This is a genomic window from Rhizobium sp. YAF28, from assembly GCF_052113285.1.
Classification (GTDB): Bacteria; Pseudomonadota; Alphaproteobacteria; order Rhizobiales; family Rhizobiaceae; genus Rhizobium.
Genome location: NZ_JBFRCX010000009.1, coordinates 57,672 through 170,916 on the forward strand (window position 1 = coordinate 57,672; position 113,245 = coordinate 170,916).

Consider the following 113,245-nt stretch of genomic DNA (forward strand, 5'->3'; position numbering starts at 1 on the left):
ATGCGCCAAACGCCATCACCGCCGTCAAGGCGGTCGCCGCCGCCCAGCCTGCACGCGTGGAAATACTGCGGATTACGCTCTTATCCAGTCCCATTTCACGTTCCCTTGCTTGTTATTTTTTAGATTCAATCAAATTGATTTAATCAAGCTAACGCAAGATTTCCGATCCGGTCAATCGGGTGGAAACTAAAATTTCGGCTCCAACATTTGAACGTGATCGCGTCGATGCACATGTCGACAGATTGCTCGCTAACCGCGGCTTCGCCGGGAAAACTGAATTGTCATACTTATTGTGCGTCGCGAAAAGCCTGGCGCAAGCGCCATTCGCCAGACTGAATTCGTTAAGGCGTGACTATTTGATCCAGCCTATGTTGAAGCCATGACGGCCTACTTTTCAGCACGTTCAGCCGTCCAGCATCTGCTGGGCGGCTATTTCACCGATTATCGGTTCAGATCAGCGTCTTAAAGACCTACCGGAAAACCTTCGAACGGCTTGATTTCCTTGAGGACGAAGGTGGTCTGCATTTCCTTGATACGCGGCAGACGGCGCACGACAGACATCGCGAAATCGGCATAGGAATCGAGATCGGGAGAGACGACCTGCAGCAGAAAATCCGAGTCTCCGGCAATGCTGTAGCAGGCGACAACCTCCCGCAGCCGTGCAACTTCGGCGGCAAAGGCGTCCGCCTCCGCCTCGTTATGGCCATCGATCTTCACTCGGATGAAGGCAAGGACCCCAAGCCCGAGTTTGCGCCGATTGAGATCGGCCCGGTAACCCCGGATCACACCCGTCTCTTCGAGCTGACGTACCTTTCGCCAACAAGGAGACGTCGACATGCCGACGCGCTCGGACAGTTCCTGATTTGTCAGCCGCCCGTCGGCCTGTAGGCTTGAAAGAATTTTCAGCTCAACTGACTCAAACGTCGCCATCGGTAATATCTACCCAAAAATCGCATCGACTGGGTGAAGCCTACCAAATATCCACGCTGAACGGCAATATCAGATAAGATCCTTCTGCGGTGATCGCTTAGGCTGTGGCCATCGCAATCTCAGGTCTTTCCCATGCTGTCAGATATCCGCATTGCCATTGTCGTCGATCCCAAACTCCCGCCAGCCCTCATTGCAAATACCGTCAGCGCCATTGGCATAGGCATGGGCGCCAAGATGCCACTTCTCGGCGCCGAAAGGCTCAGCGACCATGCCGGAAGGACCACCGATATCGTCTCCAACCGACCTGTGCCGATTCTGCAGGCCGACGGACAGACGATCCGCCAGATCATGTTGAAGGCGCTGAACCAACCGGAGGAACATGCCATCGTACCGTTTCCCGCTTTTGCGCGGTCACTGCACGATTATACTGATTATCAGCGCAGTTTCCCGGACAGGGACTTGAGCGAAGAAGAGATCGATGGGCTGGGCCTTGCAGGGCCAGCGAAATGGGTGAGGTCGCTGACCGGTTCCCTGAAATTACTGCGCTAGATCGCCGAGCCAGCACAACAAAAGGCTTTGTTGTCGCCGGGACATGTTTGGTGGTGCAAAGCGACGTCTTAATCGATACCCAAGGCCGACTGGTTTGGAGTAGATCATGAGCGTCCTTCGAGTTCTTGGCAGGCAATCATCCATCAACGTTCGCAAGGTGCTCTGGACCTGCGAAGAGATCGGCATCGATTACGTGCAGGAGGATTGGGGAACGGGATTTGCCTCGACCAGGACACCGGAATTCCTCGCACTCAATCCGAATGGTCTCGTGCCGGTCATCGAAAGCGATGACGGCATCTTGTGGGAATCCAACACGATCTGCCGTTATCTCGCGTCCAGACACGGCCGCGACGATCTGCTGCCGTCGTCCCCCTGGAGGCGGGCACTGATCGAGCGATGGATGGATTGGCAGGCAACAGAGCTGAACAGTGCCTGGCGCGGCGCGTTCCAGGGTCTTGTGCGCAAAGACACCGCTTATGCGGACCCCTTGATCATTGCCGCTAGCGCCAGGGATTGGAACGGGAAGATGGAGATCCTGGAAAATACCCTCTCGACGGGCGGACCTTTCGTGACGGGAGATCACTTCACGCTGGCGGATATTTTGATTGGCCTGTCGATCAATCGCTGGTTTCACACACCGATCGAACGACCCGCGCTGTCCGCGGTCACAGCCTACTTCGATCGCCTCAAGGAACGACCGTCCTTCCGGCGAGGCGGTTACGATGCGGTGCCGTGAGCTCAGGTGTTTAAATACCGCATGCTCGCGGTGTCGGCGCTAGTGGCGATACGGACCAACAGCAAGGAAGAGCAGATATCCGGCATCGACTTTGAAGGTTTCGCACAGAGATATCCAATCGGGGCTCGGAATCTTCGCTGGCAATCGCTACTTCGTTCCTGATGTGATCGTGGGAGAAGGGGAGCCCGTGCAGGCGGACCTACAGAAAGACATGACGGCCTGGTTCCAGTCGCTGGAGCCCAGCAAGCCGGTTGAGATGGTCGGGTTATGGCGAGGCGCTGGCGTTCCATCGGGGCATCCGCTCGATGGCGTCCTCGAAAACCTGCGATGGTTCGGCAAACGCTTTCATCCTGACATGCGGGCCGACGCCCTACTCTTTCAGTGGCATCCGGGACGGCTCGTGGCCATCGATCCGCGCTTCGTCCCTATCGGGCTCGCGATCAAGCTGGCACCATTCGGACGGACCGCCTTCGCCCAGACGACGTTTTCGTATCTCCAGAAGGCGTTCCGCGCGCGAGGCACGACAGCCGCACTGGAAGTTCGGACATTCGACCACATTGCAAGCGCTGCAATGGTCTACAACGAGCAGCCGATCGTCGACCACTTCAGGCGGGTGGATGAAAATACGCTGGCTGGGATGATGTGCGTGCGCGACGACGAAAGGCGGTTCTTCTTCAAACTCACGAAGATCGACGCTCAGGCCTAGAACGATGTTGAGAACAATCGCATGGGCGATCACTGCAGCTTCGGTTGCGGGCAACGGTTTCGCCGCTGATGCGGACCGTGGCGCGAGAACTTTCCGGGCCTGTTCTTCATGTCACATTATCGATGACACCAGAAGTACATTCGCCCCCTCTCTGAAGGGGGTCGTGGGGCGGCGGGCAGCTGTCATAGATGATTACGCCTACTCACCCGCCTTGAAGAAAGCCGGCGAAGACGGGCTTGTCTGGAACGAGCATGAACTTGCGGAATTTCTGGCAAGCCCGAGCAGAAAAATCCCCGGCACAAAGATGCGCTTCTGGGGGCTCTGGAGCTTCGAGATCGACGACCTTATCGCCTTCCTGAAGGCAAATCCGTAGCAGCGCAGGCGGCGGACGATGGCAGGCCTATAAGAGCTTTGTCACCTCCTCCACGTGAATTCGCAGGATGAGCGCCCTCCACAATTCAACCGCTCGTAACGCATGACACCCTTGCTGCGGGTGAACTTCCCTCTAGTTCAGTATACCGCGTCGTGCCCTCGGTCGGCGCGGACCAAACTTGGGAGAAAGCGATGCAAGAGGCCCTCGTCGTTCGCCGCGAAACGCATCTTTCAGCGCCGCCTGCGGCCGTGTTCGCCCTGCTGACGGATCCGGAAAAGATCCTCCGCTGGATGGGGACGGAAGCAGAGATCGAGCCGCAGCCCGGAGGGCTCTATCTCGTCAACGTTACCGGCGCACGTTTCGCTCGCGGCTCTTTCCGCGAAGTGGTGCCGGTCCACCGCCTGGCCTATAGTTTCGGCTGGGATGGGAGCGAAGTGGTGCCGCCGGGCTCCAGCCTGGTCGAGATTGATCTGATCGAACAACATGATGGAACGCTCCTGCGTCTGACGCATACCGGCTTGCCCAATGCCGAGCAATGCGCCGGCCATGCCGAGGGCTGGGCTCACTACCTTGGTCGGCTGAGCACCGTAGCGGCCGGACGCGACCCGGGACCCGATCCCTTCTATGGCAGGAAATGACCAAGATTCTCATTTGAAAGAGAAGCCGAATTCACGAGGAAGGCTACGTCTGGCTGACATCCGGTGACCGCTATGGCATGATCGAGGCATGGATTTGCCCGCCCACCTCGCCTGGCTGATCGATGAGGCCGGCGCCTCGTCCGGCCCCGAACACTTCATAGCCGAGCTTGGCCGCCAGTTGCTTGCCGATGGCCTGCCGCTCGCCGGCGGAGCCCTCACCCTTGCCGTTCCACATCCGATCATTGCGCGTCGCACCTGGTTGTGGCGGGCCGAGACCGGCACCGTCATCGAGGCGCTCGACTTTGCCGGCAGCTCGCTCAACAAGGCTGCGGGCGACTGGCTTGCCGGGCTTGGGCCAGTATACGAAGGAAAGATCGGTCGAGGCTCCGACAGTCCGACATTGGGCTGGGCTGGATCCCGCTCGTTCGATCCGGACGAGGCGGACCGGCTGCACCAGGCCGCCCGCTTTGCAGTGGCACCCTTGGCGGCTCTGACCGCACGAACGGCGCTGACAACCCTTTTAGAGGCCTATCTCGGCAAACGCAGTGCCGCGCAGGTGCAGGCCGGAGCGCTCGGCCGCAGCAGCGGTGAAACAATTCGCGCCGCTTTGCTCTGTGCTGACCTGCGCGATTTCACGGCCCTATCCGAAGAAACCGAGCCCTCTCTCATGATCACCACCCTCGATGCCTGGTTCGATCGTGTTGCAGGCGCGGTACACGCTTTCGGGGGTGAGGTGCTGAAGTTCATTGGTGACGGTGTTCTGGCGATCTTTCCCGTTAGCGGAACGCCTGGTGAGGCTTGCGAAGCGTCGCTACGCGCCGTCGCGGCCGCCCGTGCCGGCATGGCCCATCTCGACACCGCGCGGCAGGCACAAGGTCTGCCGCCGCTGCCCTTCGGCGTCGCGCTGCATTTTGGCGAAATGCTCTGGGGCAATATCGGTGCGGCCGACCGGCTGGACTTCACCGCCATCGGCCCCGCGGTCAATCTGGTCAGCCGGCTGGAAGGACTCTGCAAGTCCCTTGGTCATCGTGTGCTGATATCAGGTGCGCTCGCTGCGGAGGTTTCGACGCAACTGGTCCCCCTCGGTGAACACCGGTTGCGCGGCATCGCCGATCCCTGCGCGGTCTTCACTCTGCCAACGGATTGAACGACGCGCAGATCGCGGCAATCGCCGGGGCAGTGACACCAGTCAATCTGCCCCGGCAGTGAGTTCTCATTTGGCCGCCAACAAATATCCCTCGCTCAAATCATCGAGCGCCGTGCCGTTGATCGTCACAGAGCAGCGATCCGCGCCCACCTTCGAAACGGAAACCTGATATTTCCCGCTCGGCAGATCGAGTTCGGCGGAGAAGCCGCTCCATCCGGCCGGCAGGACCGGCTTGACATGCAGGCGGCCATTTTCCGAGCGGATGCCGAGGATGCCCTCGACTGCCACACGGTAGAGCCAGCCAGCCGAACCGGTGTACCAGCTCCAGCCGCCGCGGCCCTTGAGCGCACCCTCACCATAGACGTCGCCGGCGATCACATAGGGCTCGATGCGATAGACGTCCGCAGACGATTTATCGAGCGAATGATTGATCGGATTCAGCATCTCGAAGGCCCGCCAGGCGTCTTCGGCACGACCCATGCGGGCGAGAGCCAGGACTGCCCAGGTGGCAGCATGGGTATACTGACCGCCGTTTTCGCGAACGCCAGGCGGATAGGCCTTGATCACACCAGGATCGTTGACCGGCCTGACGAAGGGCGGCGTCAAGAGACGGATGAACTTGCCCTCTTCATCGACGAGCTTGCCAAGGACCGCCTTCATCGCCATGTCGCTGCGTTCCGGATTGCCCTCGCCCGACAGTACGCTCCAGGATTGGGCGATCGAGTCGATCTTGTCCTCTTCGGACTGGCTGGAGCCGAGTGGCGCACCGTTATCATAGTAGCCACGGCGATAATATTCTCCGTCCCAGCCGGCCGTTTCGATCGCTTCCTTGAGCTTGCCAAGATGCGTCGTCCAGTGGCTGACACGTTTAGTATCGCCGCGCGCCTCGGCATAGGCGATGAAGCGGCGTAGCGCGCCGGCCAGGAACCAGCCGAGCCAGACGCTCTCGCCGCGGCCGGCCATACCGACCCGATCCATCTTGTCGCACCAGTCACCGCTCATCATCAGCGGCAGGCCGTTGACCCCGGTGCGCTTAATCGCAAGATCGAGGCCTAGGGCGGCATGCTCGTAGAGCGATGCGGTCGTGTCCGAGATTCGCGGCTGCAGGAAGGCGTCGTACTGACCAGGGCTGAGCTGCGCGCCTTCGACGAAGGGGAGCATCTCGTCCATGATCGCGGCATCACCGGTCGCCGTGCAATATTGATCTACCGCATAGGCGAGCCAGACCGGATCGTCGGAGATGTTCGTGCGAACGCCAGCGCCGCTGTCTGCCAGCCACCAGTGCTGGAAGTCGCCTTCCGGGAACTGGCGCCGGCCGGTATCGAGGATCTGCTTGCGGGCGATTTCCGGTGAGTGGAGCAAGAAGGCCAGCGAATCCTGCAGCTGATCGCGCAGGTTCCACGCGCCGCTGGACTGGTAGAAGGCGGTGCGGGCCATGATACGGCAGCCATAGGTCTGATAGGGCAGCCAGCTGTTGACCATGAAGTCGAGGCGCTGATCCGGCGTAGAAACACGCGTCTTGCCGGTAAAGTTCTTCCAGAAGTCGCGGGTCTGACCAAGAACAGCTTCGAAGCTGACCGAGCGGATCTCAGCAATCAGAGCAGCGGCGTCTTCCTGCGAGGCAGCATCGCCCATATAGAAGCAGATGTCGCGTACCTCGCCAGGCGCGATCGTCAGATCGAAGGCCATGGCGGCTGCCGGATCGCCATCGAGGTCCAAAGCGTTGGAGAGACGCGAGCCCGCTGAGACGGTGCGCGGCTGCTGGATCGTTCCGTGTCGGCCAATGAATTCGCGACGGCTTGTGGAAACGCTCGACGGTGTTTCGCTTGCCGCAAATGCCGCGACACGCGTCCCGAAGCTCACGCTGAACGGATTGCTCGCGAAGACGGCCCCACTCGTGCTGTCATAGCTGGAGATGATGAAGGGTTTGCTCTTCGTCGGGTTGTTGCCGAGGATCCATTCGGCATAGCCATAAAGACGCAGCTTGCGTGTCTCGCCCGCATCGTTGCGGATGCGCAGCTGTGTCAGCTTGACCGACTTTTCCATATGCAGGGTCTGTGTGACCTCCAGGGCGATATCGTCCTGAACCGTTGAGAAGACCGAGTAGCCGAGGCCATGACGGGCTTCGAAGCGCGTGTCGGAGCGCTGCGCCAGAGACGCATAGGGAACGATGACCGAGCCGCGATCGAGGTCCTTCAGGTAGAAGGCTTCACCCGGCCGGTTGGTGACCATGTCATTGGTCCAGGGCGTCAGCTGATGGTCGCGAGAGTTCTGGCTCCAGGTAAAGGCAGCACCTTCGGCCGAAACATGGAAGCCGAAACTATCATTGGCCATGATGTTGACCCACGGCTGCGGCGTCTGCTCGCCGCCCGACAGGCGCACGACATATTCGCTGCCATCGGCCGCAAAGCCGCCATAGCCGTTCCAGAAGGCGAGATCGCCGCCATCGGCCTGTACCGGCTCAGCAGTACCGCGGACCATCCTCGGCACCAGGGTGGAATCGCCCCACTGACCGAGCAGCGCGGGTGATCCGGCAACGGAACGAGCCTTCTGCAGCTGGTCAATGAGACTGCCGTCGCGGCCACGCAGAACAACGCGCGAGGCAGCGATGATGGCGCCATATGCTTCCGGTGTCGTCAGGTCCTTGCGCAGCACATAGATGTTGCGCTGGATGCCGGCAATTTCGCTTGCATGGCGCGCCGCGTCGCAGAGCTGGTCGATCGTGCGCTGCATTTCCGCAGCCGCCTCGCCGGCACGCTCGTTGAGAATCACGAGATCGACCTCGACGCCGCGCGATTGCAGGAGACCCTGAGCCCGCAGCAGTTCCTTGACGAGATCGGTGCCGAGTTCGTCGGTGATGCGCAGCGTCATCAGCGGCGCATCGCCTGATAGCGTTGCACCCCAGAGAACGGACTGCGACTTAAGACCCTCGCGAACCGCCTTGCTGTCGGCGCGCAGCGCCATGTCGGGATAGATGATGTAGCGCGCGAACCGTTGATAGGCGGCGGCCTCCTTCGAGTTGACGCCGATCTGGCGCAGCTGGCTCTGCGTCCTCGTCCAGGCCTGAACGAGGCCCTGGGCAAAGCTTTCCGGCTGGCGATAGTGCTCCAGCGCCGTTTCGAGTTCGGCGCGTTCGGCGGCCGCAATGGTCCAGAAAGTCACGCTGACCTTTTCGCCGGCCGGCACGCGAAGCGTACGGCGCAGCGACACACAGGCATCCATGGTGAAGCCGTCCGTGCCCGACAGCTTGGCATCCGGATCGAACGCAGCGGCTTCGGTCAGGGTACGGCCCCGGCCGAGGAAGCGCATACGGTCAGTCTCATATTGCGTCGGGGCATTTTCGCCTGACGTATCGACGATAAGCTGCGCGATGGTGACATCGGGATCGGTCAGGCCGCGTTTCTGGCGTTCGACGACGATCGCGTCGCCGGCAGCGGCAATCTCGGTCTTCAGGAACATGCGGGCAAAGACCGGATGGCCGGTATCGACGACATCGAGTGTCGCGACCGGTTCCATATAGGAGGTCACTTCGATGACGCGATCTTCAGTGCCGGTATTGGTGATCGTCAGACGGCGGCCTTCCGCATCGTGATCGCTCGCGACGAAGACTTCCATCTCGCTCGTCAGCTCACCGACGGTCTTGACGAATTCGGCCTTGTCGTCGCTGAAGCTGACGCGCACGTGTTCGTTGGCGATCGAGCGCGGCTCGGCCGTCGCAGACCACCATTCGTTGGATTCTGTATCCCGCAGGAAGATGAAGGAACCCCAACGGTCCTCGGTCGGATCGGCCCGCCACCGGTTGACGGAAAGGTTCTTCCAGCGGCTGTAGCCGGAACCCGTCGCTGTCAGCATGGTCGAATAGCGACCGTTGGACAGCAGCAGCAATTCGCGTTCGCGCGATGCCGGGTCTTCCAGGCGACGCACTTCCGGACGCATGAGGTCGCCCTGGATGGTAGCAGGCGCATCGGTTTCATGCTTGGCCGCCATGACAGGGATGTCGCGCGGTGCCTTTTCCTGCAGCAGCAGCTCGGCTGCCTCGATGACAGGATCAGCATGGAAAAGCTCACGCAGCATTCCATCGAAGGCGACGTTGGCGACGGCTGCAATCGACATACCGTGATGGTGCGCATAGTAGTTATAGACCACGGCGCACTGCTTGCCCTCAGGCACGCGGTTCGGCGTGAAGTCGACGGCATCATGGAAGCCATACATGCCAAGCGCGCCGACAGCCCTCAGCCTATTGAGGTTTTCGAGTGCGGCGATCGGGTGATACTGGCTCGCCAGCAGCGAAGCGTAAGGCGCGATGACGGCGTTCTGGCCGAGACCACGCTTCAGGCCGAGCGTCGGCACCCCAAAATTGCTGTACTGGTAGTTCATCTGGTGGTCGCGGGCATTGAAGGCCGCTTCCGAAATGCCCCACGGTGTGCCGAGCTTGCGGGCATAGTTCATCTGTTCGAGAACGATCAGGTTGTTGGTCTGGTTGAGAATACCTCCGCTGCGCTCCTGCATGACGAGCGGCGGCATCAGATATTCGAACATCGAACCGGACCAGGAGACCAGCGCTCCCCGCGGGCCGACCGGGACGACGTGACGACCAAGCTTGTACCAATGCTCTGTCGGAAGGTCGCCCTTGGCGATGGAAAACAGGCTGGTCAGGCGTGCTTCCGAGGCAAGCAGGTCGTAGCAGGCCGCATCGACTTCCTCCGTCTCCACCCGGAAGCCGATCGACAGCAACCGGCGCTCGGGCCGATAGAGGAAACTGAAATCCATGTCGAAAGCGATTTCGCGGGCGCGATTGCCGACGTGGATCAGCCGTTCGCTGATGGCATCCACCTGCGAAGGATCGAAAGCCTTGTCGGTGAGATGAAGCTCGCAGGTTGCCACGAGCTTTTCCGCCCATTGGACGATCTCGTCGCTTTGCGCCGTCTTGACCTCTCGGTCGAGGCTGCCGGCAAGTTCGCGGATTTCGCGGGCCTGTCCGGCAAATCGCTCGATCAGGCCTGAGGAGAATTCCTTCTCCCGCTTGCCGGTGGCAACCGCCGTTTCGAGATCGGCGATCCGGCCATCGAGCCGATCGTGAAGGGATAGGACAGACTTGTCTTCTTCCCGAAGCTCGTTCAGCACCTCGCGAAGAATGGCCGCGACATCGCCAATGCCATCGAGATCGGTGTGAATGTGGGCAAGCGGAGCCTGCGCCCAGATCCGGCAGGCTGACGATACCGCAATCAGATGGCCGGCAAAATTACCGCTGTCGACCGATGACACATATCGGCGACCGAGCGGCTTCAGCGTATCGGTATGATACCAGTTGAAGAGATGGCCGCGATATTTCTCGAGCCTGTCGACGGTTTCGATCGTCTGTTCGATGCGCTTGACCGCATCCTCGAAGGAAATCCAACCGAAGCGGCGCGCCGAAATCACCGACAGAAGGTAGACGCCGATATTGGTCGGCGAGGTACGCATGGCGACGACGGCATGCGGCGTCTGCTGGACATTGTCCGGCGGCAGGTAATGCTGGCCGGGGACCACGAAGTGGTCGAAATAGCGCCACGTACGCCTTGCGATCTTGCGCAATTCGTTGCGGACATTGTCGGGCACATCGAGCCGGTCTTCGGTTTCCGCCGTCTGGCTCACCGTCCAGGCGATAGCAGGCGAGAGGACCCACAAAATAACGAAGGGAAGGCCGACCATCCAGGCGCTGTCGCCGGAGGAAATGACGAAAAGCAATGCCAGGACGGCGAGCACCGGAGCCCGCCACATGACTTTGTAATGGCCGAGGATGGTCGTCTGAGCCATGGCCTGGGCGCTTGCGGCGGTGCGCCACTGCAGCATCAGCTTGCGGCTGACGAACAGGCGGTAGAGCGAGCGGATAATGGCGTCGGCCATGACGCAGGCGGTGTCGGCGATGAAGACGATGCGCATCGCCACCTGGGCGTTGGCATTCTCAATATCTTTCCAGACAGTATGCAGATGGGCCTGCAGGATGATGTCGCTGGTGCGCGGGATGATGCCGTTGATCAGCGACAGGGTCGGTGCGACGAACAGGCTGAAGATCAAGAGGATCTGCCAGATGAGCGCGCCGAGCGGGTCCATCCAGTACCAGCCGAGCACGGATGCCAGGAACCAGGCGATCGGCGTCAGCGAGCGACGCAGGTTGTCGAACATCTTCCAGCAGCCGAGCGCAGTGACACCACGGCGATCGTCGAAGATGTAAGGCAGAAGCTGCCAGTCGCCTCGCGCCCAGCGATGCTGGCGCGAGACTTCCACTTCGTAGCGGATCGGAAAGTCCTCGACCAGTTCACAGTCCGTCACCAGTGCGCAACGCGCCATCGAGCCTTCAAGCAGGTCGTGGCTGAGAACCGAGTTTTCCTTGATCCGTCCCTTCAGCGACGCTTCGAAGGCATCGACGTGATAGAGACCTTTGCCGGTGAAGGTGCCTTCGCCGGTGATGTCCTGATAGACGTCGGAGACGGCAAAGACATAAGGATCGAGGCCGCGGTTGACCGAGAAGACGCGCTGGAAGGTCGATGCATCCTTGCCTGTCGTCAGCGACGGCGTCACACGGGGCTGAAGCACGCCGTAGCCATCGACCACCCGCTGTTTCCTGGCGTCGAAGACCGGGCGATTGATCGGATGATGCAGCTTGCCGACAAGCTTGGTCACGGTGTCTCGGACGACGCGTGTGTCGCTGTCGAGCGTCATGACATATTTCACGTCCTGCGGCACGACATCGGCGCCTGGCAGGAAACTCGTGTTCGGCTCGCCGCGCAGCAGCATGTTGAGCTCATGCAGCTTGCCGCGCTTGCGCTCCCAGCCCATCCAGGCGCCTTCGGCCGGATTATACTGGCGGCGGCGATGCAGCAGATAGAAGCGCTGCTTGCCGTCCTCGGCGTAACGTGCCTCCAGATTGGCGATCTTGCTCAATGCATAGTCGAGCACTTCGATATCGCGGGCACTCTGTTCTTCCTGCGCGTCCGGCCAGTCGCTCAACAGCGCGTAGTAGATTTCACCGCGCGCATTGGCGAGATAATGGACCTCAAGATTGCGAACGAGTTCATCGACATGTTCGCGCTTGCCGATCAGGCAAGGGATGGTGACGAGCGTGCGGGCTTCCGCAGGCAGGCCCTTTTTGAATTCATAGCCGACAAGACGGTCGGGCGTGATGAAGAAGGTGGCGAAGAAGTTGAAGAGACCAGTCGCTCCCTCGGATGCGGGAAGCGCGAACATCAGCAACAACACGATCGTCGCAAAAAGCGGCATGCCGGCATCGACAAAAATCGCGTCGGTGATGACCAGCGCCAGCAGCGTCAGCAAGAGAACCGGCACGGCGATCGCCAGCCAGTTCAGCTCGCGGATTACGCGCATGAACCGCAGGCCAAGCGTCGGCCGGAAGCCGATCTCAGACTCCAGCGCCGGACGCCCGTTGCCGACGAAATAATAGCCGACATTGCCAGCGGAGGAAGATGGATCCTGGCTTCCTGCCTTTGCGCGGTCAGCCAGGCGCACGGCCGCCTCGGCGATATCCATTTCCGTCTTGTCGGAGCGCTTGGCAAGCTTTTCGATCTGGCGGCGGTAGCTGTTGCGGGAGCCGGAATCGAGCTCGGCATAATCCGTCTGCTGCCAGAGCAGCTTGTCGATCGTGCTGACCTCTTCGACCCATTCGGACCAGTCGGTGTCGTTTATCTCGCGCAGGCTCTTGATGATGCTGCCCATCAGCGTATTGGCCGCGCCAAGACGCACCTGCTCGGCCGACATCACCGTTTCGGCATCGGTCCCCTTTGCCGCGAGCTTGGCCTCCAGCCAGCTCAGCGCAGCTTCGGTCGGTTCCAGCGCGTTACGCAGGCGATAATGCAGCTGGGTGACGAAGGTCGTGTCATCGAGATTGGCAACCAGCGTCTCCAGGAAACCGGCGGACCCGGCATCACCGAGCGCAATCGCCTGGGTGGCCGCTGCATTGGCGCTGGTGCGCATTTCGCGGCTCTTGTCGACATGCGTCGCAACATGGCGAAGATTGTCGATCAGCACGTAGCGCACGAGCGAGGGCAGCGCCCATAATTCGCCGATGCGCAGCGTCTCCCTGTCCTGGAAGCCTTCCGTGACCGCGGCCATACCAGCATTGCTGATATTGCTATGGGCATGCGCCATGTAGAGCCAGGCAAGCGCCAGCGTGCGCGGCACTTCCGTTCCATCAAGCTTGATCTTGCGCAGTTCGCGATAGAATTTCTTCGGAAAGTCACGACGGACTTCCTGGATGGCTTCCTCGACGATGTAGTGGTTGTCGAGCAGCCATTCGGTCGCCGGCGTGATGCTCTCGCCCGCATCGACATCGGCTGCAGCAGCGCGATAGACCCTAAGGATCTCGGCTTCGTTCTCGCGGTGCCGCTGGAAGAAATCGAAATTCTTGAAATTCGCCACGTCAAGCGCGCGGTTTTCCGCAAACTGCGCGGCCTTTTCCCTCAGCTGATCATTCGACAGGAGAGCTGCGCGGATGCCGAAATCGGGATCAGCGGCGGTTGCATGAACATTCGCGCCCGAAGCGCCCGTAATATTTTGAGAGGACATAGTGTTTTCTCTTCTACTGGGTTCGTGTCCGGCCGATGCATTCTTGCAGAACTGGATGCGAGAAGGGGCACGAGCGTTTCGAATTGGGCATCTTCATTGCTTTTGAGCGGGAGTTTACATTCAAACGTGGATTGTTCGAAATGGCGGATAGTGGTCAATAGCGGCCGCAAAATGAACGGACGATTAATCGAACGGTTGGCCGGGTAAAATGAACCCCTATCGCCATGCCGCCGCATCCATCGTCGCCTCTGAAAATGCAATCGACCAGGCGGAGCCGCGGTGGCTTCGCCTGGTCGAATATCTGTTCGTGCTGTGGATTTAGGCTGTCAGCCGGACGCTTTTAGGCCGCCAGCAATTCATCGGCCGGGCCGAAGAATTCATAATGGATGCGATCACTCGAAACGCCAAGCGTCCGCAGATCACTGACCATCGACCGCAAGAAGGGCTTTGGACCGCAAATATAGAAGTTTGCCGTATCGATCGGCGTATTTGCTTCCAGCCATCCTCTGGTGATGAAACCATCCTCGTCGTGAGTAAAACCCGCAACATCCCTGGCGGGGGGCTCGCTGTAGAAGGTGCTGACCGATACCCGACCGTGCCGCTGGGCAAGCGAGCGGACATGCTTGTCCATCGCGTGCGTCGAGCTGTTCATCGCTCCGTGAACGAAATGGGCTTCGACATCAGGATAGTCGCCGGCGATCGCCTCCAGCATACTGACCATCGGCGTGAGGCCCACGCCGCCTGACAAACAGAACCATTTCGCTGGTTGGCTCCTTTTTGGGCGTTTTGACGCAGGTGCCATGAAGCTCACACGGTACACCGACCATGCGATCCGCGTGATGATTTACCTCGGATCACACGAGGGAGAGATCTCGTCCATCAAGGAGGTCGCTGACGCCTGTGAAATCTCCCAGAACCATCTGATGAAGGTGGTTCAGGATCTGGCGAAAGCCGGTTTCGTGGAATTGATCAGGGGTAGAAACGGCGGAATCCGGCTCGGCCGTCCGGCCGCCTCCATCAATCTTGGTCGCCTGCTCAGACATACTGAGGGCCTTGACGATATTCTCGGATGCTCTTCCTGTTCCATCAGAGCCGGCTGCGGCATGCCGCCCATCCTGCGAGAGGCGACGGCCGCTTTTGTCGGCGTCTTCGATCGGTATAGCGTCGCCGACATCATAGAACGGAAAGACGTGCTGAGAACTCTCTTTGCCGCAGCATAGGCTGTAGACTGCCGAAAGGCTGTCAGCTTTCAGGTGCTTCCGCGCATCTCGACATGCGGCTCGATCAACAGATGACGAGCCTCTTCGCGGCCATCAATCCTACCGAGCAGCGTCTCCGCCGCTGTTCTGCCGAGTGCCGCGGCGTTCTGGTCCACGCTGGTCAGGCCGACGAGGGGAATGGCCGCCATCGGCGAATTGTCGTAGCCGATGATGGCGAGGTCCTCCGGAACCCGGATGCCGTTCATGCGCGCGGCATTGATGAGGGGCACGGCATCGAGATCGGACCAGACGAAGACCGCACGGGGGCGATCCTCTAAGGCCAGGAAATCATTGATTGCCGCCCGACGGTCAGCGCCTACCGACGGCAGGCGGATGATGCGGCCTTCGAGCCCCGCCGCCTTCGCGCCATCCAGGTACCCTTTCTCGCGCTGCAGGGCGACGATGGTCGGCGGCGAGTCGCCAAGATCGTAGCCGAGCATTGCGATGTCCCGATAGCCGCACTGCAAGGCGGCTTCGACTGCCAGATAAGCGCCCCTGTGGTCATCGGAATTGACGGTGTCGTAGGTCTGGGCATGCGGCTCGTGATGGGCGATGACCGCGATCGGAATTTGCCGCGCATAGAGCTCAAGGATTTTGCCCGAGATTCGCGGAGCGATGATCAACACGCCATCCATACGGTTATCGATCATCGATTCGATCATCGAAGCCTCGATCGGACTTGTCGAGCGGCCGATCCCGATCAACGCCTTGAAGCCGCTTTCCGCCAGCGTGGCGTTGGCCTCCTCGATGACGCCCGCCAGGAACGGGTTCGACAGTTCGATCACCAAGACGCCGACCGTCTGCGTGCGGCCACGCATGGCGCGGGCTGCGACAGAAGGTCGGTAATTCAGCTTTTCAATCGAGATCTCGACCTTCGTACGCAGGACTTCGCTGACGCCGTAAGCGTTGCGAAGGACCTTGGATACCGCAGCGACGGAGACGCCGGCATCCAGCGCCACATCGCGGATCGTAACCCTGTCCCTCGTCGCGTTAACGGTTTGATTTTTCATTCCAAATTGCCTCACTCTCAAGTGTTGGGAAATTATAGGCACAAAACCTCTTGCGCGGCAATTGATAATGTAGAATGATATACATAGAACGATACACACTGAGCGACCGCTTGAGGAGATTGGCGGTTGAGGGAGGCTCCAAATGAAGACTGTTTCGGCCCACGGCAGCGCCGGAGAAGACGGCCTTGCCGGTTCTGCTTTCCAGTTTACAGCGTCGATGATCGGCCCGTCCTGCGATAGTGGCCAGGCAACATCAGGCACCTTCGTCTCACGCGAATTCGCGCTCGACACCGTTCCAGCGGAAGCAACCCTGCGCATCTCGGCCCTCGGTCTCTACCGCGCTTTCGTCAATGGCGAGCGCATCGGCGCTGATCTTCTGACGCCCGGTTGGACCTGCTACGATGACCGGATCGCCTATCAGACCTATGATGTCGCGAAGTTCCTGCAACCCGGCGCCAATCGCATCGAGATCTGGCTCGGCGACGGCTGGTATCGCAGCCAGCTGATGTGGGCTTCCAATCCAATTATCAATTGCTGGGGCGACCGGACGGCGGCGATCGCAGAATTGCGTACCGGCGGTGAAACGCTTCTGAAGACGGATGACAGCTGGAAGAGCGGCTTTACCCCCGTTGTCCGCAACGGGATCTATTATGGCGAGGATTATGACGCCCGTATCCGACCGCAGGACAGTCACGGCGTCGACGTTCTCTCCTTCGACAAGGCTTTGCTCGTTCCTCACGAGGCCGGCGCAGTCAAGGAACTGGCCGAGCTCTCTCCCATCGACCGCTGGACGGAGGCCGATGGTCGGATTGTCTATGATTTCGGACAGAATGCTGGCGCCTATATTCGCCTGCGCCTCAAGGGTGCAGCCGGTGGGCAGGTACGCGTCGAGCACTCCGAGGTGCTCGGCCCTGACCGCTTCTTCGACAATCGCAATTACCGCAGCGCGCGTGCCGAACTGATCTATACGCTCTCAGGTGAAGCCGAAGAGGAATACGCGCCTCTCTTCACCTTCATGGGCTTCCGCTATGCGCGCATCACCCTGACAGGCCAGGTTGAACTGATCGCGATCACTATGGTGCCGATTACCTCGGTGCCAACAAGTGCCGGCGGCTTCACGTCAGGTGTTGCGGCCGTCAACCGGCTCGTCGACAATACCATTTGGTCGCAGCGTTCCAATTTCATTGAAGTGCCGACGGATTGCCCGCAGCGCGATGAACGCCTCGGCTGGACCGGCGACGCCCAGGTCTTTGCCGGAACGGCCTGCTGGCTTGCCGACAGCCAGTCCTTCCTCAGGAAGTATCTTCGCGATGTGGTCCACGACCAGCGTGCCGACGGCGCAGTCCCACATTTTTCACCTGATCCGACGCGGCTTCACCCGATCGACGGGCGCGGCGATTGGGCGGGTTCAACCGGCTGGGGCGATGCGATCACCATCATTCCGTGGCAGCTTTACCTGCATTACGGTGACAGCGCCGTATTGGAAGAATGCTTCCCTGCAATGCTTCGCTGGCTCGATTACCTCTGGGGCATCTCGGGCGGACCGATTATCCGTCCGCCGGCAGTCTGGGGGGCGCATGGCTTCACTTTTGGCGACTGGTTGCAGCCGGTCGGAGACAACCGGAAGCCGCGCCCGACCGTGGCAGACGATTGCGCAGCGACCCTTTATCATTTCATTTCCACCCAGCTGACGGCAAAGATCGCGCGCATTCTGGGTGAGACTGTCGAAGCAGCAAGGCTCGACAGGCGCGCTGATGAAATCAAGGTCGCGTTCAAGCACGAATTCTTTTCGCCCTCCGGCCGCATTGCCCATAACGACCAGACGTCCTGGTCTTTGGCGTTTCTCTATGGCCTCGTGCCGCCGGAATATGAACCTGCTGCTCGTGACTATTTCCGCCGGGTGGCGGAAGAAACAGACGGCGTTATCGGCACAGGCTTCATCGGCACCCCTGCCCTGCTGCCGGCGCTGACCCGGCTCGGCATGCTGGACCTTGCCGAGAAGATGTTCCTGAACCGGAAGGTTCCGGGATGGCTGTATCAGGTCGAGCGCGGCGCGACATCGATCTGGGAGCGATGGGATGCGCTCGCCGAGGACGGCACGATCTATGATCCCGATATGAACAGCTACAACCACTATGCCTATGGCGCGGTATGCCAGTGGCTCTTCGAAGATGTCGCCGGCATCAAGCCGCTGGAAGACAAGCCCGGCTTCGAGGAAGTTGCCTTCGATCCTGCCATCCTGCCTGCTCTCTCGCCGGTTTCGGCCTGGCATGACACGCGCTTTGGCCGTATCGAAGCTGGATGGGCCCTGGAGGGGGAGACCGTCACGTGCCGCCTGGCGCTGCCGCAGGGCGTGACTGCGCGTCTGCAAGGCAGGGGCGACCGCAAGTCGCTGCGGGCAGATGGCACCCTGATCGAGCAAGGTGAGGAGACCAGGCTCAGCGCAGGAGAACATACGATTACGTTTTCTATCTGATGCGGTTGCTCGCGGGTTTTCGATCCGCGGGCAAGCAGCCCAACGCATTCCGGTCTTCAAGAGGAGGAAATGACTATGCGAATGACGAAGTGCAGCATCCTTGCAGCCAGTATCATGGTTCTTGCCGCTGGAGTGGCCCATGCGGATGTGACCCTCAGCGTCCTGATCGACACCAATCCGGAGACGATTGCCTCGTTCGATGCCGTTTCCAAAGCCTATATGGAAAAGCATCCCGACGTCACATTTGATGTCGAGCAGCGTGCCGGAGGCTCGGAGGGCGATAACATCATCAAGACTCGGCTCGCCGCCGGCGAAATGGCCGATATCTTCCTGTATAACGGCGGCTCCCTCTTCCAGGCTTTGAAGCCGCAGGAAACGATCGCAGATCTTTCCGATCTTCCGTCGGAAGCCGGAATTCTCGACAGCTTCAAGAAGGTCGTCACCAGCCCGGACGGCCATGTCCGCGGCCTTCCTTTTGGTCCCGCCATGGGCGGCGGCATCTTCTACAACAGAAAGATCTACGCCGATCTCGGGCTGACCCCGCCGAAGACATGGGCGGAGTTCATGAGCAACAACGAGAAGATCAAGGCGGCCGGCAAGGTTGCCGTGGCGCAGACCTATGGCACGACCTGGACTTCGCAGCTCTTCGTGCTTGCCGACTTCTATAACGTCCAGGCCGAGGTTCCGAATTTCGCGGCCGACTATACCGCCAACAAGATCAAATATGCCAATACGCCTGCTGCGCTTCGCGGCTTCGAACATCTTGAGGAGGTCGCGAAAGGCGGTTTCCTCAACGCGGACTTCGGCGCGGCGACCTTTGACGACGGCATGCGCATGGTCGCCACAGGCGAAGCCGCGCACTATCCGAACCTCACCTTCGGTATCGGCAACATCCAGCAGAATTTCCCTGACAACCTGAAGGATCTGGGCTTCTTCGCCCAGCCCGGGACGGACGCTGCCAAGAACGGCCTCACCGTCTGGATGCCTTCCGCGCTCTATGCTTCCGCAAAGTCCGAAAACCTCGAAGAGGCCAAGAAATTTCTTGATTTCGTCGGCTCCAAGGAAGCGTGCGACCTGATGGCCAAGGCCGTTCCGTCGGGTCCCTACCTCGTCAAGGGATGTGAACTTCCCAAGGACATTCCGCCGGTCGTTTCCGACATGCTGCCCTATTTCGATACTGAGGGACGCAACGGTCCGGCGCTCGAATTCCTCTCGCCTGTCAAGGGACCGGCGCTTGAGCAGATCACGGTCGAGGTCGGAACCGGCATACGCTCCGCCAAGGATGCGGCCGCTCTCTACGACCAGGATGTCGAGAAGCAGGCCAAGCAGCTCGGCCTGCCGAACTGGTAACCTTCCAGCCGATCCCTCACTCACCTCTTTGAGCCTGGGTGGGGGACGCTTCACGGTGTCCGTATGATAAAACGCAAGTCACCCTATCCCTACTGGTTCGTCCTGCCGGCGGCGGTGATATTCACCGTCCTCTTTCTGGCTCCGACGGTCGCCTCCTTCTGGTTCAGCCTCACGCGCTGGGACCTGTTCACCACGCAGTTCATCGGCCTGGAAAACTACCGGCAATTCTTCCGCGAACCCTTTCTGATCCAGGGCCTGGTCAACACCGTCATCTATGCGGTGCTGACCTCAGGCACGAAAACCGTTCTCGGTCTCCTGCTCGCGGTGCTGTTGACCTCCGGCCTCTGGGGACAAGGCCTGCTGCGTACCGTGATCTTCTTTCCGGTTCTGGTATCGACGATCGGCGTCGGCATCACTTTCTCGGTGCTCATGCATCCGACACGCGGGCTGATCAATGTGGCGCTCGCCGCCATTGGCATCCACGGTCCCGGCTGGCTGACCGATCCGGCTCTTGCGCTCTACTCCATCGTCTTCGTCGACCTCTGGAAGGGCATCGGGCTTGCGACCGTGATCTATATTGCCGGGCTCGCATCGATCAGCGCCGATTACTATGAGGCCGCCCGCATCGATGGCGCGACCCGCACCCAGATGTTCTTCCGCGTGACCGTCCCGCTGGTCAGGCCCGCGACGGTGACGGTCGTGACGCTCTCGCTGATCGGTGGCCTCAGAAGCTTCGACTTGATCTGGGCAATGACACGCGGCGGCCCCGGTTTTTCCTCGGATGTGCTCGCAAGCGTCATCTACAAGCAGTACCAGGCGGGCTTCTACGGCCTTTCGACGGCGGGGAATGTCATCCTTTTCCTGCTCATCGGCCTCATTGTCCTGCCGCTGACGGCCTGGTTCAACCGCAAGGAGGTGGATCTATGAGCCGCCGCCAGCTCTATACCGGGATTGCGGCATTGGCCGCTTGCGGCGTGATCTTCGTGCTGCCTTTCATCTTCATCTTCATTACGGCCGCCAAGACGAAACAGGATGCGGCAACGCTGAGATTCAGTTGGCCGGTCGAGTGGCAGCTCTGGCAAAATTTCATGGAGGTCGTGCAGACCCGCAACTATATGCTGCTGCTTGCCTACTTCAACTCGACCGTCATCACGATGGCCGCCGTCACCCTGCTGGTGCTGTTCGGCGCCATGGTCGGCTATGTGCTGCAGCGCCGCCCCTCACGCTGGAACACGGTCATTTATGGCTGCGTGCTCGCTGGCTTGATGATCCCGCCGGCCATTGTTCCGACCATCTGGGTGCTGCAACTACTCGGCCTCTTCAAGACCTTGTCCGGCATGGTGCTGATCCAGGTTGCCTATGGTCTCGGCTTCACGGTTCTCCTGTTTCGCAGCTTCATCGCAACGATCCCGCGGGATCTCGACGAAGCTGCTATCATCGACGGGGCCAAGCCATTCCAGATCTTCTTTCGCGTCATCCTGCCGCTCTTAAAGCCGGTCACGGTTACTGTTATCGTCGTCCAGTCGATCGCCATCTTCAACGATTTCACCAACCCGCTCTACTACCTGCCGGGCCGGGAAAACGTCACGGTGCAGCTGACGCTCTATAATTTTCAGGGCCAGTTCCAGACCCAGTTCAACCTGCTGTTCATGAACATCCTTCTGGTGACTATTCCGCCCCTGATCGTCTTCATCTTCTTCAACCGGCAGATCGTTGCAGGCATGACCGCCGGTGCAGTCAAGGGATAAGCCATGACATCAGTTGTTCTCGAAAGTGTCCGCAAGAGCTTCGGCAGCCTGGAGGTCATGAAGGGCGTCGATCTCACCGTAGAGCCCGGCGAATTCTGCGTCTTCGTAGGCCCGTCTGGCTGCGGGAAATCGACCCTGCTGCGCATCATCTCCGGACTGGAGACGCAGACTTCGGGCAAGGTGTTCATCGACAGCAAGGACATGACCTATGCCGAACCATCCGAGCGCGGGATCGCCATGGTGTTTCAGTCCTATGCGCTCTATCCGCATCTGACCGTTGCAGAAAACATCGGCTTCGGCCTGTCGCTCGCCAGGCGACCCAAGGCGGAAATCGCCGAAAGGGTGAAGCAGACCGCCGATATCCTGCAGCTGTCGCACCTGCTCGATCGCAAGCCGAAGGCACTGTCGGGCGGGCAGCGGCAGCGCGTCGCGATCGGTCGAGCGATTATCCGCAATCCAAAAGTCTTCCTGTTCGATGAGCCGCTGTCTAATCTCGATGCGTCGCTGCGCTCGCAGATGCGCATCGAACTGACCGAGCTTCATGCCAAGCTCGGTGCCACCATGATCTACGTCACCCATGATCAGGTCGAGGCGATGACGATGGCCGACAAGATCGTTGTTCTGAATGGCGGACAAATCGAGCAGGTCGGCACGCCGATGACGCTCTACAACAATCCGGCCAGCCCCTTCGTTGCCGGCTTCATCGGCTCGCCGAAGATGAACTTGTTCGAGGGAGAGATCGCCGCACGGGAGGGATGCCGGACCTACGGTATCCGGCCCGAACATATCACGCTCTCGCCGACGGAAGGCAAATGGCAAGGCGAGGTGCGCCATATCGAGCGGCTCGGCGCCGATACGGTCGTCTACCTCGATGTGCCGGAATTGCAGACACTTGTCGTGCGTACGGACGGCGACCGGCCGGTGACAACCGGTGAAACGCAGTTTGCCTCACCGCTCGCCGGGAAAGAGCACAGGTTCTCCTGATCTCTATCGTACGATACGGAAATCGCTCGGTATCTCATCGAGATTTGCCGGCTCCGCTTTCACCTCTGCCACGGAGGAGCCGGCGGGACCGCTCCAGAAACGCTCGAGCATGGAGCCGATAGCGCCTTGAGAACCGACGATCAAAGCGCTGACCGAGCCGTCGGCCTCGTTCCTCACCCAGCCCGTCAAGCCGAGCTGAAGGGCCTGGCCGCGGGTCCAGGCGCGATAGCCGACGCCCTGTACCCCGCCGGTGATGCGCACGCGAAAGGCATCCTGGGTCGCAGTCATCTGAAGTCCTCTCTGGCAACGAGATGATGATGTAGCGGCTGGCGCTCATTGCAAGGGTCAGGTTTCCACCGGCGGAAGACGCACCCGTTCAATACGTCTTCTTGGGGGGCAGTTCCTGACTATCGGCAGTCAAGCTAGCTTCCGTGCCGCGCCCGAGCGCCTCTGGGCCGACCCTATCCACACTCACGATCGGGAACAGTTTTCGAAGGCAAACTCAGGGCGTCTCAACCAGCGGCGGAGATAGCACCGATCATCGAACGCATGTCCCGCCGAAAATCAGATGGAGACATGCCGGCAATGTTTCGGAAGGACTTGTTGAAGGCGCTGATCGAACCGAAACCGCTATCCATCGCGATCTGCAGAACGTTCGCCCCCTCGCCCATCAGTTGCGCCTGGGCATGCGAAAGACGCAGCAGATTGATGTATTTGCTGATCGTCATGCCTGTCGTCTTCTTGAACAGGTTCATCGCATATTTCGGATGAAGATCGACCGTGCGAGCAATTTCGACCGTATCGATGTCCTGCAGGAAATTGCTCGCTATGAAATCGCACATACGCGCGACGCTGCGGGAAAGATGCGAATTGGGCTGCTCAAGCTCGTCTGTGCTGGTGCCCGGAACCATCAGATATGATTCCAGGGCAATCCGCTCGATGCGCAGAAGCAATTCATCGACGGCGTGCTGCGTCTTTCTGACATCATTGGATCTCGCATAGTCATACCAGCGCGGGAAATTTGCCTCATCCGCCGCATCGGTCGCCGATGTCAGCAGGATTTCCCCCTTCATCAGACGGGTGCCTATGGTCGGAGGCAGGCGCATCCTGAAGAAATAGACGAGCGGCAGATGCGCGCCCGCATAAAGGGAATCATCTGAGGACTCATCCATCTGATGCGGCTGCCCGCCCCAGAAAAGGCACATCTGGCCGGCTTTGAGCGTGATGTCATGGTCGCTCATGCGATAATGAACGCTGCCACGCATGATGTAATTGACCTCGACCTGGGCATGCCAATGCGGCATCGCCATAACAGGCGGATGGGCATAGAACATCTGCAGCGCCATCGGCATGCCTTCAATCGTGCTGGCACCAGGCTGGTAAACAGGTTTGCCAACGACCTTACTTTCCGCCAATTCCATATTCCCTTTTTATGAGACAGCCGTTCCCAGCGCGCTAGATTAGCCACGTTCGCTCAGCGACGGCAAGGCAATTGAAAAGGGAGGATTTTCATGCGCTCTAAACTCATCACTGCAACGACAGCGCTTGTGCTGCTTGCATCCGGATCTGCTTATGCGCAGTCCGCTACACTTACCATCTGGAGCTGGAATGTCGCAGCTTCCGCTCTCAAATCGACGGTCGAAGGCTTCAACAAGCAGTTTCCCGACATCAAGGTCGATGTCCAGGATCTCGGCAACCAGCAGGTCTTCGACAAGACGCTTGCCGCCTGCGCGGCCGGCGGCGACGGCCTTCCCGATATCGTCACGATAGAGAATTTCGAGGCGGAAATCTTCTGGAGCCGCTTCCCGGATTGCTTCGCCAATCTGAAGGACCTCGGCTACAACGCCGACATGCAGGCGAAATTCCCCGAGTTCAAGCGCACTGAGCTTGAAATCGGTGATGTCGCCTACGCGATGCCCTGGGATTCCGGTCCGGTCACCGTCTTCTATCGTCGCGACTATTACGAAAAGGCCGGTGTCGATCCGAAGTCGATCGCAACCTGGGACGATTTCATTGCCGCCGGCAAGAAGGTCTCGGCAGCCAATCCCGGCGTCGTCATGGGCCAAGGCGATTTCAACGGCGACAGCGAATGGTTCCGCATGCTCGCCAATGAACAGGGTTGCGGCTATTTCTCGACCGATGGCCAGTCGATCACTATCAACCAGCCCGCTTGCGTGCAGACGCTGGAAAAAGTCAAGGCGATGAAGGATGCCGGCACGCTCACGGCAGCGAACTGGGATGAGAAGATCTCCTCCAACACCGCCGGCAAAGTGGCAAGCCAGGTCTTCGGCGGCTGGTACGAAGGCACGATCCGTTCGGGCTCTCCCGATCTGTCAGGCAAGTGGGGCGTTTACGCCATGCCGGGCATGACCGCAGACAGCCCGCATGCGGCCAATCTCGGCGGCTCCTCGCTTGCCATCAATGCCAACTCGCAGAACAAGGAAGCAGCCTTCAAATATCTGACCTATGCGCTCACCACCAATGAGGGCCAGGTCACGATGCTGAAGGCGTTCGGTCTCGTGCCGTCGCTGCTGTCGGCTGTTCAGGATCCCTTCGTCAACGAGCCGCAGCCCTATTGGGGCGGCCAGACGATTTGGGCTGACATCCTGGCTACCCTGCCGAAGATCGTGCCGAGCCGCGGTACGGCCTTCCAGACGGATGCAGATGCCATCTACAAGACGACGCAGACGAAATATTTCGCCGGTGGTTATCCCGATGCGAAGGCGGCTCTCGACGATGCCGCCAAACAGATCGCATCGGCGACCGGTCTTCCGATCGCACAATGAATGGCAAGCCGGGCGCCGAAGCGCCCGGCTTCGCCTGCCGCGGGAGGCGGCTGGCACATTCGTTTCGGTAAGGAGGATTCATGCCGATCAGAAATCGCAGCGCCTATGCGTTCCTTGCGCCCTATCTTCTGGTCTTTGCCGCCTTCTGGGTCTGGCCGATCATCAATTCGTTTCTGATCTCGTTCCAGAACACGCGCATCAATCCGTGGAAATTCAGCCTTCAGGCCAATTGGGGGCGCCTCTTCGCCGACCCGGCCTTCTACAACGCCGTCTATAACACGCTCATCATCCTGGTCATCCAGGTGCCTGTCATGATCGCCCTTGCGACCATCATGGCCGTGCTGCTCAATTCGCCGCTTCTGAAAGCGCGCGTCCTGTTCCGTTTCGCCTTTTTCGCGCCAGTCGTAGTTGGCGAGGTCGCCTATGCGGCTGTCTTCCGGCTGATGTTCAATCTCGATTTCGGCATCATCAACAAGCTGATCGGCGCAGCAGGCCTCGCCCCCGTTTCCTGGTTCGACAATGCCAATGCCGCCATGGTCGTCATTATCATTGCCGTCACCTGGCGATGGGCGGGCTACAATGCCATCATCATCCTGGCCGGCCTGCAATCGATCCCGGAAGATGTCTACGAGGCGGCTACGCTCGACCGCGTCAGCAAGCTGCAACAGTTCTTCCACATCACCCTGCCGCTCCTGAAACCGATCATTCTTTTCTGCGTGGTTCTGTCCGTCATCGGTACGATGCAGCTCTTCGCCGAACCTTTCCTCATTACCAACAGAGGCGGACCTGGCGGTGGCACCGAGACACTTGGCCTGCTGCTCTATCGCCAAGGCTTTACATCGCTGAACTTCGGTTATGCCTCGGCGATCGCCTATACGATGGCAGCGCTCGCAGTCGCGATCTCGTTGCTCAACCTTTGGGTCGGGAGGGAGCCGAAATGAGATCCAAGTCGCAATCGCTTCTCATCCGCCAGATCGCCCTGCACGCCTTCCTGCTGCCGCTCGCGATTATCTGGCTCTTTCCGCTCTGGATGATGTTCGTTTTCTCGACCATGCCCGATTACGGCATCTTCAGCCCGCAGATCGTGCTCTGGCCCTCGACCAATTTCGTTGCGAATTTCCAAAACCTGCAGGCAGACACGAACTTCGTCGGCGCCATGGTGATCTCCATCGTCGTCGCCACCGTCTATACTGCCCTGTCGGTGATGCTGACCTCCATGGCCGGCTGGGCGCTCGCGCGTTACCGTTTCGTTGGCCGTTCGCTGGTCATCGCCATCATCCTCGGCACGATCACTCTGCCCTATTTCGTGGTCGTCATTCCGCAATTCATCATGGTGGCGCGCGACTTCAAGCTCGCCAATACTTGGATCGCCCTCATCGTGCCGCCTCTCTTCAATTCGCTAGGCGTGCTCTTCATGCGGCAGTCTTTCTCGATGATGCCGAATGACCTCTTCGATGCAGCCCGCGTCGAAGGCGTCAAGGAATGGCAGATCTTCCTGCGCATCGCGCTGCCGCTTGCCCGGCCGACCATGGCGGCACTGGCAATCATTCTCTTCCTCGCCTCCTGGAACAATTATCTCTGGCCGCTGCTGATCAATTCGAAGCCCGGCATGATGACGGCTCCGGTGGCGCTCGGCGTGCTGATCGGCCTCACCAAGGTTTCCTGGGGTGGCATCATGGCGGGTGCGGTGCTTTTGACGGCACCGATCCTCGTCGTCTTCGTGGCTCTGCAGCGTCACTTCATCGCCGGCATTGCGGCCGGCGCAATCAAATAATCGAGGGGCCTATGGCAGAGCTTTCACTCAATAATATCGTCAAGCGCTACGGCGCGCTTGAAATCATTCATGGCGCCGATCTGGATGTGAAGGACGGCGAGTTCGTCGTCTTCGTCGGCCCCTCCGGCTGCGGCAAGTCCACGCTGCTGCGCATGATCGCCGGCCTTGAGGATATCACCGGCGGCGAGCTGAAGATCGGCGGCCGCATCGTCAACGATGTCGAGCCGGCCGACCGCGGCATCGCCATGGTCTTCCAATCCTATGCGCTCTATCCGCATCTGACCGTCGAGGAGAACCTGAGCTTCGGCCTGCGCATGAATGGCAACCCGAAGGCAGACACCGAACGGCGCGTGCGCCATGTCGCCGAGATCCTGCAGATCACGGAATTGATGAAGCGCCGGCCGAAGCAACTTTCCGGCGGCCAGCGCCAGCGCGTCGCAATCGGCCGCGCCATCGTGCGCGAACCGCAGGTCTTCCTGTTCGACGAACCGCTGTCGAACCTCGATGCGGAACTGCGCGTGCAGATGCGCGTCGAGATCTCCAGGCTGCACAAGCAGCTTGGCACGACGATGATCTATGTGACACATGACCAGACAGAGGCGATGACGCTCGCCGACAAGATTGTCGTTCTGCGCGCCGGGAATATCGAACAGATCGGCGCGCCGCTCGACCTCTATGACGATCCGGCTAACCAGTTCGTCGCCGGCTTCGTCGGTTCGCCGAAGATGAACTTCCTCAAGGCCGAGGTGACCGAGATACAGGCCGGCAAAGCGACAGTCGTGCTCGCGGACGACAGAACGGTGCGCCTCGCGGTACCATTGCATGACCTCATCACATCGGGCACGCCCGTCACGCTCGGCATTCGGCCAGAGCATTTCGGCGAGATGGGTCAGGGCGAAGCGGATCTGACGGTTGCCGTCGATGTCGCCGAGCACCTCGGCAACACCAGCTACATCTACGCAAACTTTGGCGGTGAGCAGCTCATCATCGAACAGCCAGAATCCCGCAGCCTCGGCAAGACTGAGCGGCTGACCGTGTCGCTGTCCGCCGCCCGCACCTTCCTGTTCGATGCAGCCGGCAAGCGGCTCCGATAACGCAATCCCAAGACAGAAAGACGAAAGAGGATAGTCATGACTTCAGATAATCCGATCCGCTGGGGCATTATCGGCCCCGGCACCATCGCCCGCACTTTTGCCGATGGCGTCGCGCATTCGCGCACCGGCAAACTCGTGGCGATCGCCACCCGCAACCCCGACAAGCCAGGCCTTGCCGATGGTTTTCCGGGTGCGCGCATCGTCAATGGCTATGAGGCGCTGTTGGCCGACAAGGAGGTCGACGCGATCTATATCGCCACGCCCCATACCGGGCATGCCGAATGGGCCATCAAGGCAATCCGCGCCGGCAAACATGTGCTCGTCGAAAAGCCGATCGCTCTCTCGGCCTATGATGCCGAGGCGATCTATTACGAGGCGAAGAAGGCTCGCGTTTTTGCCGGCGAAGCCTTCATGTATCGTGTGCATCCGCAGACCGAGAAGCTGGTCGAGCTCGTCAAGAGTGGCACGATTGGCGAAATCCGCATCATCCGCTCCAGCTTCGGCTTCAGCATGGGCACCTACAAGCCGGAACACCGCCTTTTTGCCAATGAAACGGCGGGCGGCGGCATTCTCGATGTTGGCGGCTATCCCGTTTCCATGGCTCGGTTGATTGCCGGTGCAGCAGCCGGCAAGCCGTTCCTGGATCCGGAGAAGGTTTCAGGTGTCGCCCATCTCGGCCAATCCGGCGTCGACGAATGGGCGTCGGCCGTGCTCAAATTCCCGAACGACATAATCGCTGAAGTTTCGTGCTCGATCATGGCGCAGCAGGATAACGTACTGCGCATCATCGGGTCTGCAGGCCGCATCGAAGTCAAGGATTTCTGGTTTGCCTCCGGCCACAAGGGCGGCGTCGGCAAAATCGAGATCTTCAGGAACGGCGAGCAGGAGACGATCGAAGTCAAGGAAGACCGCTGGCTCTACTCGTTCGAAGCGGACGCTGCCGGTGACGCGATCCGCGCTGGCGAACAGGAATTCCGCTCGCCGGGCATGAGCTGGGCAGATTCCATCAACAACCTCAAGGTGCTCGACCAGTGGCGCGCCTCGGTTGGTCTCGAATATGGCGTCGAGAAAGCAGCCAAGCGCACCCTGAACATTGCCGGCGGCGTTGTCCGGCGCGGCAACTCGATTCCGCAGCGCCAAATCCCCGGCATTTCCAAGCCGGCCTCGGTCGTCACCCTCGGCTTCGAATTCTTCCCAAATTTCGCTGCCGCCTCGCTGACGCTCGACACCTTCTATGAAGCTGGCGGCAATGTCTTCGATACAGCCTTCGTCTATGGCGGTGGCAAGACGGAGAGCATTTTCGGCGATTGGCACACAAGCCGGCAGGTTCCGCGCGAGGAGATCGTGGTGATCGGCAAGGGCGCCCACTCGCCGCTCTGCTATCCTGATGTCATCAGCAGGCAACTCGATCAGTCTCTCAACCGCCTGAAGACCGACTATGTCGATATCTACTTCATGCATCGCGACAATACCGACGTGCCGGTCGGCGAATTCGTCGATGCCATGGATGCCGAGGTCAAGCGCGGCCGCATCCGTGGCATCTTCGGCGGCTCGAACTGGACGCGTGCGCGTTTCGACGAGGCGATCGCCTATGCTAAGAAGAACGGGAAGCAAGCACCTGCCGCCCTTTCCAACAACTTCTCGCTCGCCGAAATGCTCGATCCGATCTGGGCCGGCTGCGTTGCTGCCTCGGACGATGAGTGGAAAAAGTGGCTGAACGAAAAGCAGATCCCGAACTTCGCCTGGTCGAGCCAGGGCCGCGGCTTCTTCACCGACCGGGCCGGCCGCGACAAGCGCGATGACGACGAGATTGTTCGCTGCTGGTATTCGGATCGCAACTTCGTGCGCCGTGACCGGGCAATCGCGCTTGCCAAAGAGCTTGGCCGGCATCCGATCCATATCGCGCTTGCCTATGTTATCGCGCAGCCGTTCCCCGTTATCCCGCTGATCGGACCGCGCACGATCGCCGAGCTGGAAGACAGCCTTTCGGCACTGAACATCACGCTGACGCCCGAACAGGTGAAGTGGCTGGAGGGCTGATTGCCTCGCCCAGAGAGTACGTGACGACATGCGGCGGGCCTCAACGCCTGCCGCTTTTCTGTTGCGCGACGGCGCAGCGGCCAATGACAACTAATCCATCGGTGTTGCATTCTCGCCATTGCCCTCAACCATAGGTCATCTAGTGTAGGGCCGCAGCAGGGAGCAAGGCGATGACGCGAACGGTTTGGCCGAAGGAAGCGCTGACGTCAGAGACGATGAATTTTCTCGACGGCATTCACCAGGAATGGTGCTCGGCCGCGCGTTGCAGCCGTAGCAGCAATCTTGGAATGGCAAAGGCGAAAGCGTTGGTCGACTGGTTCGAATTCGGTGTGCGGGATCGCGAAGAGTTGCTCGGGCTGCTCTCGGAAGATTTTTCCGGCGCCGCCTGAGGCGCCCCACTTGTTTTTGCCGTATTGGCGCTACCTCACTCTGAACGATACAATGAGGAGACGCCTTTGCGTAAATATCTAGTATTATTTGGCATTATCCTGTTTCCGACGACAGCTTTCGCGCAATCTCCGGATCTGGAGGCGACATGTCAATCAGTCGCCAAGGGCTTCTTCATGAGCGATCAGCTTTCGATCGGCACGGTTCAATCCTTCCCCGAACTCAAGCCACCCGGCGTTCGCATGACCTATTCGACGCGATCGGGAACCGCACCGGGTGAGATGACCGATACGTTCGAATGCGAATTCGACAAGGTTGACAAGCCGCATCATCTTGCGCGGTTCTGCGTGTCGAATAGCTGTTATTCACCAAGTGAAGATGATGCCGATCGAAAACGCCGCTTCGAGGAAGCTCGAATTCTCCTGGAGCGAACCGAGAAATAATCTACCTATGCGCGACTAGTGTCGCGTGTGAATGTCTCCGCTCTCACCCGCGCCCTGCAGCAGAGCCGCATCGTCGCGATCGTCTTCATCGATCAATTCCTGCATCGTCTCGTGTTCGTCATCCTCGCTGAACTCGTCGGATGCCTGCAGCCAGTGGCGAAGTGCGGCCCCTTCCGGGCGGCCCTCTTGCTCCCAAATCTCGTAGGCGCGCTGCCGAATTGCTTCTTCCTTGTCCCTAGCCATTCTGTTGCCTCCAATCGCCCCAATCTGCCGGCGTTCTCTCGTTAGTGGGCGACGCCGGTGATCGGATCGACGATCGCCCGCTCGCTTTCATCCCTGGCACCCGGCGGCTGGACCGTCGGTGGAGCACTGGCTTCCTTGTCCGCACGATCTGGCGCTTCCACAATCGGTCCGACATCCCTGGGACGGCGCTGTTCGGCTTTGGCGTTGGTATCCTTCGTGCCCATGACGCATCTCCTTTCCTAGGAAACACCGGCATTCGTTCGAGGTTCCGCCGCAGAGTTCAAATGAGGGCCTTGCCACGCCGCTCCGGCCGACTGGCAGGAGCGAGATGGCGGAGCCGAGGAATTTTTCCCGGCTATCAGAACTTCTCTGTCGTATCGGCCTTGCCCTTGACCCAGTAGCCCGAGGCCTTGATCCAGCTCAGCGGATAGCCGCGTTCTTCGACGAGATAGGTACGGATTGCCCGCACCACCGACGCTTCGGCTGCAATCCAGACGAAGGTCTGGGGAACGATATCGATCCCCGCCAGGGCAGCAATCAGCGGTTCGGCGTTCGTCGCATCGGACAGAGGACGGTAAACCCAACGCGTTCTGAGCGCTGCAGCTGTCTCGAAGGTTTGCTCTTCTTCCGGGCCTGCGACTGCGGCGATTGTCGCAATGGTCGTATCGGCCCCGCTCTCCTCGATGCGCCGGCCGATGGCAGGCAAAGCCGTCTCATCGCCGATCAAAAGCCATGTCTTCACACTCCCGGCAACCACCGCTGAGCCGCGCGGGCCGCCGATTTCAAGAGACATGCCTGGCTGGGCGTCGATTGCCCATTGCGTGACCGGACCGGCCTCGTGCAGGGCAAAGTCGATCGTCAGGCTGCGGGCAGCGTTATCATAGCGGCGCGGCGTGTAGTCCCGACGTTCCTCGGCGCCATCGGCGCCTGGCACGATGATCTTGATGTGATCGTCAGGTGCAAGGCTGGTGAAATCGGCGAGGTCTTCACCCATCAGCACGATGCGCCGCATGCCGGGCGTGATATCGGCCACGCTTTCGACCGTCGGCGAACGGCGGCGCAATTCATGGCGGACCCGTTCGATAGCAGGTGCAGGGAACTGGGGATGTGTGGAATGGCTGTTATCCATCATGTCCTTCCGGGGCTTCGGGAAACGATCCGCAGGACACAGTCGCGCAGATCGAAGCCGCAAAGCGGTTCGATCATACGCGTTGAGTGACGTTAACGCTTACGTGGCTGGATCGTCTCCGGCCAATAATCCTTCTCTAGCGAAGGCCGGAACACGACGCAATAGAAACTTGAGTGATTGTCTCCATTTTTTGAGTGCTACCCAGACCTCAAATTCGGCCCGTAACCCTAAAGTTGTTGGATGCACGATTTTCACAAGCGATCGGTATGGTTCTTGCAACGTTACCAATATCCTTACGTTGGGGAGACCAAGTGTAATGGAATGGAACACATACGAGCGCTTTCCCCCTCTGGTGCTGATGCTGGGTGGCCGGGAAAAATACAGGGTCCTCAGAACGTTGAGAGACGCCGCTGAGGTTTTGATAACGGACTGGCCGTCAGAAGACGGCGAGGAATATGTCGTGGCCGTCAAGGCCTGCGTCGATGCGATCAGCGGACAGATCGATGTTGGCGAACTGCAGAACGCTATTCGTCGTGCGGCAGCTGAAGCCGGCATTGCGATCTTGACCGTTGTTCACTGAAGCCAGTCACCCGCGGCCAGGGCCGCGGGACTGACAACTGAAGCTTGCCGTCTTGCCTGAAAACCGCGACGATGTCGCCAGGCAAGGTTTGGCGATGATGAGATGCGGCATAGGCTTAGTGGCTGCGGCGCTGGTTTCCGCAGCGTGGGGTATCTTGGCGACCACGGCCAGCGCTGCCGAGCCATCCGCTCCAGAAGCGGCTTGCCTTTACCAGGGGGACGCCGGTGACGGGCAAACGCTCTGCATTCGAAAAGATCACTTCAATGCCGATCTCTGCGCCGTCATGGACCGTTTCGCAGCGATCCATAACATCCCACCTGCCTTCTTCGCCCGGCTGATCTGGCGCGAAAGCCTGTTCCGCCCTGAAGCGGTAAGCCCGAAAGGCGCGGAGGGCATTGCCCAATTCATGCCGGGCACTGCCCGGCTGAGGGCACTGGAAAACAGCTTCGATGTCGTCCAGGCGCTCAAGGCGTCGTCCAGTTATCTCGACGAACTCAGGCTTCGTTTCGGCAATCTCGGACTTGCCGCCGCTGCCTATAATGCCGGTGAATCCGGCCTCAGCCGGTTTCTCTCCTCCGACCGCCTGCCGATCGAGACCCGCGACTATGTGTTCGCGATTACCGGGCAGACCGTCGAGACCTGGCGGGACAGCCCTCCGGAGACCGCTGCGCCGGAGCTGCGGGACGGCATGCCGTTCCGTGACGCATGTGTGGCGCTTGCCGAAACCCGACAAATGAACGAACCGGTCCTGACCGGATCGGCCGACTGGGCGCCGTGGGGCGTACAGCTTGCCGCCCATTACAATCCGTCCGTGGCCGACCGGCTCTTCACTATATCGCTCACAAAGCTTCCCGAACCGCTGAACACCGAGCGCGCCCTGATCGTGCGCCAGAGGGGCGGAAACTTCGGCTATCGCCCGCGCTATGCCGCCAGGATCGGCCGGGAGACCCGCGCCGAAGCGACCAAGCTCTGCAGTACGATCCGCGCCGCTGGCGTTGCCTGCACTGTCTTCCGAAACCGCTAATCCGAAGTACATCGCGGCTCAGCCTATCCGACAGTTTAGTGCCGAAGTGCCGCCAGGCTTGCTACGTTCGCGGGCCAAGCGTCAAGGGGATTGAAATGATCAGAGCTGCCGAAGCTACCAACAGGCCCAGCGAGACGGACACCTCCGAACAGGAGCAGGACGACTTTCTCGAGGAGTCGCTTGAGGAAACATTTCCGGCAAGCGATCCGATCGCACCCGGTCGCCCATGGCGAGAGCCGTCAAAGGATAGCCCTTCCACCTGATGGATCGCAATCGGCGACCGCCAGTACCGGTCCAGGATCTGCACTGGTGAACGATACCCGCAGGACCCCGATAGAGCTTATCGAGACTATTGATGACTGGGGCCGTTGCCCGAAAAGAATAAGGCGTCTGCCGGGGGAGGAGATCCAGCAGACGCCTTTTATGACGCGTGGCAGCGGGAGGAGGATGCCGCCACGTAGACGCTGGCTCGGGAGGAGGTAAGCCGCGTCTTGGACAAAGCGACGAGGGAGGAGTTTCATCGCTTCGTTGAACTGGAATATAGGCCGGTCGCTCCCAGTCTTCTAGGCACATATTTGCAAAGCTGCCATGCGTTATGCGTCAGACGAAGGGCTCATATGATGCAAAAAACGCGCCCGCCTTCATCAGGCGAGCGCGTTTGGTATTCATTAAGAACTGGTCTTAGCGGCCGACGGCGGCGCGTGCGACGTCGCGGATATCACCGCGAGCAATGCCCAGGTCGTTCAGTTCGCGGCTCGACATACGACCAAGCTCAGTAACGGTTTGACGATACTTGCGCCAGTTGTTGAAGGTGCGTGCGATGCTCATTGTAATCCCCTTTCCGTGGGTCCAGCGACAGCTGCCAGGTAGCGGCGCTTCGTTCGCTTTGATGAGAAATATATAATATGGGGTAGCAGGAATGAGTAGCGTTCAGACTACAGTTCACCTATGCACAAAACGCATGACGAGGCAGGCGTATGGCCTTTTCTGAGGCAATTTCCTATCCGTGAGTATAGTTTGAAGGAGGCCTGCCGAACCCCCATTTGATCCCCACGAACCTCCGAAGCCGATCAGGGGCCATTCGATGTCTAGCTCAGTCTGCGAAACCTATCCTGGAATATGCAGTAAATACCGTCTCGCTCACCCTCGTCCTGTCCGCCTGTTCCATCCCGCAAACGACAATAGGCGAAATGCGATCCGGCCAGCCGTCGCCGCTCTACCCACTAGTGTTCCAGTGTCCGGGGCCAAACCCATGTCTGCCCTGGAAGTGGGATCGATGATTTCACTGCTGGGGCTGCTCGTCTTCGCCGCCCATGAGGAGATCGTGGCCGTCGCCCCCGCGGTCACTTCTGCTCTCGAGCAGTTTCTCGCAAGTGCGCCGGTCGCCCTCTGGTAGCCGCAGCATCTCATCCTATTGCAAAGCTTTCCCGGATCACCCAAGTGCAGGTGGGCGGTGCTGGACATGACTGATGCTCTTCGAAGATTCACGGCTGACGATCGGTGTCGTTCTCCCCATGCAGGAGCGAGAGCGGCACGACATCGACTTCGGTCTTCAGTTGGAGCTTGCGCGCCGCGCCGATGAATTCGGCTTCTCGGCAATTTGGGTCCGCGACGTCCCCTTGAACAGCCCCGCCTATCCTGATCCCATCGGGCATTCCGACCCCTGGGTGCTGCTTGGTGCGCTGGCGGGATCTACCCGTTCGATCGCCTTGGCGACCGGCGCAATCGTTCTGCCCTTGCGCCATCCGCTTCATGTTGCCAAAGCGGCCCTGTCGATGGACGCCTTATCATCGGGCAGGTTTGTTCTCGGCCTTGGTTCCGGCGACCGCCCGTCAGAGTTTGCGGCTTTCGACCGCAATGTCGACGACCGGCGCGAATTGTTTCGGTCCAACTGGGCTGCACTCAGCAATGCGCTTGACGGCGATGTCGGCTCGCAGACAAGTGAGGACCAATTCGAGATCCGTCCGCGCAGCGGGCGGCGCCTTCCACTGGTCGCCGTCGGCTCCTCCTCGCAATCACTCGAATGGATCGCCAGAAACGCCGGCGCCTGGATGACCTACCACCGGCCCCTCGGCGCACAGAAGGACCGGATAGCCCTATGGCATGGGGCGGTACAGCGTACGACCACTGAATTCCGGGGCATGGGTCAGGCCATGGCCCTTGATCTCCTGGATACGCCGTCAGACCATATCGCCGAGATCAATCTCGGATATCGAACCGGACCAGAGGGATTGCTCGCCGCTCTATCTGTCCTCCGTAATCTCGGCACTCACCACGTTGCTTTCAACCTGCTCGTCAATGGGCGCAAGGCTCTCACCGATCTTGAGATCATCGCACGGGAAATTCTGCCACGACTGAACCAGACCGCAGAACTGCAGGCGTCTCGATAATCTCTGAGGTACGCGGTTAGCGATCGAAGAAATTCTGCCAAGTCTTCTCGCCAATAAGGCAGTCCGTTGTGGGCTGGTTCATCTCAATTTTGCGGATCTGTGCGGGCAGTTCGAGCCCGCTGATTTCCCAGACCAGCTTCCTGCGAACGGCAATGGCAAAATCCTCGATCTTATGGACAGGCAAGACGAAGGAGCCGGAGCCGCCGATCACGCAGTCGCCGTAATATTTGTCGAGTCCCTCGGGCACATCGGATGGTCGCAGCATAATGGCCAGTCCGTTGATGACGATGCCCGCCTCCAGAGCCGCATCTCGTGCAGGTGTGACGGGATCGCCGGAATTGTTTGGACCATCACCGGAAACGTCGATCACCTCGCGATGACCCTTGTAGGGGCTCGCGGCAAGCATCGATGCTCCTTGAACGATCGCTGCGGATATGGATGTACGGCGCTGGGTAGCAATCGGCCGCGCTTCCAGTTTGTCGGCAAAATCCAGTGCATCTTTTTCAGTCTCGATCACCTGCCAGTCGATGACGGAGCCTGGCACGACATAGCCGGCCCATTCGAAATAGCTGACAGCGATCCGCCCGGTCAGGCCACCTTTCACGGCGTCGAAGAACTCCTTGTGCCGCAACGCCTCGACATAGCCCTCGCGCTGGATGCGGACCTCTTCGTAATCCATCGAACGGGACGTATCGACGGCTAGCACCAGTTCGACATCGACTTCGTTTTGGCTTGATTGCGCGATCGTGGCGGCAGCGCCCGACAGGCTCGCGAGCATCGCAAGTGTTGTCAGCATCATCACTTCCCATCACTGCGTTATGCCGAGAACTCTAACATAATAGCTTGGCGCGACGGCGAGTGCTGCCAGAGTGCATCCTGTCAATTTTCAGTGATGTCGGGTGCCATCGAACGAACGGGCAGCATTTGAAGAGTCGTGTCTTCGCGATCGGCTTCACTACTTGTGAAGAACTCACAGCCATTCTGCGGGACACTTGGCGATTCGCCCAGCAATGACGGAGATAGCATGCCGCTTCTGCAGTTTCCCGCCGACCGACGCACAGCCGATATCAGGCGCTGCGCCGAGGCCCTTCAGAACCTTCACGGCGAGGCCGCCAACCGCTTCTGGCGGTCGGAGATGGCCGGGTTTGCGGCCAATTTAAGAGAACAGGGTTGCAGCGATCACGAACTATCGCGGCAGGCCGCCCTGTTCATGGATGCGGTACAGATGGAGCTTCAGGTCGTCTACGCCGCAGCGGCAGAGCGATAGAAAGCATTACTTGGGGAAGCGGTTGTAGAAGGATTGCGGGTCGTAAACGCACTCGTAGTCGAGCACGCATATTTCCCCATTGGCGGCGCGCACCCTTGCGACATCATATTTGTCGCCCAGCCGGCATCGCGCAGGCGGGTAACGGAAGCTCCGGCCTCCGATGCCCATGCGAACAAAGACGGCCTTTTTCTGCTGGATAATCTGCGCGAGCTCGCGGCAGGAATGGTCGCGGGCATTGACCTCCACGGCCTCGAGAGCAAAGGCAGCCGTGGGGACGAAGAGGGCAGCCGCTAAAATCAAACTTCTCATAAGACCTCCTGATGCGGGCGGGTTAGCAGCGCCTGCGGGGTTCGATCGCAACAGCAGGCGTTGATGCCGCGCGATAGAGGTAGGATCTGGGAAGATGGCAAACCAGATCGATCCATCCATATTGAAGACGCGTCCTGGCTTCAGATCCTGCCGCGCGTGGCAAAGACCAGCGTCTTCAATCGCTCCTCGTCATGCACGCCCTGGCGGTAGAGTTCGATGATGATCGCGGCCGAGCGGGCCACATCTTCGTCGTCATCAGCAAGCCCGAACTCGGCCTTTAGCATATCCAGCACATTCTGGCATGTGGCGAGGTCATCCGATGTCAGCGCTTCGTCCCGAGGTTTGATGTAACGGTTGATCATGATGCGCTCGCTTGTTGGGTCCAACATCTTCCCATCACAGACATTACTATCGCGCTTCGATCGACAGCGACAGATATCCAGCGTCAAAGCCGGCGATCTTCTGCAGCTTGTCCCAGTCGACAATGGTAATCACCCTCCCCTCCCAAGTGAAAGCCTTTTCCTTCCTCAGCGATTGCAGCGTCTTGTTGAGATGAACCAGCGAAACGCCGAGAACATCAGCCATGGCATTCTGCGTCAGCGGTAGCTGGAAGCTTGATCCGTTCGTCCTGCGCACCGTGCGCAACCGGACATAGAGCTCGCAGATAAGATGGGCGATATGCGCCTTCTTTGAACGGCGGCCCATGGTAACAATCCATTCGCGGTGCACCGCCCCGTCGACCAGAGTATCGAGCCATAGCAGGCGTGTCAGATGCGGATTAGTCTCGGTTATCGCCTTCAGCTCCTGGTGATCCACCGAAGCAATACGGCAATTTGAAATCGCGATAATTCCGTGGTCCATCACCTTCAGCGGAAAGGCATGAAGATCGACGAAATCGCCGGCGACCTGCAATGCAGTGATCTGCCGGGTGCCGTCTTCCAGAACCTTATATCTGGCTGCAAACCCATCGAGGAGCAGCGTGGAATGATTGGGCCGGCTTCCTTCGGAGACGAGGTCTTCGCCTGCTGCCACGGACCTTTCGCGGCCGACGATGGAGCGTAGGAGCTCGATCTCCGCGGTGGAGAGCACATCATGACTTTCGAGATTGAGGAGGAGAGGCTCGATCACGAACGGCTCTCCCCTTTTCGGGCGAAAGCGGAAAAATGATGACTTCCCAACAAAATAGGCGAATGGAACAATTTGGACGGCCGGCACTTCATGATGAAATATTCGAATAGTGTGAGCAGATGGCCCGATACTTCTTTGATCTTCACAATGGTGACGGCCCGATCCGGGACAATGAGGGAACGGAACTTGCGTCGCGAGCCGAGGTGCTTAAGGAGATGGCACGAATCCTAGTCGATATCGCGCGTGATGAATTGCCAGCCGGAGAGAGAACGATCATATCGTTGACAGTCCGGTCGCAAGAGCGACCGATTTCCGTCGCAAGTCTTGCTTTTTCGAACGAATGGCTGGATTGATTCCACCCCAAGCGAAGCCGGGTGGCCGGTAAATAATTGATCGAACGTGACAAACTCGCGCCCCCTGACATGACATGCAAGACCGTGCATGCGGCGGGACCATAGCTGGCAGTCTATTTGCCAGCATTTAAATTTGACACAACCGGGCTGTCGCTTCGAGATGTCTGCGGAACGGCTTGGCATTTCCTTCGACCGAACGCGGTGGACTGGATTATCTCCCGCGTCGCACCAAGATTTGAGAGTTTATTCTCGGATGCCGCCGACCTTGTGTACCGCAAGGCCGAGCTCAAGAGGGAAGGTTGATGTCTGCGACTTGCTTCACCGCGGAGCGATGGATTCGACCGCCGGCACAGCACCGTTCGGCAGCACATAGACCGAGCGCGGATGCTTCAATCCCGTCGCCAGCACACCTTGATCTGCAGGCCGTGGGCGACCTTCGGCGTGTCGCCTCCCTCCATCCATGCGGCGTTTTGACCGGAACCGAAGCCGATGATCCGGCGTTGGTTTCAGGTTTTCAAAATGAAAGACATTGCCGTGCCCCAGAACCAGCGCGCCGCCGCCGGGCAAGATCAGCCCTCCGATCCCGCAAGAGACGAAGCCCCGACCAAGGAGGTCGAAAAGAACACGGAAGCCGAGAAACGCCCTTCCGTGATCCGCCGCCATCCAATGGCGAGCCTGCTCATCGTTCTCGCGCTGATTGTTCTTGCTGTCGCGGGCTATTTCATCTGGCTCATCTATTTCCATCCCTATGAGACGACGGACGACGCCTTCGTCGATGCTCGCAGCTTCTCCGTCGCCGCCAAAGTGTCAGGCTACGTCGCGGACGTTCCTGTCTCCGATAACAAGCATGTCGACGCCGGCGCAGTCATCGCCAAGATCGATCCTCGCGACTACCAGATCGCACTGGATCAGGCGCACGGCCAGGACGACGTCGCAAAGGCAGCGATTTCCAGCGCCGAAGCGCAGATTGCCGCCGCAGCCGCAGCGATCGACGAGGCCAAGGCGCAGCAGACCTCGGCAGAAGCCGCCCTTCAGTATGCGCAGGATGAAAACGACCGGCAGCAGCAACTGGTGAAAAGCGGCGCCGGCTCGGAGCAGGCCGCACAGCAGGCAGCGTCCACGTTGAGGCAGGACAGGGCGAGTACCGCTCAGGCGCAGGCAAGCGTCACCTCGGCCATCAAGAACAAGGCAGCCGCCGAAGCACAACGAGCAAGCGCCGTCGCCAACTTGCATCAGGCGGAAGCTGAGGTCGAAGCGGCCGAACAGAACCTCAGCTACACGACGATCACGGCGGCGCAGCCCGGCCGTGTCGTAAAGCTCAGCGGCTCGAAAGGGCAATATGTCCAGGCTGGACAGGCAGTCTCCATGTTCGTGCCCGACGAGATCTGGGTGACGGCCAATTTCAAGGAAACCCAGCTGACGGACATGCGGCCGGGCCAACCTGTCGATGTGACGATCGACGCCTATCCGGATCATGTCCTTCGTGGCCGGGTCGATTCCGTCCAGCCCGGATCGGGCACCGCCTTTTCACTGCTTCCAGCTGAAAACGCCACCGGCAACTATGTGAAGGTCATACAGCGTGTGCCGGTCAAGATCGTCGTCGACAACTGGCCAAAGGATGTGGCGATCGGTCCCGGCATGTCCGTAGTGCCGACGGTAACCGTGCGTCCGAGGAACTGACATGAGTGATGCCATAACAGCGGATGGCACGCCGGCATCCGGTGCCAGGGTTGCCAATCCGTGGCTGATCGCGCTGGTCGTTTCGCTCGCGACCTTCATGGAGGTCCTGGATACGACGATTGCCAATGTGGCACTGCGCTACATCTCCGGCGGCCTTGCCGTCAGCGCCGATGAAGCGTCATGGGTCGTCACGACCTATCTCGTTTCCAATGCCATCATCCTCGTCGCCAGCAGCTTCATTGCCAAACGTTACGGGAGACGACGCTTCTACCTTCTGTGCCTCGCCACCTTCACGATTGCCTCTCTCTGCTGCGGGCTTGCCTGGAACCTGGAATCCCTGCTGATTTTCCGCATGATCCAGGGTTTTGCGGGCGGCGGCATGGTGCCGATCTCCCAATCGATCCTCGCCGATTCCTTCCCACCATCGAAGCGCAGCCAGGCTTTTGCCCTGTTCGGCGTCGCCGTGGTCGTCGCTCCCGTGGTCGGCCCGACGCTCGGCGGCTACCTCTCTGACAATTTCTCCTGGCACTGGTGCTTCCTGATCAACGGACCGGTCGGCCTTTTCGCCTTCATCCTCGTCTACTTTCTCGTGGACGAACCGGATTCACTGCGCCAGGAACGCGCACGGATGCGCCGGCAAGGCGTGCGTTTCGATATTGTCGGCTTCCTGCTGGTCGCGACCTTTCTGGGCGCACTCGAACTGGTTCTCGACCGTGGCCAGACGGAAGACTGGTTCGGCTCGAACTTCATCATTGCCGCCACGGCAATCTGCATCGCAGCTTTTCTTCTTGCGATCCCATGGCTGATGAAAACGGCCAATCCTGTCGTCGACTTGCGCTTGCTGGCAAGCCGACAATTCGGTTCCTGTTTCATCGTCATGCTGGCGACGGGCGCGATCCTGATCGCCACGACCCAGTTCATCCCGCAGGTCCTACAACAAAATTTCGGTTATACGGCGACCTGGGCTGGCCTTGCGCTTTCGCCCGGTGGCCTGGTAACGATGTTCATGATGTTCGTGGCGGGACGGATCTCCAACAAGTTCCAGCCGAAATATCTGATCGCCGTCGGCACGGCTATCATTGCAGCCGGCATGTATGACATGACGCGCCTCAACGCCGATCTGAACTTCGGCTTTTTCGTCTGGTCGCGCATCTATCTCGGCCTCGGCCTGCCGCTGATCTTCATCCCGATGACTGCAGCCTCCTATGATGGCCTGAGGTCCGACCAGACGGACCAGGCATCGGCCCTCATCAATGCAGCGCGAAATACTGGTGGTTCAATCGGCGTTGCGATCGCCTCAAACGTGCTCGCCCACCGGGAACAGTGGCATCAGAGCCGGTTGGTCGAGCACATCATCCCCTCCGATCCCGCCTACAACCAGGCCCTTCAGGGCGCGACCCAGTATTTTGCCGATAAAGGAACTGGAGCGATCGATGCCCAATCGCAGGCTATGGCCTGGATCGGCCAGCAGGTGCAGACCCAGGCTAGTTATCTTGCCTATATCGACGTTTTCCACACGCTGATGTGGCTATCGCTCGCAGTTTTGCCGCTCGCCTTCATCCTGCGCAAAATCGACCTTGGTGAGGGTTCGGGCCATCAGGGCGGACACTGATCTGCCTGATGTCAGCAACTTCTTGTATATCCCCTAATCTGGGGGTTCATTCGAATCGTTGCATGTACTATGTTTGCGACGTGATATTCACACGAGACAGGTACTGATGACCCCAGAAGTGTCCGGCTTTGAATGCACCCGCGGCAATGTCGTTTCCGGCAAGCTCAGGCTTTCAAGCAAACTGCCCTACTTTATCGTCGCAGGACTTGCTGTGGCCGTATGGGCAAACTCCGACGAGCGACCGCACGATACGGAGGTGGCAGTTAAGCAAGCTGCGCCGGCTTCGCTCGCTCGATAAGCGCGGCAATGGCTCGGCCGACGATCATGGCGGCCGAGAATATGGCAATCAGATCTACCCCTGATAAGTCATGATCGCGCGGTGTCCCGCATTAGGCTGCTGCGGGAACCAATCAGACCGAAACCAGATCTCAAATTCTGACGCCGCTCGTTTCATCGAAGAGATGTACCTGCGCCGGATCGACGGTGACGCCGATCGCCTGGTTCGGCTGAACCGATCCCCTGCCCGTTTCGACGATCGTCATTTCGGGTGTCGTCGCAGCAGTGATGAAGGTCGAGGAACCCGTGGATTCGACGACCGCGACGGGCACGTCAAAGCTCCCCTGCCCCTGATTGGTGATGCCGATATGCTCCGGACGAATTCCGGCGGTGACCATGCGACCTGGCTGGATCTGATGGTCGATGGCAATCTGCGGCCTGAGCGCGCCGAGATCGAGCGTCAGGCTTTTTCCATCCTCGCCGGCAATCGCCGGAATGAAGTTCATCGCGGGCGAGCCGATGAAACCGGCAACGAATTTGTTGGCAGGCTTGTCGTAAAGGTCGAGCGGCCTGCCCTGCTGCTCGATGATGCCATCGCGCATGACGACGACATGATCGGCCATGGTCATCGCCTCGATCTGGTCATGCGTCACGTAAACCGAGGTCGCATGCAGACGATCGTGCAGCGCGCGGATTTCTTTGCGCATGTGAACACGCAGCGCGGCGTCGAGATTGGAGAGCGGCTCGTCGAACAGGAAGGCCTTGGGATGGCGGATGATGGCGCGGCTCATGGCGACGCGTTGGCGCTGGCCGCCGGAAAGCTCACGCGGATAGCGCTTCAGCAGATGCGAAAGGCCTGTCGTGGCCGCGACCTCCTCGGCTGCCTTCGTCGCCTCCGCCTTTGCAACGCCACGCATGCGCAGGCTGTAGGTGAGGTTTTCCTCAACGGTCATATGCGGATAGAGCGCATAGGACTGGAATACCATAGCGACATCGCGTTTACGCGGCGGCACTCCGTTCATCAGCTCGCCGGCAATCTTCAGGCTGCCATCGGAAATAGTTTCCAGCCCGGCCAGCGAGCGCAGCAGGGTCGACTTGCCGCAGCCGGAAGGGCCAACGAGCGCGACGAAAGTGCCCTTGGCGATGGAAAGGTCGATATTCTTCAGGGCATGGAAGGCGCCGTAGTGTTTGTTGACGCCGGCAAGCTCGATCTGAGGGGTCATTTGAGGGCTCCCGAGGTGAGGCCGGATACGATGCGGCGCTGCAAAAGAACGAAGATGGCAAGGATCGGCGTCACATACATCGTGGCATAGGCCATGATGTTGTTCCATTCATTGGTGTTCGGCCCCATGAAGGAGTTGAGCCCGACGCTCGCCGGCTGAAGCTCGGCCGCCTGGATCATCGACTTGGAATAGACGAACTCACCAAAGGCCTGCATGAAGATGAGAATGGCGCTAACCAGAATGCCGTTGCGGGCAAGCGGCAGCACGATGTTGAAGAAGGCGCCGACACGTGAATTGCCGTCGACGAGGGCAGCCTCTTCGAGCTCCATCGGAACCGCCATGAAGGTGGCCCTCACCAGCACCACGAAGAACGGCATGCTCTTTGCGGCAATGGCGATGATGACGGCAAGCCTTGGATAGTTCAGCATGCCGATCTGAGAGAAGCCGACGAAGATCGGCGTGATCATCAGTGAAGCCGGCAGAACCTGCAGCATGAGGATCAGGAAGAGGCCGATATCCACCCAGACATTGCGATAGCGCGCCAGCACATAGGAACAGCCGACTCCGAGCGCCGTAATGATGACGACCGCGCCGATCGCAATCACCAGCGAGTTCCAGAGATAGAGCCCCATGCTCCGGCTTTCCCAGACATAGGCATAGGTGCTCCATTGCGGCGAGGCCGGCCAGAAGCTCGGGGGTGTTGCGAACATCTCCGAGCCGCTTTTCAGCGCGGTGATGTACATCCAATAGAGCGGGAAAAGATAGATCGCCGCCATGATGATGGCGATCACGAGCATCAGGCGATTGCGTGCAGTCTCGCTCATCCGCGCACCTCATGGCGGGTTGAGCGGACGTAGACGACAGAGGCGAACATCACGAAGACGATCATGATGACGGAAATGGTCGCGCCCTTGGCGAAATCATATTGGCGGAAAGACAAATCCCAGGCCCAGTATTGCGTGACGTTGGAGGAGTTGTTCGGCCCGCCTGAAGTGATGGCGGCAAAGAGATCGAACTGCTGCAGCGTGAAGATCAGGCCGAGCGCGATGATGGCGCCGATTGTCGAGCGCATCATCGGCAGCGTGATTGTCCAGAAGCGCTGCCAGGCCGTGGCGCCATCAAGTTCGGCAGCCTCGTAGAGATCGCCTGGAATGCTGGAGAGACCGACGGACAGCAGGATCATATTGAAGGACGTGCCGAGCCAGATATTGGCGATGATGACGGCGTAGAGCGAATAATGCGGGTCCGAGCGCCAGAAGATGTTGCCGGAGATGATGCCGCTTTCCTTCAGGATGAAGTTCAGCACGCCGAAATCGCCCGAGAGGATCCAGTTCCAGATCGCACCGACGACAAGGCCGGGCATGACCCAGGAGACGAGGAAGAGACCGCGCAGCCAGGATGCGCCGGGGAAATTGACCCAGAAGAACAGCGCCAGGCCGAAGCCGATCAGGAACTGGCCGGCGATCGAGCCGACGACGAAGATCGCCGTATTGTAGAGGATCGGCAGCGTTTCCGGCTGCGCGAAAAGATCCGTGTAATTCTTGAGGCCCACCCAGGGGCGCGAGAAGGTGCCGAGGCTGAACATGTCAACCTCCTGGAAGCTCATCACCACGTTGTAGATGAGCGGCAGACCTGCCATCAGAAACAGAAAGCCAAGCGGAAAGGCGACAAGCACGATATCAAAACCGCGGCCATCTCTGACGCTGGAAAGGATCCTTCTCATGGGTCCTCCGATGCTCCGAACGGGGCTGCCTGGCGCTTTCGCGGGAGACAGCCCCTGCCGGGAGGAAAAGGATGGGATGGCCGGTGGCCATCCGGTGATGCGGATATTAGCCGAGCACTGCCTTGATCTTGTCGGCAGCCTGATCAAGCGCGTCCTTCGGGCTCATCTGGCCGGCGAGTGCAGCCTGGATGGCGTCCTGGATCGCCTTGGAGATCTTCGGCCACTGCGGATGCGGACCGCGCGGCTTGGCGTATTTCAGCTGCTCGAGGAAGACCTTGAGGGCAGCATCCTTCAGCGGCTGGCCGGTTTCCGTGATGGAGATGTCGGAACGGGCCGGCAGCTGGCCGAAGTTCTTGAACATCTTGTCGTCCTGTGAGGCGAAATATTCGAGCGCCTTGAAGGCTTCAGCCGGATGCTTGCTGGTCGAGAAGATCGCCCAGTTGAAGTCGCCCATTGCCGAAGAGCGCTCTGCACCTTCCTTCGGAACCGGCAGCAGCGTTACGCCCCAATCGAACTTGGCTTCCTGAACCATGCGGTCCAGCTCCCAGGGACCGGAGATCACCATGGCGGCATTGCCGGAATTGAACGTGCCGGTCGAATCCCACTGGCCGCGGGTCAGCGTATCAGGCGAGGCAAGCTTCTCGTCCATGATCGTCTTCCAGACTTCGAGCGCCTTGACCGCACCATCGGCATTGATGTGCTCGTAGCTGCCGCCGCCCATCTGCGCCCAGGGCAGGAACTGGAAGGTGCCTTCCTCATTTGCCTTTGCCGAGAAGGCAAGACCATAGACGTTCTTGGCCGGATCGGTCAGCTTGCGAGCATCCTCGACAAGTTCGTCCCAGGTCTGCGGCGGCTTGTTCGGATCGAGGCCCTTCGCCTTGAACATGTCCTTGTTGTAGTAGAGCGCGATCGTGTTCGTCGCCTTCGGCACGCCGAAATATTTGCCGTCCCACTCGACCGACTTCAGTGGTCCGGGGAAATAGTTCTCAGGCTTGATGACCTTGGAGTTCTTGATCATGTCGGTGATATCGAGGAAGGCACCGCGAGACGAAAACAGCGCATGCTCAGGATTGTCGACGGCGATGATATCGGGCGCCTGGCCGGTGGCATAGGCGCGCATCGCTTCGGTAACAACGTCATCGAACTGGATCAGGCGATATTCGATGGTGATGCCGTTATGCTGGTCATTGAATTCCTTGACCAGAGTCGGAGCCGGTTGGGTGTCCTTGTCCAGCGACCAGAGCGTCAGCTTGACGTCTTCCGCCTTGGCAGACAGGCCGAAGAGCGAGACGCCTGCGAGCGCCAGCGCGCCCAGAATTACGGATTTACGGATAGCCATGATTCTCCTCCTTTGTGGTTATCCATTAAAATGGCCGGCGATTTCCTCCACGCCGACCATATTCACTCACACCGGATCGACGACGAAATCGCCGCCCCGGGCATGTTTCAGATGGTTCAGCGCATAGACCTGCCCGGTCATTTCCAGGGCGTCGCGATAGACCGGGTCATGCCAGCCTTCGATATCGATGGAGCCGGACCAGCCGGCAAGCCGCAGTTCGGAAATGATGTCGGTCCAGTTGCTGTCGCCGAAGCCCGGCGTGCGCATGAAGACGAACTTTTCCTTACCGAAGATGCCGTGTTCCTTGATCACATCCCAGCGGATAGTCGCATCCTTGCCGTGGACGTGGAAGATCTTGCTGGCCCATTTGCGGATCTGCGGCAGCGGCTCGATCAGATAGACCATCTGATGGCACGGCTCCCATTCGAGGCCGATATTGTCGTCGGGCGTCGCGTTGAAGATCAGTTCCCAGGCATCGGGATTATGGGCAATGTTCCAGTCGCCGGTCGCCCAGTTGCCATCCATGGCGCAATTTTCGAAGGCGATCTTGATCCCCTTGTCGGCGGCGCGCTTGGCGAGTTCGCTCCAGACCTGCTTGTAACGCGGCAGGCTCTCAGTCAGCGGCTTGTTGCGGATGCGACCGGTGAAGCCGGCAACGCAAGTGGCGCCGAAGTGATGAGCGTTGTCGATGCAGTCCTTCCAGCCCTGCAGCGTCTGCAGGTCCATCTCGGTTTCTTCGAGCGGATTGCCGAACATGCCGAGTGTTGAAATCGTGATGTCGCGATCGCCGATCGCCTCCACACTGCGTTTACCGAGTTCGGCAAGATCCTGGCCGTTGGTGGTCTGCCAGAAGAAGGGCTCGAAGCTCTCGAAACCCATATGGGCGATCTGGGCAATGCGCTTGTCGGCGCCGCCCTTGGAGGCGCTGACCATGGTACCGATGCGAATGGCTTTGGCGGGGTTGCTCACGTCATCTAATCCTTATGCTGAAATTTCAACGCGACGCCCGGTCTTGGCGCTCTCGATCGCACCGAAGACCATGGCGAGGCTTCTGATATTGTCGGAACTGGCCGTCTCCGGCCGCTTGCCGGTGCGGATCGCATCGACAAAGCTTGCGATTACGCTGGCATGACCGTGGGTTTCTTCGGCACGCTCGGGTGCGGGAACCTCGACGGATGAAAAACCATGAAGCAGACCGGGCTCGTTACCCGAAACGGCGGCCTTGAAGCCATCCTCACCGTCCCAGGTCAGCATGCCCTTTGTGCCGACGATCCGCCATTGGCTTTCCCAGCTCGTTCGCTCGCCTTCGGCACACCAGGAGCCGCGATAGGTGAAGACGACATCGTCGGAAAATTCGAAAGTTGCATTGGCAGAGGCGCCGTGGCGATACCAGGAACCCTTGGGATTGCGCTCGACACAATAGACGGCGAGCGGCTTCTTGCCGGCCACGTAGCGGGCGGCGTCGAAAGTGTGGATCGCCATGTCGAGCAGCAGGACATTGTCCATCTCTTCACGGAAGCCGCCAAAATGCGGAGCGATGAAGAAGTCACAATGAATGCCAGTCAGCTCGCCGATCGCACCGCTTTCGACGAAGCGACGCAGGCGGCGCACACCGGAAATGAAGCGACGGTTCTGAATGATCGCATGGATCTTGCCAGTTTCGGCGGCGAGATCGATGAGTGCGGCGCCTTCGGCAAGCGAAGTCGCCATCGGCTTTTCGCTCAGCACGTGGCAGCCGGCCTTCATGGCCGTTGACACGACATCAAAACGTGCGGTCGGGATAACGACGTCCAAGACGATATCCGCCTTGGTTTCGGCGATGACGGCAGCGAGATCAGAGCCGATGCGAGCCGCGCTCAAGCCGAATTCCTCGGCAAGTTTCTCGGCAGCAGCGGGATTGACGTCGACCAGGCCGACGACCTCGATTGCCTCGGCAAGATCAGGCGTTTCCTTGATAGCACGCAGCCAGCCTTTAGACATAGCTCCGCACCCGCACAGAACGGCATTCAATTTCACGATTTCCTCCAGCGGTGCGCTTCAGATTCCTCCCGAAACGCCTTCCGTAAACGTTTACGATACTAATCGGAAACGTTTGCTGCTGTCAATGCCAGTGCATTTTGACAAAATGCTGCGAAAAATCGCAATGCGAACGGGCGCTTAGGCAAAACCTTCGGCAATGCAGCAACAAGATTTTTTTTCGGAGCGTGCAAAAATATATTCCGCCTTCATGGCAACTGCTTTCCGTAAACGTTTTCCCATGGCAATAAGAGGAGATGATCGCATCGGAAGAAAGATCGCTCAGATGAAGGGTATCCGCCAGCTCGCAGAACATCTCGATATATCGATCGGGACGGTTTCGCGTGCGCTGAACGGCAAGGCCGATGTCAACGAGGAGACCCGCAAGCGGGTGCTGGCTGCCGCCGAAGAATTCGGTTACGTCGCCAATCAATCCGGCCGCAGCCTTCGTCAGGGAACGACCAACGTCATCGGCCTGATGATTGAATCCAGCAAGGAGACGGTCGAAAACAGCGACAACTTCTTCCTCGGCGTCACCGGCGGGCTACAGAGCGTGCTCTCGCGACATAAGCTCGATCTCGTCATGCTCCCCTGCCCCAGCGACGAAGACCCCTACGAATATCTGAAGCGCATGGTGGCGCGCCGCGTCGTCGATGCCATGATTATCTCTGCAACTCAACGCATCGACAAACGTATCGATCTGCTCATCAAAACGAAAATTCCCTTCGTCGCACTCGGTCGCAGCTCTTCCGGCGGCGGTAACTTCACCTGGATCGACCTTGATTTCGAAGGCGTCGCGACCTGCGCCGTCGATCGGCTCGTGGCCAAAGGGCATCGCCGCATCGCGATTGCCGCACCGTCAGGCGAAATCAATCTCGGCTATGTCTTCGTGGACGCCTATCGAAAGGCTCTGGAAAAGCATGGGATCAGATATGATCCGGAGCTGGTGATCCGCGTAAAATCAAGCGAACAGGGCGGCTACCAGGCTGGCGACGAGTTGCTGCTGATAGAAGACAAACCGACGGCCATCATCCTGATCTACGAACTGATGGCGATCGGCCTCTATCGCCGCCTGGTCGAAGCCGGCATCGTTCCGGGCCGCGATCTTGCCGTCATCGGCTTCCGCGAGGAACCTCGCGCCAAGTTCCTGCAGCCGACGCTCACCTGCTTCCGCATGTCGCTACGCGACCTTGGTGCAGCGCTCGCCGAAACCTTGCTTTCCAGCATGCCCGCCTATTCGGAGATCCACCTCAGTGGTGCGCGCAATCGGATCTGGCCGCTGGAGCTTGTGCCCGGGGAAAGTGATGCTTTTTTCAGAGAGCCTCAAACGTGACGCAATGTGCGTCACCCTATCCATGTTCTCGATAAGAGACGAACGACTCCGCTCAAAACCACTTATGCCGCCGGTTTCGTCTGCGCCGGCAGATTTCAATCAAAGTTCGTACCATACACGCGGGTTGTCGCCCGACTGGATCATCAGCCAGCGAAGATCCGTATCCTTCCAGCCCTTGATCGCGTTTGAGCGGTTGTCGAGCACCAGATCGCCTTGATCGGTCTTAACGACGAGAACAGCGTGGCCTTCGCCATAGGGCGTCTTGGCAACGGCGATACGTAGCGCCTTCGGTGACCAACCCATGGCGATGAGATGATCACGCTTCGTCAGCGCAAAATCCTCGCAGTCACCGGATTTCACATTCACCTGCCAGACATCGCCCTGATCAGAGCGGTCATTGACCGGGCGGATCGAGCGGTTGACCGAGGCATTGACCGATCGAAGCTGCTTGCTTGCGAACGCGCTCAGCGAAACCTCCGAAGCTCCGCCGCGTGCCGCGCATTCATTGGGATTTTGCGCGCAGAACATCACATGCGCGAAAGGTGCTGTCGTTCGGCGCTTTTCAGAAATATAGCTGAATGTCGGCGCTGTCTTCAATCCGCGGGCAATACCGCCGGGACCGGCCGCCTGCGCGGTCTGAACCGCAAACAGAGATGCAAGCGTCACCGCCGTAATCAGTGTGTGCTTAAACATTTTCTTACCCCGTTTCGACGACCGCTACACGGTCAAATGCCTATGCCGGTTGATCCGGCTTTTGATCCTTGGTCGAAGTTCTCTTCAGCTCCAGCCAATGACGGGGAACATACGGAGGGAGCATTCTCGATCCTTTTAAATCGTTCCCGACAATTTTAACGAAGTGCGTTTTTTCGAAGCGATCGAATGTGCCGCCACCAATTTTGGGGCGATTGTCGCACCAGAATTGGGCAGGGTTGCAAAAGTCGCGGAATTCTTGCAGAGACAAGCACAGCGGCGCCGGAGGGGCGGCCGACCTCTCAAAGTTTGGCCGCGGCTGTGACGAATAGGTTGAAGACCATACTTGCCGGCCTCTACAGCACGGTGGTGCTGGTTGCTGTCATTCCATTCGGTCTGGTCGATGCGACGCCTTTCGCGGCCGTCGCGATCTGCATGTTCGCGCTGAGCCTTGCGGCACTCCTGCTTTTCGGTGAGCCCCGACGTGCTCACGGGGTCTTCGTATGGGTGCTGCTTCTCTTTATCGTTACCTCGGCCTGGATCGTCATCCAGACCATCCGCATCCCGTGGCCATCTCTCATCAATCCGATCTGGAAGGATGCAAACGCGCTCGCCGGTGCCTCGAGAGACACTATATCAGTCGCGCCGGCCGACACGCTGACTTCGCTTCTGTATATAGCGCTGCCTGTCATGACGTTTTTGACCGGCCTCATGGTTGCAGATACGGACAAGCGGGCGCGCCGTATCCTGATGGTGCTTGCTGTTGGCGCAGGTTTGATCTCGCTCTTCGGGCTTGGCCAGTTCCTGCTGTTTCCGAAGATGTTGCTGACTGAAAGCAAGCGCTATTATCTCGACAGCCTCACTGCAGTCTTCGTCAACCGCAACACGGCAGCGACCTTCCTGGGGCTGAGTTTTCTGATACTTGCGACATTTGCTTCGGAAAATGGTCGCGCCTATTTCGGCTTTTCATCCGCGCCATCAGGCAGTTTCAAGCAGGGCATCGGCTTCTGGCTTTTTGCCGGCCTCGGCCTCTCCTGCCTGACCGCGCTAATGCTCACCCAGTCCCGTGCCGGACTGGTCGCAACAGGCCTGGGCTCGATCTTCTACCTCCCCTATCTCGCCCGCCAGTGGAAGGGCAGACGCACCAGGCTGCTTCCTCAAGCGGGCGGCTCTGTGACCCGAAATTGGTTAACGGCAGCCGGTGCGATCGCCCTTATTCTCGTTTTCGCCGCTATTTTCGGCGGCAGAGCCATCCTACGTGCAGACCAGCGAGGCACTGATGACGATCGCTTCTGCGTCTGGTCCGATACGATGCACGCCCTCTCACAGAATTGGTTTCAGGGAACGGGCTTCGGCACGTTCCGCACCGTCTTTTCTGCCTACCGGACACCCGATTGTGGAATTGGCGGCATCGTGGACAGGGCTCATAGCTCCTATCTCGAAGGCTTTCTCACTCTCGGAATAATATTCCCGGTCGTCACCTGCCTGATCTTTTTCGTGCTCATGCGGGCCTTCTGGAGTGGCTATCAGGCTCGTCGTCGGCTGAGACATTATTCAATTTTAGGTTGCGCAGGCACCCTGTTGACGGCGGCTCATTCCGCCGTCGATTTCTCGATTCAAATACCCGGTTTTGCCATTTTTTTCATGGCATTTCTTGCGGCAGTCGTCTCCATTTGCTGCGGGCGCGAAGAAAGGGTCGGCGAAAGCAGGAAAGATCTTCCATCCGGCTTGAGAATCGAGCATCCAGCGGAGATCCTTGAAATATGACGATTTGAAGGCTGGCCGCCCATAAAATCGCCACTAAAGAAGATCAAAATATTCGTTTGGGTTGCATGCGAATTACCACAGAATCTTAACGTATCAACTCTCTCTAATTTACCATAAATGGGACAATCCATGTTGCGCTATTGCCACAATAACCTTCTGTTAGGTATGCAGTATCTGACAGAGTCCGATATTTACTTGTCATTTAAGTTGCCACCGGGCTAAACGGTGCTAGTGCTATTACCAAGTAGGGTCATGATGGGCATTCCTGTAACTCGACGCGGCAGCATCATTGTATCGATGCTGATCGTGCTTTCCAGCTGCACTTCTCTCCCTAGGTCCGGTCCGGACCATACGGATATCGACCGCGATGCAGCAATTAAGGTCACGACACCCGAGCGCAAGGTTGGAATCGACTATGTCCTGATCGATCTCAACAAGGGGATTCTGCCCTATTTCGACAAGATCCCGTCAAGCACTCTGCGGGGTGGGTTCGGCGGTGGCCGCGGGGGTGCTCCGGACATCCCGCTCGGCTTCGGCGATGTCGTGCAGGTTTCAATTTTCGAAGCTCAGTCCGGCGGTCTCTTCATCCCGTCCGACGCGGGCAGCCGTCCGGGTAACTACATCACTCTGCCTCAGCAGACGATCGACAAGGCCGGCACGATCAGCATTCCCTATGCAGGCCGCGTTCCCGCTGCCGGCCGCATGAAGGAAGAAGTCGAACAGGATATCGAAGACAAGCTGGCGAGCCGTGCGATCGAGCCTCAGGTCGTTCTCACGACCATTACGAGCCGCTCTTCGGAAGTGGCGGTCGTCGGCGACGTAAATGATCCGCAAAAGATCGTTCTCTCGCCGGCCGGTGATCGCATTCTCGATGCGATTTCCCAGGCAGGTGGCCTTACGACCCCGAATATCGAGACCAACGTCACGCTGCAGCGTCGCGCTAAAACGGCAACCATCGCTTACGAAACTCTGCTGAAGAACCCGTCCGAAAACATCTACCTTGCGCCGGGCGACACGGTTTCGGTCGAGCACGAGCGCCGTACATTCATCGCACTTGGCGCCTCCGGCACCAACAACCGCATCGACTTCGAGGATTCGAACCTGACCCTTGGCGAAGCCATGGCAAAGGCTGGCGGCCTCCTCGATAGCCGTGCCGATCCGCGCGAAGTCGTGGTCTATCGAAAGGTCGACCGCAGCACTCTTCAACGCCTGAATATCGATACCAGCCGCTTTAAGAGCGACCAGGTGCCTGTCATCTTCCGGGCAAACCTGCGCGATCCGGCGACCCTTTTCGCAGTTCAGGAGTTCCGTATGCAGGACAAGGACGTCATGTATATCTCCAACGCACACACTGTTGAGCTCGTGAAGTTCCTCGACATTCTGAACTCGGTTACCTCCACGGTCAGGGGCGTTTCTAACGATGCCCTCGATACTCGCGACGCAGTCCAAGATCTTGGAAATTAAATATATCAAACGATACTTCGAGCACCTGACATTGAACGGACTGGTGCTCATCGGAGCTTATGTTGTAAGCTCCGTTATCTTTGGAGGCTGGGAATGGTAAAAGCAGGGAAGAATACATTGAAAGGTACGGCTGTCTTCGCATTAGGCACTCTTTGCTTTGCGACGTCGTCCTTTGCAGGCAACTGCTTTTCGGGTCCGGGCGCGGCAAGCGGCTCGCAGATGGACGCCTTTAACGCGACGCCGGCAAGCATTCTCACGGGCAATCCGTCCGACAGCGTGCTCACTGGCTCGGTTCGCGATCTTGCAGCAACCGAAACGAACGTCACGGCAACGCTGCTGACGCTGGCAGCCAACCCAGCAACAACGGATGCTCAAAGAGCAGCTATCGGCGCCGGCCTTGGGCGCGCAGTCAACGTTTGCCGTCCGCAGCACTCCGATCTCGCCGACGAGATTGCGGCAGCTGTCGCAGCGGCAATTGTCAGCAACCCGGCGCTCGGTAGCTTCCGCACAGCATTTGAAGCTTCGCTGACCAACCAGACCGCTGTTGCAGCACTCGGCGGCGCGGGCGCAGGCCCTGCAGGTGGCGGCGATATCAGCGGTCCTGGCGCATCGGGTTTGGGTGGACCGGCTGATGGCGCGGATGCCGGCGGCGCCACCCAGGGCGGGGGTTCGCTCCAGACGAATGCTTCAGGCGTGGGCTCGCTCCAGACGGGCGCCTCAGGCGGCGGCAATTTTACGATTATCATCAACAATTCTGTCAGCGGCAGCATCTAACCGCTTTCAAAATTTGCGTGATGCTATCAAGAGAGGCTGTTCGGCCTCTCCTCTTCAACATTTAAAGAAAAGCTCCTATCTCGCGCGAGCCATTGCCGGCAGTGGAGCCGATCGTTCCTGCAGCAGGTCGGACCGGTAGGACATGTCTCAGCACGCCAAGGCAGGCGGACAAACGCGGCGAAGGGCTACGGCCCCGTTTGCTCTGTCACTTCCCTCTCCCCTATCTATCCTCTTTAGTCTGACAGCCATCGCATTGCTGGCCTTCGCTGTTACCGATATCAGGCAGTCAGCGCGCTTTGCTGATATTTTTCTCGTGGCGGAAAGACTTGAACAATCCGGACAGATCAGCCCTGAAACGGTCGCCCGGACGGCAGCCAACACCGACGCGATCGTCTCCGGCGACTATTGCCGCTCGGATATCGTCATGGCAGGCACGACACTCGTGCTGAACAGGCTGGACACGGCCAGCGAGATCACGGGCTACGAGGCCTGGGCCAAGGCTGCAGACGACGCCGAGCGTTACATGCGCCATGCCGTCTCCTGCATGCCGACCGACAGCAATCTCTGGCTCAGGCTTGCGATCGTTCGTGCCGTAATTGCGCAAGAACCAAAATCGATTGCCCGGCTGATGACGATGTCAGCCCGGCTCGCCCCCGCTGACGAACTCGCCCTTCTCGCCCGCGTCTATTTCTGGAACCATCTGAACGTAGCAACGCTTGAAAATGCGCGAACGACGGTCGAAAGCGATGTCCGCCTTCTCCTGAAGCTTGGAGATTCACGGAAAGTCGCGCCGGCATTAACCAGAATCAGCGCTGCCCTGCTGCCCTATGTGAAGCAGGCCGCCACACAATTGCCAGCCAACAAGAAGGGCTCACTCACCTGGTTCGGCTTCAATCCTGACAAACTGCCCTGAGGCAAACGCCACTTCAGTTCAGCAAGACCGCTTGACGGTTCACGATGCGCAGCACAGTCAACCTACCCGTGGCGAACGCGCCGGTGTCAATGGCGATGCGCCCATTACCAAAAAATGGTTGGGCAACAGGCGTATGACCATGCACCACAAGCAAAGGCAGCTCGGGGCCTCGCGTCAGAAAGGGTTCGCGAATCCAGAATAGATCACGGTCTCGTTGCTCAGGCAGAGCAATACCCGGCCGGATCCCGGCATGCACGAAGACGATATCTCCCACCGTGAGCATTGACGGCATTTCAGCCAGTAATTTTTTATGGTGAGCTGGTACGGCATCGTTGATTGCACGCTCGACCGCCCCATTGTCGCCATGCTTCAGCAAATAGGCGACGTCGATCCCGTATGATTTCAGCGTTTCCGAGCCAGCGAAGCGATACCAGCTCGGAAGCAGATCCGGCTCCTCAAGCAATCGCAGAAACGCGTCGTCGTGATTACCGCATAACGCGACTTGCTTAATATTGGCTGGGGTTGGCCTGCTAAGGTGCTCGATAACATCTTTAGAAGAGACGCCGCGGTCTACGTAATCTCCAAGCATTACTATTAGTGCGGTGCCCGTATATCTCGAAAAATCGTCGAATATCTTCTGTTTTGCTTCAAGAAGCTTGCTGTGGCAGCCATGCACGTCACCAATAGCGTAGATAACAGAGAAGTCAGCCGGATCGAAATGGAGCCTTTGCCGAGTTTGGTCGCGGACCGCCGGCAGGGCCCTGCCTTTACCAATGAGCTTCTGAAACACCCCAAATAAAGTCGGCTTTATAAAGCTTTGATGGCGCTTCACGTGGGAATTCGACATTCTATTTTGATCCTCGAGACCTCGTACCGTAGTTGGAGCTTACTGCGTGCATAAAACAGCCTCACAACTTCCGCAGATGGTAGATGCAGGTTAACGAATAGTTAAAATATATTTGCCACCTTGGAAGAGAGACAACAACAATATGCGCCAGCCTAACACTATCGATATCCACGATTATCCTGCGCACGACCTCGACATATCTCCAGATTGACTTAACAATGGCTACGGACTACAGGCTTCCACTGAGAACGGAATCGATCACCCATCCATCAATACATGCCTGGTCTACATGCAGACAGTGAGAAAAAGCTAAATTCCTCTCATAAAATTCAGACAAGTTGGGGTGTCACAGCGGCGTTGCCGGATGCTAAGATAGTCACTAGAAATCACCGCCGCGCAAACACGTTGTCAATGCGGCCTGATGCGAATTGACGGCATTGAAGCCGGGGTGCTTTGTCTCGGCTTGAGCTTAAACATTGATTGACGCTACTCCTTCATGTAGCGTGCGCCCACTTTCGATTGGCTTCCTGGAAGCATTTGATAAAGCGCACCTACAGACCCTTTACCTGATATGACTCAACTTAATGGAGGTCTCGGATTGCTTTCGCCAGATAAGGTCCCGGCATACGCAAACGAAGAGTGGGAACACTCTGAGTCAAGAGACACTATCGACGTTGAAAAGCTGATCGCAATCGCCGCACGTCAATGGCGACCGGTTGCGATTGCAGCAGTTGCCTTCCTTGTATTAGGAATTGTTTATATTGTCACTGCAGTTCCGAAATATACTGCAGCAACGAGCGTGCTTATCGACCGCGGCAACAGCGAACTCCTGAGCCAACTTTCCAACGCCGGCGTTCCCGTAGAGGATGATGCATCGGTGTTGAGCGAAGTCGAGCTGTTCAAGTCTGACACGATCAGCTTGGCTGTCATAGATAAGTTAAAGTTGCTGGACAATCCGGCCTTTACCTCGCCGGACCGCTCGCCAATCGCCATGCTTCGTTCAATGCTCAATTTCCGTAAATGGTTTGCGAGCGCGGATGTCGATGCCGATGATATGGACGCTAAACGACGGGCGGCGTCTGACAAAATCGTTTCCAATATGGATGTCGAGCGCGTGGGACGCACATACGCTCTGTCCATAAGCTACACCTCAACTTCGCCGGATCTGGCAGCAAACATTGCAGGTGCAATTGCGGACGCCTACCTCGTGGATAAGCTGAACTCGAAATACGAGGCGACGCGCCGCGCGAGTGACTGGCTCCAGGAACGGATAGATGAACTGCGCCAAAAGGCACTTGATTCAGACCTTGCGGTCCAGAAGTTCCGTACGGCGAAAGGGCTCGTCAGCACTGGCGGACAATACCAGCTCCTCAGCGATCAGCAGCTCTCGGAATTGACGACACAGCTTATTACTGCGCAAGCCGAAACGGCAAAAGCACAGGCGAAATATGAGCGCGTCAAATCAATCATCGACAACAAGCGTACGGATGCGATCGTAACCGACGTTCTTGATAACTCGATTTCCAACGATCTGCGCAAAAAGTATCTTGAGGCTTCGAAGATCGAGGCCGATATATCGGCTCGCCTGGGACCGGATCACATTCAAGCCGTTCGACTGCGCGGCGAAATGGCCGAATATCAACGGCTGATGTTCGAAGAGCTAAATCGTATTGCCGAAAGCTATCAGAGTGAGCTTCAGGTCGCCCAGAGCCGGGAAAAATCCCTCCAGGACAGTGTTACGCAAGCCACGAGCGTAACGGCTGCCGCCGGAGAAACCCAGGTTCAACTGCGCGAGCTCGAGCGCACCGCTGATACCTATCGCAATCTTTACCAGACCTTCCTCGCCCGCTTCCAGGAAGCAACTCAGCAACAGACTTTCCCCATCACGGAAGCGCGCGTCATCACCCGATCGCAGGTACCGGTATCTGCCAGCTCGCCAAAGAAGCCGCTCGTTCTTGCTCTTGCAATTGCGCTTGGTGCAATCTTTGGCAGCGGCGTCGGTGCTTATCGAGAGTTCCGTGACCGCTTCTTCAGAACCGGTGATCAGGTTCGCGATGTGCTGTCGCTGGAATATATCGGCCATGTTCCGGCTGTCGACGCGAAGGAAGCCGCCAACGGTGCCAGCGAGTTGGAGTCGACCCGCGGGCTGCAAACCGGCAACGGGATCACCAATTACGTGGTCAACCATCCGCTGTCGGCCTTCGCCGAAACGATGCGCAGCGCGAAGATCGCGGTCGACATGGAAAATCCGAGCTCACGCAGCAAGGTCATCGGCGTCATCTCCAGCCTCCCGGGCGAAGGCAAGTCGACCATCGCCATCAACCTTGCGCAGCTCCTTGCGATGCAAGGCTCACGCACACTGCTGATCGACGCCGACCTACGCAACCCGGGTGCGACGCGCGCCATCGGCCGCCATGCGGAACAGGGCATTCTGGAAGCATTGCTGGAAGGCAGGCCGCTGAAGGACGTGCTGCTGCTCGACAGCAAGACCAAGCTCGCTTTCCTGCCAGCGGTCGTCAAGCGCCGTGTACCGCACTCCTCTGACCTGCTTTCCTCGTCCATCATGGTCAACATGCTGGATGAGCTGAAGGCACACTTCGACTATATCGTTCTCGACCTGCCTCCGCTTGGCCCGGTCGTCGATGCCCGCGCGATCAGCCCGATGCTCGATGCTTCGCTGGCCGTCATCGAGTGGGGCCGTACATCGCGGCGCGTCGTTCGCACGACCTTCGCGGTTCAGCCGGAACTCATGCAGAAGTGCATCGGCGTCGTGCTGAACAAGGTCGATACGGAAAAGCTGAAGCTTTATCGTTCCTATGGTTCCGGCGAGTATTATTACAACCGCTACTCCGCCTATTATCACGAATCGTAAGAACACTTTTCGAGCAGGATCTGAAATGAATCATGCGGCGAAATTCGCCGCATAATTTTTTTGGTCACGCCAATTCCGAAAAGAACCTGCCGATGGCCTCGATCTCATTCGGCCGGATATCATGCCCTCCCGAGTGCCATTCCGTCTGCACCTGCGCCTTCTGGCCCTCGAAATAGGCAGAAAGTGCTTCCGTCAACGCGGCCGGCGAGATCGGATCGCGCTGGCCTGCCGTAATCAATATCCTGCGGCCGTTAAGATCGGGATTCGCGCGAGGCCGGAAAGGGATGAGTGGATGGAGCAGAGCTGCCGCGTCGAACAGACCCTTCTCGACAAGCACGTTCGCCAGAATGTTGGCGCCGTTCGAAAATCCTAGCCCGAGAATTCTGGACGAGCCATGTGCCGACGCCAGATCCTGGACATAGCCACTCATCTTGTCCGTCGCCCGAGCGAGATCGGCCATGTCATAGACCCCCTCACCGGTTCGCTTGAAAAAGCGCGCCGCCCCATATTCGGAAACATCGCCGCGCGGCGAAACGATCGTCGCTTCCGGCAGCAAGCGCCTGCCGAAATCGAAGAACTGATTCTCGTCACCACCCGTCCCGTGAAGCACGAAAAGAATGGGCTTTCCGGGTGCACCGGCATGCAGCCGGTGCACATAGCCATTGTTCGTCATCGTCCTACCTCCGCTTAGGCTTCGAGCGGCTGCAGATGCTGCTCGATAAGGGCACGCAGATGGGCATGTTGCTGCGGCAGCTTAAGTGCTTCGCCGAGGTGAGCCGTATCCTCATCGCGGTCGAAACCGGGCTCGTTGGTGGCAATCTCGAACAACACGCCGCCCGGCGTGCGGAAGTAGATCGCCCAGAAGTAATCTCGGTCGATAACCGGGGTGACCTGGTAGCCGGTTTCCATCAGTGCCTTGCGAACCTCGAGCTGTTTTTCGCGGTTTTCAACGGAGAAAGCGACATGGTGGACGGAACCGGCGCCCGGGAGCGCACGGGCAATGTTGGGCATGGTTTCGAGATCGACGAGATGCGCGCCATTGCCGCCTGGAATAATGAGACGCTTGACGCCCTCATGTTCTTCTTGAACCTCATAACCCATGAACTTCAGAAGTTCGGCCGTGGCGCCGTCATCTCTCAGCCGCATGGCAACGGAGTGGAAGCCTCGGATGGCATGATCCTCGCTGACACCGCCATGCGTCCAAGGAGTGCGGGTATCATCCTTGACCTCGACGAGCGCAAAGCCGTCGCCATCGGGACCGGCAAAATTCAGGCGCTTTTCACCAAACGATTCTTCCGTCTTCAGGCCAGTGACATTGAGCTTCGTCAGGCGATCACTCCAGAAGCCAAGCGAACCCTGTGGAACCGAATAGACCGTGGTGCCGACTTCGCCGGTGCCCGGACGCCCCTGCGCCATCTTCGGGAAAGGGAAGTAGGTCATGATCGTACCCGGGGAACCGGTTTCGTCACCGTAATAGAGGTGATAGACGTCAGGGGCGTCGAAATTCACGGTCTTCTTGACGCGGCGCAGGCCCAGCGCATTGGTGAAGAACTGGTTGTTGGTCCGGGCATCCTCCGCCATCGATGTGACGTGGTGCAGACCCTTGATTTGATCGAGCATTTGAGACCTCTTTCTGCCCGCAACAGGCGGGCTTTCGATGGGTCATAGATGAGCTTTTCGAGCCGGTTCTCATAGTCCGGCAAGCTGACACGCATTGTCTCCATTTTGTGAACGACAATGCGACAACGTTCAAGGATTGACGGGAAGCTGCCAATCAATAGGTTCACGGCCGTGTGACTGCAGAAACGCATTCGCCTTGGAGAAATGCCGGGATCCGAAAAAACCGTTATGGGCCGAAAGCGGCGACGGATGTGGCGCCTTCAGCACCATATGCCGCCTTGCGTCGACAAAGGCCGCCTTCTTTTGAGCATAGGAGCCCCAGAGCATGAAAACGACAGCTTCGCATTCGTCGTTCACTTTGCGGATCACGGCATCGGTGAAGCGCTCCCAGCCCTTGCCCTGATGCGAGGCAGCCTGAGATTCCTCCACCGTCAGCACACTGTTGAGGAGAAGTACGCCCTGTTGTGCCCAATGTTCCAGGAAGCCGTGCCGCGCCGGCGAAATTCCAAGATCCGTCTCCATCTCCTTGTAGATGTTGACGAGCGACGGCGGAATACGCACACCGGGGCGAACGCTGAAGCAGAGCCCGTGAGCCTGGCCGATACCGTGATAGGGATCCTGCCCGAGAATCACGACTTTAACTTTCGCAAGCGGCGTCAGATCCAGCGCGCGAAAATACTCCCCGCCCTTCGGGAAAATCCGTCGGCCAAGCTGCTTCTGCTCCACGAGAAAGATCTTGAGTTGCTGCATGTAGGGACTTGCAAACTCGCCGGCGAGCGCCGCTTTCCAACTCTCTTCAAGAGTGACTGACGTGTCGTTCACGACGCAAACCTCCCGGACCGATGCAGCCTATGTACGAAAACCGTTCTAGCAAAATTACGCAGAGCCACAATACGCGACAGTTGCGACGCTATGCCTTGCCATCTCGCAGATGCGAAGAGTGCTCCAGCTGTCATAAATTGGAAATTCTCTACCATTACCAAAAGTGCTGGTAACGATACGCAAATGATGGCAATACTTTGCTATGCCGTCTGCCGTTTTAACTATGCCCTAATTTTGCTGTTTACCCAAGCAAATCAGCACAGTAGAAATCGGTTGTTCACAGCGCGAGGGTGTTTCGTATGAAGTTTGGGACAAGCGGCCTTCGTGGTCTCTCGGTGGATCTCACGGGACGCGCATCGGCGCTTTATGCCATGGCTTTCGGCAAATATTTGCTGCAGAGCAACAAAGCCGCAAAGGGCGATGTCATCCTGATTGGCCGTGATTTCCGGGAGTCCAGCCCGGAGATTGCCGGCAACTGCGCCGGCGCACTTGCAAGCCTCGGCTTCAAAGTTCTCGACTGCGGCACCGTCCCGACACCGGCGCTTGCGCTTCACGGCCTGGAAAGAAAGGCCGCTTGCCTGATGATAACGGGTTCGCATATCCCGGCGGACCGCAACGGCATCAAATTCTACCGTCCCGACGGCGAGATCGACAAAACGGACGAAGCAGCAATTACCCGATTTGCCGCCGAAATCGAAGCCTCCGGCGAGGCTGTGGTGAGCGCGCCGGCTGCAGTGGAAGATCACTCTGCGCCGTGTCTGCAGCTCTTCTTCGAGCGCAATGCGGCTCTCCTGCCGGCAAGCGCATTTCTAGGTATGAAGATTGGCATCTATCAGCACAGCACGGTCGCCCGTGACATGATGGTCGATATTCTTGCCCATTATGGCGCCGAAATCATCGCCCTTGGTCGGTCCGAAACCTTCATTCCCGTCGACACCGAAGCCGTTTCCGAAGAGACGATCGCCCTTCTGAAGAGCTGGGCCTCCACGCATGGCCTTGATGCGATTGTTTCCACCGATGGCGATGGCGACCGCCCGCTGGTTGCCGACGAAACCGGAACGCCATTGCGCGGAGACCTATTGGGATTGATATCTGCCAATTTCCTCGGCGCCGGTACCGTCGTCACGCCGGTCACCTCCAATTCCGGAATCGAAGCGGCAGGATCTTTCAGAGTCGTTCGCACCCGTGTCGGCTCTCCCTTCGTTATCGCCGGCATGGAAGAGGCCGTTGCCGCAGGCAAGGATCTCGTGATGGGCTTCGAGGCGAATGGTGGGCTCCTGACGGCAACACCCTTCGATATCAACGGCCACAGCGTGCGAGCATTGCCCACGCGCGATTGCTTCTTGCCGATGCTGGCAACGCTTTCGCTCGCCGCAATCCGCAAGGAACCGCTTTCGATCGTTGCGGCCTCATATAAACTGCCCTTTGCGGCGGCCGACCGTCTTGAGAATTTCCCGGTCGAAACCAGCGCAGCCTTGATGACCTACCTGCGTGGATCCGACGCCAATCTCGCAGAATTCCTGCACCCCATTGGCGAGGTCGGTTCGAAAAGTGATATTGATGGCTTGCGCGTGACATTGCGTGATGGCCGCATCATTCATTTTCGTCCGTCCGGCAACGCGCCAGAAATGCGTTGCTACGTGGAAGCCGAAGGAGAGGCAGCCGCCTTAGAACTTTTGAATGCGGGATTGACCCGAATTAAGCGCTGGGCAGAAGCCCGGTAAGCATACGACAAACCTGGCCGTTCATTTCAAGGAAGAATATCCGATGACACAGAAAATCGTCCCCGTGATCATGGCTGGCGGCAAGGGCACGCGCCTTTGGCCCCTCTCGCGCGCAACCGCGCCGAAACAGTTCATCCAGTTTGTCGGGGACAAGACGCTGTTTCAGGAAACCCTGGTCCGCGTTTCCGATCCGGCGCTTTACGAAGCCCCTGTCGTCGTGACGAATGAGGACTTTCGCTTCCTCGTTGCGGAACAGGCCCGCGAACTCGATATTCCGCTTGCCGCGGTATTGCTGGAGCCGGTTGCCCGCAACACTGCTGCGGCAGTGGCGGCGGCTGCAAGCTTGGCCTCCGAGCATTTCGGCAAGGAAGCTATCATCCAGATGCTGGCGTCCGATCATGAAATCCTGGCAGATGAAGCCTATTTCGACGCCATCCGCACCGCACGGGATGCGGCTCTCAAGGGCAAGCTCGTCACTTTCGGCATCACGCCCACGGAGCCGGCGACCGGTTATGGTTACATTGAGGTCGGCAAGCAGCTTCCCAGCGGCGCGCACGAGGTCAAGCGCTTCGTCGAAAAGCCGGCACGCGAGAAGGCCGAGCAAATGCTGGCCGCCGGTGGCTTTTACTGGAACTCTGGCATCTTCATGTTCCCGGTCGCCGAACTGCTTTCCGAAATGCAGGAATATGCGCCTGATGTGCTGAAGGCAGCCGACAAGGCGCTATCCAAAGCAACGCGTGATCTCGATTTCACGCGTCTCGATGCCGAACACTTCGCAAAGAGCCCCGACATCTCCATCGATTACGCAGTCATGGAAAAGACGTCCAAGGCGGTGGTCGTGCCCTCCGCCTTCAGGTGGTCGGACATGGGCAGCTGGGATGCGGTATGGAAAACCGGCGTTCAGGATGAAAACGGTAACATCACGGCCGCCAACACGACTGTTGTCAACACCCGCAACTCGCTCGTCATGACCCATGGCGTTCACCTCGCCGTCCAGGGCATGGACGATGTCGCCGTCATCGCCAGCGAAGATGCTGTTTATGTCGGACCGTTGAAGGAGAGCCAGGAAGTCGGCAAGCTCGTCAAGCTGCTTGCCGGCCAGAAGAAGACGTCGAAGCTGACCGAGACGCATCCCACATCCTATCGTCCATGGGGCGGCTACACCTCGATCTTCAATGGCGATCGGTTCCAGGTGAAGCGTATCTTCGTGACGCCTGGCAAGAAACTGTCGCTGCAGAAGCACCATCATCGCTCCGAGCACTGGATCGTGGTGAAGGGAACAGCCGAAGTTACGATCGGGGACAATGTGCAGATGCTGCGCGAAAACGAGTCGGTCTATATCCCGCTCGGTGAGGTCCATCGCCTCGCAAATCCCGGCAAGATTCTGCTGGAGCTCATCGAAGTTCAGACGGGCTCCTATCTCGGCGAAGACGATATCATCCGTATCGTCGACGAGTTCGGCAGAACCTGAACCTAAGCTTTTTGGCGGTCTTGAACTTGGTTCTCCGCCCCTGTAACGGATAGTGGTCCGCCTTGATGGTCGGGCCACTTTTTGTTGAACGAAGGTTACGCCATGCGCATTGTGATGATTGGTTCGGGTTATGTTGGCCTCGTCTCGGGTGCCTGCTTTGCAGATTTCGGCCACCATGTAACCTGCGTCGACAAATCTGAAGCCAAGATCAACGCTCTTGAAGCGGGCGAAGTGCCGATCTATGAGCCCGGCCTCGAAGCCATTATCCAGCAGAATCGCGGCGCCGGCCGCCTCGATTTCTCGAAGAATCTCGCCCCTTCCGTTGGCGAAGCCGACGTGGTCTTCATCGCCGTCGGCACGCCCTCCCGCCGCGGAGACGGCCATGCGGACCTGAGCTATGTCTATGCAGCGGCGCGAGAGATCGCCGCCGCCGTCAGGGGCTTCACAGTGGTCGTGACAAAATCCACCGTGCCGGTCGGTACCGGGGACGAAATCGAACGGATCTTCCGAGATGAATTTCCCGAAAAGGATATCTCCGTCGTCTCCAATCCTGAATTCCTGCGCGAGGGCGCAGCTATTACCGATTTCAAGCGCCCCGATCGTATCGTGATCGGCACTGAGGATGCGCGTGCCATCGAGGTCATGCGCGAGGTCTACCGCCCGCTTTACCTCAATGAAGCGCCACTTTATTTCTGCGAACGCCGCACTTCCGAACTCATCAAATACGCCGCCAACGCCTTCCTGGCGATGAAGATCACCTTCATCAATGAGATTGCCGACCTCTCCGAGAAGATCGGCGCCGACATCCAGAAGGTTGCCAAGGGCATCGGCATGGACAAGCGTATCGGCGACAAGTTCCTGCATGCAGGCCCCGGCTACGGCGGCTCATGCTTCCCCAAGGATACGCTCGCTCTCGTCAAGACCGCGCAGGACTTCGACAGTCCGGTTCGCCTGATCGAGACGACCGTTGCGATCAACGACAATCGCAAGCGCGCGATGGGCCGCAAGGTCATCGCCGCCTGCGATGGCGACGTGCGTGGCAAGAAGATTGCGGTCCTCGGCCTCACCTTCAAACCGAACACTGACGACATGCGCGATGCGCCGTCACTCACGATCATCCAGGCTTTGCTCGATGGTGGTGCAACGGTGCATGCCTACGATCCGGAGGGCATGGACGCGGCAAAGGATATGCTCGGCCCGGTCGTCTATGGCAACGACCCATACGAGATTGCCGCGGATGCCGATGCAATCGTCATTGTCACCGAATGGGACGAATTCCGCGCGCTCGACCTCAAACGCCTCAAGACCATCATGAAAAAGCCGGTTATCGTTGACCTCCGAAACATTTATCCGGTCAACGAAGTGACCAAATATGGCTTCGGCTATTTTGCCGTCGGCAAGAAACCCGAAAAAGTTTAAGGCAGCTCCAGTTCACCACAGAATGGCAGGGCTCGTCAGTTCTATTCGGTGAAGGCGAGCATGATTGGCGGGCTTAAACGGCCTTCTACGCTGTATTGCAATCCGCAGAAGATGCCTCATTCGGCGCTGGGACATGCGCCCTGCCCTCGCTCACGTCTTTGCCGGGCGGCGAGGCAGAGGCACGCTGCCGTTTAAGCCAGCGGCCACGATATCGAAAATCCGCCGGGCTGCTGAAGCAAGCAAGTCGTATGGAGTTGGCTCTCTTCGACCTGCCGACCCGACCGCCGACAGAGCAACGGCTGGCGCGTTTCACAGATTCCAGGCAGGACGGGGATCGGTACTTTTGCGTATGATGATTGGAGAGAATTTTGCGACCAGTGTGTCTGCAGAATCCTTGTTCCAGTGAAGGCGGATCGGCCGCAGCGAGCTTCGAATATAATCTGCCGGAGCTGCGACATCATCCGATCCAAGCAATCTAAAGCGCGGGATGGTTGCCCTCCCGGACAACGGCGCTGTCAATCGTGGTCCATTTTGCGTGGCGTTGAGGCGCACGATCATGCCGCCGACAGCAGCGTAGCGGCATATTGCCGGCCGGCTGTTCGCCTCGAGACTAAATTCGAGCCCGAGCCAGTCATTGCTCTCCGACAATTCGTAGTCGAACCCCGCTTCAACCCAATCACCCACAGAGAGACCGAGTTTCTCCAGCTCCATGTCGGGCCAGGACAGCGTTAACGTGCATACCCGGGAGTCGTTTGCGTTGTCCGCAGGATCGATCGTAAAGATCTGCCTCTCCAGGCCATCCGATACGATCTCCTTTGATCCGGTAATTTTATCCGTCTGTCCCCCGCCGCGTGTTGCCACAAGGCCATCGGCGAGAACGCCGTCAACACCGAATCGCTTGCCTCTCCCTCCCAAGAAGCCGCAAAGCGGCGAAAGGTTGGCCAACGTCACATCTCTGCTATAGAAATCGCCTTCCGTCACCATTTTGCGCAGTATCGGCAAAAGTACCGAATAGCGTAGCCATTGGCCCACCGTGTTCAAGTGAACATCGTCCTCTGTGATTGCGATGCGCTCGGCGATCGCCTTCGAGAGAACCTCTCGGTCATCAACAACTTTGACGCCGTCCCGGCCGTCGATGGAGACGATGTGGTCAGCAAGGCCGTTGCTGAGGGCATGCCGCGGATCACTCGCAGGCCAGGCCCCAACTGAGTGACCGATACGGTCGACGGGCAACATGGAAACGACCCAGATCCCGGCATCTCGCAACGGCTTCAAAAGCGCTTCGTACCGCGCTATCGCATCCTCAAGGGTGATCTTATCACTGGCAACGTCGTTCGTGCCAATATCGAGAATAACGATGTCGGGTGCCCGCTCAAGGTACCACGGCAATCGCGCGAGCGTCTGCGGTATGTGCTCGCCGCCGCGTCCTGCAATCGCCCCCGCCATTCGGCCCGTCACCGCTGCTTTGGTCGGCACGGTCGGATCATACCAGCAGTCGAGATTAAAACGATTATCGACGTTTCGTAGCGGCCCGATGGTCCCAAGCCAATTTGCTGTCACAGTATCGATACGGGGCGTCGGATTCCCTGGATAGATTACCGTATAACCACTGTTGGCTACGAAGCTGTGCCCCAGTCCCATAACCTTTGCTCCAACTTTGAGCGGGAGGCTGGGCAAATCCCGCCTGATCGACGGCATCGCGGCAGAAAACGCCTGAGAGCTTTGGACAAAAAAGGAACCGAATTGTGATAAAAAGCCGGCGAGAAATGTACGACGATAAAGCTGTAAATCCATGACATTCCATCTCGATCTTAGCGCTACACCGTCGTTCAGTCATGACTGAAAACTCGACATTTGCATGACAACGAAACGCTTTGAACGGTATTGGGGACGGCAGTGTCCGAGACCTGAAAATGACCTGTGGCCTTTGATGTTCCGAGCATTTTTTTCATCGCGAACCATCAGTCGTATTTTCGCCAGGCGCCACAGTCGCCTATAACTGCAAAAATCTTAAGACTATATCCGGCCCACCAGTCCATGAGACGGATGACGGCACCAAGGGGAATGTCTTGGCTGGGGAATGCCGCAACAAATAGTGCTGCGCACAATTGTTGCGCTTCCTTTCGCTAATGCAGCATGCTATCGATTCCTGCAGCGTAACCTTAATTGCGGGTGAAGGACTATGCCTGTTCGTCAGCATTATTTGACGCTCGATGGCCTTCGCGGCCTTGTCGCGATCTCGGTGCTTTTCTTTCACATCGTTTGGCAAAACGGCCTTGGCTCTTTATCGCCGCATGGTTACCTCGGAGTAGATTTCTTTTTTGCCTTAAGCGGCTTCGTTATTGCAATCGCCTATGATGCCAGATTGCAACAAGGAATGGGGTTCAAGCAATTTATGATAGTTCGACTACGTCGACTATATCCTCTGTTTGCACTTGGCATGGCGTTGAGCGCCGCAGTTTTTGCTTTGAGAATGCTGCCAAAGGGTGAATTTAATACTTCGGAATTTGTGTTTGCATCGCTGAACGCTTTTTTGATATCACCCTTCGGACGAGTAGAAGGCAACGATTATCTCTTCCCGTTCAATTCACCAGCCTGGTCGCTGTTTTTCGAAATTGCTATCAACGCAGTTTATGCGCTGGCCGCGACCTACCTCACCCTGCCGAGATTATTAGGTGTTTTGGCCGCCTCGGCCGTTGCCGCTGTTGTAATGGTGACCTATCACGGCAGTTTCGATGTAGGAGACAGCTCCAGCGAACTCTTCGAGGGTGCCATTCGTGTAACATTCTCTTTTTCAGGAGGTGTGTTGCTCGGGCGCTTGATGATGGCGGGTCGTTTGAGGAACATTCCGACCGTGTCACCGGCTTTGCTGAGCGTTGTCTTGCTCGCGATATTTTTGTTTCCTGTGTCTCGGTTTAACTTCATATTTGAGCTGGTGAGCGTGTTACTCGTCTTCCCGATCATTGTAATGCTGGGCGCCGTAAGGGAACCTTCATCTCGATTTGAAGCTTTAGCCAAGTTTTCCGGGCTTATTTCCTACCCCTTGTATATTACGCATATGCCGGTTGTACTTATCAGCACATACATATGCGTCCGGCTGAAGCTTGAAAGCATAGCTTTGTTCACTATGATTGGGATAACGATGGTTACAGCAATCATGTTGGCATACTTGGCTGCTGTGTGCTTTGACGAGCCTATTCGACGCTTCTTCCGCGCGACGTCTTCACCTCTTCCAACAAGCTGATGACCCGTTAAGATGCCCTTGCCTTGACTTGCCCTGAGGTTGGTTCATCCTAGGCCAAGTGCTCGAATACGGCATCACCTCGCAGCAAGCCGTAGAGCGCGGGTTGGAACGTCAAGCCTTACTGTCGCGGGGATTACATGCAATACACGAGGCGCCTGCGGCAGGACCCAAAGCTCTTCAACAATCTATCGCGGGCTAGATCGCCAACTTTGTCCAGAAATGCGTCGGGTAGAGAGTTCCGTGGAGCTCTCCCAACTCGCCGCCAGTGACAACGCCCAACCTGATCTCCTTGACCAGAATTGCGGCGTTGCAGGATCGTCGGTTTCCATCAGGTTCTGCAGACACTATTTCAGCTCAATCGACCGCTCGATGGCATCACGACTGCAGGCCCAGGTCGCTTTCCCGGACCTCATGCAACAGCCAACCCAATGTCGGGGCAATCTCGGCAATGCAGCCGCCTCCAGACTTTCGGCATCAACATATAGAGGCCAACCGCATGCAGGTCATGCGGCACCCAAGCGCTCAAGCCGCAAGAGCACTCAACAGGAAGACTGACTGGATCTCCAACGTCGACCGGTTTGCCAAATGCAGACACTGAGCCTTACTGGACAGAGCAGTACCTAACCGAGTGCTTGCCGATAAATCGCTAGCCAGTCGTAGCTTCCTGTTATTCTCCTGGAGAAGCGGAAGCTTGATGCGGGACCGGCTGCATTATCGGTAATTCCTGTCTTTGACGCACCCTTCGAGGAACGGGCTTTTTATGCCCTGCAAGCAGCGCGAGGAAAATAAGCGGAAATTCCAGAGGCGAAGCAAGAGCATTATCTGAGTTGGAGAGGAACAAGAAGCCAGAATAGGCCAGAATAGCAACCACGTTTGGACGGCCACCCCGAAAGCTGGCCTTGAGCACAGCAAGGGTTAGCAGCACATAGAACATGATCATGCCCGTGCTGCCGAGCTCGACCGAGAGCCGGATGAAGTCATTATGAGCTGAGGTAGAACCGACGATAATCTCGATTTCGTGCGGCGTGATATAGAATTGGTGACCGAAGCCGATGCCCGTGTAAGGATACTGGTCGATGACGGTACGCAGATAGTCCCACATGATGCCGCGGCCGCTGTCGCCACTCTGCAGAAAGCGCGTCGCAAAATTGTCCCAGAACACCGCCACGATCGCCAGACCGCCGATCAAGCCCATCACCACCAGCGAAATCTTGGTCGTGATGGTTACGCCGCGTTGAACGAGCACCGAAGCACCTGTCACCACAACACAAACCGCCAGGGTCGCTCTGCCTCCAGCAGCAACGAGAACCAGCAGACTGATGAGCACGAGCGCTGCGTATTTCTTTTGACCGCCAAGCACCAGCTGCACACCGGCAAATACGCCGCACATTCCCAACGCTGATGTGAATGCCGCCGCCGACAACGAGCCCAGATAGCGCGGGACACCGGTTGCAAACTCCGTGGCGATCATGGGTTTGATGCCCACGGCCTGATAGGCAAAGCCGAGGACCACGCATACCAACGGCAGGAACGCGGTTACTTTCCAGATGAGCTGCTGATCTCGGTAGCTGGTTTTTCCGGCCAGCAACGCAAAGAGAACAATGATCTGATTCAAAGAAACAAATAAAACGGACCAACTGAAGCCGTTATAGGGCGTCGAGGCGCCCAGAATAATTACAAGCAACAATTCCGCAAAAAGAAGCGCCAATATCGTTCTGTCGGGGCGACCGCGAAACAAAATCGCGAGAGAAGCAAGTATAAAAAAAGACTTCTCAATAGCGTTGCTACCGGAAAGATGCAGCGCCGCGCCGATATTAAATACCAGCAACACAAGAGAAAAGACGAAGATCGCTCTAAACGCCATATATCGCTTCCAATTGACCTAACTTAACTAGAAGGACGTAATTGATATGCTCTTTCGTATCAACAAAACCGGATCGAGTATGGTCCTATGTCGAACTGGCGCATTGATTCAGCAATATGGCCTTCTACGACAAAGCGTGCTCGGCCTGTCACCGTCAACATTCAAGGACCTATATATCTTCAATCCTCATTTTTTCGCAATGCACCATAAAGCGTCGGATGACGGCACGCGTATAATTAAGCAGCCGGGCATGTCCCTTAATCCAGAATTTTCAGGGATCGTGCCGGCGGACTCGCCACAATCATCGTCCTGATTTTCCAGCAACCAATTTGGACAGATTATCCAGGCTATTTCGTGGCTGCGCACTCGAAATGCTGCCAGCATCAGCCACCGGGCAGGAGAATTGCCACCGGCGGAACGCTCGATTGCCCACAATTAAGGCGGCAATATCCATCGATACAGCCGCCTTGAACTCTCTAGTAAATCCCCAACCCGTCTGTCATGCCTTTTCGCGCGCCAGATCGAATTGGTTATGACCTTCCGGCTCTCGATTATGCAAAGAGGAAATCGGAAGCGTGAAGATCCGCTACATTAACGTTCTGCAGCGTCACGATATGGTTCGCATCGAGCGTGATGACGGTATTGGCGCCGTCCTGAGCAGCATGCGAGATGATGTCGGCGAACTTATACTGGCTTACACCAGCAGCACCGAACTTCAGCTTGTCCTGACCGATGGTGAAGTCGGCAATGTAATCCGAACCGCTTTCAAAAACGAAAGTGTCCTTACCGGTGCCGCCTACCAGGTAATCGTTGCCTGCGCCGCCATAAAGGAAGTCGTCGCCAGCGCCACCGTAGACATCGTCATCGCCGTCATCGCCAAAGACGAAATCGTTACCGTCGTCGCCGAGCACCTTGTCGTTGCCGACGCCGCCGTATACGCGGTCATTGCCCTCGTTGCCGTGAACGATGTCGTTGCCTTCGTCGCCGTAAACGCGGTCATCGCCAGCATCGCCAGTGATGAAATCAGCGCCGGTACCGCCGCGCACGATGTCGTTGCCAACACCACCACCCAGAAAATCGTCGCCTGCGCCGCCGTAGATCGCGTCGTTGCCCTCGCCACCCCAAACATGGTCGCTACCGTCGCCGGAGGCAATGATGTCATTACCAGCACCACCGAAGACGAAGTCGTCGCCTTCACGCGAGTTGATTACGTCGTCGCCAGCATCACCGTAGATTGCATCTTTTCCGGTGCCGCTGCCGATCAGATCGTTGCCTTTACCACCGAGTATTTTGTCGTCACCGTTACCAGAATAGATTGTGTCGTTACCGTCGCGCCCACGAATCTCATCATTTCCAGCCGTACCCTTGAGAGTGTCGTCTGAATTGGTACCCAGAACGTTAGCCATTTCGATTCTCCCTTTGAAACACAAGTAAGATATTTATAGTGAAGCGCTGTCGGCTTTCGTTCCCTTGACTATTAAAGAATTAATATATTGTAAACCCTGAAGTTGAGAACAAAATTGGGCTGATAAAAATATACTTAATTCGAGATCACCCGCTTAAAGTGTACTCGCGCTCAACAGCGGAACATCGCAACTATTGCACGTTAAAATATCCAACGGAGAGAATTACAAGAATAGCGATATTGAGCGGTGCCAATTAGGTGAGGTAGCGTAGCCGAGAAACCGACGCCGCCTGCAGACTTTCAATGTCACGGGGCCTTCCGCAGACTCGTTTCATTCTATCTATCGCGGATAATGGCGACCGAGCACCCAATCGACTTCATTTATTCGGCTTGAGCCGCCGATATTCTAGCTTGAACGACCAGTGTTAAAACCAGAAACAAGCCAGGAGCGCTGGCGCTGGGATGTGGCGGGCCTCGAGCGAAAATCCATCAACTTTGACGAGGGCCCGCACCACGCAAAGAGCGTAGGCAACCGCTCATAGGCTCAGGTACTGGCTCTCAGCTCGACTAAACCTTGCGGACCTGACACCGGAAAGCCATTGCCGAGCTGCGGCGAGCAAGCCGGGCCGCTAGACGAGGTGCGATGACCGGCGGCATGGCGCAAATCCGGTGGCCGAACCGTGTGAGCGCGAGGATTTCCTAATATCCCAAGCGCCTCCAACTTCGGTGAATGCCACAAGATCGCGCTGAATAGCGCGTTCTATGGTGGCCCGCATCCGTGGATCCGGGAACGGCCCCGGTCGCAAACTTTTCACACGTCGTCGCGCGATAAACTGGCACGACCATATTTCAAGATGTGATCGCGAGCCTCCATGGAGTGCCCTTCGAGACATTGGCGCACATTATAATACTCAGGTCATGAGGCACCCTGCTGTCAGGCCCTACGGCTCAATTCCGAAGATATCGATTGATCGTCGCCTGTGGAAACCACCGGTGAGCCGCATTCAGGCAGTGCCTCTCAGGGCCAATTTGCGCGCATTCATTCACTTATAAATAAGGCGCCAGCGTGCATCACGTGAAGCCTTAGCCATTTGTTTTCACTGCGCTAATCGACCCTATGCCGGCCCTGGGGATCCAGTTGGACCGCCATTATTTCTTTATGAAGGTCAAAGTCAGGCCGCAATGTCGCCAATTTCCACAGAGATTTAGGCGTTGCAATCGCCAGGGAATATTAATATCCATTCTAGGCCTGAACGGGGCGTAGGGATTCATTCGCGAGGAATTCTAATGGCTTACGCTGTATCAGCAGTAATACCTGTTAAGAATCGGCCTACCGAGATCATCCGAGCCGTAAACAGTATTTTAGCTCAAACGGTAGTTCCACAAGAGATAGTCATCGTTGATGACGGCTCGACAGATTCTACTCCGGCGGTAATCAGCCAGCTTGCCGAAGCGCATTCAATTATTAAGCCAATTTTCCTGAGCAAAAGCCGAGGCGCCTCTGGCGCAAGAAATGAAGGCTGCCGCGCGGCGTCGGGCGACATGCTTGCTCTGCTTGATTCCGACGATGAGTGGCTTCCCGAAAAAATGGAGCTGCAGTTGAAGCTCCTGTCGGACGACGAAAAATGCCCTGCAGCCGGCTGCGGGATGAAATACGACTACATCGATAGGCCAAGCGTTTCGCGTGTGCCGCCAAGGGTAATCACGCTCGAACATCTCAGCCAGGGAAATATCTTCGGCTCGGCTTCTGTTGCGCTTATCCGCAAAAGCAGCTTCATGGATATTGGCGGATTTGACGAAAGCCTACCGAATTGCGAAGACTGGGATCTGTGGTTCCGTCTGTCACAGATTTCTTCGCTCCTGAGCACCAGCGAAATAATGGTGCGTTATAGCTATGACGGAAACGACAAGCTTTCCCGCAATATCGACAAGCTCATTCTTGGCCACAACATGATGCGCGACAAAATATTGGCGAGCGTCAGCAATCAGCGGCAGAGAAATATCATCATCGCCGCCCATGAGATGAAGATGGCTGAAATCGCAGTTCGCACGATCGGCTCTCCTAGCATGGGCTTTAAGCATGCATGGAAGAGCCTGTCGGCGAACGCAGGCCCGCAAAACGTCACCCGCGCTCTGAAGCTGCTGGCCGCTGGCGCTTTCTATTCAAATCGCTACTAGAGAATTCCAGCGTTCAGATGGCATCACCCCAGGTGGCGTCCTCTGAACGCAGGTATTCCGCGTCTGAATTTGATGACGCCATCGGCATTCAGACCCTGCAAGCATAGTTTTGGCGACCCAGGGAACAGCCAGTTCAGACCATTTGACCACCCTTTGAAGGAAGGGTGGGCTTGTTGTTTTTGAATCACAGCTGGCACTAAATTTCTCAAATTCATGGATCAATCGCGACCTTTCGAGCCCCCAAATACAACGTGAATGCTGCATTGCACAATTTTTCGTTGACTGGATCGCCGTTGCTGCAGCGACCAGCCAAGAAATGTGCCGTCATGCCCGACGAGCATAAAGGGAGCAAAGAGAAAACTGAAAAAATCGTTTAAAAACAATTCGATGCCGCCAGCAGTCGAAGCTTCGCCTGCCCGTTTTCGAAAAAATCCCCAGAATGGCTATTTCGAAAATGTCATATGCACTATACAAATGTGATCGAAATTGATCATCGGCGAAACGTTCATTTTTTTTGCGGTTGCGTAATCGATGTAAATTTTCGACTATCTCCGCACAGTCACAAACCCCAGGAGCGTGCGAATGAAAATTGCAATCTTTGGCCTTGGCTATGTCGGTCTCACAGGTGCCGGATGCCTGCTCAAAGAAGGTCATTCCATCGTCGGCGTGGAACCTCACGAGGACAAGGTAAAACTCATTCTCTCCGGGCATTCGCCAATCTATGAGCCCGGGCTCGACGACCTCCTGGCGGCAGGTCTGGCTGACAATCGCCTGACGGTCGTCTCGAAGGTCGGAACATTGCTTTCGGAATGTGATCTGGCCATTGTCTGCGTCGGCACGCCGAGTGCAGCTGACGGCTCGCACAATATGACATTTATTGCCGAAGTCTCGCGTCAGATTGCTCTGGGCGTGGACGCCGGTCGCGAGAAGCCGCTGACTGTCGTCTTCCGTAGCACGATCCGGCCGGGTTCGATCGACGGACTGATTGCACCGATCTTCAAGGCGCATCTTGGCAAGGATTTCGGCAAGTTGGTCGAAATCGTCTACAATCCTGAATTTCTCCGCGAATCCGTGGCCATTAAAGATTACTTCAATCCGCCGAAAATCGTCGTTGGCACTCAGAACGGTCAGCCGTCCGAGCGTATGACTGAACTTTATAAGAACATCAGTGCGCCAATGTTCGTAACCGGCTACCGCGAAGCCGAGTTCACCAAATTCGTCGATAATACCTGGCACGCGGTCAAGGTCGCATTCGCCAACGAAATCGGCCGCGTCTGCGTCCAGCTTGATATCGACCCCCAGACCGTACACAAGATCTTCGTCTCGGATACCAAGCTGAATATCTCGCCTTATTATATGCGCCCCGGTGGCCCCTTCGGCGGCTCCTGCCTTCCCAAGGATGTCAGGGCACTGGCCCATATCTCCGAGGAGGTCGGCGCTTTTAATCACTTGGTCGATTCATTGCTGCGTTCGAACGAGGCGCACAAACGCTTCATCTTCGACTACGTTACGCGCGACGTCGCGCCGAAGGCGAACATCCTCATGCTTGGACTCGCGTTCAAGGCAGAAAGCGACGACCTGCGCGAAAGCCCCCAGCTTAACCTAGCCCACAAGCTGATCACCTCCGGGTACAAGCTCAGCATCTACGATCCGGCCGTCAAGCCAACGCAGTTGCTGGGTCAGAATATGGGTTATGCCTTCTCGCACCTTCCATCCATCTCGGAAATCATGGTTTCCAAGGAAGAGGCCGAAAGCACCGAATACGATCTGGTGATCGACACAAACGGAAGCTTGGCAAAGATAGATGTGAAAGCTGCCAAGACAGTTGACACGAATACCTTGCACTAAGAAGCAAAAACACGCCGTCGGCCTCTCCGGGGGCCGATTCTTTGAGAATTATCGAGAGTAGGCAATCGATGGCAATTCAAGAAACAATCGATATGGCCCCGGATGATGCGACAGATCTGAGTGTCTTGCCCCTGAAGGGGCGAAAAGTGCTGATCGTCGTCGAGAACCTGCCGGTTCCCTTCGACCGTCGCGTCTGGCAGGAAGCCAGGACCTTGACCGCCGCCGGTGCGCAGGTTTGCGTCATCTGCCCGACTGGAAAGGGCTTCACCGAACGCTACGAATGCATCGAGGGAATCCATGTTTACCGGCATCCCCTGCCGCTCGATGCAAGCGGAGCATTAGGCTACCTGCTGGAATATGGTGTCGCGCTCTTTTGGGAAACTGTCCTTGCCTGGAAGATTTTCTTCCGTCACGGCTTCGATACAGTTCACGGCTGCAACCCGCCGGACCTGATTTTCCTGGTGGCCTGGCAATTCCGGCTCTTTGGTGTTCCGTATATCTTCGATCATCACGACATCAATCCCGAGCTCTACGAGGCCAAGTACGAAAAGCGCGGCTTCTTCTGGAGACTGATGTGCTGCTTCGAGTGGATCACCTTCAAGAGCGCTCGCGTCGTCATCTCGACAAACGAAAGCTATCGCGAAATCGCCCAGGTGCGCGGAGGCAAGAAAGCCGAGGATATCTACGTCGTCAGAAGCGGACCGGATCTTTCACGCTTCGTTGCCGTCGAACCCAATGAAGCGCTCAAGAAGGGCCGAAAGTACCTCGTTGGCTACGTAGGCGTGATGGGTGCTCAGGAAGGCGTTGATATCCTTCTTGATGCCGTGGCCTATATCAAGAACCAGATGGGTCGCGATGACATTCAGTTCGTCCTGGTCGGTGGCGGTCCGAGCGCCAAGGGCCTGGCTGCCGATGCGGAAAGAATGGGCCTTGCAGAGTGCGTAACCTTCACGGGACGCGTATCCGACCATGATCTTCTCGAAGTGCTGTCGACATCCGACGTCTGCGTCAATCCCGACCGCGTCAACCCGATGAACGACAAGTCGACGATGAACAAGATCATCGAATACATGGCGCTCGGCAAGCCGATCGTTCAGTTTGACGTTACCGAAGGCAGACGTAGCGCTGAGGAAGCCTCGCTTTATGCAAAGGCCAACGATGCGAAGGATTTCGCTGAGAAAATCGTGGCCCTCCTCGAAAATCCGGAAGAGCGTGCGCGGATGGGCGCCATTGGCCGCAAACGTGTCGCAAGCAGCCTTGCATGGCCGTACCAGATCCCCAATCTGATCGCTGCCTACAAGAAGGTGAAGCGGCAAAGCTGATTTTCGTTAGCAAAGCAAGCCCAAACAAAAAGCCGCATGAGTTTGCTCTCATGCGGCTTTATTTTTATTGCTCACCCATTGATGGCTTACCGGCAGCGAATCCCCAAGCTGCAATGCCTTCGCAATTCACCATGGTCGCTCTGCCCGCGATCTCAGCAATGCTTTTTTGAGGGGTCTCTAACGCTGTCCGGTAATCGACTATTCCTCGCGGAAGGTGTGCTTCATCTGGTCCGTTAGCGGCTTAGTCAGATAGGATATGACTGAGCGGTCGGCAACCTTGATAAAGATTTCAGCCGGCATGCCCGGGTAGAGCTTCATGCCCTGCAGCTTTGCAAGACTTTCGGGTTCCGGTCTTATGCGCACCGGATAATATTTTGCGCCTGTCCGCTCTTCGGTGATGGCATCTGGAGATACCGACAAGACCTTGCCCTGAACTTCAGGCGTCGACCGTTGATCGAACGCGGTAAATCGAATGTCAACATCCTGATCGACATGCACTTGGTCGATGTTGCGCGTTGCGATCTTTGCCTCGACTGTGAGTGCACGATTGTCTGGCGCCAGCAGCATAAGCGTTTCGCCTGGAGTGACCACGCCGCCGACCGTGTGGACTGAGAGCTGGTAAATACGGCCGCTCAGCGGAGCCTTCAAATCCAGCCGCTGAAGCTGATCGAGAGCAGCGATACGACGCTCCTCCATCTCGGCAATATTGCCCTCAACATCCGTGAGGTCCTTGGAATTTTCGGCACTTTGGTCCGCATCAAGCTGAAGAACCTGCAGTTTGATCTCGGCAATCTTGCCCTCCGCCTGCGCACGGTATGCTACCCGGCTACCGCGACTGCCATCAAGATCGGCCTTCTGACGTTTCAGACTGTTGATCTTTTGCATAGTCACGAGCTTCTTTTCATAAAGCTCTTCCGTTGCGGCAAGCTCTTCGTTGACGAGAGAGGTGGCATCGTCGATCGCCTGCAGCTGTATGGTGTCGCCTTTGATCTCCTCATCAAGCTGCGCCATTTTTTCTTCAAGCTGCTTTTTGCGTCCAACCATTGAAGATTGACGCGTCTTGAAGAGCTGCATTTCGCCGTCAATCAGCAGCTTATTTCCTTCGAGATCGACACCCTTTGCCTCCAGTTCGTCCATTGAAAAACTGGGCTGCCCAAGTCGTTCCGCCTCGAGACGACTTCTACGCACGTAGAGCTGCGCGAGGTTACTGTTGATGATACCGAGATTGGCCTTAACGGAAGTCCCGTCGAGCCTTAGCAGCACATCACCTGCGTTGACATGGCTGCCTTCACTAACCGAAATTTCGGAAACAATACCACCAACAAGGTGCTGTATCTTCTTGACGTTGTCGTCGATAACAACAGTCGCCTCGCCGACAACGGCATTTGAAAGTGTTGTTGTCGCCGCCCACCCCCCGATGTTGCCGACAAGCAAGATTGCCATTGCAACGACCATCACCGAATGGCGCCGTAGCGAACGCTGAGATTCAGATACCGTCACGATGTTACTGCTCCTGGGAGTCGCCAACGATTTTCAGGGTCGATCGTTCTGCTGGAATTGGCTTGATTTCCCGCCGCAGAACGCGCGCAAGCACCTCATCCTTGGGCCCAAATGCCGCAAGTTTACCGTCCTTCATCATCAACACGAAGTCACAACCGGCAAGCGCGTTAGGTCTATGCGCAATAATAACCACGATACCGCCGCGCCGGCGCACGGCAAGAATTGCTTCAGCAAGTGCAGCTTCTCCGTCAGCATCCAAGTTGGAATTGGGTTCGTCCAGGACAACAAGAAAAGGATCCTTGTAAAGCGCGCGCGCCAGCGCAACGCGTTGCCTTTGACCGGCAGACAGCATCGAGCCACTTGGACCAATCTGGGTTTCATAGCCGTTCGGCAACCGCAGGATCATCTCGTGCACTCCGGCGATTTCAGCAGCAGCAATAACCGCTTCAGCCTCAGCATTTGGCTGAAATCGCGAGATGTTCTCGGCAACAGTGCCCGAGAAAAGCTCGATATCTTGTGGCAGGTAGCCGATATGTGCGCCGAGGGCGGTGTCGTCCCATTGATCGAGCGCGGCGCCGTCAAGCCGGACCGAACCGCGATAGGCAGGCCAGATCCCCGTAATCGCGCGGGCGAGCGACGATTTACCGGACGCACTCGGACCGATCACGCCGACAGCACTACCTGCATCGACCGAAAAGCTGATTCCCATGATGGTGAAGTCTTGCCTGCCGGGGGGACCGCTCACGAGCTGTTCCACCGTCAGCTGGCGATAAGGTGCGCGTAGCCTGAGCGGGGTCGTATTCTCCGGCAATTCACGGAAGGTAGTCTTGAGACGTTTCCATGCTTGCTGGGCTGAAACAAACCCCCGCCAGTTGGCAATCGCCTGTTCGACTGGCGCCAGTGATCGCGACGTAAGAATAGACGATGCGATAATGATCCCGCCGGTCGCCTGGTTTTCGATTACCAGAACGGCGCCAGTTGCAAGCACTCCGGACTGCAAGACCGCCCGGAAAATTTTGGAGATCGTGGAATAGACGTTGCCGGTGTCGGAACCTGCGCGCGACATCATCCGGTATGCGTCATTCTGTTCGAGCCACCTGTCGGCCAGATCGCCCCTCATTCCCATGGCCTGAACGACTTCGGCGTTCCTCTGGGCGGCCTGCAGATAAGCATTGCGCCGATTGCCGAGTTCGGTCGCCTGTTTTGTGGACACCTGCGCTGCCCGATGGGTGAGGAATGTCAGCGCGACCAAAACCAGTGCGCCTCCGATGGCAATCGCGCCTATGATCGGATGAAACATAAAGCATATCGCAATGTAGATGGGCATCCAGGGCAGATCCAGAAACGCCGCCGGGCCAGCGCTCGAAAGAAAGCTGCGGATCTGGTCAAAATCGCGAAGGGCTTGCAGCCCGTCGCCTTCAACCTTTGTTTTGACCGGCCCCATCATGACCGAGTTGAAAATACGCCCGCTCAGCACCTCATCGAAGACGCCGGAAATACGGACGAGCATACGGCCGCGCAAAACATCGAAAACGCCCTGGAAAACGTAGAGAAGAAGTGCGAGCAGCGATAACGCGATGAGAGAAGGGATGCTTCGACTGGGAATGACGCGGTCGTAAACCTGCAGCATAAAAAACGAACCGGTCAGATAGAGAATATTGACCAGAGCGCTTGCCAGTGCGACGACCACGAACGCGCTCTTACAGCGCGAGAAAGCCTCGGCACCCGTGTTCTTGTTCCGTGGCAGCACAAAGCCAGCTATCAAATTATTCAAATCTTCGACACCTTCTGAACAGCGCTCAAAGGTAATTCCCCCTCCGGCGGTCTACTCTGTAACATCACAGAAACGTCTTAAAAGATATGCGACACTGTGACGGCAAGGTCGCGCCTCCGATCTCGAACCTAAAATAAAATAAATTTTGGGTAAAATAGAATCTCTCAACAAAATTAATGTCAACATGCGCCTCGGGAGAGCATAACAACACAGCAGGAAAGCCAAGAGATAAAACAACTTAGCGCTTGTTGAGATATCTACATCAAATCAGCCCAAATTTGGACGACAACTCACGTCCATGGTGTCCATCCGTGGCAGTACTAAAGATCGATTGCCCCTTTTACCCGAGGTCAATAGGTCAATATCACGTCGTCATAACCGAAGAACGCTTTGTTCGCGCCGATAAAAGCGATGTCCTGCGCCGCCTTCCCGCCAGATCCGTCCGCGTCGTAGGAGACTACGCCGCTTGCCGAATTGTAGATCACTTGCGGTCCGCTGCTCGTCGTAAATGCTCCTACCTTGGTCAGGATCGTGAACGCCGCCTCATCAAGAATATGATCGCCGTTTGAATCGAGCCCCGCAAATACAGACTCCGATAGCATGATCTTATCGTCGTCACTGAAGTCCCAGATGGTATCTTTGTTTGCCGCCCCCATCTCGGCAAAGTAGAACGTGTCCGCTCCACCACCTCCATAAAGAGAATCAATGCCGCCGGCGCCAGCGATTGTATTGCTCTGGGCATTGCCGCTAATCATGTTGGCGAGAGCATTGCCGATACCGCTGATTTCGGCGGCCCCGGTAAGCCGCAAATTCTCGACGAATGATTCGCCGCGGAGATCGACGCCGACGGAAGACCATATCGTATCCTTGCCGCCGTCGGCCAATTCGCCGATGACGTGATCACGGGTATCGTTGAAGACATAACTGTCATCACCGGCGGAACCGTAATAGAGATCGGCACCTTTGCCGGCGGCGAAACTATCGGCCTTGTCCGTGCCTGTATGTGGTGTGGGGGGCGTCGAAGGAGACGTAGGCGTGTCGTCTGCCCATTGCATGGTCGCAGAGAGCGATGTCTGGAGATTGTGCGTATCGAAGTTCGCGGTAACCGTATTTTGCAACATTGCGAGCATCGACCACCCCTGACCGTCATTGGCCTGAACCACAGTTGATGTTCCGCTCTGGATGACCCGGATATGGCCATCTGCGATCAGGTCACTACCGCTTCCCCATCCCAAGCGCGCGGCAAGAACCGAGACATCGATAACGTCGCCATTCGCGCCGACTTGAAAATCCGTGATTGTATCTCCGCCTTCGCCCAGCGCATGATAAGCGAAGCGGTCGTGTCCGGCCCCACCGGTAAGCAAATCGGCTTTGTCACCGCCCCAAATATAGTCGTCACCGTCGCCGCCCGAGAGGTTGTCAGCGCCCAGACCGCCAAGAAGCTTGTCGGCAGCCGCCGTGCCGACAAGGGTGTCATTCCCGGGCACGACGCCGGTGAGCAGCACCGTATTGATGAATTTGACCATCGACTCAGGGATGTTGTATCCCTGCAGAAGGCTCTCGAAGACGCTGTTCTTGACGATATTCGCCTCCGGCGAATTCGATATAATGAAGGCGTAGTTCTGTATTTCACGCAGGATTAGGTTGTCGACAAGCGAATTGCGGGCGTCGCCATCGCCATATTCATAGAACTGTATACCGTAGGCATCGCCGACACTGCCGCTGTTCGTGAAGGAATTTCCTATGCCGCGGAAATCGCCGAACATGCGCGAATAGAACGAAAGATCATCCGTATAGACTCCGTTCCGGCTCTCCGAATGAAAGTCATATGCCGAGTTCGATGCGTCGTAGACGACCGAATTCTTGGCAAGGAAATTGATTTCGGCGCCATAGGCAGATGCGCTTGCGGCGTTTGCGATCGTTCCGATGCCTTGAACCGCAATGGCCTGGCCGACGTGCTCGGCAAAGAGGCCGTCGATCAGCGTGTTCAACGATGCACCGGTGTGAATGGCAGCATACAGATTGGCGCCGATGATATCAGTCAGGTGGGCATTGACGTTGTTAACGATATTGATGCCACCGGAACCGTCCTTTATCGTAACGTTATCGACGACCGCATCGACCAGATTGCGCAGGTTGAGCAGATCGCCGCCGGTCGTGCTGTATTCGCCGCTCACGCCGTCGATCGTGCCATTTTTGATCGTAAACTGGCCTTCGGCATAGACGGTCGCACGGACATTGGTCGCGTAAAGGTTCTGCTCGACGAGCGAGCCCTCCAGAACGACCGTGTTACCATTGATGGCGATGACTTTGGCCGCCTGCCCAAGCTTCGTCGTCTGGCCCGCATCACCGGGATCGATGTGGTCTCCTGGCAGGCTGTCATCTGCAGTCACCTTTATCCAACTGCCGACCTGTATGTTCTGCGGCAGGGTTGCATAGGTAATGGTTGCATTGTTCGATGCGTCGGATCCAAGCGTGACGCTTTGTAGGGGCGATTCCGCTCCCCCAACGCCGAGAACTCTCTCAGTAGCCGTGACCTGATGCAGGGTGCCGCCGTTGAGATCTATGGTGACATCGCCTGATCCGATTGCGACATAGATGGCCTTGCTGACCGTAATATCGGCATCCTTTGCCAGGACAACCGTGCCGCCACCATTGGCGACGGTCGCAAGCGCTTTCCGCAATTCGGCTTCACCGGCTGTGGCATCGAGATAGATCGTGCTGGGCATCAAAATCTCCAGGAGCATCAGTGCTGCAGGAGTTATTTTGAGGGCCACAGTTTTAAGATCGGCATCAAACAACCGTTAAAGTTTTAATCAACTATCGCTTTTTTTAGAATAATCCGGACAGCCTACGACCGAAAGGCGAAAAACTCCCGCATAACGAGAACCTTATTCCATCTTGATTGCGACATCGGAAAGAAGTGAAATATATCCCGATTGCGCCCTTTCATCGGTACGTTTGAGGGACAGGACGGCAATCGGCGCTTTGAAAAAGACGTGATCGTTACTGATGCCGAGGGGGCCGAAAGAGACCGGCCAGGTGGCCGGCTCCGGATAGGCGTTGCTCAACCTATTGTTGCCAAGGAACCAGCGCATGTCTGACACGATGACGGGCGCACTGAAATCTCCGGCCAGCAAAACAGGCTCGCGGGTCTCCCGTAGCGTGCGTGTAATGGTGAAGAGCTCGAAGTTATGGAATGTATCGAACCACATTTTGGAAAGACGAGTGGCAAAAACGCGGACGCGCGTTCCATCAATAGAAAGGGAAGCGGCGGCCAATTCACTGCCAATAGGGCTCAACTGCTGGAAACGAGGATCCGCAAGAGGCCGGCGCGACAGAAGCATGACGGTGCAGCGTGAACTGGCTGGATCGTCGCAGCCGACGCGAAATGGATAAGATTGGCGGGCGAGATCACGCCGGCTGGCAAGAGAGCTGGCACTTGTCACGACAAGAATGTCGGCATTGGCCTCGTCGATCGCCTGTCCTAGTGCCGCATCGTCCACCTTTTCATCGACAATCTTGATCGAGAGCAAGCGCAAAGCCGGCACCGCACTTGGCTCAGGCGCCTGAGCAAATTCCCTGAGCGCCAGAATCGGGTGAGCAATCAACACGACACAAGCCGTACCAAGCAGCAGGCTATACCAATGCCGCACGAAGAAAGCGGAAAGAAGGATGATGGCAAGGCACACGACACCGATCTGCATTTGCAGCGCACCGACGATCGCCGTGGGCCAAAGATCGGAGACGTATTGGACGGAAACGAGGAGGAGAAGGAGGGAAACGATGATGCAGACAACGCGAAAAACATTATGTCTCATTCATATCGGTCCTGCGATGCGAAAATGCCTCGGGTATCAGGCCCGTCAGGATGAGCCTAAAGGTTCCGCCCGCCCTGATGGCGTTGCGACGCTAACAGAAACTCGGGGAGGCGGCACCCAAAATGACAACGGACAATCCAAAGCTTTTTCTGGCACTGCACACAAAGCAGCTTCCACCGGCCTGTTGTCCATGCTTTATATGCCCCGCGTTCGGCACCGATAGAACTGAGATGTTCGCGCAACAAGGAGATGGTGTTTAATGGCACGCAGCTTGAACAAATTCCTCTGGCTGAGATCGCTTTTGGTAAAGGCTAAGTACCATTACTATACGAGGTTCTGGGGGATGAACATTCATCCGACGGCAACCTTCTCGCTGAGCGTTCGGCTGGACAAGACCTATCCCAAGGGCATCTATGTTGGCGAAAAGTCGTATGTCGCATTCGACGTGGCCATTCTTACTCATGACAGAACGCGTGGCCTTTATCGCAACACCAAGATCGGCAAGCACTGCTTCATCGGCGCCAGAAGCATAATCCTGCCGGGTGTCGAGATCGGCGACGAGTGCGTCATCGGTTCAGGAAGCGTCGTGACCAAGAACATACCGTCGCGCTGCATCGCCGCCGGCAATCCAGCAACCATCATTCGCGAAAACATCGAGGTCGGCCCCTACGGCCGCTTCCTTTTCGCTGACATCCCCGAAGCTGAGCGTGCTGCCGATCAGAGGAAGAGCGGCACGAATGTCCGAAAGGCATAGGCACTAGCCTCTTATTCGCGCCCCCCATTTTCGAAGAGGCGGGTGGCAGGCAAAGCGACGAAGGTATTGGTCATCGGCCGCAAGGGTCGCGCTATCCCGTCAAGCTTTTCGGCAAGCTCCGGATCGCGGCTCCTGAAATGCGGCAGTAGAACATCGATCCAGGTGACCATCCCGGGCTCGACCTCCTGAGGATATCCTATCTTTGCCTCCAATTGATCGGGGTGGAGATACATCGTCGCGGCAAATCCGGCGATTGCCCGCAACCTCTTTTCCTGGTCAGGAGTGAGCGTGACATTGTTGACATCGGCAAGCCGCACGAGGATCGCGATCGCATCCATGGCGAAATTCTGATACTTCAGCGAACGTCCGCCTCGGGAAAGCTCGCGCGGCAATCCGCCGTCATAGGGCGCTTCATCCAGCGCTGACTTCAAAATATCCATCGACCAGTCGAACCGCGTGCGATCCTGCAGGTGAACTGCCATCAGGCCAACCGCAGCAGCGGCCCAGTATCGATGGTTGCTGTTGCCGTCGAGCCAGACATATTTGGGCTCGCGCGGCGCCGGTGTGAATTCTGCAACGAGCATATCTGAAAGTTTGGTGAACCAGGCCCTGATGGGCGCGTCGGCAGAGCTTGGCGGCGGCGCGATTTCCTTTGCCACCGCATAGGCGTTCGAAAAGGAAATCGTTGTCCACCCCCCTGCGAGAACCGCCTGACGATGTCCGAGCGGATCATTGTCCTCGACCCCGCCGAGCAGCGCATTGGCATCCGCCCAGACCCGCGTCTGCCGCACGATGCAATTGGCAGCGTTTCTTCGCTGTCTTGGCACATCAAATGCCGCCTGCATCATTTCCAGCATACTCTTCGTCACGGCACCTGTCGGCCACAAGCGCTTTGCGAAGGCTTTCATCGCGACCGGATCGACCTCCGACTGCGTGTAGCTTGGCTTATAAAAGCTGAACAGCTTACTCATGTCGATCAATGGCGCGACTGGTACCGGGCATATGAAAGGACGAACTTTCTTGCCAGCACCGGCATCTTGAGCCTTGGCAGCTGGCAGCTCGAAAAGATATCGAAGCGGCTCTTCGGCGCTTGCCGGAACTCCGGATACGAGCAGGGCAAAAATCAGCCACAATACAACGCGATTGAAAGGCTCTGCCTTCCGGCGGGCCTTTGAAGCCATTGGCATATGTCTCTCCGATTCCGGTGATTGGCCGTGCTCTTCGTGGCAGATAACCATAAAGGGATGTTTGCGGCAAAGTTAACGTTTACCGGCCATTTTCTCCTTTTCAACCCAGACCGCAATGTCTATGTTGCACCGCAAGATCAGGGCCGCACGCCGTGCCGCACGCTGAAGGTTAAACAGCTCTACTGACATATTCTCGAACAATAGAGTAGTCATGCCGAAAATCACACTTTTCTCGACAAGTAATCTAAAGCAGGGTCGCTCCGAGCATCTCCAGAGGATGATTGATTCGATCGCAAGCGCCAAGGCCGCAGACCCTTCGATCGATGTCCACCTCTATCTTCTTCTGCAGAATGTTCCGGACGACGCCGCCGATGCCGACTTTCCGGAGTGGATCAGCACGCGACGTATCAATCATCAGATTTCGCTTTCCGCGGCTCGCAATCTCCTTCTTCAGGACGTTGTTAAGGCCGGTGTCGTGACCGCCGATAGCATCTATGCCTTCCCGGATGACGATTGCTGGTATCCGGAAAACTTTCTAACACTGGTTGCTAATCTGTTTTCAGAGAAGCCGGAGATTGATTTTTGGTTCTGCCGCTATAGCTCAACACCCGAAATCCGAAGTGTTCTGGCAACGGAAGCACCTGCATTGCAGAAAGTGATATCGAGAGCATCATCGAACACATTCTTCTTCCGCGGACGGCTGCTGCCGAACTTGGCGGCATTCGACGAAACATTGGGAGTCGGTGCCCGTCTCAATGGCGGCGAGGATACCGACTACGCGATACGCGCTTTCTATCTCGCCCGTGGCACCCTTTTTACGGATGCAGCGCTCGTCGGCCATCGGGACCACGACGCAAGCCTCAAGCCGAAATATTTCCCGGGGACGCTTTATGCCATCGCCGCTCACAAGAAGCGGAGCCTGCCCGGCGTAGTCGCCTTCATACGCAAACTTCTTGTCGGCGTATCCTTGGTCATGAGCGGAAAGCTGCCGCTTTCAAGCTATATTGCTGCGGTGCGGAATGCGTAATGGCGGTGAGAAGCTCTTGACGTCTTCGCTCAATGTCAAAACGAGGCGCGCATGAATCGTAGTTCCGTACTCTGGTCGGCTGTTCGCAACTGGGGACCGCGCTTTGGCACGATCCTCACCTTTTTCGTGCTCGCCCGTATTCTCGATAAAACCGAGATCGGGATGTTCGCTGCTGCCTACGCGCTTGTGTCACTGACGGAGTTGTTTGCCGATAACGGTTTCGGTGATGCAATCGTGCGAACTCAGGACGTCACGCGCGGCATGGCGACCAGCATCCTGATCCTGAACTTCGGCCTTGCCGTCCTTATTTATGGGTTGCTGACACTTTTCTCCGCCGAAATCGGCGGCCTCCTTGGCGTCACAGGCATAGAGCCGGTATTGCAGCTCGTCGGCCTCTCACTGGTTCTGAACAGCTTTGGCTATGTTCCGCAGGCCTTGCTGCGCAAAGAGTTCCAGTTCAAGCGTCTTGCGTTCCGTTCGCTGGCGTCAACCGTGTTCGGCGCGCTGACCGGACTGGCTATGGCTTTCCTGGGTTTCGGTGTCTACAGCATGGTCGGCCAGTTGCTGGCGACCACGCTGATAAACGTTGCCTTTCTCTGGTACCCTCCCGTGTTGCGGCCTGCTGCTCCGCAAGTTACCGGAATGAAGCACGTTCTCCATTACGCCTTGGGTATCTTCGGCTCCCGCGTGCTCAATTACGCCTCGCTTCGAATGATCGAGATCGTCATTCCGATCTTTTTCGGGCCGGCGGCACTCGCACTCTATATCATGGGGTCGCGTGTTCCGGCGGTGGTCGCACAGATGCTGACCGCCGTAATGGTCGACGTCAATCTTCCGCACTTTTCCCGTCTGGTTGATCGGCCGCCGCTCCTCAGGGAGGCGTTCTATACGAGCCTGCGATCACTTTCGATGATTTCCGCGCCCGCCTTCATTTCCATCGCGGCGCTTTCGCCTGAGATCGCTCGCATTTGCTTTGGAAGCAACGGCATAGATTCCGATTACATCATGTTCCTGGCAGCTGTTCTCGGAGCCGCCCAATCCATCGGTTACTGCAACGAGGTCATGCTGAACGCATGGGGCCTGCCGCGTGTCGTTTTCCGCATGCAATGCTGCGCCGCACTTCTCGTTGCGGCTATGCTGACTATTCTTCAGCATAGCAGCGTGTTTACACTTGTAACAGCTTATGTTTGCTGCCATATAACCGTTATTGTCGGAGGTATACTTTACGGATCTCATAAAACTGAGGTCTCAGTAAAAACAATGATAAGTAAGTGCGGAGCTTTCTTCTTGTCGGCTCTCGCCGCTTTAGCCGCGGTTCATTTGACAAGGTCTTATGCCATCTCACCGGATTATCCCATATTGCTGAAAGCGATGATGCTGGGAATGCTGTTCGTCGCCACTTATGTTGTTGGTATCGGGCTGCTCGACCGGGACGCCCTGCGTGGATGGTGGAATAGAGCGCGAATGATAAGAGCCTGGAAAAAGGCGTAGTTTTCCAAGGAAACGAGTCGTCATGTTTAGAGAAATAGCTGGAGACTTCCGAAGTCATAAGAGAGCGCTGATCTCACAGGGCTTCTGGGCGCTTGCCTTTCACAGATACGGAAGCGCCGTACGTTCGATAAAATTCGCGCCCATCCGTCTGCCACTGAAAGTCATTCACCTCTTTCTTATTAAATTTTCCGAGATCTTTTTCGGAATATATATCGGAGCCAACGCGAAGATCGGCGAGCGATGTGTCATCGAGCATTTCGGATCGATTATCGTCCATTCGGAGGTGCGGATCGGCAATGACGTCCGTCTGCGTCAAGGTGTGACGATCGGCAACAAATCGGCCGACAAGCCAAACGAGGTGCCGATCCTACACAATGGAGTGGACGTCGGCGCGGGTGCGAAGATCCTCGGAGCCGTTGTCATCGGCGAACGTGCTGTCATCGGCGCGAACGCCGTCGTCGTCAAGGACGTGCCGGCTGGAGCTATCGCTGTCGGCGTGCCGGCGAAGATCAAATATAAGGAAGCGCCCGGCCCCGCCATCGTCCAGCCAAGATCAAACAACAATCGCTGACCGAACATCGCTGCCAACCGGCAATCGATTATTGAAACTTAATTAAAGCGCCCAATGCATTCCGATGTCGTCGAGAACCTTCTTGCGGGCATGATAATCTTGCCTGAACCGACGTCAGTCGGAGCATGTCCCGCCAATCGCCTCGACGATTGTCGGGACCATGACACTTGCCGCAGCTGCAGCGGTCGGATGGACGCCATCCGGGATGCCCGTCGAGAGCTCGTCACTCGATAACTTCTCCCAGCCGGCGCTATGATCGATGACCGCAACGTTCCATTCTGCGGCAACGCTGCGGTGAGCCGAAATGTAGCTCGCTAGAAACGGCCTGATCGCCCCCCGCAATCCCGACATCGGGTTCATCACCATCATGAATATCCGTGCGTCGGGCAGTCCCACCCGCAGCCGTTCGAGGATGGTTGAAAAGTTCCGCCGGCTGACGCCGAGCCCCATCCAGCGGTTCAGGGCAGCATCGTTGGCGTAAAACTCGACGAGCACTATATCCGGGCGCTCGGCGATCACTCGGTCCACAGAAGATAAGGCCCATTCCGTCGTTGAGCCGCTCTTAGCCACAACGGTGATATCAACGGGACGGTGAAGGCACTGCTCGAGAGCATTCTCGAGACTTGCCTGCCACCCGCCCCGTGCCGTTAGCGATGTCCCGAATGTTACGATCTTCAGTCCTGCCGCGGCCACATCAGCCCCCTGCAGAAGAAAGAGAGCGATCAAACCGGCAGCAAGTTTCATCAGCCATTGGAACCAGCAGCAACGGTCGTGGGCGCCGCTCGCCGTTTCTTCATCTGCATGATCTTCTCTTCGAAGAAGACGAAGGAAGCAATCGATACGACCATCGTCAGAATGAAGGCGGTAACAATCTGCATGATCTGGAAGACCGTCCCGTCCCGCATCCCCGTTGCTATCGCGACAAGCCGTCCTGACGGACCAAGCAGCAGACCGTGAAACAGGTAGAAGCCATAGCTGACAACACCCACACCGCGGATCAGCGGAAGCTCAAGAAACTGGGTCGCGCTAGAGTTCTGGCAGACCGTCACCAGCAAGATCAGCAATCCGGAGAGAAGCGGAGCAATGATCAGGGCCGCGTTCGGATGTCCGCCAAAAATGAAATAGAGGTGCTGCAGCACGAGAAGCACACCGAGCGCAAGGATCGCCAAACCGGAAAAACGTAAGTTGACCGTGCCAAGCTGTCTGGCGACGAGGCCGAAAACTCCGCCAACTGCGATAGCATAAAAGCCCGACAGTGAGTTGACGCGGAACATGAGTTCGTCGCCGAACACCCACAGGCTCGAAACCGCAAGCAACAGAACCAGGAATATCAGAAGGCTGGACCGCCAGAATCGGGATGGCAGCCAGATGAACAGCAGCGGGAACAGCACGTAGAACTGCTGCTCCACCGAAAGCGTCCACAGGTGAGACAACGGCCCCAACCAATCATGCCTGACGAAGCCGATATAGATATTCGTCGTATAGGTCAGGAGCCAGCTGATACTGCCGTAAAATTTGTCGACATTGTCGCCGGCGACGACGGTGACGGTCGACAGGAAGATCAAAGCGAGCGTCAGATAATAGACCGGGAATATCCGCAAGGCACGATTGCGCATGAAAAGCACGATCTCGGTTGAAGCATCGGAGCTGCCCGCTTCGATGCGTTGCCGCGCCCGAAACAGGATTGGCACGATGAGAAAGCCGCTCAGGGCGAAGAATACCCAAACGGCAAGCGTGCCCGATTCCGACCTTTTGGTCAGGCCTGCATGATCGGTCAGAACGAAGAGAACACATATCGCGCGAAGGCCGTCGAGACCTTTGATGGCTTTGCCGACACCGAATACCTTCTGATAGATTTCGTGCATAGTGGTTCCTTGGCAGGTATTGATATCAGACCGACGAGATGAACGTGACGCCCGGCCATCAATGCTGACCGCAATAGACGTCCTAGAGCTTCATCGGGCAGCTTTGACGGAATTCTGGAGCCTTTTGCAAGGGTTGGCGATGGAGCGCTCTCCAGCTTCTACACTTAAATCAGGCCTAAGACTATCAACGGAATGCAGCCGTGCCAAGCCATAAGCCCCCTTCGCGCCAGCATAGCCGCGAGCCATTTTCGATTGGCACCGTAGCACAACGGAAGGAAGCGCAAACGGCGCGACTGTGACAATTTCGCGAAATATCGTGATCTCGCTAGGACCCGTTCCGAATTTTGTTGCAATGCGGTATCATATCGGAATTCGTCGCCAATTTCTCCTATCCGAATTGAAGCTGGAGAGAAAATGCTTCTGGACGCGATGACTCTGGGGTCCTAAGAAAGCAGGGACAAAATCGTTCTCGGCTCTTCTCAGGTACCGACAGACATAACCGCTGCCAATAATGACACGCGCAAGCATAGACCGGCGTGCATGGGTGACAGCGGTAAAAATCTTGCTTGAATCATCGATGAAAATCGAGCGAACGAAAGGCTTTCAATGACGCTGCTAGCACCTGCTTCCCCGCCGCCGGCCGACAGCCCCGCGTATGGTTACATAAGAGGTCTTGACGGCTTGCGGCTTGCCGCGGTCTTGATCGTCGTCGTGGCGCATTTCCGCCTCTCTGCCGCGATCCCCGGCGGTTTCGGCGTCACGATTTTCTTCGCGATCAGCGGATTTCTGATCTCGAGGCTGCTGCTGTCGGAAGAACGGCATTATGGGAAAATGTCCCTGCCGCGCTTTTTCGCCCGACGATTTCTACGGTTGATGCCGCCGCTTTTTCTGATGATCGCGATAACCCTGCCGATCTACCTGATTTTCGATCGCGAAAACGTGGTGCTCAGCCAGATTCTGCTGGCGATCTTCTATCTCGGCAACGTACCGGTCGTGATGAATGTCTTCACGCCGATGCCCGAAGGAATTCACAGCTACGGTCCCTTGTGGTCGCTGGCTGTCGAAGAGCATTTCTATATGTTCTTCCCGTTCCTGCTTCTGGCCCTGCGCACATGGTCTTCTCGCGTTACTCTTCTTATCGGCGTCCTGATTTTCAGCCTGGCGCTGCGCATCCTGGCCGCCTACACCGTTACAGACCCGGAAAGCTTCAACTATTATTTTACGCTGACGCGCCTGGATTCGATCGCCTGGGGCTGCCTGCTGACATTCGGGCTCGCGAATGAAGCAACCAGAAACCATTTGGTCAAATTTCGTGGCTGGAAGACCTTCCTGTTTGCCATCATTCTTCTGCTTGGCGGCATTGCCTTCCGCAATGAGTTTTTTCAGGATACCTTCCGCTACACCGTTCACGGTCTCGGCATGTTTCTGCTGATCAACGCCTTTGTTTTCGGAACAGCAACGGAAAAACTCGTTCGCCTGGCAGAATGGCGGCCCATCCAGATGGGCGGGCGCATCAGCTACGAGATGTATCTTTGGCATCTGCACGTATGGTTTGTCGTCGGGCTTGTCCTTGCCGGAAACTACTGGCTCCAGTTCTCAACGAGCCTGATCCTGACAATCGTTGTGGCCTACGCGTTCTATAACCTGACGACGACGGCGACAAAGCGCTGGTCCAAGAAAGCCGGCAGCAAGAGCGTCGAAGACGAACGTCAGAAGGTTTACCGGACGGTACCGGCCGCTGATGAAGCTGATGTTTCCGAAGCGAGAACACGCACCGCCAGCTGAAGCGGGACACGACCGAAACGGCTTTCCTTGTTGGGAAAGCCGTTTTCGATGGGCAACCTGTCAAGCACTTGCCGCCTGAAATTACCTCAAACAGAGATTGGAACTGCTCCGCTGGTTCAGCCTGAGCTGCACTGGATACGCGGCCCGTTCGGACCGCGCCTCTCTACTCATTCCATGGCAGCCGCGATTGGACGCAGCGATCCGATGCGGCCGATCGCATACTTGACGATAATTGGCCCGACAACGCCTGCCGTTGTCGCAAGCACGAGAAGCAAAAGCGCCTGATCGCTGACCGAGAAGAACCGCCCGAAGACGGCCTTCACTGCGCCGACAAACATCGTGTTCAACAGATAGATGGCAAAGGCGTTCTGGCCAATGAATTCCAGGAGGCGATTCTGGTTGCAAAGCCGGGAGCGGATGAGGCCATGGAACACGACGAGCGATGCCATGCCAACGAGAAAATAGCGCCATTCGGAATCGAACGAGACATAGAGAAGCACGAGGAAGACAGCTATCGCAGGAATGAAATACCGCTCGACGAACGGTTCCCAATCGCCCCTGTGCAGGCAGGCAATGCAGCCGGCCATGAAGAAGGCATAGAACATGAAGATGCGGTTTATATAGATGTAGTCCAATATCGCGTCATTGTAGAACATCACGACATGCAGGCCGAACATGATGATCGACGCCGCAAACAATATGTTCAGGCTTACATTCATGCGCGAGAAGAGAAACGTCGTACCAATCGAAAAGTAGAAAAGTACGATCAGGTACCACACGAACATGGATGGGCTTTGCTCGGTGTGGATGAAGACATGCTGGACAGAAAGCAGTAGGTCATTGACGGGTTTGTCGACCGATACGAACTGGCCCGCGAAGAATTTTCCAAGAATGACGATCGCCGCCATAATGAAGAACGGAATAAGAAGCCGCTTTGCGCGCTTCGACGTGTAGGCGGACAACGAACCCTTCAATTTATGGGCGCCGACATAGACGAAGACATAACCGCTCAGGAACATGAAGAGCGGCATATGGAAAGCATAGATCGCCTTACGCAGACCGATAGCCCATACGGGGAAGGCAGCGTCATAGGTATGCCCCCAGACGACGAGGATGATAGCCAATCCTTTGAGGCGTTCGATATCACCCAGCCATTTGCGCTGAGGTCTTGCTACGGGCTGTGGGGCTGCATCCATCTGCGACGTGTTCGCCGCGTCTTCTTGCTGGGACATATGATCTCTATTTATCATTTGAGATTAAAGGCGGGCGTTGTCGGGAATATCACGCTGTCGGCGACCTGCAAAGCATAAAGCGCCCACGGCGCACGCTGCGGCCACTGGTAACGATATTGATAGGCTGGAGTCGACTTTCAGCAGAGGAACGTCATTGCGCGTACCGGAAAGCAACTTCATTCGTGCTAATCGACGAAATTCCAACCAGATCGCCCCTCACCGGCGCATTCGCTTCCGCCGGGATTGAAGCTCTCTTCCACTGCGCATAGCGGCTCGGGGATCCGCCACCACCTCCCTCCGTCACCAAAACTTCACGCAGCCTTCAAGAAGCTGTCGCGTCTGCGCGCTAACCATCGGCCAAACGTAATGCAATTTTTTTTGCAGAGGAGAAATTTATGTCGCCCAAATTGCAGAGTACGGTCGCGGCCAGCATTGTCGCCCTGATGTCCATGGTGGGTTCGGCCCATGCCGAAACGACCGTGAAGTTCTGGCACAGCTTCAGCAAATCCTCCGGCGAGGCGCTGAACAAGATCATCGCCAATTTCGAAGCTGCCAATCCCGGCCTCCATATCGAAGGCGAATTCGTCGGTGACTACAATGATATCGTTGCCAAGCTGCAGGCGGCCATCCCCGCCAACCGTGCGCCTGATGCCGTCATCATGGAAGTCACCCGCTACGGTCTCTTCGCCGACCGCGGCGCGCTAATCGACCTCACGCCCTATTTCAACGCCGACCCGCTGAAGGACGACCTTTACGACTACGCGCGTGAGGTCGGCGTCTACAACGGCAAGAACTACATCGTGCCGTTCAACTCCTCCACGCCGGTCCTTTATTACAACAAGGACATCCTGGCGCGTGCCGGCTTTACGACGGAACCCTCGCTGAGGACTTTCGCAGATATTCTTGCCGTTTCAAAGACAATCACCGAGAAGCTCGGCGCGGAAGGCATCAGCGGCATTGCGGCCCCCGGCCAGTTCGCTCGCTGGGGTCTCGTGATGTCCAACGACAGCGAGCTGATCAATTCCAAGACCAACGATATCCTGCTCGACTCGCCGAACACGATCGAAGCCTATCAATGGATGGCCTCGCTCGTTCACGACCAGAAGGTTGCCTCTCCCGATAGCGTCACCGATGAGGATGTCGGCCGCGACGCTTTCTTCGCCGGCAAGGTTGGCATTTCGCTCAACTCGACGGGTGATTACGGCGGCGCCAAAAAGGCGCTCGGTGACAAGCTCGAAGTCCGCCCGATGCCCTGCAACAAGGTCTGCTCCGTTCCAATCGGCGGCGCCGGTATCGGTATCCTGTCGACCTCGCCGAAGGACGTTCAGGACGCTGCCTACAAGTTCATCAGCTATGCCGCTTCGCCGGAAGCCAATGCCATCTGGTTTGCCGCGACCGGCTACCTGCCGATCAACAAGAAGAGCGCTGCCCAGCCGGCCGCCGCCGAAGCACTTGCCAAGAAGCAGGGTATCGACGTCGCCATCAAGCAGCTCGAATTCGCCCATGGCCGTGCTCGCCCGCCTGTCGTCACCTGGATGCGTACAACCGAGTACAAGATGTGGGAAGCCATGGCACTCGGCCAGCGCGATGTCACAGAGACGATGAAGGACTTCGCTGAACAGACCCGAGAAGAAGCCAAGCGTTCCAGCAACTAAGCCTCTCCCCCAAGTCAAGAGGGCGGGCCTTGAACGGCCCGTCGTCTCAACCGTTTCGGTCCCATGTTGCGCAAACTCACACCCTATCTCCTCGTTGCACCGCTGATGCTCTTCATCACGGTCTTCACCTATATTCCCGTCATTACCAGCGTGAACCTCAGCTTCCGGCACTGGGACTTCCTGTCGCCGACCATGCCTTTTGTCGGTTTTGACAATTACCGCCTGCTGCTGAATTCCCGCGACTTCTGGAACTCGCTGCAAGTCACCGCCATCTTCGCGCTGATTTCAGTACCGATCAGACTGGCGCTGGCGCTGGCTGTCGCAAGCTATCTCGTGCGCGAAACCTTGCCCTCGCGGCTCTTGCGAGGGGCGCTCTTCCTTCCCTCCGTCACATCGACCGTCTCGATTGCGGTCGTCTTTTCCTGGGTCTTCGCCACCGATTACGGCATGGTGAACGCCGCGCTGACCTCGCTCGGCGTCGGCAAGGTGCAATGGCTGCAGGATCCGCAGCTTGCTCTGTGGGTGCTGATCTTCGTCAATACCTGGAAACAGCTCGGCTACGATATCGTCATTTACATCGCCGGCCTGCAGGCCGTTCCGCAGGAGCTCTATGATGCCGCCGCCGTCGATGGCGGCCGGCGCTTCCATGTGTTCCGCCGGATCACCGTGCCGCTCGTCATGCCGACCACCTATTTCCTGTTGGTGATTTCCGTGATCGAGGCCTTCCAGGTCTTTACCATCGTCAACATCATGACCCATGGCGGCCCTGCAGGTGCTACCGACATGCTCGTCAACCTGCTCTATCGCGTGGGGTTTACCCTCTTCGACATCGGCAGGGGTTCGGCGCTCGCCGTCCTGCTTTTCATCTTCCTGATCGTGCTGGCGCTGATCAAATCCCTCGTCATCGGCCGGAGGGTCCACTATGAAGCTTGAGAACCCAATCGTCACCAGCCTCGCGCTGCTTGCCGGGCTGATCTTTCTGTCGCCCGTGCTCTATTCGATTTGGATGTCCTTCGAGACGGTGCAATCCTATTACACGGGCAGGTACGAATTCACGCTGGACAACTATGTTCGTGCCGTCACCGAGTACAATTTCGCTCGCTATCTTCTGAACAGCATCATCGTCTCCGGCCTGGTGACGCTGCTGGGCATTACGGTCGCGACCATGGCTGCCTTCGCCTTTGCACGCTACAGATTTCGCGGCGGCAACCTGCTCTTCGGCGCCACCGTTGCCACGCTGATGATCCCGAGCCATATAAGCCTGATCCCTAATTATCTGACACTCGCCAAGGCCGGCCTGCTCGATACCTATGCCGGCCTCATCCTGCCGGCGATCTCGAACGGCTTTGCCGCCTTCTTCCTGCGCCAGTATATCAAGGGCATTCCGAAGGCGCTGGACGAAGCCGCCTATATGGATGGCGCAACACCGCTGCAGGTGCTCTGGCGGGTGATCGTGCCGATCGCACGGCCGGCCATCTTCTCGATGGGCCTCTATATCTTCATCACCGAATGGAACAATTACATCTGGCCGCTCGTCGCCGTCGGCAAGGAAGACCTCTACACGCTGCAGATCGGCCTTGCCCGCCTTTATCGCATCAATCCCGGCGAAGGCTTGGTCGATTGGCCGCTCGTCATGGCCGCCTGCACCCTCAGCATATTGCCCGTGCTACTCGGCTTCCTACTGGTCGAGCGCCACCTCGTGCGCGGCATCACGCTCGGCGCGGTCAAATAATCATGAACAAGGACAAGCATAGAATGACACGCATCGCTTCGCATCGCGGCGGCACTCTGGAGTTCGGCGACAGCACGCCGCAAGGTTTCGTCGCAACGGCAAAAATGCGGCTGGAAGAGGTGGAGTTCGACGTCCACCCGACAGCCGATGGCGCGATCATGATCCATCACGACGCAACGCTTGACGGCACGACGGATCGCAGCGGCGCGATCGCCGCCATGAGCGAAGCGGGGGTTCGTGCCGCCGTCATCAATTACGGCGCCGGCGGACATCCGATCTCGCTGGAGGAACTCTGTGCGATCTATTCCGGCAGCAAGGTAAATTTCCGCTGCGAGATCAAGCCTGGCGTCGATGGCCGCCCCTACGACAACTTCGTGCCCCGCGTCGTCGAAACACTTGCGCGCCACGGCATGCTCGAGAGGACGATCTTCTCTTCCTTTCTGGTGGAATCGCAGGATGCGCTTTCGGCGGCCACCAGCCGGCCGAAGGTCTGGCTCGTCAGCCCGCCAGTACTGCGTCAGCTTGGAGCCAGGGCCGTGATCGAAGTCGCGAAAGCGCATGACATCCCCGAAATCGGCGTTCATGTGGATACCGCCGATTCCGCTCTGATGGCCGAAATCATGGCAGCCGGTCTCGATTTCGGGTGCTGGGCCGCCCATTCGGCACGGCAGATCGAGAAGGTGCTGGCGCTCGGCGTCAAGGTCTTCACGACGGACCGGCCGAGCCTTGCCATTGCCATTCGCAACAGCTTCGGGACGGAGGCCGCACAATGAGCGGCATCACCCTTCGCGACATCAGAAAGTCCTACCCCGGCGGGCCGGAAATCCTGCACGGCGTGTCCATGGATATCAAGTCGGGCGAGTTCGTGGTCATCGTCGGCCCGTCGGGTTGCGGCAAGTCCACCCTACTGCGCCTGATTGCCGGGCTGGAACGCTGCGAAGAGGGCGATATCGAAATCGGCGGCCGGCGGGCCAACGATCTTGCGCCGCAGGATCGCGACATTGCTATGATCTTCCAGAACTATGCGCTTTATCCGCACATGACCGTGCGCGAAAACATTGCCTTCGGCCTCGAACTGCGTGGCATGCCCAAGGCCAAACGCAATGCGCGGGCTGAAAGTGTGGCCAAGACACTGCAGCTCGAACCCTATCTCAATCGCAAGCCGGGCGCGCTTTCCGGCGGCCAGCGTCAGCGTGTGGCGATGGGCCGGGCCATGGCACGCAACAGTTCCATCTTCCTGATGGACGAGCCGCTGTCGAACCTCGACAACGCGCTGCGCATCGCCATGCGCACCGAAATCAAGGAGCTGCACCGCCAGCTCGGCGCCACCATCGTCTATGTGACGCACGACCAGACCGAGGCACTCTCATTGGCCGACAGGATTGCGGTGATGAAGGACGGCGATCTCCTGCAGTTCGACACTCCTGAAGCAATCTATGACCAGCCGCAGAACCGCTTTATCGCGGGCTTCCTCGGCGTTCCCGCGATGAACTTCCTGCCTGTCGAACATCTTCCCGGCTGGCAGGGCCGGCAGGGACTGACCGCCGGATTAAGACCCGAATCCATGGCGATCCGCGCCGAAGAACCTGCGGAACCCGCCCTGCCCGTCCGGCTCATGCTGTCGGAGATGACAGGTTCTGATATCATCCTGCACTGTGACAGCCCGGCCGGACGCATCACCCTCACCAGCTCGCGTAAAGATGTGCCCCGCCATGCAGACAACTTCTGGGTCATATGCGATCTTGACCAGGCGGTGTTTTTCGATAACCAGAGCGGGAGCCGCGTCGATCTTTCAGCCGTAGATCGTCGAATTTAGACGCCGCTGACCGCTCCTGTCTCGCAAGCGGCACCGCAAGAAGTGATGCAATGGAAAGACAGAGCGAAATTCCGCAGCTTCTCGGCGATCTTATCAGCCGCAACTCGACAAAGCTTACCGAAGCCGACACGCGCCTTCTCGACGTGATGATGCAGGATCCCATTCGCGCGGCGATGGAAAACGGCAAGGCCGTCTCCTTCCGCGCCGGAGTGCATCCAGCTTCAGCGGTGCGGCTGGCACGCCGCCTCGGCTTCAAAGGTTATCCTGAATTCCGCACCTTCCTGCAGGCGAACCTTATCGAAGGAGGAGGCGATTTCGAAAGTCCGGCCGCCCGCATGGCCGCCCGTCTCGTCCGGGCGGAAGACGGCGGCGTGCTTTCCTCCGTTCTCGATAGCGAGATTGCAGCCCTCCAGCAGGTGCGCAACGCCGTCTCCGACGCCGATGTCAGAGGCTTTTCTGAAGTGCTGCGCGATTGCCGCCGGGTCTTCGTCTTCGGGCGTGGCCATTCTGCCGCCCTCGCCTCGCTCATCGCGCTGAGGCTCAATCGCTCGGGCTATCCGGCAGTCGATCTCGCCAGCCAGATGCATCTGATCGCCGAAGCGCTTGCGACATTGGGACCTGGCGACGTCGTCTGGCTGCTCGCTTTCCGCAAGGCCTCGCCGCTCATCCATCAGATCAGAAAGATTGCCGCAGAAAGAGGCGCTAAGGTCCTGGCGCTGACCGATCTGCTCAGCGCCCGCATCGATCCTGCACCCGACCGTCAAATCTCGGTTTCCCGCGGAGAGGCCGGCGAGTCCCAATCGCTCGTCGTTCCCATGACGATCGCCAACGCGGTCATTCTCGACCTCGCCGCCATCGACGACGGCCGCTCGCTGCGTGCGCTCAGTGGTTTCAAGGCGTTTCGCGCGGACTGCGGTCTATCGCCGGTGATCCTGTAGCAACAGAAATCTGCCGCGTGCCATCACCTTGATGATCACGATGACTTATCCGGGAGACGTTTCGGTCTCCCGGATAAATCTGTTCGAACCTCATGCCGCACGGGCGGCTTTGGCGGGGATCTCGACGTCGATCTCGAGGATCGAGACGTTCTCGCCACGATCAATCCTTATCTGCAGGCGATCGCCCTCGATCTCGACGTGTTTGGCGATAACGGCAAGGATCTCCTCCCTGAGAAGAGAGACGAGATCCGAACCGGGAGACATACGCTCGTGTGCCAAAAGCAGTTGCAAGCGTTCGCGCGCAACCGGCGCGGTTTTCCTCTTCTGAAAGAAATCGAATACGCTCATGCTGCCCTCCGTCCGAAGATCTTACCGAACAGACCCCGCTTCTCGCCTGGTATCGTCACCGGGAGAACTTCACCGTTGAGGCGGCGGACTGCTTCGAAATAGGCCTTTGCCGGGGCGCTGTTCTGGTCTGCAAGTGTCACCGGAGCGCCGAGGTTGGAAGCACGCAGCACATCCATGCTTTCCGGGATGATGCCGAGCAGCGGGATCGACAGGATCTCGAGCACGTCATCCACCTTCAGCATGTCGCCGCGTTCGGCGCGGGTGACATCGTAGCGGGTCAGAAGCAGGTGCTTTTCGATCCGCTCTCCGCGCTCCGCCTTTTCCGTCTTGGCATCCAGAAGGCCGATGATGCGATCGGAATCACGCACCGAGGAAACTTCCGGATTGGTGACGACAACAGCAATATCGGCATGCCGCATCGCCAGCGTTGCGCCGCGTTCGATACCGGCCGGGCTATCGCAGATGACCCAGTCGAAATGCTTCTTCAACTCGCTGATGACGCGCTCGACACCTTCTTCGGTGAGGCAGTCCTTGTCGCGGGTCTGGGATGCCGGCAGCAGGAATAGTGTCTCCAGCCGCTTATCGCGGATCAGCGCCTGGGTGAGCTTCGCATCGCCCTGGATGACATTGATCATGTCATAGACGACCCGACGTTCGGCGCCCATGACGAGATCGAGGTTACGAAGACCGACGTCGAAGTCAACGACGACAACCTTCTCGTTCCTTTGCGCCAGCGCTGCCCCCAACGCTGCAGTCGAGGTTGTCTTGCCAACGCCACCTTTACCCGAGGTTACAACAATGACTTTTCCCATATCCCTCTCCTGTTTCAACCATTCACCCAGTTAAGTCAGTCGCGATGCCATGATCGCGTCGTTCTCAAGCCATAGCTGTGCAGCCTGACCGCGCAGCTCCGCCGGCAGATCGTCCGCCGTCTTGTAGATCCCGTCGATTGCCAGAAGCTCGGCCTCAAGCTTGCGGCAAAAGATTCGCGCCGCCGAATTGCCGATCGATCCGGCAAGTGCGCGTCCACGAAGCGCGCCATAAACGTGGATCGAGCCACCGGCGATAATTTCAGCCCCCGAAGCGATGGATCCAATGACCGTTACATCCCCTTCGGGAAAGACGATCGACTGCCCGGAGCGCACCGGTTCGTGCAATACCAGCGACGACAGCGTAGCGCGCACAACCGGCGCAGCAACTTCCCGCACCTCGGCCAGCTGCGTCTTACCTGGCTTCTGCACATGTGCCTCGGCATCAGCTGCGGGCATCTCCACGTCAGCAGCTGGGCGCCCACCAACCATGCCCGGCGGCATGCTGGCGTCGAGCTGCGACGGCCGTGCACCTTCAATGCCCATCACCCTGACGCCACGCTCACCGAGAGCAGCAACCATCGCCTTGAGCGCGGCACGATCCAGCGAGAGCTCGCTCACATCCAGAACCACCGGCCTGCCGAGGAAAAACCCAGCGGAGCGTGCAGCGAGGTCGTCGAGGCGTACGAGCCAGTCCTCGAAAGGCAGATCGGGCGTCAGCACGACCGCAAGAAACGATCTGCCTTTGATACGAATGGAGCGCGCTTCAGTTAACACGTTAGTAAACTTGGTTAATTTCGATTTAAAAGCTTTAGCTGCTTCATGGTTAACAAATCGTTAACGAGGTGCTGATGGGATAAAAAAATGGCTCCTGAAGTCGCGGCGCCCCACCCGCAAATTTCGCACTTCCAGTCAATTCTAGTTCGGGCCTTCGCCTGAAAAATCAGGGCCTTTCTTGATTTCAAACGCAACAGGAAATCGGAAAGCCTTTGTTCGAATGAAACGCCATGCTCTTGCTAAAATCGCACGTTCGCTCGCAGAATGACGCGAGCGGTATGATGGACTCACAATAAGAGCATACGGAAAAGGAATGACCAGCTTTTTGATCACAGGACGGGAAACTGCGAGCTCCACGATCCTCCTGGCTCATGGCGCAGGCGGAGCGATGGATTCCGCGTCGATGACGGATCTATCGAAAGCGCTCGCAGACGGAGGATTCAGAGTGGCGCGATTCGAGTTCGGCTATATGGCGCAGCGTCGCCTGACCGGAGCGGTCAAGCCTCCTCCGCGTGCCGACCATCTCCTGGATGAATATCGCGCGGCGATCGGCGACTTAAACGCCGGCAGACTCATCATCGGTGGCAAGTCGATGGGAGGCCGCGTTGCAAGCATGATCGCCGACGAGAGTTTTGCAGCGAAGAAAGTCCGGGGCCTCCTTTGCCTCGGATATCCGTTTCACCCGCCGGGAAAGCCGGACCAGCTCCGCACCGCGCATCTGGAAAGCCTGCGCACCCCCACACTGATCTGCCAGGGAACGCGTGACCCCTTCGGATCAAGGGAAGAGGTCGCATCCTATACGCTCTCAGATCAGATTGATCTGCTCTGGCTGGAAGACGGCGACCACGATCTCAAACCGCGAAAGAAGATCTCCGGATATTCCGCTGGCGACCATATGCGGCGACTGTCCGAATATACAACGGCCTGGGCAGCGAAGTTGTAACTAACAGACAACACTCTCTTAACGCGATATTCCTGTTAATATCCACCGCTTCCTCAATATTTGAGCTTATTCAGTAAACATTTTTAAAAGGTTTGCTTGATCGAATGCGCCCTCGCGCATCCGCGCAGAAATCAGTTCCTGAACAAAGCGGCTCCCAGCTGAACATGCCCTTTGTCATCCGACGGGAAATCAGTCATGGGCGCGATCGAAGGCAGGAAGATTGACAGCAATCTTTCCATCTATCTTGACCTGCTGCGGCTAGGCGCAGCCGTTGTCGTATTTCTCTCCCATGCGCATGTTTTCCTGCTCCCCTCCATCAAGATCGGACCTCTTGGTTGGGGACGGGAAGCTGTCGCGGTTTTCTTTGTTCTCTCGGGACTTGTCATCAGCTACGTCGGGCAGGTGAGCGAAAGGGAATGGCGCGTATACCTCGTCGCCCGTCTCGCTCGAATAATGCCTGTTGCTTTGCTGGCGATCGCAGCGATCTTCGTGGCCGACACCATCGGGATGCACGCGAACGCCTTTTACTATGACTTCATCAATACCGGATTTTTCACTCCGGTATCAATCGAAGCCGCGCTCGCCTATGTGACCTTCACCAATCAATTGTGGTTTGCCCATGCCGTTTTTGGCAGCGGCGAACCATACTGGTCGTTGGGCTTCGAAGTTCAGTACTACTTGTTCTTCGGGCTGTTTGCCTTTTCGCCGCGGCGCGCGAAAATCCCGTTGCTGTGCCTCTGGGCCGCGGTCGCCGGCCCGAAAATCCTGATGTATATGCCGCTGTGGCTCATGGGCTGGCTGACGATGAAGTGCGTCATCGAACGCCCGCCATTTCGGCGCCCCATCTCTATTGCGATGATCGGCGCGTCGCTTTTGCTGTTCTTCAGCCTGAAATTCTTCGCCGATCGCGCTGCGACCAACATGTACGAGACCTGGTCACTGTCTCAGGAAGCGATCAATTTCGTATACTTCAATCTGATCGGCGCTGCGGTCGTCCTGCACCTCATCGGTGCGGCATCGTTGCTTTATGAGGCTCCGGTACTGTTCGAGAAGACAGGCCCGGCGATCAAATGGCTGGCTGGCGGCAGTTTTACGCTCTATCTTGTCCACCAGCCCCTTATCCTCATGTTTGCGGCCTTCCTGCATCCGGTGGAGGAGCACGTTCCGATGGCGGCTGCCCTGCTCGTCGCCTGTTTCATCCTTTGCTTCCTGTTGGCGGAAGTCGCAGAACGCCGAAAGAAGTTCTTCGCCTCACTCATCGTCGGCCTGCTGCCGGTTCTGGCGCGAACGGGCCAGAAAACGCCCGCCAATATCGCTTCCGACACAGTCTCCTCAGGCGATAAGGCGCCGACGACCTCGCAGCTCATTCGAGTTCTTGAGGAAATGCAAAACGCCCTCGATGGAGAAGAAAAAGTGAGCGACAGTCATGATGCACCGTCTCGCGACCGCGTGTCGCGCGCTTGACTGATTGAATAGCCGGATCTGGCTGATCTGATGCGCTCGCAACCATTCTCTGATCTTCCGCCTCAGTGAACGCTCGGGAGTTTCACCGCGGAGGCGAAATCTTCTGCCACCAGTTCGCTGATCGCGATCAATGTTTCCTCGATCGTAAAACCGGAGGCGACAGTCGCATCGATCAGATCCTGCAGATCCGGTCCGATAGCCTCGCGGCAGTCGTCAAGCCGATCATCGGAAACCGTCAAACTACGCAACTCTTCCATGATGTCCCTTTTCAGAACAGAGGGCCAGAATAGAGGGCCAGAATAGAGCGCCGCCGGCATATTGCGGCGGCGCTGCTGTCATCAGCGTGCGGACGCGCGGCGTGTTGCGGCTGGCAAAAGTCCTTCGCGCTGCATCTTCTTGCGGGCAGCCTTGCGCTGTGGGGCAATTGCCTGGGCTTTTTCGCGGACACGCCGCTCCGAGGGCTTCTCATAGGCCCGGCGTTCCTTCATTTCGCGAAATAGTCCTTCGCGTTGCATCTTCTTCTTCAGGGCGCGGAGAGCCTGTTCAACATTGTTGTCTCTGACAATGACCTGCATGTTTTCTCCTTGCGGATAGTGGTGTTGAGCCCGCTCGGCTGGCGATCTCTCGGCATTCGTTCTGCGCAAATGGCGCAATCGTGGGCAGCCTTGGCTGAAGGGATCAGAGGATCACGCGTTGCCCCCGCGCTGCGTCGACGCGGCCGCAATGTGTGCTGAACCAGCCAGTGGTCGATATTTGCTAAGGTCTTGGCTGGAACGCGTACACTCTTCTGGAAGAGCACGCGTCGTTCTCTGGGCCTTACCAAACCGATAGGGGTGATGGGGAGGTAAATAAGAACGGCCAGACGGTGTTGCAAGGCAGCCTGATCCGCCCACCAGCGGCCTGACGGGAACCTTCTGGAGCCATGCACATTCCCTTTGCCGAGCGCGGGCCGTGTCAACCGGACGCGGCGGGGATGGCGAACATGGCGATTTTTCCGGTTTCCCGCCATGGCCGACGAATGGCAGACGATCGTCCAACCTGTCCGGCCCGCCGCACTCTTTGGAGGTCGATTGAAGATAGCTACCTACAACATTAACGGGATCATCGGCCGCCTTCCAATACTGCTGCGATGGCTGGAAGAAGATGCGCCTGATGTCGTCTGTCTTCAGGAGCTGAAAACCTCTGACGATAAATTCCCGCGACGGGAAATCGAAAGCGCCGGATATCGTGCCGTCTGGCATGGCCAAAAGAGCTGGAATGGTGTGGCGATCCTTGCGAGAGGCGTTTTGCCGGTGCTGACACGCCGTGGCCTGCCGGGCGATCCGGACGACAGCCACAGCCGATACATCGAGGCTGCCATAAACGGGATGTTGATCGGCTGCCTCTACCTTCCAAACGGCAACCCGGCGCCTGGCCCGAAATTCGACTACAAGCTGCGCTGGTTCCAGCGCCTGCATCACTATGCCGGAGAGCTCTTGGACCTCAAAGTCCCGACCCTGCTCACTGGCGATTTCAACGTCATGCCGACAGAGATGGATGTCTATTCCCCGGAACGATGGCGCGATGATGCCTTGTTCAGACCCGAGGTCAAAAAGGCCTATGCCAGGTTGGTTCAACAGGGATGGACGGATGCGCTTCGCCACCTTCACCCGAATGAGCGAATCTACACCTTCTGGAAATACTGGAGAAACTCATTCGAACGGGACGCGGGACTGCGGATCGACCATGTTCTTCTCAGTCCCGACCTCGCTGGGCATCTTCGCTCTGCTAGCGTGCGGCGCAATCCGAGAAGTTGGGACCATACAAGCGATCATGCGCCAGTCATGATTGAGCTCGACCTGCCTTACGCGACTGGCGCGAGCCGGTGAGTCCACAAGTATAGAGCGCCGGCGAAACCTCTTCGTCCGCACGATCCGGAAAGAGTTGACGGCGGATGCGATCGAGGGCCTCTGCTTCCTTGCGTGTTCTTGCAAGCAGATCGGTGGTGACATCGCCGTAGCGTGAGCCGTCCGCCGAAGCAACGCCGACAGTCCCGCCGCTCGACAGGAAGTCGCAGAAAGAACGCACCGACCGAAGACGCGTGGTGATCTCGATATAGTAGCTATCGTGTCTGGCCATGCTCGTCTCCTTTCACTCTCAAAGGTTAACGCGCACTGCGTCAATATGATGGCGCTATTTGTGCCTTTCAGCGGGACCACACCGAAGGCACCGTGTCATGATCGGCGTCGTTGGTTATCAAGCCCGCATAGGAAGTTATTCTCTTTTCGCAGGAACATTCACCCGCCATCCGCCTTTGTTCCCTCAAGGAGAATCGCCATGGCCAACGCTCGCACCACCTTCCATGAAGTCGTCTCGGAGATCGAGGCACTCGCGACTTCAAACGCAGCAGACCATTCCGGTCGCTGGACGGTCGAATATCTGACCCGACGCGAGGTCTTCTATCAATTTTCGGGAAATCGCAGTCTCGCAGGCGAGGACGCAACCGGGCATCGGTTTGACGGTACACGCGATACGCTGACGGCCCTACCGGCAAATCTGCTTATTCCCGCCATCGCCGACTTCGACGACAATACAGTCATGGCCTTCTATATCGGAGCAAGCACGTCGGTGACGACAATCGCTCGGGAAGCAGTCGATTGCTCCGTGCGGGCGCCGGAAGTGCTGCTGGTGGACGTCACCATTGATGACGAAGATCTGCTGGCAGGCACAAGATCCCTGACAAGACTGGCCTTCGTCGGGCTCGATGCCCATGAAGGATGGTCGCCGCTTGTTCCGTGTGCCGACATCCTGACCATCAATGACATGATCCATCCGTTCTGGTGCCACGGCAGACAGGTGGCCCGAGGGGGCCTGTTGCAGATCAGGATCTGACGAGACGATGTCGTGCGAGATGAGGTCTCACTTGTCACTTGTCCTGTTATGAGCGACCGCTGGGTCGTCACTCAGTCAAATAACTCGCCACGTCCAATCTGCCCTTGCTTCGCATCGACGCCGCTGATTGGCGGATCATCGGCAGGGTCGGGGTCCCTGGTGTTTGCGTCTTTGAGAGACCGTGCTGCCTCAACGAGTGCCACGGTCATCTCGTCCGTGCTCCAACCCGCAGCGTTGGCATCGGCGATAAGCGCCTCTAGGGCAACGCGAGCAGCATCGGTCGCATCCTTAAACCGGAGCGTGGGATCATTGCTTGTCGGGGCTGGAAAACTCATCTGCGTTCCTTTCGAGGGTTCGAACAAGATCCGTCCTTGGGGTGAACGCAGAGGATCGGAAATAGATGCGTCGATCATCTCTGCGCACGACAGCCGAGCGAAAACCGTGTCGATCGCTGCTCTTCAATGAATGCTTATGTTCTTCGACAGGTGCCGGCGGAGTGAAGCCTTGAGTGAACAACGCCGCAAGCCGGCAGTGAACACCCGAAGGAATGAGGGCTCGGAACCAATCGCCAGTACATCGGTTGATACACTGATCTCCATGCCCGAGAGAAGCGAAACCGGTGGAAAGGCCGAACGGAGGTTTCAATGCATCTGAACGAGGCAAAGGTGACGCATCGGCAGAAGGCCTGGCATGTCGATTTCTTCGGCGACGCCGGTGAGCAGCTGACGGTGCGCCTTCCCGAGGCGGCGGCGCTGAGCGAAGAAGACGCAATCGATCGTGCGAGGGAAATGATGGTGCAGCTGACACCCTTCGGCACCCGAGGCGGCGAGCCGAGCCTCAATCGCTACGACAGTCTGAGCAACGGCAATTTCGACGACGATCAACCGCCTTTCGGGATGAAACATTGAGGGAGGCTTGAATGACCATACGATATGGGACCTGCAATTGCGGCAAGGTGCGCTATCAGGTGGAGGGTGAACCCAAGCGTGTCGGGCTTTGCCATTGCACCGACTGCCGCCAGGAGAGTGGCGCAGCCTTTACCTATTACGCGATCTGGCCGACGTCCGCCTTCAAAACCACCGGGGAAACCGCAATGCATCAAGGCCGCCGCTTCTGCCCGGCCTGCGGTTCGCGGGTCTTTGCCTACGACGAAGACGAAGCCGAAATCAAACTCGGGACCCTGCAGGATGCGCCGACCGGCCTCAAGCCCACCTATGAGCTCTGGATCAAACGCCGCGAACCATGGCTTCAGCCGGTGGAGGGCGCGGAACAGTTCGAAGAGGATCGGATCTGACAGGCGTCCGATGTCGAAGGTTCGCGACGGGCTGCTGCGCGCACCGAGCTTTTAGCTCAAAAGGGTGATCACATTCGGTTGAAGCGTGAAAGGGCGAGAGGCATCGTCGCCATTCCCGAAGCAGGCAGCAACCGCAACCGCTTGGCCGCGAGGAATGTTACGGCAATGACCCCGGCGAGCTTCAGCCAGGGATAATTTCCAAGCTGCTCATGGGCACTCGCATCCGTCCATTGGGTGCGTGCCGAGATCGCGGTCTTCGCCTGCTCGCGGAGGAGAGCGAGGTGTCTACGCAGCAACGTCAGATCCTCCTGCAATCTTGCGAGCTCGACGGCCTCCTGCTTCTCCTCCGAATGGTCGACCGTAGGCATGACTTGTTCCGTTTCGGCCGCCTCCTCGATGTCGGCAAGATGTTCGTCAAGCTCGGCCTTCGTCTTGAATCCGCGCGTGCGTATATCCGTCATAAGCACCTCCCATCGGCCGTGTCGATTATCGCAAGATGAGAACGCGCTCAGCCGTCATAAGTTCGAACGTCGCCGATACATCCCGCTTTATGCCTGGAACCGGAGCAACAGCCCGTCGAGGTGGGCGATCTCACCCGCCCATTTGAGAATGAAATAAATCGCCACAAGGATACAATTTTTTGGTGCATGGCTTTCGAGCATTGGCTAAGGAGACCAACGAAAGCTGGGTTTAACAGGCATCCGCATCCATGCCGCTATTGCGCACCCGTCACATGGTTCAGTTCCGCCATCAAGGCACGGCCGCTGGACCATGCAATGACGGCATAGGCGAGGCCTCCCACCGCAACTCCCATAAACAAGTCCACCAAAGGAAGATGCAGGCTGCCGCCTGTCATATGGAGAGCCAGGCCGACGGCGCCGACCATGACACAGGCGCCCAGCCCGGCGGGCAGGATCCGACGCAACAAGGAGGGCCAACGGAATCCGGTGCCGCGCTGCAGGAAGTAGAGAGACACTGAAGTTGTCAATGCCGCGGCCACGACCTGCGCGACCGCGATATTGACGAGGTCAGGTCGGATCCAGCCGGCGATTGCAAGGCAGGCGAGGCTTGTTGCCGTAAACAGCATGTTCAGCCGCGGCAGCAGGGCAACCCGGCCGATGATGCTGAGCACGGGCTCGTTGAGCATCTGGATGACGGCAATGCCGCGCGCAGCTGCCAGCAGAATGAGAACTGGGGCGGCCGCGAGCCACTGCGTCCCGAGCAGCACGCTGACGAGTTGTTCGGATATCACAGCGAGGCCCATGAAGACGGGAAGAGCGGCAAAAGCAGTGGCCGCCATGATCAATCCCATAAGCCGGCTGAGGCCTTCCGCCCCGCTGCCCGCCGCGTTCTGCTGGCGGGAGAAATAGCTCCATGCCAGCATCCGCACGGGTTCGGAAATCAGCTCTGTGACGGCGCCGACGATGCGGCTTGCCATTCTATAGATGCCGACCTCCGTCGCGCCGATGAAGAACACGATCAGGAACTCCGCGCCATAACTTTGTGCAAATTGCATGAGGCGCGATGCCAGGAGCCGGGTGGAATAGGCAAGCGCCTCGCGGGCAGTCGTGAGCTGGAATTCGAACCGCGGAAGCCAGCGCGCAAAGCCGGTGGACATCAGGAGTGCGACAAGCACGACGCAACAGCGTCCTGCCGCAAGCGCGACGATGCCCCAGCCGAGCAATAGCCCTCCGGTCGTTACGAGAAGGCCCGAAAATTCCGAGGCCGCCTGATAGAAGGCAAGTTCGCGCAGGCGTCGCCTCCTGACCAATACGCCGCTCTGGCAGATGATGAAGGTGCCGGGCACGATGGTCGCCATCAGCAGGAGGAGGGTGAAGAAGATCGGCCCGGTCGGCGCCAGCCAGATGAGGGAAACAGCAAGTCCAATGAAGCCGAGAATGGTGAAGGCGAGTCCGCTTGCAAGCGCGCAATAGAGAACCGTTCCGGGCAGCTCCCTATCATGCGGTGCAGCAATCAGATATTCGCTCCATCCGGCTTCAGCAATCTTCGATTGCAGCAAAACGGTCGAAGAGACCATGGCAAAGACGCCAACCTCGGCCGGTGAGAGGACGCGGGCTGCGACCAGCAATGTACCGATACCGCAGAGTTGGCTGACCAGACGAGCGCCCGAAACCCATAGCGCATCCCGTGATGTAGACCCACTGCGCGGCTCCTGGTCTTCCCCTGCGCCGGGTAGTGATGCCGTACTAGATGTGCCCATGGTCACATGTTCTTTTGAGTTTATCTGGAGTTTATATTGTCATTATTACGCGCACCGCATGTGTTACCAAAGTAACAACTTTGGTGTATATTCGATATTGACGACCTATACTCACTTCTGCATAGTCAAGATGAAATTACAATCCTGCATATGAAGATTGGTCGGCACATGCATGGATTTAATCCGCCCTTTGTGACGACACAAAATCGTTTGTTGGCCGATTGGGCCGGAGGGACATAATGATGATGATACTCGCACATCGTGGCTGGTGGCTTGCACCCCATGAGCGGAACACTTTAGGCGCATTCGACAAGGCATTTGCCGCCGGACACGGCGTTGAACTGGATGTTCGCGATCTGAATGGCGAACTGGTAATTTCACACGATCCTGCCACAACCGGGGCATTGTCCTTCGCGCGCGTTCTTGAGTGCTATGCAGCAAATGGCGCCCCGGGACGACTGGCCATCAATATCAAGGCGGACGGCCTCTGCCCTGCCCTGCTGCCGATG

The 113,245-nt window shown here is 57.7% G+C and carries 105 protein-coding genes and 1 pseudogene (2 of these 106 only partly in view); 60 read left to right on the forward strand and 46 right to left on the reverse strand.

Annotation, left to right across the window (positions count from 1 at the left end):
• Both AB4Z13_RS20805 and AB4Z13_RS20810 read right to left on the reverse strand, forming a co-directional pair.
• Positions 1–94, reverse strand: the 5' end (the start) of a protein-coding gene (locus tag AB4Z13_RS20805) for an ABC transporter substrate-binding protein (RefSeq protein WP_442206689.1). 1,601 nt of this gene lie to the left of the window's left edge; the window shows 94 of its 1,695 coding nt (coding positions 1–94); the start codon lies at positions 92–94; its stop codon lies off the left edge, out of view.
• Positions 95–462: 368 nt separating this feature from the next.
• Entirely contained in the window at positions 463–930 is a 468-nt protein-coding gene (locus tag AB4Z13_RS20810; protein WP_113320020.1) for an Lrp/AsnC family transcriptional regulator, read from the reverse strand.
• 132 nt (positions 931–1,062) lie between these two features.
• Here AB4Z13_RS20810 and AB4Z13_RS20815 point away from each other — a divergent pair, with 132 nt between their 5' ends.
• The 6 genes from AB4Z13_RS20815 to AB4Z13_RS20840 all read left to right on the forward strand — a co-directional run bounded on the left by AB4Z13_RS20815 (position 1,063) and on the right by AB4Z13_RS20840 (position 5,079).
• Positions 1,063–1,479 (forward strand): DUF2000 domain-containing protein, encoded by a 417-nt coding sequence (locus AB4Z13_RS20815; protein ID WP_113320021.1) that lies wholly within the window; start codon positions 1,063–1,065, stop codon positions 1,477–1,479.
• A gap of 106 nt (positions 1,480–1,585) precedes the next feature.
• Positions 1,586–2,215, forward strand: a complete 630-nt coding sequence (locus AB4Z13_RS20820) for a glutathione S-transferase family protein (protein WP_442206690.1) — start codon at positions 1,586–1,588, stop codon at positions 2,213–2,215.
• Positions 2,216–2,426: 211 nt separating this feature from the next.
• Positions 2,427–2,921: a GXWXG domain-containing protein gene (locus AB4Z13_RS20825; protein WP_442206691.1), complete on the forward strand. Its 495-nt coding sequence runs from the start codon at positions 2,427–2,429 to the stop codon at positions 2,919–2,921.
• A gap of 4 nt (positions 2,922–2,925) precedes the next feature.
• A complete protein-coding gene (locus AB4Z13_RS20830; RefSeq protein WP_113320023.1) occupies positions 2,926–3,294 on the forward strand; it encodes a c-type cytochrome in 369 nt (122 codons plus the stop codon).
• Between the two features lie 191 nt (positions 3,295–3,485).
• The gene (locus AB4Z13_RS20835; RefSeq protein WP_439017936.1) at positions 3,486–3,932 is read left to right on the forward strand and encodes an SRPBCC family protein; all 447 of its coding nucleotides are present in this window, start codon (positions 3,486–3,488) and stop codon (positions 3,930–3,932) included.
• Between the two features lie 88 nt (positions 3,933–4,020).
• A complete protein-coding gene (locus tag AB4Z13_RS20840) occupies positions 4,021–5,079 on the forward strand; it encodes an adenylate/guanylate cyclase domain-containing protein (protein ID WP_442206692.1) in 1,059 nt (352 codons plus the stop codon).
• A gap of 66 nt (positions 5,080–5,145) precedes the next feature.
• On the opposite strand, the gene AB4Z13_RS20845 is transcribed toward AB4Z13_RS20840, so the two are convergent.
• Positions 5,146–13,641, reverse strand: a complete 8,496-nt coding sequence (locus AB4Z13_RS20845) for a GH36-type glycosyl hydrolase domain-containing protein (protein WP_442206693.1) — start codon at positions 13,639–13,641, stop codon at positions 5,146–5,148.
• Between the two features lie 340 nt (positions 13,642–13,981).
• Entirely contained in the window at positions 13,982–14,443 is a 462-nt protein-coding gene (locus AB4Z13_RS20850; RefSeq protein WP_442206843.1) for a hypothetical protein, read from the reverse strand.
• Here AB4Z13_RS20850 and AB4Z13_RS20855 point away from each other — a divergent pair.
• The gene (locus tag AB4Z13_RS20855; RefSeq protein WP_442206694.1) at positions 14,442–14,861 is read left to right on the forward strand and encodes an RrF2 family transcriptional regulator; all 420 of its coding nucleotides are present in this window, start codon (positions 14,442–14,444) and stop codon (positions 14,859–14,861) included. The genes AB4Z13_RS20850 and AB4Z13_RS20855 overlap by 2 nt on opposite strands.
• A 29-nt stretch (positions 14,862–14,890) precedes the next feature.
• Here the strand turns inward: AB4Z13_RS20855 and AB4Z13_RS20860 are convergent, their stop codons facing one another.
• Complete coding sequence (locus AB4Z13_RS20860) at positions 14,891–15,910, reverse strand: LacI family DNA-binding transcriptional regulator (protein WP_113320029.1); 1,020 nt, start codon at positions 15,908–15,910, stop codon at positions 14,891–14,893.
• 142 nt (positions 15,911–16,052) lie between these two features.
• Here AB4Z13_RS20860 and AB4Z13_RS20865 point away from each other — a divergent pair, with 142 nt between their 5' ends.
• The 5 genes from AB4Z13_RS20865 to AB4Z13_RS20885 all read left to right on the forward strand — a co-directional run bounded on the left by AB4Z13_RS20865 (position 16,053) and on the right by AB4Z13_RS20885 (position 22,468).
• On the forward strand, positions 16,053–18,386 hold the full coding sequence (locus AB4Z13_RS20865; protein ID WP_442206695.1) for a family 78 glycoside hydrolase catalytic domain: 2,334 nt from the start codon (positions 16,053–16,055) through the stop codon (positions 18,384–18,386).
• Between the two features lie 75 nt (positions 18,387–18,461).
• On the forward strand, positions 18,462–19,736 hold the full coding sequence (locus AB4Z13_RS20870) for an ABC transporter substrate-binding protein (protein WP_442206844.1): 1,275 nt from the start codon (positions 18,462–18,464) through the stop codon (positions 19,734–19,736).
• 63 nt (positions 19,737–19,799) lie between these two features.
• Entirely contained in the window at positions 19,800–20,663 is an 864-nt protein-coding gene (locus tag AB4Z13_RS20875) for a carbohydrate ABC transporter permease (protein WP_442206696.1), read from the forward strand.
• Complete coding sequence (locus AB4Z13_RS20880; protein ID WP_442206697.1) at positions 20,660–21,484, forward strand: carbohydrate ABC transporter permease; 825 nt, start codon at positions 20,660–20,662, stop codon at positions 21,482–21,484. The genes AB4Z13_RS20875 and AB4Z13_RS20880 overlap by 4 nt, the downstream gene beginning before the upstream one ends.
• Before the next feature lie 3 nt (positions 21,485–21,487).
• Complete coding sequence (locus tag AB4Z13_RS20885) at positions 21,488–22,468, forward strand: ABC transporter ATP-binding protein (RefSeq protein ID WP_442206698.1); 981 nt, start codon at positions 21,488–21,490, stop codon at positions 22,466–22,468.
• 3 nt (positions 22,469–22,471) lie between these two features.
• Here AB4Z13_RS20885 and AB4Z13_RS20890 read toward each other — a convergent pair whose 3' ends face one another.
• Entirely contained in the window at positions 22,472–22,756 is a 285-nt protein-coding gene (locus tag AB4Z13_RS20890) for an acylphosphatase (protein WP_442206699.1), read from the reverse strand.
• Positions 22,757–22,980: 224 nt separating this feature from the next.
• Positions 22,981–23,889: a helix-turn-helix domain-containing protein gene (locus AB4Z13_RS20895; RefSeq protein ID WP_439018868.1), complete on the reverse strand. Its 909-nt coding sequence runs from the start codon at positions 23,887–23,889 to the stop codon at positions 22,981–22,983.
• Between the two features lie 90 nt (positions 23,890–23,979).
• Here AB4Z13_RS20895 and AB4Z13_RS20900 point away from each other — a divergent pair, with 90 nt between their 5' ends.
• The 7 genes from AB4Z13_RS20900 (at position 23,980) to AB4Z13_RS20930 (ending at position 30,992) form a co-directional block, all read left to right on the forward strand.
• Positions 23,980–25,254, forward strand: a complete 1,275-nt coding sequence (locus tag AB4Z13_RS20900; protein ID WP_442206700.1) for an ABC transporter substrate-binding protein — start codon at positions 23,980–23,982, stop codon at positions 25,252–25,254.
• A gap of 80 nt (positions 25,255–25,334) precedes the next feature.
• Positions 25,335–26,195 (forward strand): carbohydrate ABC transporter permease, encoded by an 861-nt coding sequence (locus AB4Z13_RS20905; RefSeq protein WP_113320038.1) that lies wholly within the window; start codon positions 25,335–25,337, stop codon positions 26,193–26,195.
• Positions 26,192–27,028 carry a carbohydrate ABC transporter permease gene (locus tag AB4Z13_RS20910; protein WP_113320039.1) on the forward strand — a complete coding sequence of 279 codons (837 nt, stop codon included), beginning with the start codon at positions 26,192–26,194 and terminating at the stop codon, positions 27,026–27,028. The genes AB4Z13_RS20905 and AB4Z13_RS20910 overlap by 4 nt, the downstream gene beginning before the upstream one ends.
• A gap of 11 nt (positions 27,029–27,039) precedes the next feature.
• Entirely contained in the window at positions 27,040–28,122 is a 1,083-nt protein-coding gene (locus AB4Z13_RS20915) for a sn-glycerol-3-phosphate ABC transporter ATP-binding protein UgpC (RefSeq protein ID WP_113320040.1), read from the forward strand.
• A gap of 36 nt (positions 28,123–28,158) precedes the next feature.
• A complete protein-coding gene (locus AB4Z13_RS20920) occupies positions 28,159–30,162 on the forward strand; it encodes an aldo/keto reductase (RefSeq protein ID WP_113320041.1) in 2,004 nt (667 codons plus the stop codon).
• 170 nt (positions 30,163–30,332) lie between these two features.
• Positions 30,333–30,551: a hypothetical protein gene (locus AB4Z13_RS20925; RefSeq protein ID WP_113320042.1), complete on the forward strand. Its 219-nt coding sequence runs from the start codon at positions 30,333–30,335 to the stop codon at positions 30,549–30,551.
• Between the two features lie 66 nt (positions 30,552–30,617).
• A complete protein-coding gene (locus AB4Z13_RS20930) occupies positions 30,618–30,992 on the forward strand; it encodes a hypothetical protein (protein ID WP_113320043.1) in 375 nt (124 codons plus the stop codon).
• 33 nt (positions 30,993–31,025) lie between these two features.
• Here AB4Z13_RS20930 and AB4Z13_RS20935 read toward each other — a convergent pair.
• The 3 genes and pseudogenes from AB4Z13_RS20935 to AB4Z13_RS20945 all read right to left on the reverse strand — a co-directional run.
• Positions 31,026–31,235: pseudogene (locus AB4Z13_RS20935) on the reverse strand (DUF2934 domain-containing protein); the annotation flags it as partial.
• 41 nt (positions 31,236–31,276) lie between these two features.
• On the reverse strand, positions 31,277–31,459 hold the full coding sequence (locus AB4Z13_RS20940) for a hypothetical protein (RefSeq protein ID WP_113320045.1): 183 nt from the start codon (positions 31,457–31,459) through the stop codon (positions 31,277–31,279).
• Between the two features lie 134 nt (positions 31,460–31,593).
• A complete protein-coding gene (locus AB4Z13_RS20945) occupies positions 31,594–32,364 on the reverse strand; it encodes a siderophore-interacting protein (protein ID WP_113320046.1) in 771 nt (256 codons plus the stop codon).
• A gap of 316 nt (positions 32,365–32,680) precedes the next feature.
• Between AB4Z13_RS20945 and AB4Z13_RS20950 the strand changes: the two genes are divergently transcribed.
• The 3 genes from AB4Z13_RS20950 to AB4Z13_RS20960 all read left to right on the forward strand — a co-directional run bounded on the left by AB4Z13_RS20950 (position 32,681) and on the right by AB4Z13_RS20960 (position 34,231).
• The gene (locus AB4Z13_RS20950) at positions 32,681–32,944 is read left to right on the forward strand and encodes a DUF982 domain-containing protein (RefSeq protein ID WP_442206701.1); all 264 of its coding nucleotides are present in this window, start codon (positions 32,681–32,683) and stop codon (positions 32,942–32,944) included.
• Positions 32,945–33,038: 94 nt separating this feature from the next.
• Positions 33,039–33,968, forward strand: coding sequence for a transglycosylase SLT domain-containing protein (locus AB4Z13_RS20955; protein ID WP_113320048.1), 930 nt, complete (start codon positions 33,039–33,041; stop codon positions 33,966–33,968).
• A gap of 95 nt (positions 33,969–34,063) precedes the next feature.
• Positions 34,064–34,231 carry a hypothetical protein gene (locus AB4Z13_RS20960; RefSeq protein WP_439017920.1) on the forward strand — a complete coding sequence of 56 codons (168 nt, stop codon included), beginning with the start codon at positions 34,064–34,066 and terminating at the stop codon, positions 34,229–34,231.
• A 418-nt stretch (positions 34,232–34,649) separates the two neighbouring features.
• Here AB4Z13_RS20960 and AB4Z13_RS20965 read toward each other — a convergent pair whose 3' ends face one another.
• The gene (locus tag AB4Z13_RS20965) at positions 34,650–34,796 is read right to left on the reverse strand and encodes a DUF1127 domain-containing protein (RefSeq protein WP_113184802.1); all 147 of its coding nucleotides are present in this window, start codon (positions 34,794–34,796) and stop codon (positions 34,650–34,652) included.
• A 424-nt stretch (positions 34,797–35,220) separates the two neighbouring features.
• On the opposite strand from AB4Z13_RS20965, the gene AB4Z13_RS20970 reads away from it, so the two are divergent.
• Together AB4Z13_RS20970 and AB4Z13_RS20975 are read left to right on the forward strand one after the other, a co-directional pair.
• Positions 35,221–35,364, forward strand: coding sequence for a hypothetical protein (locus AB4Z13_RS20970; protein ID WP_162747896.1), 144 nt, complete (start codon positions 35,221–35,223; stop codon positions 35,362–35,364).
• 73 nt (positions 35,365–35,437) lie between these two features.
• On the forward strand, positions 35,438–36,358 hold the full coding sequence (locus tag AB4Z13_RS20975; RefSeq protein ID WP_113320049.1) for a TIGR03571 family LLM class oxidoreductase: 921 nt from the start codon (positions 35,438–35,440) through the stop codon (positions 36,356–36,358).
• A 16-nt stretch (positions 36,359–36,374) separates the two neighbouring features.
• Here the strand turns inward: AB4Z13_RS20975 and AB4Z13_RS20980 are convergent, their stop codons facing one another.
• Entirely contained in the window at positions 36,375–37,154 is a 780-nt protein-coding gene (locus AB4Z13_RS20980; protein WP_113320050.1) for a DUF1194 domain-containing protein, read from the reverse strand.
• A 228-nt stretch (positions 37,155–37,382) separates the two neighbouring features.
• Between AB4Z13_RS20980 and AB4Z13_RS20985 the strand changes: the two genes are divergently transcribed.
• Positions 37,383–37,625 (forward strand): DUF6074 family protein, encoded by a 243-nt coding sequence (locus AB4Z13_RS20985; RefSeq protein ID WP_025668238.1) that lies wholly within the window; start codon positions 37,383–37,385, stop codon positions 37,623–37,625.
• 6 nt (positions 37,626–37,631) lie between these two features.
• Here the strand turns inward: AB4Z13_RS20985 and AB4Z13_RS20990 are convergent, their stop codons facing one another.
• The 3 genes from AB4Z13_RS20990 to AB4Z13_RS21000 all read right to left on the reverse strand — a co-directional run bounded on the left by AB4Z13_RS20990 (position 37,632) and on the right by AB4Z13_RS21000 (position 39,062).
• Positions 37,632–37,934 (reverse strand): hypothetical protein, encoded by a 303-nt coding sequence (locus tag AB4Z13_RS20990; protein ID WP_113320051.1) that lies wholly within the window; start codon positions 37,932–37,934, stop codon positions 37,632–37,634.
• Positions 37,935–38,074: 140 nt separating this feature from the next.
• Positions 38,075–38,323, reverse strand: a complete 249-nt coding sequence (locus AB4Z13_RS20995; protein ID WP_442206702.1) for a hypothetical protein — start codon at positions 38,321–38,323, stop codon at positions 38,075–38,077.
• 19 nt (positions 38,324–38,342) lie between these two features.
• Positions 38,343–39,062, reverse strand: coding sequence for a Crp/Fnr family transcriptional regulator (locus tag AB4Z13_RS21000; protein WP_442206703.1), 720 nt, complete (start codon positions 39,060–39,062; stop codon positions 38,343–38,345).
• Positions 39,063–39,181: 119 nt separating this feature from the next.
• Between AB4Z13_RS21000 and AB4Z13_RS21005 the strand changes: the two genes are divergently transcribed.
• The 4 genes from AB4Z13_RS21005 to AB4Z13_RS21020 all read left to right on the forward strand — a co-directional run bounded on the left by AB4Z13_RS21005 (position 39,182) and on the right by AB4Z13_RS21020 (position 43,005).
• The gene (locus tag AB4Z13_RS21005) at positions 39,182–39,415 is read left to right on the forward strand and encodes a DUF6894 family protein (protein WP_113320054.1); all 234 of its coding nucleotides are present in this window, start codon (positions 39,182–39,184) and stop codon (positions 39,413–39,415) included.
• A 519-nt stretch (positions 39,416–39,934) separates the two neighbouring features.
• The gene (locus AB4Z13_RS21010; protein WP_442206704.1) at positions 39,935–41,095 is read left to right on the forward strand and encodes an HlyD family secretion protein; all 1,161 of its coding nucleotides are present in this window, start codon (positions 39,935–39,937) and stop codon (positions 41,093–41,095) included.
• Position 41,096: 1 nt separating this feature from the next.
• Positions 41,097–42,707, forward strand: coding sequence for a DHA2 family efflux MFS transporter permease subunit (locus tag AB4Z13_RS21015; RefSeq protein ID WP_442206705.1), 1,611 nt, complete (start codon positions 41,097–41,099; stop codon positions 42,705–42,707).
• Positions 42,708–42,813: 106 nt separating this feature from the next.
• Positions 42,814–43,005, forward strand: a complete 192-nt coding sequence (locus tag AB4Z13_RS21020) for a hypothetical protein (protein WP_113320056.1) — start codon at positions 42,814–42,816, stop codon at positions 43,003–43,005.
• Between the two features lie 130 nt (positions 43,006–43,135).
• Here the strand turns inward: AB4Z13_RS21020 and AB4Z13_RS21025 are convergent, their stop codons facing one another.
• The 6 genes from AB4Z13_RS21025 to AB4Z13_RS21050 form a co-directional block, all read right to left on the reverse strand.
• The gene (locus AB4Z13_RS21025) at positions 43,136–44,206 is read right to left on the reverse strand and encodes an ABC transporter ATP-binding protein (protein ID WP_442206706.1); all 1,071 of its coding nucleotides are present in this window, start codon (positions 44,204–44,206) and stop codon (positions 43,136–43,138) included.
• Positions 44,203–45,030 carry a carbohydrate ABC transporter permease gene (locus tag AB4Z13_RS21030; RefSeq protein ID WP_113320058.1) on the reverse strand — a complete coding sequence of 276 codons (828 nt, stop codon included), beginning with the start codon at positions 45,028–45,030 and terminating at the stop codon, positions 44,203–44,205. Before AB4Z13_RS21030 ends, AB4Z13_RS21025 begins: the two co-directional genes overlap by 4 nt.
• Positions 45,027–45,929 carry a carbohydrate ABC transporter permease gene (locus AB4Z13_RS21035; RefSeq protein WP_113320059.1) on the reverse strand — a complete coding sequence of 301 codons (903 nt, stop codon included), beginning with the start codon at positions 45,927–45,929 and terminating at the stop codon, positions 45,027–45,029. Before AB4Z13_RS21035 ends, AB4Z13_RS21030 begins: the two co-directional genes overlap by 4 nt.
• Before the next feature lie 106 nt (positions 45,930–46,035).
• Positions 46,036–47,268 (reverse strand): ABC transporter substrate-binding protein, encoded by a 1,233-nt coding sequence (locus tag AB4Z13_RS21040; protein ID WP_442206707.1) that lies wholly within the window; start codon positions 47,266–47,268, stop codon positions 46,036–46,038.
• 66 nt (positions 47,269–47,334) lie between these two features.
• Entirely contained in the window at positions 47,335–48,237 is a 903-nt protein-coding gene (locus AB4Z13_RS21045; protein WP_113320061.1) for a sugar phosphate isomerase/epimerase family protein, read from the reverse strand.
• A gap of 12 nt (positions 48,238–48,249) precedes the next feature.
• Positions 48,250–49,284 carry a Gfo/Idh/MocA family protein gene (locus AB4Z13_RS21050; protein ID WP_113320062.1) on the reverse strand — a complete coding sequence of 345 codons (1,035 nt, stop codon included), beginning with the start codon at positions 49,282–49,284 and terminating at the stop codon, positions 48,250–48,252.
• 286 nt (positions 49,285–49,570) lie between these two features.
• Between AB4Z13_RS21050 and AB4Z13_RS21055 the strand changes: the two genes are divergently transcribed.
• Complete coding sequence (locus AB4Z13_RS21055) at positions 49,571–50,617, forward strand: substrate-binding domain-containing protein (RefSeq protein ID WP_113320063.1); 1,047 nt, start codon at positions 49,571–49,573, stop codon at positions 50,615–50,617.
• A 99-nt stretch (positions 50,618–50,716) separates the two neighbouring features.
• Here the strand turns inward: AB4Z13_RS21055 and AB4Z13_RS21060 are convergent, their stop codons facing one another.
• The gene (locus AB4Z13_RS21060) at positions 50,717–51,310 is read right to left on the reverse strand and encodes a transglutaminase-like cysteine peptidase (protein ID WP_113320064.1); all 594 of its coding nucleotides are present in this window, start codon (positions 51,308–51,310) and stop codon (positions 50,717–50,719) included.
• 186 nt (positions 51,311–51,496) lie between these two features.
• Here AB4Z13_RS21060 and AB4Z13_RS21065 point away from each other — a divergent pair, with 186 nt between their 5' ends.
• The 4 genes from AB4Z13_RS21065 to AB4Z13_RS21080 all read left to right on the forward strand — a co-directional run bounded on the left by AB4Z13_RS21065 (position 51,497) and on the right by AB4Z13_RS21080 (position 56,225).
• A complete protein-coding gene (locus tag AB4Z13_RS21065) occupies positions 51,497–53,074 on the forward strand; it encodes an O-antigen ligase family protein (protein ID WP_442206708.1) in 1,578 nt (525 codons plus the stop codon).
• 255 nt (positions 53,075–53,329) lie between these two features.
• Entirely contained in the window at positions 53,330–54,538 is a 1,209-nt protein-coding gene (locus AB4Z13_RS21070; RefSeq protein WP_113320173.1) for a polysaccharide biosynthesis/export family protein, read from the forward strand.
• Positions 54,539–54,631: 93 nt separating this feature from the next.
• Positions 54,632–55,312, forward strand: coding sequence for a hypothetical protein (locus tag AB4Z13_RS21075; protein ID WP_113320066.1), 681 nt, complete (start codon positions 54,632–54,634; stop codon positions 55,310–55,312).
• A gap of 313 nt (positions 55,313–55,625) precedes the next feature.
• Positions 55,626–56,225, forward strand: a complete 600-nt coding sequence (locus AB4Z13_RS21080; protein WP_442206709.1) for a hypothetical protein — start codon at positions 55,626–55,628, stop codon at positions 56,223–56,225.
• Between the two features lie 13 nt (positions 56,226–56,238).
• Here the strand turns inward: AB4Z13_RS21080 and AB4Z13_RS21085 are convergent, their stop codons facing one another.
• The gene (locus AB4Z13_RS21085) at positions 56,239–57,072 is read right to left on the reverse strand and encodes a metallophosphoesterase family protein (RefSeq protein ID WP_442206710.1); all 834 of its coding nucleotides are present in this window, start codon (positions 57,070–57,072) and stop codon (positions 56,239–56,241) included.
• A gap of 598 nt (positions 57,073–57,670) precedes the next feature.
• Here AB4Z13_RS21085 and AB4Z13_RS21090 point away from each other — a divergent pair.
• The gene (locus AB4Z13_RS21090) at positions 57,671–59,944 is read left to right on the forward strand and encodes a polysaccharide biosynthesis tyrosine autokinase (RefSeq protein ID WP_442206711.1); all 2,274 of its coding nucleotides are present in this window, start codon (positions 57,671–57,673) and stop codon (positions 59,942–59,944) included.
• A 64-nt stretch (positions 59,945–60,008) separates the two neighbouring features.
• On the opposite strand, the gene AB4Z13_RS21095 is transcribed toward AB4Z13_RS21090, so the two are convergent.
• From AB4Z13_RS21095 to ung, 3 genes are all read right to left on the reverse strand, one after another.
• Complete coding sequence (locus tag AB4Z13_RS21095) at positions 60,009–60,617, reverse strand: alpha/beta hydrolase (protein WP_442206712.1); 609 nt, start codon at positions 60,615–60,617, stop codon at positions 60,009–60,011.
• A gap of 14 nt (positions 60,618–60,631) precedes the next feature.
• On the reverse strand, positions 60,632–61,564 hold the full coding sequence (locus tag AB4Z13_RS21100; protein WP_442206713.1) for a VOC family protein: 933 nt from the start codon (positions 61,562–61,564) through the stop codon (positions 60,632–60,634).
• Positions 61,565–61,693: 129 nt separating this feature from the next.
• Positions 61,694–62,386: a uracil-DNA glycosylase gene (gene ung, locus AB4Z13_RS21105; protein ID WP_007823289.1), complete on the reverse strand. Its 693-nt coding sequence runs from the start codon at positions 62,384–62,386 to the stop codon at positions 61,694–61,696.
• A 299-nt stretch (positions 62,387–62,685) separates the two neighbouring features.
• Between ung and AB4Z13_RS21110 the strand changes: the two genes are divergently transcribed.
• The 3 genes from AB4Z13_RS21110 (at position 62,686) to AB4Z13_RS21120 (ending at position 67,000) form a co-directional block, all read left to right on the forward strand.
• Positions 62,686–64,110 carry a phosphomannomutase gene (locus AB4Z13_RS21110; protein WP_442206714.1) on the forward strand — a complete coding sequence of 475 codons (1,425 nt, stop codon included), beginning with the start codon at positions 62,686–62,688 and terminating at the stop codon, positions 64,108–64,110.
• 43 nt (positions 64,111–64,153) lie between these two features.
• Positions 64,154–65,581, forward strand: a complete 1,428-nt coding sequence (locus tag AB4Z13_RS21115; protein WP_442206715.1) for a mannose-1-phosphate guanylyltransferase/mannose-6-phosphate isomerase — start codon at positions 64,154–64,156, stop codon at positions 65,579–65,581.
• A gap of 102 nt (positions 65,582–65,683) precedes the next feature.
• Positions 65,684–67,000: a UDP-glucose dehydrogenase family protein gene (locus AB4Z13_RS21120; protein ID WP_442206716.1), complete on the forward strand. Its 1,317-nt coding sequence runs from the start codon at positions 65,684–65,686 to the stop codon at positions 66,998–67,000.
• Between the two features lie 309 nt (positions 67,001–67,309).
• Here AB4Z13_RS21120 and AB4Z13_RS21125 read toward each other — a convergent pair whose 3' ends face one another.
• Complete coding sequence (locus tag AB4Z13_RS21125) at positions 67,310–68,794, reverse strand: SGNH/GDSL hydrolase family protein (protein ID WP_442206717.1); 1,485 nt, start codon at positions 68,792–68,794, stop codon at positions 67,310–67,312.
• A gap of 388 nt (positions 68,795–69,182) precedes the next feature.
• Here AB4Z13_RS21125 and AB4Z13_RS21130 point away from each other — a divergent pair, with 388 nt between their 5' ends.
• Positions 69,183–70,244 carry an acyltransferase family protein gene (locus tag AB4Z13_RS21130; protein WP_442206718.1) on the forward strand — a complete coding sequence of 354 codons (1,062 nt, stop codon included), beginning with the start codon at positions 69,183–69,185 and terminating at the stop codon, positions 70,242–70,244.
• A 667-nt stretch (positions 70,245–70,911) separates the two neighbouring features.
• On the opposite strand, the gene AB4Z13_RS21135 is transcribed toward AB4Z13_RS21130, so the two are convergent.
• The gene (locus tag AB4Z13_RS21135) at positions 70,912–72,108 is read right to left on the reverse strand and encodes an O-antigen ligase family protein (protein WP_442206719.1); all 1,197 of its coding nucleotides are present in this window, start codon (positions 72,106–72,108) and stop codon (positions 70,912–70,914) included.
• A gap of 551 nt (positions 72,109–72,659) precedes the next feature.
• The gene (locus AB4Z13_RS21140; protein WP_442206720.1) at positions 72,660–73,514 is read right to left on the reverse strand and encodes a calcium-binding protein; all 855 of its coding nucleotides are present in this window, start codon (positions 73,512–73,514) and stop codon (positions 72,660–72,662) included.
• A 1,286-nt stretch (positions 73,515–74,800) separates the two neighbouring features.
• Between AB4Z13_RS21140 and AB4Z13_RS21145 the strand changes: the two genes are divergently transcribed.
• From AB4Z13_RS21145 to AB4Z13_RS21155, 3 genes are all read left to right on the forward strand, one after another.
• On the forward strand, positions 74,801–75,691 hold the full coding sequence (locus AB4Z13_RS21145) for a glycosyltransferase family 2 protein (protein ID WP_442206721.1): 891 nt from the start codon (positions 74,801–74,803) through the stop codon (positions 75,689–75,691).
• A 582-nt stretch (positions 75,692–76,273) separates the two neighbouring features.
• Positions 76,274–77,539: a nucleotide sugar dehydrogenase gene (locus AB4Z13_RS21150; protein ID WP_442206722.1), complete on the forward strand. Its 1,266-nt coding sequence runs from the start codon at positions 76,274–76,276 to the stop codon at positions 77,537–77,539.
• A 68-nt stretch (positions 77,540–77,607) separates the two neighbouring features.
• Positions 77,608–78,861, forward strand: a complete 1,254-nt coding sequence (locus tag AB4Z13_RS21155; protein ID WP_442206723.1) for a glycosyltransferase family 4 protein — start codon at positions 77,608–77,610, stop codon at positions 78,859–78,861.
• Positions 78,862–79,059: 198 nt separating this feature from the next.
• Here the strand turns inward: AB4Z13_RS21155 and AB4Z13_RS21160 are convergent, their stop codons facing one another.
• From AB4Z13_RS21160 to AB4Z13_RS21175, 4 genes are all read right to left on the reverse strand, one after another.
• Positions 79,060–80,316, reverse strand: coding sequence for an HlyD family type I secretion periplasmic adaptor subunit (locus AB4Z13_RS21160; protein WP_442206845.1), 1,257 nt, complete (start codon positions 80,314–80,316; stop codon positions 79,060–79,062).
• A 49-nt stretch (positions 80,317–80,365) separates the two neighbouring features.
• Entirely contained in the window at positions 80,366–82,135 is a 1,770-nt protein-coding gene (locus AB4Z13_RS21165) for a type I secretion system permease/ATPase (RefSeq protein WP_442206724.1), read from the reverse strand.
• Positions 82,136–82,485: 350 nt separating this feature from the next.
• Positions 82,486–84,864 carry a type I secretion C-terminal target domain-containing protein gene (locus AB4Z13_RS21170; protein ID WP_442206725.1) on the reverse strand — a complete coding sequence of 793 codons (2,379 nt, stop codon included), beginning with the start codon at positions 84,862–84,864 and terminating at the stop codon, positions 82,486–82,488.
• A gap of 162 nt (positions 84,865–85,026) precedes the next feature.
• Positions 85,027–85,956: an endonuclease/exonuclease/phosphatase family protein gene (locus AB4Z13_RS21175; RefSeq protein ID WP_442206726.1), complete on the reverse strand. Its 930-nt coding sequence runs from the start codon at positions 85,954–85,956 to the stop codon at positions 85,027–85,029.
• Between the two features lie 259 nt (positions 85,957–86,215).
• Here AB4Z13_RS21175 and AB4Z13_RS21180 point away from each other — a divergent pair, with 259 nt between their 5' ends.
• Positions 86,216–86,710, forward strand: coding sequence for an acyltransferase (locus tag AB4Z13_RS21180; RefSeq protein ID WP_007823267.1), 495 nt, complete (start codon positions 86,216–86,218; stop codon positions 86,708–86,710).
• Between the two features lie 11 nt (positions 86,711–86,721).
• Here AB4Z13_RS21180 and AB4Z13_RS21185 read toward each other — a convergent pair whose 3' ends face one another.
• The gene (locus AB4Z13_RS21185) at positions 86,722–87,897 is read right to left on the reverse strand and encodes an alginate lyase family protein (RefSeq protein WP_442206727.1); all 1,176 of its coding nucleotides are present in this window, start codon (positions 87,895–87,897) and stop codon (positions 86,722–86,724) included.
• Positions 87,898–88,108: 211 nt separating this feature from the next.
• On the opposite strand from AB4Z13_RS21185, the gene AB4Z13_RS21190 reads away from it, so the two are divergent.
• From AB4Z13_RS21190 to AB4Z13_RS21200, 3 genes are read left to right on the forward strand one after another with little or no spacing between them, the layout of a single operon-like run.
• On the forward strand, positions 88,109–88,924 hold the full coding sequence (locus AB4Z13_RS21190) for a hypothetical protein (RefSeq protein WP_442206728.1): 816 nt from the start codon (positions 88,109–88,111) through the stop codon (positions 88,922–88,924).
• Positions 88,925–88,975: 51 nt separating this feature from the next.
• A complete protein-coding gene (locus AB4Z13_RS21195) occupies positions 88,976–90,415 on the forward strand; it encodes an oligosaccharide flippase family protein (protein WP_442206729.1) in 1,440 nt (479 codons plus the stop codon).
• 22 nt (positions 90,416–90,437) lie between these two features.
• Positions 90,438–90,986 (forward strand): serine O-acetyltransferase, encoded by a 549-nt coding sequence (locus tag AB4Z13_RS21200; protein ID WP_442206730.1) that lies wholly within the window; start codon positions 90,438–90,440, stop codon positions 90,984–90,986.
• Positions 90,987–91,100: 114 nt separating this feature from the next.
• Here the strand turns inward: AB4Z13_RS21200 and AB4Z13_RS21205 are convergent, their stop codons facing one another.
• Positions 91,101–91,730, reverse strand: coding sequence for an SGNH/GDSL hydrolase family protein (locus tag AB4Z13_RS21205; RefSeq protein ID WP_442206731.1), 630 nt, complete (start codon positions 91,728–91,730; stop codon positions 91,101–91,103).
• Positions 91,730–92,851, reverse strand: coding sequence for an acyltransferase family protein (locus tag AB4Z13_RS21210; protein ID WP_442206732.1), 1,122 nt, complete (start codon positions 92,849–92,851; stop codon positions 91,730–91,732). Before AB4Z13_RS21210 ends, AB4Z13_RS21205 begins: the two co-directional genes overlap by 1 nt.
• A gap of 606 nt (positions 92,852–93,457) precedes the next feature.
• Here AB4Z13_RS21210 and AB4Z13_RS21215 point away from each other — a divergent pair.
• Positions 93,458–94,636 (forward strand): acyltransferase family protein, encoded by a 1,179-nt coding sequence (locus AB4Z13_RS21215; RefSeq protein ID WP_442206733.1) that lies wholly within the window; start codon positions 93,458–93,460, stop codon positions 94,634–94,636.
• Between the two features lie 167 nt (positions 94,637–94,803).
• On the opposite strand, the gene AB4Z13_RS21220 is transcribed toward AB4Z13_RS21215, so the two are convergent.
• Positions 94,804–95,868 (reverse strand): acyltransferase family protein, encoded by a 1,065-nt coding sequence (locus AB4Z13_RS21220; RefSeq protein WP_442206734.1) that lies wholly within the window; start codon positions 95,866–95,868, stop codon positions 94,804–94,806.
• A gap of 395 nt (positions 95,869–96,263) precedes the next feature.
• Here AB4Z13_RS21220 and AB4Z13_RS21225 point away from each other — a divergent pair, with 395 nt between their 5' ends.
• From AB4Z13_RS21225 to AB4Z13_RS21250, 6 genes are all read left to right on the forward strand, one after another.
• A complete protein-coding gene (locus tag AB4Z13_RS21225; protein WP_442206735.1) occupies positions 96,264–97,523 on the forward strand; it encodes an ABC transporter substrate-binding protein in 1,260 nt (419 codons plus the stop codon).
• A 63-nt stretch (positions 97,524–97,586) separates the two neighbouring features.
• Positions 97,587–98,456 (forward strand): carbohydrate ABC transporter permease, encoded by an 870-nt coding sequence (locus AB4Z13_RS21230; RefSeq protein ID WP_442206736.1) that lies wholly within the window; start codon positions 97,587–97,589, stop codon positions 98,454–98,456.
• Positions 98,446–99,255: a carbohydrate ABC transporter permease gene (locus tag AB4Z13_RS21235; protein ID WP_442206737.1), complete on the forward strand. Its 810-nt coding sequence runs from the start codon at positions 98,446–98,448 to the stop codon at positions 99,253–99,255. Before AB4Z13_RS21230 ends, AB4Z13_RS21235 begins: the two co-directional genes overlap by 11 nt.
• A gap of 23 nt (positions 99,256–99,278) precedes the next feature.
• Positions 99,279–100,028: a glycerophosphodiester phosphodiesterase family protein gene (locus AB4Z13_RS21240; protein WP_442206738.1), complete on the forward strand. Its 750-nt coding sequence runs from the start codon at positions 99,279–99,281 to the stop codon at positions 100,026–100,028.
• Complete coding sequence (locus tag AB4Z13_RS21245; RefSeq protein WP_442206739.1) at positions 100,025–101,071, forward strand: ABC transporter ATP-binding protein; 1,047 nt, start codon at positions 100,025–100,027, stop codon at positions 101,069–101,071. The genes AB4Z13_RS21240 and AB4Z13_RS21245 overlap by 4 nt, the downstream gene beginning before the upstream one ends.
• A 50-nt stretch (positions 101,072–101,121) precedes the next feature.
• Positions 101,122–102,009, forward strand: a complete 888-nt coding sequence (locus AB4Z13_RS21250) for a MurR/RpiR family transcriptional regulator (RefSeq protein ID WP_113320097.1) — start codon at positions 101,122–101,124, stop codon at positions 102,007–102,009.
• A 90-nt stretch (positions 102,010–102,099) separates the two neighbouring features.
• Here the strand turns inward: AB4Z13_RS21250 and minE are convergent, their stop codons facing one another.
• From minE to minC, 3 genes are read right to left on the reverse strand one after another with little or no spacing between them, the layout of a single operon-like run.
• Positions 102,100–102,357, reverse strand: a complete 258-nt coding sequence (gene minE, locus AB4Z13_RS21255) for a cell division topological specificity factor MinE (protein WP_007823242.1) — start codon at positions 102,355–102,357, stop codon at positions 102,100–102,102.
• Positions 102,354–103,169, reverse strand: coding sequence for a septum site-determining protein MinD (minD, locus tag AB4Z13_RS21260; protein ID WP_442206740.1), 816 nt, complete (start codon positions 103,167–103,169; stop codon positions 102,354–102,356). The genes minE and minD overlap by 4 nt, the downstream gene beginning before the upstream one ends.
• A gap of 30 nt (positions 103,170–103,199) precedes the next feature.
• Positions 103,200–103,943, reverse strand: a complete 744-nt coding sequence (minC, locus tag AB4Z13_RS21265) for a septum site-determining protein MinC (RefSeq protein ID WP_442206741.1) — start codon at positions 103,941–103,943, stop codon at positions 103,200–103,202.
• A 313-nt stretch (positions 103,944–104,256) separates the two neighbouring features.
• Between minC and AB4Z13_RS21270 the strand changes: the two genes are divergently transcribed.
• Both AB4Z13_RS21270 and AB4Z13_RS21275 read left to right on the forward strand, forming a co-directional pair.
• Positions 104,257–104,886 (forward strand): alpha/beta hydrolase family protein, encoded by a 630-nt coding sequence (locus AB4Z13_RS21270; protein WP_442206742.1) that lies wholly within the window; start codon positions 104,257–104,259, stop codon positions 104,884–104,886.
• Between the two features lie 195 nt (positions 104,887–105,081).
• A complete protein-coding gene (locus AB4Z13_RS21275; RefSeq protein ID WP_442206743.1) occupies positions 105,082–106,350 on the forward strand; it encodes an acyltransferase family protein in 1,269 nt (422 codons plus the stop codon).
• A gap of 62 nt (positions 106,351–106,412) precedes the next feature.
• On the opposite strand, the gene AB4Z13_RS21280 is transcribed toward AB4Z13_RS21275, so the two are convergent.
• Both AB4Z13_RS21280 and rpsU read right to left on the reverse strand, forming a co-directional pair.
• On the reverse strand, positions 106,413–106,607 hold the full coding sequence (locus AB4Z13_RS21280) for a hypothetical protein (protein ID WP_442206744.1): 195 nt from the start codon (positions 106,605–106,607) through the stop codon (positions 106,413–106,415).
• A gap of 81 nt (positions 106,608–106,688) precedes the next feature.
• On the reverse strand, positions 106,689–106,925 hold the full coding sequence (gene rpsU / locus AB4Z13_RS21285) for a 30S ribosomal protein S21 (RefSeq protein ID WP_442206745.1): 237 nt from the start codon (positions 106,923–106,925) through the stop codon (positions 106,689–106,691).
• Positions 106,926–107,420: 495 nt separating this feature from the next.
• Between rpsU and xth the strand changes: the two genes are divergently transcribed.
• A complete protein-coding gene (gene xth, locus AB4Z13_RS21290) occupies positions 107,421–108,218 on the forward strand; it encodes an exodeoxyribonuclease III (protein ID WP_442206746.1) in 798 nt (265 codons plus the stop codon).
• Here the strand turns inward: xth and AB4Z13_RS21295 are convergent.
• Entirely contained in the window at positions 108,172–108,468 is a 297-nt protein-coding gene (locus AB4Z13_RS21295) for a hypothetical protein (RefSeq protein WP_442206747.1), read from the reverse strand. The genes xth and AB4Z13_RS21295 overlap by 47 nt on opposite strands.
• 198 nt (positions 108,469–108,666) lie before the next feature.
• Between AB4Z13_RS21295 and AB4Z13_RS21300 the strand changes: the two genes are divergently transcribed.
• Positions 108,667–109,221, forward strand: a complete 555-nt coding sequence (locus tag AB4Z13_RS21300; RefSeq protein ID WP_442206748.1) for a hypothetical protein — start codon at positions 108,667–108,669, stop codon at positions 109,219–109,221.
• Between the two features lie 71 nt (positions 109,222–109,292).
• Here the strand turns inward: AB4Z13_RS21300 and AB4Z13_RS21305 are convergent, their stop codons facing one another.
• Positions 109,293–109,556, reverse strand: a complete 264-nt coding sequence (locus AB4Z13_RS21305) for a hypothetical protein (protein WP_442206846.1) — start codon at positions 109,554–109,556, stop codon at positions 109,293–109,295.
• Between the two features lie 309 nt (positions 109,557–109,865).
• On the opposite strand from AB4Z13_RS21305, the gene AB4Z13_RS21310 reads away from it, so the two are divergent.
• Together AB4Z13_RS21310 and AB4Z13_RS21315 are read left to right on the forward strand one after the other, a co-directional pair.
• Entirely contained in the window at positions 109,866–110,129 is a 264-nt protein-coding gene (locus AB4Z13_RS21310) for a hypothetical protein (protein ID WP_442206749.1), read from the forward strand.
• Between the two features lie 11 nt (positions 110,130–110,140).
• Positions 110,141–110,515, forward strand: a complete 375-nt coding sequence (locus AB4Z13_RS21315) for a GFA family protein (protein WP_442206750.1) — start codon at positions 110,141–110,143, stop codon at positions 110,513–110,515.
• 68 nt (positions 110,516–110,583) lie between these two features.
• On the opposite strand, the gene AB4Z13_RS21320 is transcribed toward AB4Z13_RS21315, so the two are convergent.
• Complete coding sequence (locus AB4Z13_RS21320; protein WP_442206751.1) at positions 110,584–110,976, reverse strand: hypothetical protein; 393 nt, start codon at positions 110,974–110,976, stop codon at positions 110,584–110,586.
• 254 nt (positions 110,977–111,230) lie between these two features.
• Positions 111,231–112,736, reverse strand: coding sequence for an oligosaccharide flippase family protein (locus AB4Z13_RS21325; RefSeq protein WP_442206752.1), 1,506 nt, complete (start codon positions 112,734–112,736; stop codon positions 111,231–111,233).
• Positions 112,737–112,975: 239 nt separating this feature from the next.
• On the opposite strand from AB4Z13_RS21325, the gene AB4Z13_RS21330 reads away from it, so the two are divergent.
• Positions 112,976–113,245, forward strand: the beginning of a protein-coding gene (locus AB4Z13_RS21330; protein WP_442206753.1) for a hypothetical protein. 405 nt of this gene lie beyond the right edge of the window; 270 of the gene's 675 nt are visible here — the first part of the coding sequence; it begins with the start codon at positions 112,976–112,978; its stop codon lies off the right edge, out of view.

Bases quoted from the DNA above. Each gene is read 5' to 3' on its own strand.
- AB4Z13_RS21140 (WP_442206720.1), bottom strand. From the start codon at position 73,514: ATGGCTAACGTTCTGGGTACCAATTCAGACGACACTCTCAAGGGTACG.
- AB4Z13_RS20915 (WP_113320040.1), top strand. From the start codon at position 27,040: ATGGCAGAGCTTTCACTCAATAATATCGTCAAGCGCTACGGCGCGCTT.
- AB4Z13_RS21230 (WP_442206736.1), top strand. From the start codon at position 97,587: ATGTTGCGCAAACTCACACCCTATCTCCTCGTTGCACCGCTGATGCTC.
- AB4Z13_RS21040 (WP_442206707.1), bottom strand. From the start codon at position 47,268: ATGGCTATCCGTAAATCCGTAATTCTGGGCGCGCTGGCGCTCGCAGGC.
- AB4Z13_RS20870 (WP_442206844.1), top strand. From the start codon at position 18,462: ATGCGAATGACGAAGTGCAGCATCCTTGCAGCCAGTATCATGGTTCTT.
- AB4Z13_RS21170 (WP_442206725.1), bottom strand. From the start codon at position 84,864: ATGCCCAGCACGATCTATCTCGATGCCACAGCCGGTGAAGCCGAATTG.
- AB4Z13_RS20965 (WP_113184802.1), bottom strand. From the start codon at position 34,796: ATGAGCATCGCACGCACCTTCAACAACTGGCGCAAGTATCGTCAAACC.
- AB4Z13_RS21225 (WP_442206735.1), top strand. From the start codon at position 96,264: ATGTCGCCCAAATTGCAGAGTACGGTCGCGGCCAGCATTGTCGCCCTG.
- AB4Z13_RS21235 (WP_442206737.1), top strand. From the start codon at position 98,446: ATGAAGCTTGAGAACCCAATCGTCACCAGCCTCGCGCTGCTTGCCGGG.
- AB4Z13_RS20995 (WP_442206702.1), bottom strand. From the start codon at position 38,323: ATGTTGGACCCAACAAGCGAGCGCATCATGATCAACCGTTACATCAAA.
- AB4Z13_RS21315 (WP_442206750.1), top strand. From the start codon at position 110,141: ATGACCATACGATATGGGACCTGCAATTGCGGCAAGGTGCGCTATCAG.
- minE (WP_007823242.1), bottom strand. From the start codon at position 102,357: ATGAGCGTATTCGATTTCTTTCAGAAGAGGAAAACCGCGCCGGTTGCG.
- AB4Z13_RS20840 (WP_442206692.1), top strand. From the start codon at position 4,021: ATGGATTTGCCCGCCCACCTCGCCTGGCTGATCGATGAGGCCGGCGCC.
- AB4Z13_RS21305 (WP_442206846.1), bottom strand. From the start codon at position 109,556: ATGAGTTTTCCAGCCCCGACAAGCAATGATCCCACGCTCCGGTTTAAG.
- AB4Z13_RS21055 (WP_113320063.1), top strand. From the start codon at position 49,571: ATGAAGGGTATCCGCCAGCTCGCAGAACATCTCGATATATCGATCGGG.
- AB4Z13_RS21180 (WP_007823267.1), top strand. From the start codon at position 86,216: ATGGCACGCAGCTTGAACAAATTCCTCTGGCTGAGATCGCTTTTGGTA.
- AB4Z13_RS21320 (WP_442206751.1), bottom strand. From the start codon at position 110,976: ATGACGGATATACGCACGCGCGGATTCAAGACGAAGGCCGAGCTTGAC.
- AB4Z13_RS21070 (WP_113320173.1), top strand. From the start codon at position 53,330: ATGGGCATTCCTGTAACTCGACGCGGCAGCATCATTGTATCGATGCTG.
- AB4Z13_RS20980 (WP_113320050.1), bottom strand. From the start codon at position 37,154: ATGCTGACAACACTTGCGATGCTCGCGAGCCTGTCGGGCGCTGCCGCC.
- AB4Z13_RS20860 (WP_113320029.1), bottom strand. From the start codon at position 15,910: ATGAAAAATCAAACCGTTAACGCGACGAGGGACAGGGTTACGATCCGC.
- AB4Z13_RS21095 (WP_442206712.1), bottom strand. From the start codon at position 60,617: ATGACGAACAATGGCTATGTGCACCGGCTGCATGCCGGTGCACCCGGA.
- AB4Z13_RS21300 (WP_442206748.1), top strand. From the start codon at position 108,667: ATGGCCAACGCTCGCACCACCTTCCATGAAGTCGTCTCGGAGATCGAG.
- AB4Z13_RS21120 (WP_442206716.1), top strand. From the start codon at position 65,684: ATGCGCATTGTGATGATTGGTTCGGGTTATGTTGGCCTCGTCTCGGGT.
- AB4Z13_RS21250 (WP_113320097.1), top strand. From the start codon at position 101,122: ATGGAAAGACAGAGCGAAATTCCGCAGCTTCTCGGCGATCTTATCAGC.
- AB4Z13_RS21205 (WP_442206731.1), bottom strand. From the start codon at position 91,730: ATGAAACTTGCTGCCGGTTTGATCGCTCTCTTTCTTCTGCAGGGGGCT.
- AB4Z13_RS21190 (WP_442206728.1), top strand. From the start codon at position 88,109: ATGCCGAAAATCACACTTTTCTCGACAAGTAATCTAAAGCAGGGTCGC.
- AB4Z13_RS20830 (WP_113320023.1), top strand. From the start codon at position 2,926: ATGTTGAGAACAATCGCATGGGCGATCACTGCAGCTTCGGTTGCGGGC.
- AB4Z13_RS21215 (WP_442206733.1), top strand. From the start codon at position 93,458: ATGACGCTGCTAGCACCTGCTTCCCCGCCGCCGGCCGACAGCCCCGCG.
- AB4Z13_RS20895 (WP_439018868.1), bottom strand. From the start codon at position 23,889: ATGGAATTGGCGGAAAGTAAGGTCGTTGGCAAACCTGTTTACCAGCCT.
- AB4Z13_RS21075 (WP_113320066.1), top strand. From the start codon at position 54,632: ATGGTAAAAGCAGGGAAGAATACATTGAAAGGTACGGCTGTCTTCGCA.
- AB4Z13_RS21135 (WP_442206719.1), bottom strand. From the start codon at position 72,108: ATGGCGTTTAGAGCGATCTTCGTCTTTTCTCTTGTGTTGCTGGTATTT.
- AB4Z13_RS21175 (WP_442206726.1), bottom strand. From the start codon at position 85,956: ATGAGACATAATGTTTTTCGCGTTGTCTGCATCATCGTTTCCCTCCTT.
- AB4Z13_RS21085 (WP_442206710.1), bottom strand. From the start codon at position 57,072: ATGTCGAATTCCCACGTGAAGCGCCATCAAAGCTTTATAAAGCCGACT.
- AB4Z13_RS20825 (WP_442206691.1), top strand. From the start codon at position 2,427: ATGACGGCCTGGTTCCAGTCGCTGGAGCCCAGCAAGCCGGTTGAGATG.
- AB4Z13_RS21100 (WP_442206713.1), bottom strand. From the start codon at position 61,564: ATGCTCGATCAAATCAAGGGTCTGCACCACGTCACATCGATGGCGGAG.
- AB4Z13_RS20820 (WP_442206690.1), top strand. From the start codon at position 1,586: ATGAGCGTCCTTCGAGTTCTTGGCAGGCAATCATCCATCAACGTTCGC.
- AB4Z13_RS20835 (WP_439017936.1), top strand. From the start codon at position 3,486: ATGCAAGAGGCCCTCGTCGTTCGCCGCGAAACGCATCTTTCAGCGCCG.
- AB4Z13_RS21125 (WP_442206717.1), bottom strand. From the start codon at position 68,794: ATGGATTTACAGCTTTATCGTCGTACATTTCTCGCCGGCTTTTTATCA.
- AB4Z13_RS20900 (WP_442206700.1), top strand. From the start codon at position 23,980: ATGCGCTCTAAACTCATCACTGCAACGACAGCGCTTGTGCTGCTTGCA.
- AB4Z13_RS20940 (WP_113320045.1), bottom strand. From the start codon at position 31,459: ATGGGCACGAAGGATACCAACGCCAAAGCCGAACAGCGCCGTCCCAGG.
- AB4Z13_RS21035 (WP_113320059.1), bottom strand. From the start codon at position 45,929: ATGAGAAGGATCCTTTCCAGCGTCAGAGATGGCCGCGGTTTTGATATC.
- AB4Z13_RS21295 (WP_442206747.1), bottom strand. From the start codon at position 108,468: ATGGCCAGACACGATAGCTACTATATCGAGATCACCACGCGTCTTCGG.
- AB4Z13_RS20985 (WP_025668238.1), top strand. From the start codon at position 37,383: ATGCCGCTTCTGCAGTTTCCCGCCGACCGACGCACAGCCGATATCAGG.
- AB4Z13_RS21030 (WP_113320058.1), bottom strand. From the start codon at position 45,030: ATGAGCGAGACTGCACGCAATCGCCTGATGCTCGTGATCGCCATCATC.
- AB4Z13_RS21245 (WP_442206739.1), top strand. From the start codon at position 100,025: ATGAGCGGCATCACCCTTCGCGACATCAGAAAGTCCTACCCCGGCGGG.
- AB4Z13_RS20880 (WP_442206697.1), top strand. From the start codon at position 20,660: ATGAGCCGCCGCCAGCTCTATACCGGGATTGCGGCATTGGCCGCTTGC.
- AB4Z13_RS20945 (WP_113320046.1), bottom strand. From the start codon at position 32,364: ATGGATAACAGCCATTCCACACATCCCCAGTTCCCTGCACCTGCTATC.
- AB4Z13_RS21275 (WP_442206743.1), top strand. From the start codon at position 105,082: ATGGGCGCGATCGAAGGCAGGAAGATTGACAGCAATCTTTCCATCTAT.
- AB4Z13_RS21240 (WP_442206738.1), top strand. From the start codon at position 99,279: ATGACACGCATCGCTTCGCATCGCGGCGGCACTCTGGAGTTCGGCGAC.
- AB4Z13_RS21280 (WP_442206744.1), bottom strand. From the start codon at position 106,607: ATGGAAGAGTTGCGTAGTTTGACGGTTTCCGATGATCGGCTTGACGAC.
- AB4Z13_RS21200 (WP_442206730.1), top strand. From the start codon at position 90,438: ATGTTTAGAGAAATAGCTGGAGACTTCCGAAGTCATAAGAGAGCGCTG.
- AB4Z13_RS20960 (WP_439017920.1), top strand. From the start codon at position 34,064: ATGATCAGAGCTGCCGAAGCTACCAACAGGCCCAGCGAGACGGACACC.
- AB4Z13_RS20975 (WP_113320049.1), top strand. From the start codon at position 35,438: ATGCTCTTCGAAGATTCACGGCTGACGATCGGTGTCGTTCTCCCCATG.
- AB4Z13_RS21270 (WP_442206742.1), top strand. From the start codon at position 104,257: ATGACCAGCTTTTTGATCACAGGACGGGAAACTGCGAGCTCCACGATC.
- AB4Z13_RS21115 (WP_442206715.1), top strand. From the start codon at position 64,154: ATGACACAGAAAATCGTCCCCGTGATCATGGCTGGCGGCAAGGGCACG.
- AB4Z13_RS21310 (WP_442206749.1), top strand. From the start codon at position 109,866: ATGCATCTGAACGAGGCAAAGGTGACGCATCGGCAGAAGGCCTGGCAT.
- AB4Z13_RS21020 (WP_113320056.1), top strand. From the start codon at position 42,814: ATGACCCCAGAAGTGTCCGGCTTTGAATGCACCCGCGGCAATGTCGTT.
- AB4Z13_RS20865 (WP_442206695.1), top strand. From the start codon at position 16,053: ATGAAGACTGTTTCGGCCCACGGCAGCGCCGGAGAAGACGGCCTTGCC.
- AB4Z13_RS20990 (WP_113320051.1), bottom strand. From the start codon at position 37,934: ATGAGAAGTTTGATTTTAGCGGCTGCCCTCTTCGTCCCCACGGCTGCC.
- AB4Z13_RS21150 (WP_442206722.1), top strand. From the start codon at position 76,274: ATGAAAATTGCAATCTTTGGCCTTGGCTATGTCGGTCTCACAGGTGCC.
- AB4Z13_RS21195 (WP_442206729.1), top strand. From the start codon at position 88,976: ATGAATCGTAGTTCCGTACTCTGGTCGGCTGTTCGCAACTGGGGACCG.
- AB4Z13_RS20885 (WP_442206698.1), top strand. From the start codon at position 21,488: ATGACATCAGTTGTTCTCGAAAGTGTCCGCAAGAGCTTCGGCAGCCTG.
- AB4Z13_RS21220 (WP_442206734.1), bottom strand. From the start codon at position 95,868: ATGTCCCAGCAAGAAGACGCGGCGAACACGTCGCAGATGGATGCAGCC.
- AB4Z13_RS20845 (WP_442206693.1), bottom strand. From the start codon at position 13,641: ATGTCCTCTCAAAATATTACGGGCGCTTCGGGCGCGAATGTTCATGCA.
- AB4Z13_RS20950 (WP_442206701.1), top strand. From the start codon at position 32,681: ATGGAATGGAACACATACGAGCGCTTTCCCCCTCTGGTGCTGATGCTG.
- minD (WP_442206740.1), bottom strand. From the start codon at position 103,169: ATGGGAAAAGTCATTGTTGTAACCTCGGGTAAAGGTGGCGTTGGCAAG.
- AB4Z13_RS21065 (WP_442206708.1), top strand. From the start codon at position 51,497: ATGTGCCGCCACCAATTTTGGGGCGATTGTCGCACCAGAATTGGGCAG.
- rpsU (WP_442206745.1), bottom strand. From the start codon at position 106,925: ATGCAGGTCATTGTCAGAGACAACAATGTTGAACAGGCTCTCCGCGCC.
- AB4Z13_RS20890 (WP_442206699.1), bottom strand. From the start codon at position 22,756: ATGACTGCGACCCAGGATGCCTTTCGCGTGCGCATCACCGGCGGGGTA.
- AB4Z13_RS20850 (WP_442206843.1), bottom strand. From the start codon at position 14,443: ATGGCACCTGCGTCAAAACGCCCAAAAAGGAGCCAACCAGCGAAATGG.
- AB4Z13_RS20925 (WP_113320042.1), top strand. From the start codon at position 30,333: ATGACGCGAACGGTTTGGCCGAAGGAAGCGCTGACGTCAGAGACGATG.
- AB4Z13_RS20955 (WP_113320048.1), top strand. From the start codon at position 33,039: ATGATGAGATGCGGCATAGGCTTAGTGGCTGCGGCGCTGGTTTCCGCA.
- AB4Z13_RS21110 (WP_442206714.1), top strand. From the start codon at position 62,686: ATGAAGTTTGGGACAAGCGGCCTTCGTGGTCTCTCGGTGGATCTCACG.
- AB4Z13_RS21145 (WP_442206721.1), top strand. From the start codon at position 74,801: ATGGCTTACGCTGTATCAGCAGTAATACCTGTTAAGAATCGGCCTACC.
- AB4Z13_RS20920 (WP_113320041.1), top strand. From the start codon at position 28,159: ATGACTTCAGATAATCCGATCCGCTGGGGCATTATCGGCCCCGGCACC.
- AB4Z13_RS20810 (WP_113320020.1), bottom strand. From the start codon at position 930: ATGGCGACGTTTGAGTCAGTTGAGCTGAAAATTCTTTCAAGCCTACAG.
- AB4Z13_RS20970 (WP_162747896.1), top strand. From the start codon at position 35,221: ATGTCTGCCCTGGAAGTGGGATCGATGATTTCACTGCTGGGGCTGCTC.
- AB4Z13_RS21025 (WP_442206706.1), bottom strand. From the start codon at position 44,206: ATGACCCCTCAGATCGAGCTTGCCGGCGTCAACAAACACTACGGCGCC.
- AB4Z13_RS20815 (WP_113320021.1), top strand. From the start codon at position 1,063: ATGCTGTCAGATATCCGCATTGCCATTGTCGTCGATCCCAAACTCCCG.
- AB4Z13_RS21130 (WP_442206718.1), top strand. From the start codon at position 69,183: ATGCCTGTTCGTCAGCATTATTTGACGCTCGATGGCCTTCGCGGCCTT.
- AB4Z13_RS20910 (WP_113320039.1), top strand. From the start codon at position 26,192: ATGAGATCCAAGTCGCAATCGCTTCTCATCCGCCAGATCGCCCTGCAC.
- AB4Z13_RS21015 (WP_442206705.1), top strand. From the start codon at position 41,097: ATGAGTGATGCCATAACAGCGGATGGCACGCCGGCATCCGGTGCCAGG.
- AB4Z13_RS20875 (WP_442206696.1), top strand. From the start codon at position 19,800: ATGATAAAACGCAAGTCACCCTATCCCTACTGGTTCGTCCTGCCGGCG.
- AB4Z13_RS20855 (WP_442206694.1), top strand. From the start codon at position 14,442: ATGAAGCTCACACGGTACACCGACCATGCGATCCGCGTGATGATTTAC.
- AB4Z13_RS21160 (WP_442206845.1), bottom strand. From the start codon at position 80,316: ATGGTCGTTGCAATGGCAATCTTGCTTGTCGGCAACATCGGGGGGTGG.
- AB4Z13_RS21060 (WP_113320064.1), bottom strand. From the start codon at position 51,310: ATGTTTAAGCACACACTGATTACGGCGGTGACGCTTGCATCTCTGTTT.
- AB4Z13_RS21185 (WP_442206727.1), bottom strand. From the start codon at position 87,897: ATGCCAATGGCTTCAAAGGCCCGCCGGAAGGCAGAGCCTTTCAATCGC.
- AB4Z13_RS21010 (WP_442206704.1), top strand. From the start codon at position 39,935: ATGAAAGACATTGCCGTGCCCCAGAACCAGCGCGCCGCCGCCGGGCAA.
- AB4Z13_RS21325 (WP_442206752.1), bottom strand. From the start codon at position 112,736: ATGGGCACATCTAGTACGGCATCACTACCCGGCGCAGGGGAAGACCAG.
- AB4Z13_RS21210 (WP_442206732.1), bottom strand. From the start codon at position 92,851: ATGCACGAAATCTATCAGAAGGTATTCGGTGTCGGCAAAGCCATCAAA.
- AB4Z13_RS21005 (WP_113320054.1), top strand. From the start codon at position 39,182: ATGGCCCGATACTTCTTTGATCTTCACAATGGTGACGGCCCGATCCGG.
- AB4Z13_RS21155 (WP_442206723.1), top strand. From the start codon at position 77,608: ATGGCAATTCAAGAAACAATCGATATGGCCCCGGATGATGCGACAGAT.
- AB4Z13_RS20905 (WP_113320038.1), top strand. From the start codon at position 25,335: ATGCCGATCAGAAATCGCAGCGCCTATGCGTTCCTTGCGCCCTATCTT.